The 113,170-nt window shown below is 58.8% G+C and carries 117 protein-coding genes, 1 other RNA gene and 1 riboswitch (2 of these 119 running past the window's edge); of the genes, 70 read left to right on the plus strand and 48 right to left on the minus strand.

All coding sequences use genetic code 11. The annotated features are described in order from the left end of the window. Together RA27_RS13250 and RA27_RS13255 are read left to right on the plus strand one after the other, a co-directional pair. A protein-coding gene (locus RA27_RS13250) for a DciA family protein (RefSeq protein WP_039539637.1) crosses the window boundary here: on the plus strand, positions 1-61 show its 3' portion. The gene continues 446 nt to the left of window position 1, outside the view; the window shows 61 of its 507 coding nt (coding positions 447-507); the start codon falls outside the window, past its left edge; its stop codon occupies positions 59-61. Between the two features lie 14 nt (positions 62-75). Beyond that, a complete protein-coding gene (locus RA27_RS13255; protein WP_039539639.1) occupies positions 76-741 on the plus strand; it encodes a DsbA family protein in 666 nt (221 codons plus the stop codon). A gap of 38 nt (positions 742-779) precedes the next feature. Here the strand turns inward: RA27_RS13255 and lpxK are convergent, their stop codons facing one another. From lpxK to RA27_RS13280, 5 genes are all read right to left on the minus strand, one after another. Then, a complete protein-coding gene (gene lpxK, locus RA27_RS13260) occupies positions 780-1,778 on the minus strand; it encodes a tetraacyldisaccharide 4'-kinase (protein ID WP_039539642.1) in 999 nt (332 codons plus the stop codon). Then, entirely contained in the window at positions 1,765-3,000 is a 1,236-nt protein-coding gene (locus RA27_RS13265; protein ID WP_039539652.1) for a glycosyltransferase N-terminal domain-containing protein, read from the minus strand. The genes lpxK and RA27_RS13265 overlap by 14 nt, the downstream gene beginning before the upstream one ends. Continuing rightward, the gene (locus RA27_RS13270) at positions 2,997-3,797 is read right to left on the minus strand and encodes a 3'(2'),5'-bisphosphate nucleotidase CysQ (protein WP_039539655.1); all 801 of its coding nucleotides are present in this window, start codon (positions 3,795-3,797) and stop codon (positions 2,997-2,999) included. Before RA27_RS13270 ends, RA27_RS13265 begins: the two co-directional genes overlap by 4 nt. Beyond that, entirely contained in the window at positions 3,784-5,130 is a 1,347-nt protein-coding gene (locus RA27_RS13275; protein WP_039539658.1) for a TldD/PmbA family protein, read from the minus strand. The genes RA27_RS13270 and RA27_RS13275 overlap by 14 nt, the downstream gene beginning before the upstream one ends. 123 nt (positions 5,131-5,253) lie before the next feature. After that, a complete protein-coding gene (locus RA27_RS13280; RefSeq protein WP_039539660.1) occupies positions 5,254-6,777 on the minus strand; it encodes a hypothetical protein in 1,524 nt (507 codons plus the stop codon). 132 nt (positions 6,778-6,909) lie between these two features. On the opposite strand from RA27_RS13280, the gene RA27_RS13285 reads away from it, so the two are divergent. The 3 genes from RA27_RS13285 to RA27_RS13295 are packed head-to-tail and all read left to right on the plus strand — an operon-like array spanning position 6,910 to position 8,998. Beyond that, positions 6,910-7,659: an SDR family oxidoreductase gene (locus RA27_RS13285; RefSeq protein WP_039539663.1), complete on the plus strand. Its 750-nt coding sequence runs from the start codon at positions 6,910-6,912 to the stop codon at positions 7,657-7,659. Then, positions 7,656-8,264, plus strand: a complete 609-nt coding sequence (locus RA27_RS13290) for an enoyl-CoA hydratase/isomerase family protein (protein WP_039539666.1) — start codon at positions 7,656-7,658, stop codon at positions 8,262-8,264. The genes RA27_RS13285 and RA27_RS13290 overlap by 4 nt, the downstream gene beginning before the upstream one ends. Then, entirely contained in the window at positions 8,261-8,998 is a 738-nt protein-coding gene (locus RA27_RS13295; protein WP_039539669.1) for a VOC family protein, read from the plus strand. The genes RA27_RS13290 and RA27_RS13295 overlap by 4 nt, the downstream gene beginning before the upstream one ends. On the opposite strand, the gene RA27_RS13300 is transcribed toward RA27_RS13295, so the two are convergent. After that, positions 8,999-9,295 (minus strand): hypothetical protein, encoded by a 297-nt coding sequence (locus tag RA27_RS13300; RefSeq protein ID WP_039539676.1) that lies wholly within the window; start codon positions 9,293-9,295, stop codon positions 8,999-9,001. A 44-nt stretch (positions 9,296-9,339) separates the two neighbouring features. Here RA27_RS13300 and RA27_RS13305 point away from each other — a divergent pair, with 44 nt between their 5' ends. Beyond that, positions 9,340-10,518, plus strand: a complete 1,179-nt coding sequence (locus RA27_RS13305; RefSeq protein WP_039539678.1) for a TIGR03862 family flavoprotein — start codon at positions 9,340-9,342, stop codon at positions 10,516-10,518. A gap of 3 nt (positions 10,519-10,521) precedes the next feature. On the opposite strand, the gene holA is transcribed toward RA27_RS13305, so the two are convergent. From holA to RA27_RS13325, 4 genes are all read right to left on the minus strand, one after another. After that, complete coding sequence (holA, locus tag RA27_RS13310; RefSeq protein WP_039539681.1) at positions 10,522-11,550, minus strand: DNA polymerase III subunit delta; 1,029 nt, start codon at positions 11,548-11,550, stop codon at positions 10,522-10,524. Beyond that, positions 11,547-12,038, minus strand: coding sequence for an LPS assembly lipoprotein LptE (lptE, locus tag RA27_RS13315; RefSeq protein ID WP_039539683.1), 492 nt, complete (start codon positions 12,036-12,038; stop codon positions 11,547-11,549). The genes holA and lptE overlap by 4 nt, the downstream gene beginning before the upstream one ends. Beyond that, positions 12,025-14,589: a leucine--tRNA ligase gene (gene leuS / locus RA27_RS13320; RefSeq protein WP_039540038.1), complete on the minus strand. Its 2,565-nt coding sequence runs from the start codon at positions 14,587-14,589 to the stop codon at positions 12,025-12,027. Before leuS ends, lptE begins: the two co-directional genes overlap by 14 nt. Positions 14,590-14,661: 72 nt before the next feature. Then, on the minus strand, positions 14,662-15,147 hold the full coding sequence (locus RA27_RS13325) for a DUF3576 domain-containing protein (RefSeq protein WP_039539687.1): 486 nt from the start codon (positions 15,145-15,147) through the stop codon (positions 14,662-14,664). Positions 15,148-15,429: 282 nt separating this feature from the next. Here RA27_RS13325 and RA27_RS13330 point away from each other — a divergent pair, with 282 nt between their 5' ends. Both RA27_RS13330 and RA27_RS13335 read left to right on the plus strand, forming a co-directional pair. Next, the gene (locus RA27_RS13330; protein WP_039539690.1) at positions 15,430-16,467 is read left to right on the plus strand and encodes a porin; all 1,038 of its coding nucleotides are present in this window, start codon (positions 15,430-15,432) and stop codon (positions 16,465-16,467) included. A gap of 102 nt (positions 16,468-16,569) precedes the next feature. After that, positions 16,570-17,229: a YggS family pyridoxal phosphate-dependent enzyme gene (locus tag RA27_RS13335; protein ID WP_039539693.1), complete on the plus strand. Its 660-nt coding sequence runs from the start codon at positions 16,570-16,572 to the stop codon at positions 17,227-17,229. On the opposite strand, the gene RA27_RS13340 is transcribed toward RA27_RS13335, so the two are convergent. Together RA27_RS13340 and ribA are read right to left on the minus strand one after the other, a co-directional pair. Further along, complete coding sequence (locus RA27_RS13340) at positions 17,213-17,713, minus strand: L,D-transpeptidase family protein (protein ID WP_039539696.1); 501 nt, start codon at positions 17,711-17,713, stop codon at positions 17,213-17,215. The genes RA27_RS13335 and RA27_RS13340 overlap by 17 nt on opposite strands. Next, a complete protein-coding gene (gene ribA / locus RA27_RS13345; RefSeq protein WP_039539699.1) occupies positions 17,710-18,804 on the minus strand; it encodes a GTP cyclohydrolase II in 1,095 nt (364 codons plus the stop codon). The genes RA27_RS13340 and ribA overlap by 4 nt, the downstream gene beginning before the upstream one ends. Positions 18,805-18,965: 161 nt before the next feature. Between ribA and RA27_RS13350 the strand changes: the two genes are divergently transcribed. From RA27_RS13350 to RA27_RS13375, 6 genes are all read left to right on the plus strand, one after another. Next, a complete protein-coding gene (locus RA27_RS13350) occupies positions 18,966-19,652 on the plus strand; it encodes a response regulator transcription factor (RefSeq protein ID WP_008756096.1) in 687 nt (228 codons plus the stop codon). Between the two features lie 188 nt (positions 19,653-19,840). After that, complete coding sequence (locus tag RA27_RS13355; RefSeq protein WP_039539702.1) at positions 19,841-20,308, plus strand: GNAT family N-acetyltransferase; 468 nt, start codon at positions 19,841-19,843, stop codon at positions 20,306-20,308. 114 nt (positions 20,309-20,422) lie between these two features. Beyond that, a complete protein-coding gene (locus RA27_RS13360) occupies positions 20,423-21,211 on the plus strand; it encodes an exodeoxyribonuclease III (RefSeq protein WP_039539705.1) in 789 nt (262 codons plus the stop codon). 87 nt (positions 21,212-21,298) lie between these two features. Beyond that, on the plus strand, positions 21,299-22,216 hold the full coding sequence (gene trxA, locus RA27_RS13365) for a thioredoxin (protein ID WP_039539707.1): 918 nt from the start codon (positions 21,299-21,301) through the stop codon (positions 22,214-22,216). A gap of 27 nt (positions 22,217-22,243) precedes the next feature. Continuing rightward, on the plus strand, positions 22,244-22,885 hold the full coding sequence (locus RA27_RS13370; RefSeq protein WP_039539710.1) for an LON peptidase substrate-binding domain-containing protein: 642 nt from the start codon (positions 22,244-22,246) through the stop codon (positions 22,883-22,885). After that, complete coding sequence (locus RA27_RS13375) at positions 22,882-23,067, plus strand: Trm112 family protein (protein WP_039539713.1); 186 nt, start codon at positions 22,882-22,884, stop codon at positions 23,065-23,067. Before RA27_RS13370 ends, RA27_RS13375 begins: the two co-directional genes overlap by 4 nt. Here RA27_RS13375 and RA27_RS13380 read toward each other — a convergent pair. Then, the gene (locus RA27_RS13380) at positions 23,064-24,326 is read right to left on the minus strand and encodes an FAD-dependent monooxygenase (protein WP_241484069.1); all 1,263 of its coding nucleotides are present in this window, start codon (positions 24,324-24,326) and stop codon (positions 23,064-23,066) included. The genes RA27_RS13375 and RA27_RS13380 overlap by 4 nt on opposite strands. A gap of 49 nt (positions 24,327-24,375) precedes the next feature. Between RA27_RS13380 and RA27_RS13385 the strand changes: the two genes are divergently transcribed. The 4 genes from RA27_RS13385 to RA27_RS13400 all read left to right on the plus strand — a co-directional run bounded on the left by RA27_RS13385 (position 24,376) and on the right by RA27_RS13400 (position 30,538). Beyond that, entirely contained in the window at positions 24,376-25,704 is a 1,329-nt protein-coding gene (locus RA27_RS13385) for an amidase family protein (protein ID WP_039539715.1), read from the plus strand. Between the two features lie 109 nt (positions 25,705-25,813). Further along, positions 25,814-26,995 (plus strand): aminotransferase class I/II-fold pyridoxal phosphate-dependent enzyme, encoded by a 1,182-nt coding sequence (locus RA27_RS13390; RefSeq protein WP_039540044.1) that lies wholly within the window; start codon positions 25,814-25,816, stop codon positions 26,993-26,995. Between the two features lie 15 nt (positions 26,996-27,010). Next, positions 27,011-29,902, plus strand: a complete 2,892-nt coding sequence (locus RA27_RS13395) for a DNA translocase FtsK (RefSeq protein ID WP_039539718.1) — start codon at positions 27,011-27,013, stop codon at positions 29,900-29,902. A gap of 39 nt (positions 29,903-29,941) precedes the next feature. Beyond that, positions 29,942-30,538, plus strand: coding sequence for an outer membrane lipoprotein carrier protein LolA (locus tag RA27_RS13400; protein ID WP_039539722.1), 597 nt, complete (start codon positions 29,942-29,944; stop codon positions 30,536-30,538). A 112-nt stretch (positions 30,539-30,650) separates the two neighbouring features. Here RA27_RS13400 and RA27_RS13405 read toward each other — a convergent pair whose 3' ends face one another. Beyond that, entirely contained in the window at positions 30,651-31,232 is a 582-nt protein-coding gene (locus tag RA27_RS13405) for a lytic transglycosylase (protein WP_039539726.1), read from the minus strand. Positions 31,233-31,292: 60 nt separating this feature from the next. Further along, complete coding sequence (locus RA27_RS13410; RefSeq protein WP_039539728.1) at positions 31,293-32,174, minus strand: AEC family transporter; 882 nt, start codon at positions 32,172-32,174, stop codon at positions 31,293-31,295. An 80-nt stretch (positions 32,175-32,254) separates the two neighbouring features. Here RA27_RS13410 and hspQ point away from each other — a divergent pair, with 80 nt between their 5' ends. Then, positions 32,255-32,581 (plus strand): heat shock protein HspQ, encoded by a 327-nt coding sequence (hspQ, locus tag RA27_RS13415; protein ID WP_039539730.1) that lies wholly within the window; start codon positions 32,255-32,257, stop codon positions 32,579-32,581. 24 nt (positions 32,582-32,605) lie between these two features. Here hspQ and RA27_RS13420 read toward each other — a convergent pair whose 3' ends face one another. The 3 genes from RA27_RS13420 to RA27_RS13430 all read right to left on the minus strand — a co-directional run bounded on the left by RA27_RS13420 (position 32,606) and on the right by RA27_RS13430 (position 35,205). Then, positions 32,606-34,183 carry a gamma-glutamyltransferase family protein gene (locus RA27_RS13420; protein WP_039539731.1) on the minus strand — a complete coding sequence of 526 codons (1,578 nt, stop codon included), beginning with the start codon at positions 34,181-34,183 and terminating at the stop codon, positions 32,606-32,608. A gap of 211 nt (positions 34,184-34,394) precedes the next feature. Further along, positions 34,395-34,880: an ATP-binding protein gene (locus tag RA27_RS13425; protein ID WP_241484070.1), complete on the minus strand. Its 486-nt coding sequence runs from the start codon at positions 34,878-34,880 to the stop codon at positions 34,395-34,397. Continuing rightward, a complete protein-coding gene (locus RA27_RS13430; protein ID WP_039539733.1) occupies positions 34,867-35,205 on the minus strand; it encodes an STAS domain-containing protein in 339 nt (112 codons plus the stop codon). Before RA27_RS13430 ends, RA27_RS13425 begins: the two co-directional genes overlap by 14 nt. 101 nt (positions 35,206-35,306) lie before the next feature. On the opposite strand from RA27_RS13430, the gene RA27_RS13435 reads away from it, so the two are divergent. Together RA27_RS13435 and RA27_RS13440 are read left to right on the plus strand one after the other, a co-directional pair. Beyond that, entirely contained in the window at positions 35,307-36,479 is a 1,173-nt protein-coding gene (locus RA27_RS13435; protein ID WP_039539735.1) for an acetyl-CoA C-acyltransferase, read from the plus strand. 74 nt (positions 36,480-36,553) lie between these two features. Further along, positions 36,554-37,006, plus strand: coding sequence for a GAF domain-containing protein (locus RA27_RS13440; protein ID WP_039539737.1), 453 nt, complete (start codon positions 36,554-36,556; stop codon positions 37,004-37,006). 11 nt (positions 37,007-37,017) lie between these two features. Here the strand turns inward: RA27_RS13440 and RA27_RS13445 are convergent, their stop codons facing one another. Continuing rightward, entirely contained in the window at positions 37,018-37,257 is a 240-nt protein-coding gene (locus tag RA27_RS13445) for a DUF1294 domain-containing protein (RefSeq protein ID WP_241484071.1), read from the minus strand. A gap of 162 nt (positions 37,258-37,419) precedes the next feature. On the opposite strand from RA27_RS13445, the gene RA27_RS13450 reads away from it, so the two are divergent. The 9 genes from RA27_RS13450 to rarD all read left to right on the plus strand — a co-directional run bounded on the left by RA27_RS13450 (position 37,420) and on the right by rarD (position 48,034). Next, complete coding sequence (locus RA27_RS13450; protein WP_039539739.1) at positions 37,420-37,989, plus strand: XRE family transcriptional regulator; 570 nt, start codon at positions 37,420-37,422, stop codon at positions 37,987-37,989. Then, positions 37,989-38,612 (plus strand): LysE family transporter, encoded by a 624-nt coding sequence (locus RA27_RS13455; protein WP_039539742.1) that lies wholly within the window; start codon positions 37,989-37,991, stop codon positions 38,610-38,612. The genes RA27_RS13450 and RA27_RS13455 overlap by 1 nt, the downstream gene beginning before the upstream one ends. A 4-nt stretch (positions 38,613-38,616) precedes the next feature. Beyond that, entirely contained in the window at positions 38,617-38,997 is a 381-nt protein-coding gene (locus tag RA27_RS13460; RefSeq protein WP_039539745.1) for a GFA family protein, read from the plus strand. Between the two features lie 15 nt (positions 38,998-39,012). Then, positions 39,013-41,460, plus strand: coding sequence for an FAD-dependent oxidoreductase (locus tag RA27_RS13465; RefSeq protein WP_039539747.1), 2,448 nt, complete (start codon positions 39,013-39,015; stop codon positions 41,458-41,460). 24 nt (positions 41,461-41,484) lie between these two features. After that, complete coding sequence (locus RA27_RS13470) at positions 41,485-42,531, plus strand: alcohol dehydrogenase family protein (RefSeq protein WP_039539749.1); 1,047 nt, start codon at positions 41,485-41,487, stop codon at positions 42,529-42,531. A gap of 12 nt (positions 42,532-42,543) precedes the next feature. Further along, a complete protein-coding gene (locus RA27_RS13475) occupies positions 42,544-43,437 on the plus strand; it encodes a homocysteine S-methyltransferase family protein (protein ID WP_039539751.1) in 894 nt (297 codons plus the stop codon). Positions 43,438-43,445: 8 nt separating this feature from the next. Then, positions 43,446-44,426 (plus strand): helix-turn-helix domain-containing protein, encoded by a 981-nt coding sequence (locus tag RA27_RS13480; RefSeq protein ID WP_039539753.1) that lies wholly within the window; start codon positions 43,446-43,448, stop codon positions 44,424-44,426. Positions 44,427-44,515: 89 nt separating this feature from the next. Then, a complete protein-coding gene (locus RA27_RS13485; protein ID WP_039539755.1) occupies positions 44,516-46,969 on the plus strand; it encodes an FAD-dependent oxidoreductase in 2,454 nt (817 codons plus the stop codon). A 159-nt stretch (positions 46,970-47,128) separates the two neighbouring features. Continuing rightward, positions 47,129-48,034: an EamA family transporter RarD gene (gene rarD, locus RA27_RS13490; protein WP_039539756.1), complete on the plus strand. Its 906-nt coding sequence runs from the start codon at positions 47,129-47,131 to the stop codon at positions 48,032-48,034. On the opposite strand, the gene RA27_RS13495 is transcribed toward rarD, so the two are convergent. Further along, positions 48,025-48,735: an SGNH/GDSL hydrolase family protein gene (locus RA27_RS13495; RefSeq protein WP_052265288.1), complete on the minus strand. Its 711-nt coding sequence runs from the start codon at positions 48,733-48,735 to the stop codon at positions 48,025-48,027. The two genes, rarD and RA27_RS13495, sit on opposite strands and share 10 nt — an antisense overlap. Before the next feature lie 2 nt (positions 48,736-48,737). After that, positions 48,738-49,148, minus strand: coding sequence for a nuclear transport factor 2 family protein (locus RA27_RS13500; protein WP_039539759.1), 411 nt, complete (start codon positions 49,146-49,148; stop codon positions 48,738-48,740). Between the two features lie 97 nt (positions 49,149-49,245). Between RA27_RS13500 and RA27_RS13505 the strand changes: the two genes are divergently transcribed. The 4 genes from RA27_RS13505 (at position 49,246) to RA27_RS13520 (ending at position 52,209) form a co-directional block, all read left to right on the plus strand. After that, positions 49,246-49,893: an RluA family pseudouridine synthase gene (locus RA27_RS13505; protein WP_039540053.1), complete on the plus strand. Its 648-nt coding sequence runs from the start codon at positions 49,246-49,248 to the stop codon at positions 49,891-49,893. Positions 49,894-50,040: 147 nt separating this feature from the next. After that, positions 50,041-50,712, plus strand: a complete 672-nt coding sequence (locus tag RA27_RS13510) for an OmpA family protein (protein WP_039539763.1) — start codon at positions 50,041-50,043, stop codon at positions 50,710-50,712. 96 nt (positions 50,713-50,808) lie between these two features. Continuing rightward, positions 50,809-51,351: an NAD(P)H-dependent oxidoreductase gene (locus tag RA27_RS13515; RefSeq protein WP_039539766.1), complete on the plus strand. Its 543-nt coding sequence runs from the start codon at positions 50,809-50,811 to the stop codon at positions 51,349-51,351. Positions 51,352-51,396: 45 nt separating this feature from the next. After that, positions 51,397-52,209 (plus strand): MaoC family dehydratase N-terminal domain-containing protein, encoded by an 813-nt coding sequence (locus RA27_RS13520; protein ID WP_039539769.1) that lies wholly within the window; start codon positions 51,397-51,399, stop codon positions 52,207-52,209. Here the strand turns inward: RA27_RS13520 and RA27_RS13525 are convergent. Next, on the minus strand, positions 52,201-53,235 hold the full coding sequence (locus RA27_RS13525) for an FAD-binding oxidoreductase (RefSeq protein WP_039539772.1): 1,035 nt from the start codon (positions 53,233-53,235) through the stop codon (positions 52,201-52,203). The genes RA27_RS13520 and RA27_RS13525 overlap by 9 nt on opposite strands. A 55-nt stretch (positions 53,236-53,290) precedes the next feature. On the opposite strand from RA27_RS13525, the gene mnmD reads away from it, so the two are divergent. Both mnmD and RA27_RS13535 read left to right on the plus strand, forming a co-directional pair. After that, complete coding sequence (gene mnmD / locus RA27_RS13530) at positions 53,291-53,956, plus strand: tRNA (5-methylaminomethyl-2-thiouridine)(34)-methyltransferase MnmD (RefSeq protein WP_039539775.1); 666 nt, start codon at positions 53,291-53,293, stop codon at positions 53,954-53,956. After that, the gene (locus RA27_RS13535; RefSeq protein ID WP_039539777.1) at positions 53,953-54,831 is read left to right on the plus strand and encodes a DMT family transporter; all 879 of its coding nucleotides are present in this window, start codon (positions 53,953-53,955) and stop codon (positions 54,829-54,831) included. Before mnmD ends, RA27_RS13535 begins: the two co-directional genes overlap by 4 nt. On the opposite strand, the gene RA27_RS13540 is transcribed toward RA27_RS13535, so the two are convergent. Further along, positions 54,796-56,769 (minus strand): lytic transglycosylase domain-containing protein, encoded by a 1,974-nt coding sequence (locus tag RA27_RS13540; RefSeq protein WP_193746514.1) that lies wholly within the window; start codon positions 56,767-56,769, stop codon positions 54,796-54,798. The genes RA27_RS13535 and RA27_RS13540 overlap by 36 nt on opposite strands. A 134-nt stretch (positions 56,770-56,903) precedes the next feature. On the opposite strand from RA27_RS13540, the gene dapA reads away from it, so the two are divergent. Continuing rightward, the gene (gene dapA, locus RA27_RS13545; RefSeq protein WP_039539782.1) at positions 56,904-57,776 is read left to right on the plus strand and encodes a 4-hydroxy-tetrahydrodipicolinate synthase; all 873 of its coding nucleotides are present in this window, start codon (positions 56,904-56,906) and stop codon (positions 57,774-57,776) included. Between the two features lie 38 nt (positions 57,777-57,814). Here dapA and RA27_RS13550 read toward each other — a convergent pair whose 3' ends face one another. The 7 genes from RA27_RS13550 to RA27_RS13580 all read right to left on the minus strand — a co-directional run bounded on the left by RA27_RS13550 (position 57,815) and on the right by RA27_RS13580 (position 67,325). After that, positions 57,815-58,696 carry a sigma-70 family RNA polymerase sigma factor gene (locus tag RA27_RS13550; protein WP_039539786.1) on the minus strand — a complete coding sequence of 294 codons (882 nt, stop codon included), beginning with the start codon at positions 58,694-58,696 and terminating at the stop codon, positions 57,815-57,817. Continuing rightward, positions 58,693-59,154, minus strand: a complete 462-nt coding sequence (locus RA27_RS13555) for a carboxymuconolactone decarboxylase family protein (protein WP_039539789.1) — start codon at positions 59,152-59,154, stop codon at positions 58,693-58,695. Before RA27_RS13555 ends, RA27_RS13550 begins: the two co-directional genes overlap by 4 nt. Before the next feature lie 110 nt (positions 59,155-59,264). Then, positions 59,265-60,137, minus strand: coding sequence for a DmsC/YnfH family molybdoenzyme membrane anchor subunit (locus RA27_RS13560; RefSeq protein WP_039539792.1), 873 nt, complete (start codon positions 60,135-60,137; stop codon positions 59,265-59,267). After that, positions 60,137-60,886 (minus strand): 4Fe-4S dicluster domain-containing protein, encoded by a 750-nt coding sequence (locus RA27_RS13565; RefSeq protein WP_039539794.1) that lies wholly within the window; start codon positions 60,884-60,886, stop codon positions 60,137-60,139. Before RA27_RS13565 ends, RA27_RS13560 begins: the two co-directional genes overlap by 1 nt. A 91-nt stretch (positions 60,887-60,977) precedes the next feature. Further along, positions 60,978-63,794 (minus strand): molybdopterin oxidoreductase family protein, encoded by a 2,817-nt coding sequence (locus RA27_RS13570; RefSeq protein WP_082025122.1) that lies wholly within the window; start codon positions 63,792-63,794, stop codon positions 60,978-60,980. Positions 63,795-63,965: 171 nt separating this feature from the next. After that, positions 63,966-65,741, minus strand: a complete 1,776-nt coding sequence (gene xsc / locus RA27_RS13575) for a sulfoacetaldehyde acetyltransferase (RefSeq protein WP_039540056.1) — start codon at positions 65,739-65,741, stop codon at positions 63,966-63,968. A gap of 123 nt (positions 65,742-65,864) precedes the next feature. After that, positions 65,865-67,325 carry a PLP-dependent aminotransferase family protein gene (locus RA27_RS13580; RefSeq protein WP_039539801.1) on the minus strand — a complete coding sequence of 487 codons (1,461 nt, stop codon included), beginning with the start codon at positions 67,323-67,325 and terminating at the stop codon, positions 65,865-65,867. Positions 67,326-67,473: 148 nt separating this feature from the next. Here RA27_RS13580 and RA27_RS13585 point away from each other — a divergent pair, with 148 nt between their 5' ends. Continuing rightward, complete coding sequence (locus RA27_RS13585) at positions 67,474-67,782, plus strand: helix-turn-helix transcriptional regulator (protein WP_039539804.1); 309 nt, start codon at positions 67,474-67,476, stop codon at positions 67,780-67,782. Continuing rightward, on the plus strand, positions 67,775-68,806 hold the full coding sequence (locus tag RA27_RS13590; protein ID WP_039539806.1) for a permease: 1,032 nt from the start codon (positions 67,775-67,777) through the stop codon (positions 68,804-68,806). The genes RA27_RS13585 and RA27_RS13590 overlap by 8 nt, the downstream gene beginning before the upstream one ends. A 41-nt stretch (positions 68,807-68,847) precedes the next feature. Here the strand turns inward: RA27_RS13590 and RA27_RS13595 are convergent, their stop codons facing one another. Beyond that, a complete protein-coding gene (locus RA27_RS13595; RefSeq protein ID WP_039539809.1) occupies positions 68,848-69,237 on the minus strand; it encodes a hypothetical protein in 390 nt (129 codons plus the stop codon). A 54-nt stretch (positions 69,238-69,291) separates the two neighbouring features. Further along, on the minus strand, positions 69,292-70,053 hold the full coding sequence (locus RA27_RS13600) for a cell cycle transcriptional regulator TrcR (RefSeq protein WP_039539812.1): 762 nt from the start codon (positions 70,051-70,053) through the stop codon (positions 69,292-69,294). A 130-nt stretch (positions 70,054-70,183) separates the two neighbouring features. Between RA27_RS13600 and RA27_RS13605 the strand changes: the two genes are divergently transcribed. After that, positions 70,184-70,825: a ribonuclease T2 gene (locus tag RA27_RS13605; RefSeq protein ID WP_039539815.1), complete on the plus strand. Its 642-nt coding sequence runs from the start codon at positions 70,184-70,186 to the stop codon at positions 70,823-70,825. Here RA27_RS13605 and RA27_RS13610 read toward each other — a convergent pair. The 5 genes from RA27_RS13610 to RA27_RS13635 form a co-directional block, all read right to left on the minus strand. Next, the gene (locus RA27_RS13610; RefSeq protein WP_039539818.1) at positions 70,822-71,310 is read right to left on the minus strand and encodes a hypothetical protein; all 489 of its coding nucleotides are present in this window, start codon (positions 71,308-71,310) and stop codon (positions 70,822-70,824) included. The two genes, RA27_RS13605 and RA27_RS13610, sit on opposite strands and share 4 nt — an antisense overlap. Positions 71,311-71,947: 637 nt before the next feature. After that, positions 71,948-72,541 carry a recombination mediator RecR gene (gene recR, locus RA27_RS13620; RefSeq protein ID WP_039539822.1) on the minus strand — a complete coding sequence of 198 codons (594 nt, stop codon included), beginning with the start codon at positions 72,539-72,541 and terminating at the stop codon, positions 71,948-71,950. Between the two features lie 64 nt (positions 72,542-72,605). Then, entirely contained in the window at positions 72,606-72,950 is a 345-nt protein-coding gene (locus tag RA27_RS13625) for a YbaB/EbfC family nucleoid-associated protein (RefSeq protein ID WP_039539825.1), read from the minus strand. After that, positions 72,951-73,334: a hypothetical protein gene (locus RA27_RS13630; protein ID WP_039539828.1), complete on the minus strand. Its 384-nt coding sequence runs from the start codon at positions 73,332-73,334 to the stop codon at positions 72,951-72,953. It abuts the gene before it with no gap. Between the two features lie 3 nt (positions 73,335-73,337). Then, positions 73,338-75,098 (minus strand): DNA polymerase III subunit gamma/tau, encoded by a 1,761-nt coding sequence (locus RA27_RS13635; protein ID WP_039539831.1) that lies wholly within the window; start codon positions 75,096-75,098, stop codon positions 73,338-73,340. Between the two features lie 171 nt (positions 75,099-75,269). Between RA27_RS13635 and RA27_RS13640 the strand changes: the two genes are divergently transcribed. Continuing rightward, complete coding sequence (locus tag RA27_RS13640) at positions 75,270-75,770, plus strand: protein-tyrosine phosphatase family protein (RefSeq protein ID WP_039539834.1); 501 nt, start codon at positions 75,270-75,272, stop codon at positions 75,768-75,770. Positions 75,771-75,774: 4 nt separating this feature from the next. Here the strand turns inward: RA27_RS13640 and RA27_RS13645 are convergent, their stop codons facing one another. Next, complete coding sequence (locus RA27_RS13645) at positions 75,775-76,182, minus strand: hypothetical protein (RefSeq protein ID WP_039539837.1); 408 nt, start codon at positions 76,180-76,182, stop codon at positions 75,775-75,777. Positions 76,183-76,271: 89 nt separating this feature from the next. Then, positions 76,272-76,493, minus strand: a riboswitch (cobalamin riboswitch). Positions 76,494-76,613: 120 nt separating this feature from the next. On the opposite strand from RA27_RS13645, the gene RA27_RS13650 reads away from it, so the two are divergent. After that, on the plus strand, positions 76,614-77,471 hold the full coding sequence (locus tag RA27_RS13650) for an alpha/beta fold hydrolase (RefSeq protein WP_039539840.1): 858 nt from the start codon (positions 76,614-76,616) through the stop codon (positions 77,469-77,471). A 35-nt stretch (positions 77,472-77,506) separates the two neighbouring features. Here RA27_RS13650 and rsgA read toward each other — a convergent pair whose 3' ends face one another. From rsgA to RA27_RS24720, 4 genes are all read right to left on the minus strand, one after another. Then, positions 77,507-78,535 carry a ribosome small subunit-dependent GTPase A gene (gene rsgA, locus RA27_RS13655; protein ID WP_039540059.1) on the minus strand — a complete coding sequence of 343 codons (1,029 nt, stop codon included), beginning with the start codon at positions 78,533-78,535 and terminating at the stop codon, positions 77,507-77,509. A 158-nt stretch (positions 78,536-78,693) separates the two neighbouring features. Then, positions 78,694-78,792, minus strand: an RNA gene (gene ffs, locus RA27_RS23705) — signal recognition particle sRNA small type. 38 nt (positions 78,793-78,830) lie between these two features. Next, a complete protein-coding gene (locus RA27_RS13660) occupies positions 78,831-80,426 on the minus strand; it encodes a 5'-nucleotidase C-terminal domain-containing protein (protein WP_241484072.1) in 1,596 nt (531 codons plus the stop codon). 30 nt (positions 80,427-80,456) lie between these two features. Further along, the gene (locus tag RA27_RS24720) at positions 80,457-80,627 is read right to left on the minus strand and encodes a hypothetical protein (protein WP_241484073.1); all 171 of its coding nucleotides are present in this window, start codon (positions 80,625-80,627) and stop codon (positions 80,457-80,459) included. A 262-nt stretch (positions 80,628-80,889) separates the two neighbouring features. Here RA27_RS24720 and nudC point away from each other — a divergent pair, with 262 nt between their 5' ends. The 4 genes from nudC to RA27_RS13680 are packed head-to-tail and all read left to right on the plus strand — an operon-like array spanning position 80,890 to position 83,465. Beyond that, positions 80,890-81,873 (plus strand): NAD(+) diphosphatase, encoded by a 984-nt coding sequence (gene nudC / locus RA27_RS13665; RefSeq protein WP_039540063.1) that lies wholly within the window; start codon positions 80,890-80,892, stop codon positions 81,871-81,873. Between the two features lie 39 nt (positions 81,874-81,912). Next, complete coding sequence (locus RA27_RS13670; protein WP_039539844.1) at positions 81,913-82,380, plus strand: SRPBCC family protein; 468 nt, start codon at positions 81,913-81,915, stop codon at positions 82,378-82,380. Between the two features lie 6 nt (positions 82,381-82,386). Next, the gene (locus RA27_RS13675) at positions 82,387-82,872 is read left to right on the plus strand and encodes a GNAT family N-acetyltransferase (protein ID WP_039539847.1); all 486 of its coding nucleotides are present in this window, start codon (positions 82,387-82,389) and stop codon (positions 82,870-82,872) included. 41 nt (positions 82,873-82,913) lie between these two features. Next, positions 82,914-83,465, plus strand: a complete 552-nt coding sequence (locus tag RA27_RS13680) for an AAA family ATPase (RefSeq protein ID WP_039539851.1) — start codon at positions 82,914-82,916, stop codon at positions 83,463-83,465. Between the two features lies 1 nt (position 83,466). On the opposite strand, the gene RA27_RS13685 is transcribed toward RA27_RS13680, so the two are convergent. Then, positions 83,467-84,300 (minus strand): prephenate dehydratase, encoded by an 834-nt coding sequence (locus RA27_RS13685; RefSeq protein ID WP_039539854.1) that lies wholly within the window; start codon positions 84,298-84,300, stop codon positions 83,467-83,469. Between the two features lie 121 nt (positions 84,301-84,421). Between RA27_RS13685 and RA27_RS13690 the strand changes: the two genes are divergently transcribed. The 5 genes from RA27_RS13690 to RA27_RS13710 all read left to right on the plus strand — a co-directional run bounded on the left by RA27_RS13690 (position 84,422) and on the right by RA27_RS13710 (position 90,793). Continuing rightward, complete coding sequence (locus tag RA27_RS13690; RefSeq protein WP_039539857.1) at positions 84,422-84,931, plus strand: cytochrome c family protein; 510 nt, start codon at positions 84,422-84,424, stop codon at positions 84,929-84,931. A gap of 174 nt (positions 84,932-85,105) precedes the next feature. Continuing rightward, the gene (locus tag RA27_RS13695) at positions 85,106-87,016 is read left to right on the plus strand and encodes an extracellular solute-binding protein (protein ID WP_082025123.1); all 1,911 of its coding nucleotides are present in this window, start codon (positions 85,106-85,108) and stop codon (positions 87,014-87,016) included. 1 nt (position 87,017) lies between these two features. Then, a complete protein-coding gene (locus RA27_RS13700; RefSeq protein WP_039539863.1) occupies positions 87,018-88,112 on the plus strand; it encodes a microcin C ABC transporter permease YejB in 1,095 nt (364 codons plus the stop codon). After that, complete coding sequence (locus RA27_RS13705) at positions 88,113-89,219, plus strand: ABC transporter permease (protein ID WP_039539865.1); 1,107 nt, start codon at positions 88,113-88,115, stop codon at positions 89,217-89,219. Further along, positions 89,216-90,793: an ABC transporter ATP-binding protein gene (locus RA27_RS13710; protein ID WP_039539868.1), complete on the plus strand. Its 1,578-nt coding sequence runs from the start codon at positions 89,216-89,218 to the stop codon at positions 90,791-90,793. The genes RA27_RS13705 and RA27_RS13710 overlap by 4 nt, the downstream gene beginning before the upstream one ends. Positions 90,794-90,815: 22 nt before the next feature. Here the strand turns inward: RA27_RS13710 and RA27_RS13715 are convergent, their stop codons facing one another. After that, complete coding sequence (locus RA27_RS13715; RefSeq protein ID WP_039539871.1) at positions 90,816-92,741, minus strand: elongation factor G; 1,926 nt, start codon at positions 92,739-92,741, stop codon at positions 90,816-90,818. A gap of 213 nt (positions 92,742-92,954) precedes the next feature. After that, positions 92,955-94,310, minus strand: coding sequence for an oxygen-independent coproporphyrinogen III oxidase (gene hemN / locus RA27_RS13720; RefSeq protein WP_039539873.1), 1,356 nt, complete (start codon positions 94,308-94,310; stop codon positions 92,955-92,957). A 61-nt stretch (positions 94,311-94,371) separates the two neighbouring features. On the opposite strand from hemN, the gene RA27_RS13725 reads away from it, so the two are divergent. Then, on the plus strand, positions 94,372-95,115 hold the full coding sequence (locus RA27_RS13725) for a Crp/Fnr family transcriptional regulator (RefSeq protein ID WP_039539876.1): 744 nt from the start codon (positions 94,372-94,374) through the stop codon (positions 95,113-95,115). Between the two features lie 45 nt (positions 95,116-95,160). After that, a complete protein-coding gene (locus tag RA27_RS13730; RefSeq protein ID WP_039539879.1) occupies positions 95,161-95,415 on the plus strand; it encodes a GlsB/YeaQ/YmgE family stress response membrane protein in 255 nt (84 codons plus the stop codon). 50 nt (positions 95,416-95,465) lie between these two features. Here the strand turns inward: RA27_RS13730 and RA27_RS13735 are convergent, their stop codons facing one another. Next, on the minus strand, positions 95,466-96,305 hold the full coding sequence (locus RA27_RS13735; RefSeq protein ID WP_039539881.1) for a universal stress protein: 840 nt from the start codon (positions 96,303-96,305) through the stop codon (positions 95,466-95,468). Between the two features lie 193 nt (positions 96,306-96,498). Between RA27_RS13735 and ccoN the strand changes: the two genes are divergently transcribed. From ccoN to ccoP, 4 genes are read left to right on the plus strand one after another with little or no spacing between them, the layout of a single operon-like run. After that, positions 96,499-98,106 (plus strand): cytochrome-c oxidase, cbb3-type subunit I, encoded by a 1,608-nt coding sequence (gene ccoN / locus RA27_RS13740; protein ID WP_039540067.1) that lies wholly within the window; start codon positions 96,499-96,501, stop codon positions 98,104-98,106. Between the two features lie 14 nt (positions 98,107-98,120). Continuing rightward, positions 98,121-98,849, plus strand: a complete 729-nt coding sequence (gene ccoO / locus RA27_RS13745) for a cytochrome-c oxidase, cbb3-type subunit II (protein ID WP_039539884.1) — start codon at positions 98,121-98,123, stop codon at positions 98,847-98,849. Positions 98,850-98,860: 11 nt separating this feature from the next. Continuing rightward, the gene (locus tag RA27_RS13750) at positions 98,861-99,073 is read left to right on the plus strand and encodes a CcoQ/FixQ family Cbb3-type cytochrome c oxidase assembly chaperone (RefSeq protein ID WP_039539887.1); all 213 of its coding nucleotides are present in this window, start codon (positions 98,861-98,863) and stop codon (positions 99,071-99,073) included. Then, positions 99,070-99,933 carry a cytochrome-c oxidase, cbb3-type subunit III gene (gene ccoP, locus RA27_RS13755; protein ID WP_039539890.1) on the plus strand — a complete coding sequence of 288 codons (864 nt, stop codon included), beginning with the start codon at positions 99,070-99,072 and terminating at the stop codon, positions 99,931-99,933. Before RA27_RS13750 ends, ccoP begins: the two co-directional genes overlap by 4 nt. A gap of 151 nt (positions 99,934-100,084) precedes the next feature. On the opposite strand, the gene RA27_RS24410 is transcribed toward ccoP, so the two are convergent. Continuing rightward, complete coding sequence (locus tag RA27_RS24410; RefSeq protein ID WP_193746515.1) at positions 100,085-100,243, minus strand: hypothetical protein; 159 nt, start codon at positions 100,241-100,243, stop codon at positions 100,085-100,087. A gap of 100 nt (positions 100,244-100,343) precedes the next feature. Here RA27_RS24410 and RA27_RS13760 point away from each other — a divergent pair, with 100 nt between their 5' ends. The 7 genes from RA27_RS13760 to nusG all read left to right on the plus strand — a co-directional run bounded on the left by RA27_RS13760 (position 100,344) and on the right by nusG (position 106,561). Further along, entirely contained in the window at positions 100,344-101,219 is an 876-nt protein-coding gene (locus RA27_RS13760; protein ID WP_039539893.1) for a LysR family transcriptional regulator, read from the plus strand. Positions 101,220-101,321: 102 nt separating this feature from the next. Further along, positions 101,322-102,749, plus strand: a complete 1,428-nt coding sequence (gene ccoG, locus RA27_RS13765) for a cytochrome c oxidase accessory protein CcoG (RefSeq protein WP_039539896.1) — start codon at positions 101,322-101,324, stop codon at positions 102,747-102,749. 2 nt (positions 102,750-102,751) lie between these two features. Then, positions 102,752-103,210: a FixH family protein gene (locus RA27_RS13770; RefSeq protein ID WP_039539899.1), complete on the plus strand. Its 459-nt coding sequence runs from the start codon at positions 102,752-102,754 to the stop codon at positions 103,208-103,210. Positions 103,211-103,214: 4 nt separating this feature from the next. Next, a complete protein-coding gene (locus tag RA27_RS13775; RefSeq protein WP_039539902.1) occupies positions 103,215-105,392 on the plus strand; it encodes a heavy metal translocating P-type ATPase in 2,178 nt (725 codons plus the stop codon). 5 nt (positions 105,393-105,397) lie between these two features. Next, positions 105,398-105,556, plus strand: a complete 159-nt coding sequence (gene ccoS, locus RA27_RS13780; RefSeq protein WP_039539905.1) for a cbb3-type cytochrome oxidase assembly protein CcoS — start codon at positions 105,398-105,400, stop codon at positions 105,554-105,556. Positions 105,557-105,636: 80 nt separating this feature from the next. Then, entirely contained in the window at positions 105,637-105,834 is a 198-nt protein-coding gene (gene secE, locus RA27_RS13785; protein ID WP_039539907.1) for a preprotein translocase subunit SecE, read from the plus strand. 193 nt (positions 105,835-106,027) lie between these two features. Beyond that, complete coding sequence (gene nusG / locus RA27_RS13790; RefSeq protein ID WP_039539910.1) at positions 106,028-106,561, plus strand: transcription termination/antitermination protein NusG; 534 nt, start codon at positions 106,028-106,030, stop codon at positions 106,559-106,561. Positions 106,562-106,661: 100 nt separating this feature from the next. On the opposite strand, the gene RA27_RS13795 is transcribed toward nusG, so the two are convergent. Continuing rightward, the gene (locus RA27_RS13795) at positions 106,662-107,903 is read right to left on the minus strand and encodes a peptidoglycan-binding domain-containing protein (RefSeq protein WP_039539912.1); all 1,242 of its coding nucleotides are present in this window, start codon (positions 107,901-107,903) and stop codon (positions 106,662-106,664) included. Between the two features lie 383 nt (positions 107,904-108,286). Between RA27_RS13795 and rplK the strand changes: the two genes are divergently transcribed. From rplK to rpoB, 6 genes are all read left to right on the plus strand, one after another. Beyond that, positions 108,287-108,736 carry a 50S ribosomal protein L11 gene (rplK, locus tag RA27_RS13800; RefSeq protein WP_039539915.1) on the plus strand — a complete coding sequence of 150 codons (450 nt, stop codon included), beginning with the start codon at positions 108,287-108,289 and terminating at the stop codon, positions 108,734-108,736. Position 108,737: 1 nt separating this feature from the next. Next, positions 108,738-109,436: a 50S ribosomal protein L1 gene (rplA, locus tag RA27_RS13805; RefSeq protein WP_008758243.1), complete on the plus strand. Its 699-nt coding sequence runs from the start codon at positions 108,738-108,740 to the stop codon at positions 109,434-109,436. A 198-nt stretch (positions 109,437-109,634) separates the two neighbouring features. Continuing rightward, positions 109,635-110,381, plus strand: a complete 747-nt coding sequence (locus tag RA27_RS13810; RefSeq protein WP_039539918.1) for a hypothetical protein — start codon at positions 109,635-109,637, stop codon at positions 110,379-110,381. A 413-nt stretch (positions 110,382-110,794) separates the two neighbouring features. Continuing rightward, positions 110,795-111,313, plus strand: a complete 519-nt coding sequence (rplJ, locus tag RA27_RS13815) for a 50S ribosomal protein L10 (protein WP_010441181.1) — start codon at positions 110,795-110,797, stop codon at positions 111,311-111,313. Positions 111,314-111,393: 80 nt separating this feature from the next. Then, positions 111,394-111,768 (plus strand): 50S ribosomal protein L7/L12, encoded by a 375-nt coding sequence (gene rplL / locus RA27_RS13820; protein WP_010441182.1) that lies wholly within the window; start codon positions 111,394-111,396, stop codon positions 111,766-111,768. 250 nt (positions 111,769-112,018) lie between these two features. After that, on the plus strand, positions 112,019-113,170 hold the beginning of the coding sequence (gene rpoB / locus RA27_RS13825) for a DNA-directed RNA polymerase subunit beta (protein WP_039539924.1). The gene runs 2,985 nt beyond the window's last position; the window shows 1,152 of its 4,137 coding nt (coding positions 1-1,152); it begins with the start codon at positions 112,019-112,021; its stop codon lies beyond the right edge, outside the window.

A 113,170-nucleotide genomic window follows, 5' to 3' on the forward strand; every position in this document is an offset into this window, starting at 1 on the left:
AGATTTGCGTGCGGCCCTTGAACGTTTGGGCCGCAACGTTTTATCCAGACAGAAACGCTAAGAAAGGGCTGAGGAATGAGCCGGATTGCTACCGTAATATGTGCGGCTGTCGCCGTGGCCGCTGGCGGCTATTGGTTGACACAGTCGAGCAATACCACCCCCGCCAACCCGCTGATCGGCGCCGCCGAAGCGCAGGAGGCGGATCTGGACACATCGACCATCGTTGAGATGGTGCAGGGTGCCGAAGACGCGCCGGTCGAGATCATCGAATATGCTTCGTACACCTGTCCGCATTGTGCGAATTTCCACAAGGGCGCGTATAAGCAGCTCAAGAAGGACTTTATCGATACCGGCAAGGTCAAGTTTACATACCGTGAGGTGTATTTTGACCGCTACGGTCTGTGGGCATCGATGGTGGCACGCTGTGCGGGCCCCGAGAAGTTCTTTGGTATCACCGATCTGATCTACGAAGGCCAGTCCGAGTGGACCCGTGCCGGAGGTCCTGCTGAAATCGTTGACGAACTGCGCAAGATCGGCCGTCTTGCGGGCATCGACAACGATCAGCTTGAGGCCTGTCTGCAGGATGGTGCCCGTGCGCAGACACTGGTGGCCTGGTATCAGGAAAATGCCGAACGCGATGGCATCCAGGCGACTCCGTCTTTCATCGTGAATGGCAAACAGGTCGAAAATCAGTCTTACGACGACTTCAAGAAGTTGATCGAAGACGAGTTGGGCAGCTGACCCATGGTCGGCCAGCCCGCTTAGGGCTGGCCATCCGCTCAGGGCGAGGGCGCAACCTGAGCCAGCATTTCCCTGAGCTTGTCATCCTGATCGATCTGCAATCGGACCGGTAGTGTCAGAACCTTGCTTCGGAATGCGGCGGGCAAGCGTACCGCGTCCTTTTCGGTAGTGACCAATTGCGCGCCAAGCGCCTTGGATTCGTTCTCCAGACGGGTCATCAGGGCAGAGGTCAGCGGTTGGTGGTCGTCCAAGGCTTCGGCCCGAAGCAGTTTGGCGCCTTGCTGACGCAGAGTCTGAAAAAACTTCTCGGGATAGCCGATACCCGCAAAGGCAAGAACGGGCGTATGGCTCCAGTCCATACCAGTTTGAAGTGGTCGTACTTCACCCGTGGCATGGGGTACCGTCAGCGCGTGACCCCATCGTTTGGCAAAATTCGATTGCGCCTCGGCATCCCCAAGTGAGAGCACAAGATCAGCCCGTTTCAATCCCGCGTTAACAGGCTCACGCAACGGCCCGGCAGGCAGGCAGAGGCCATTGCCAAATCCCCGCGCTGCATCCACCACGATGATCGAGAAATCCTTGGCGACTGCGGGGTTCTGGAATCCGTCATCCAGCACGATGGCAGTCGCTCCCGCCGCTGCGGCTGCCTGTGCACCCGCAGCGCGATCCTTGGCGACCCAGACATCGGCGAATGCGGCGAGCAATAGCGGTTCGTCGCCCACTTGTGCTGCCGTGTGTTTGCGGGGGTCGACTTGAACCGGACCTTCCAGCGAACCGCCATGACCGCGCGTTACGATATGAGGCTGATGCCATGTGCCCCGCAGATGATCCAGCACCCAGATCACCGTTGGTGTTTTACCCGTGCCGCCTGCATTCAGGTTGCCGACGCAGATAACCGGCACTCCCACAGAGGTGCTTTGCCCCGTGGTTATTCGGCGAGCGGTGGCAGCCGCATAGATGCGCCCAAGCGGCGCCAGCAGACGGGCGCGTAAATCCAACTGGTCAGGGCCCGAGTTCCAGAAATCAGGTGCGCGCATCTCGGGCTCTCCGCTGGTCCAGGGTGTCTTGCACCAATTCGATCAGTTGGTCCGCCTGCGGCGCACCTTCGGTCACAATCTGCCATCCGGCCAGCGCCATGTCTGCGGTGCGATCAGGTGCCAACAATTCCACAACGCCATCGCCCAGCTCTGTTGCGGACCTGACGGTCAGCGCGGCGTTGGCTTGATTCAACCTGTCGTAAAGGCTGCGGTATTTGCTGACATGAGGGCCATGGATTACTGCCGAGCCCAATGCGACCGCGATCAATGGGTCATGGCCTCCGGCGCCGCGTTCCAGCGAACTGCCGATGAAGGTGACCGCTGACACCCGGTGCCACAGGCCCAGATCTTCGGGCTCGGCCGACAGAATCACTTGCGTGGTGTCCTCGATGGGATGGCTATCATCCCAGTTCGCGCACCGCAGGTCCATTGCCTCGAGACGTTTGTACAATGGCGCCGCCTCGGACATATCTGCCACGTGCAGAACCAACGCCAGACGCGGAAGCGTTCGCAGGGCTTGTCGATGTGCACTAAGAACCGAGATGAATTCCTTGTCCTGCACCCAGGCGGCCAGCCAAACCGGTCGCCCGGCCAGCGTATGGTTGGTCTCGATCAATTCATCCTCGGGCCATGCATCGGGATTCGGGCTGATGTGCAACGGAGGCGCGACCGAGATTTTTGCCGAGTTGACCCCCAATCTTCTGATTTGGCGGGCTGTTTCGTCATTGGGGGCGAGAATTGTCTTAAAACAGTCCAGCGTATACCGGGTGATATCCGGCAGCCAGCGCCCACCCCGTGCGGTCTTCACATCGACCTGAGCCTCGAGCAAAATCAGTGGAATATCCTGCTCCTGCGCGCGGGTAATTATGTTGGGCATCAGCCCGCCACCGAACCAAAGCCCCATATCAGGGCGCCAGTGGTCCAGAAATGCGCGTGCCGACCCGGTTTGTTCGGCTGGTAGCTTCAGGATCGGCGTCCTGCAGTCTTCCCAATCCTCCAGATTGGTGTCGGGCGGCGCGGTCAGCAACAGTGACAAGTCCGGTTGAAGCGACAGCAAGCGACCGCAAAAATCATCGACCGCGCGCAACCGGTCTGGTGAGCTGATATGCACCCACAAAACCTCGCCTTGCGGGCGTGCAATATCTGCGTGGCCCGTACCTTGCGGTACGCCCCAGGACAGCACCCGATAGGCAGCCAGGCTGAGTGATCGCGGTTTGCTCATGCCGGAATTCCGGCCCCGTTCGGGTCAAGCCGGTCACGAAGGCTTGCGTGTACGTCAGAGCCAGCCGCCACAACACCATTCAGGCGCGGGTGGGCGTTGTTGAACCGCAGCGGCTGCCCAAGGCGATCCGTGCACCGCCCGCCCGCCTCGCGCAGGATCAGATCACCTGCGGCGATGTCCCATTCCCAACTGGGTCGCAGTGTCAGCATCCCGTCAAAACGTCCTTGTGCAACGAGCGCCATCCGATATGCAAGCGACGGTCGATATACCCGGCGAAAGTCCGGGGCAGTTTTGGATCGCCAGTGGTGCGGATCGAGGTTCGGTTTCGCGGCCAGTATCTCGGCCTCGGACAGGTGCACCGACCCCGAAACATGGATGCCTGTGCCGTTCAGCGTTGCACCTTGTTCTTTTGCGGCTGCATAGAGAAGATCGCGCAGTGGCAGGTAGATCACCGCTGCCGTAACCTCTCCGCGCTCGGCCACTGCAAGCGAATGTGCCCAGGTGCGCGACCCTTCGGCGAAGCTTCTGGTGCCATCAATGGGATCAATGACGAATACCCGGTCGCAACTCAGCCGGTCGGGGGAATCCTCGGTCTCTTCGCTGAGCCACCCATAGTCCGGCCGGGCGGTCTGCAGCTCACTCTCGAGCATCGCGTTGACGGCCAGATCAGCCTCGGTCACCGGGCCTGCGCCTCCGGGCTTGTCCCAGCGCTGGGCCTGCGGGCCTGAATAGCGTGTAGCGATCTTTCCGGCCTCAAGCGCGGCGTCGATCAGAAGGGGCAGGTCAGTTGCCGGCAAGTGTCATCCCTTCGATCAACAGCGACGGCACGACGCGTGAAAGGTAAGTTCGCGCATCGTTTGCCGGTATGATCCGCATCAGCATGTCCCGGAGATTTCCCGCTATCGTGCATTCGTTGACAGGATGCGTGATCTCACCGTTTTCCACCCAGAAGCCCGAAGCGCCGCGGGAATAGTCCCCGGTATTGGGGTTGATGGTCGATCCGATCATTGAAGTGACCAGCAGCCCGGTCCCCATGTCGCGCAACAGCTCGGCACGGGTCTTGTTGCCCTGCGTCAGACTTAAATTCCAGTTGCTGGGCGACGGCGGCCCCGAAACGCCGCGCGCTGCGTTGCCGGTCGGGCTCATTTCCAGTTTGCGGGCGCTGGACAGATCAAGTGTCCACCCGGTCAAAACGCCATCCTCTACGATAGCCCGGCGTCGCGTTGCCAGCCCTTCGGCATCAAACGGACGCGAGCCCGGGATACGCGGGCGATGCGGGTCTTCGATCAGTGACAGTTGTGATGGCAGAACCTGCTGGCCCAGGCTTTCCTTCAACCACGAGGCTCCCCGTGCAATCGCGGCACCATTGCTGGCTGCCAGCAGATGGCCGATCAGGGACGAAGAAATACGCTCGTCGAAGACGACAGGGAAACTGCCGGTCTGCGGTTTGCGCGCACCGACGATCTGAACCGCGCGCTCACCAGCGGTGCAGCCGATTTCAGACGGGCTGCGCAAGTCCGACTGGAAGGTGCGGCTGTCGCCGTCATAGTCGCGTTCCATTCCCGTACCTTCGCCGGAAATAGCGACGCACGACGTTGACCTGCTGCTGCGCATGTAACCGCCTGAAAAACCGTTCGACGCCGCAAGATGGACCCGGTGGGTGCCATAAGCGGCCGCAGCGTCGGAAACCTGTGAAACGCCCGCGACCTCAAGCGCTGCGGTCTCGGCCGCCAGCGCGTCCTGCATCAGAGCTTCGGCACCGGGTTCCGGAGTTGGGTCAAACAGTTCCAGCGCGTCCATGTCCCAGTCGGCGATCAACTGATCGGGGGTGGCCAGACCGGTGAACGGATCTTCCGGCGCTTCGCAGGCCATGGCAACGGCGCGTTCGGCCATCGCCTCAAGTGTTTCTGCACGGCTATCTGAGCTGGATACGATCGCCTGACGTTTGCCGAGAAAGACCCGCAGCCCCAGATCGGTCGCTTCCGAGCGTTCGGCATGTTCCAGCGCACCGCCGCGCACCTCGACGGAAACGGATGAGCCATCAATAACAATGGCATCTGCCGCTTCGGCGCCCGCCTTGCGGGCTGCGTCCAGCAGTTCGGCGCTGATGTTCTGAGGTGTTCGGGTCATGAGGCCTCCGGTCTGGTTGTACTGGACCTAGCCTCGGACAGTCCGTCCCGCAAGGCCTGCGGTCCAATAGCGTTATGTGCCTCAGGTGGGAAAGGCCACTGACGCGGCCTTTCCCGATATATTTCACTTGATACGCTGACCGTTGGCCAGGATCTGTCCGTCCTCGGTGAACTCGATCTTGGAATTCAATGTGTCGGGTTCTTCGCCCGGAACAGCCATCAAACCCATCATCATGCGAGCGCCAAGCGCATCGTTTTCCGAGACGAAACCCATGCCGATCAGCTTGTCGAGCAGGGCGTTGGCGCCAACAAGTTTCAGGTTGGCGACACCCGACGGGGCGGGCATACCACCAAACTCTTCCGTGTTGGAGTTGTCGAACGAGAAGTCGCCATCGCCGGTCAACTCTGCTCCGACCAGGGAGACCAGCAATTCGTTGATCTTCAACGAATGCATCTCGCCCGGCACCATTTCAGATGTCTCAAGCTCTTCCATCGCTTCGGGGTCCATGAAATCGACCAGAACCTTGGCGGTCCCGGTCGTGTCCAATGCGATCGTCGCCGGGTCACGGGGCAGGGCACCTGCGGGGTCAAACATGCTCCACAACACGTCGGACATGGTGAAATCCGTCAGATTCATGCCAAAGGCAAACGGCTGAACCTCGTCCGAGGCCTGAACCGGCATCTCGAAATTCAGCCCCGCTTTGGCCATTGCCATTTCGATCGGAAACGGCAGATCGGCGGTTGTGACCGCCAGTTTCGTGCCATTCTGCGCAAGATCGTAAACAAGCCTCTGCGCGTCGATTCCGCCGGTGAAGCTGCCGCCTTCGGAGCTGCTGCTGAGCGAGAACGGCTCGCCCTCGGACGTGCCCGCCATTTCGGTGCTGCCCGAGCCATAGGTGAAGGTACCCGACGCAGCGAATCCGGCCTTGTAGATGTCCTGTACATTGGACACATCAATGCCGGGCGGGATGATCGTGTCGCCTTCAAATTTCAGGTCATCCAGCTTGCCGCTGATCCGACCCGTATCGTCGCTGTCAGGCTCGTTGAACGCGACATCATAAATCAGGCTTCCCGCAGTAAGCTGCTGGGCGATATCGCGGTTTTCACCGATCTTCATCTGGGACGAGCCTGCAACCCCGTTCATCTGGACGTTCAGAGCCAGCATGTCGTTCGATACGGTCTCATCGTCAAACTGCATCGAATCCAGCACCAGATTCAGGTGGTTTGCGGTGTAATCGTAGGTCATGTTCTCGGGCGTTCCCGACACCACCATTTCCAGTGCGTCGTGCGAATAGACCAGATCGGCCGAAAAGGTCTCGCCCTCAGACTCGGCCGAAATTGTCATCGGAAAGCTCTCGGGGAAGCCGATATTGACTGTACCATCGCCATTTTCGGTAAGGGTCATCTCGGGGATGACCATATCGAAGGTACCTTCGGTGTCTGGAATGGCCATAGCCATGGTCATGTTGGTGATAGTGGTGGTGTTGCCCGAGACACTCTCGTCTCCGGTCACGTCATAGCCCATCCCGCCGAGATAGGCTTGCCAATCGGCCCAGACATCCTTGGCGGTGACATCTGCAAACGCGCCGCTTGTCGCAACGGCATATGCCAAAGCTGCACCGCAGCTGCGGCGAAGGAAAACAGTCATAAGAGAACCCTTCTTGATCAATTTGCGCGCATCGTCGTGCCTGCAGCGATCAGCGTCAAGGGGGAAGGGGTGGACCAATTCCCCATTTGCGGGGTACGAGTTAAGACAATTTCAAATACGGGGTTTTAAACGATGCATATGCAAGGGAAAACGGTACTGATCACAGGGGCGAGCCGGGGCATCGGTGCCGAAGCCGGGCGCGTTTTTGCCGCAGCGGGGGCCAATGTGGCCTTGGTCGCACGCAGCCGCGATCAGATTCAGGCGCTGGCGGCAGCGTTGGGCGACAACGTCATGGCATTGGCCTGCGATGTCAGCGATTTCGCACAGGTCGAGCAAACCGTGGCCGATTGCATCGACCGGTTTGGTTCGCTGGACGTGCTGATCGGAAATGCGGGTGTGATCGATCCGATCTTTCATCTGTCCAACGCGGATACACAGGCCTGGAGCCAGGCAATCGACATCAACCTCAAGGGTGTTTTCTACGGAATGCGTGCGGCCTTGCCCATCATGCGCGCAGCGGGTGGCGGGACCGTGCTGACCGTCTCATCCGGTGCGGCGTCGAACCCGGTCGAAGCCTGGAGCCACTATTGCGCCTCCAAGGCCGGCGCCAAGATGTTGACCGAATGCCTGCATCTGGAAGAGGCGCATCACGGCATTCGCGCCATGGGCCTGTCACCGGGGACCGTCGCCACCGATATGCAGCGGGTGATCAAGGCCAGCGGCATCAATCCCGTCAGCCAGCTGGATTGGGACGATCACATCCCTGCGGACTGGCCCGCAAGGGCGCTGATGTGGATGTGCTCAGCCGATGCGGATGAGTTCTTGGGAACCGAGATATCGCTGCGCAACGAAGAAATTCGCAAACGGGTCGGGCTGACGTGATCGACCTGACGCAAGAAGATGGGCTGTGGACAGTTACGCTGAATAACCCTGGAAAAGCCAATGCACTGACCTCAGCGATGCTTAGCGAATTGGTTGGCATCGCTGAGGCGGCGACTGAGGCGCGTGCTTTGATCCTGACCGGCGCAGGCCGGGTGTTCAGTGCGGGTGCCGACCTTGATGAGGTGCGGGCGGGCCTTGCGACCTCCGACCTATGGGAGCGGCTGTCAGGTGCAATCGCCAGCCTTCCCTGCCTGACAGTCGCCGCTCTCAACGGTACGCTGGCGGGCGGTGCCAACGGTATGGTTCTGGCTTGTGACCTGCGCATTGCTGTTCCCTCGGCCAGGTTTTTCTATCCGGTCATGAAGCTGGGATTTCTACCGCAGCCTTCCGACCCGAAACGCATGGCCGCGTTGATCGGTCCGGCCCGGACCAGAATGATCCTTATGGCCGGGCAAAAGATAACCGCAGCGGAAGCATATAACTTTGGGCTGGTTGATCGGGTGGTCGAGCCTGACCAGTTGATGCCAACAGCGCGAGAGCTTGTGGTCGACAGCGTATCTGCCGACCCGGCGATTGCAGCGGGTATTGCCGGATTGTGCCCATGAGGATTGCCGCGCTTCGATTGCGGGTGGCTGACCCGGATGCCTTGGCGGCGTTCTATCGCGACGCGCTGGGCATGTCCGTTCTGGTCGAAGGGGCCAATCGTCGGGTGGGATACCCCGGCCGGGATGCTCACCTTCTGCTGATGCCGGGTGGAGGTGGCTACCGTCATGACCGTGGGCAAAGATACTGGAAGATCGGAATCACGCTGCCGGATGTTGATCTTGCTCTGGATTTTCTTCGCCGGAAGGGTATTGCGGTCAGCGCTCCGCAGCAGTTTCTGGATATCGGCTATATGTGCCACCTGAATGACCCCGAAGGATTTGTTATAGAACTGCTGCAGCATGACTTTGAGGGCAACCGCCCCGATGATGCCGCGCACCGGGCCTTGCCATTTGCCGACGCCTGTATCGGCCAGATCACCTTGCGGACCGGCGATATTGCCGCCGAGGATGCGTTCTGTCGATCGCAGGGGATGTCCCTGTTGTCCATGCAGGATGTGGAATCATACGGGTTCGACCTTCACTTCTATGCGTTCACAGCGGAAAAACCCCCGAATCCGGACCTCTGGGCGGTTGAGAATCGCGAATGGTTATGGAAGCGCCACTACACCACACTGGAGTTCCAACATATCCCAGATGCCCGATTTGCACCGGTGCCAGACTATTGTGGAATTGAAGTTGAAGGTTTGGCCGACCCGCAGGAGGACGCGTTCGGCGATCCTTGGCTTCCGACCTGATCAGCGCCCGCGCCGTTTGCCGGGCACTTTCGAACGAAATCCAGGCGGGCGTTTGCGTACCCAATGCAGGAACTTTTTCAGCCTCGGGTGGGTCCGCAGCGCATCAACGGTGTTGAATTCGCGCGCCAGTTCCGCCTCGGTCAGTGTCGCGTGGACCTCTTTGTGACAGATCTGATGCAATAAAACGGTGGGCCCGCCCTTGCCTCCTTTGAGCTTTGGGATCAGATGGTGCAGGCTGCCGCCGCCCTCCGGGATCGGGCGGTCGCAGAGCGGGCAGATTGGATCAGCATTTGCCATGACCTAACTTCGCGCTGAAGCGTGTAGACGGCAAGAGGGACACAATGGCGCAAACGATGGTTATCGGGGCGGGACCGGCAGGCCTGATGGCCGCCGAGCAACTTGCCGCCGCAGGGCACGAGGTTCTTGTGGCCGAAGCCAAACCCTCGGTCGCGCGAAAGCTGCTGATGGCGGGGAAATCTGGCCTGAACCTGACCAGGAACGAGTCTTTTGACACGTTTATGGGCGCTTATGGGGATGCCGAGGAATGGTTGCACCCGATAATCCGAGCGTTTGACGCACAAGCGGTCATGGCCTGGGCCAGCGATCTGGGGCAGAAGATGTTCACGGGTTCAACCGGGCGTGTGTTCCCGAGGGTGATGAAAGCCTCGCCCTTGTTGCGGGCGTGGCTGACCCGGCTGGATGAGGCCGGTGTTCAGATCAGGACCCGGTGGTGCTGGCAGGGGTGGCGCAATGACGCGCTGGTGTTTGATACGCCTGATGGCGAACGGCTTTGCACACCCGATGTGACGATTCTGGCATTGGGAGGTGCCAGTTGGGCGCGATTGGGGTCGGACGGTGCCTGGGCTTCGAGGCTCGCGGAGACAGGTGTCGCTTTAGCTTCGTTTGAACCTGCAAATGCGGCCCTGTCGGTCGGCTGGAGCCCATACATGCAGACTCATTTCGGGGCGGCCCTGAAATCGGTGCGCTGGATGGCGGGAGGGTCGCACAGCCGAGGCGAAGCCACGATTTCTGCCAAGGGTCTGGAAGGGGGCGGGTTGTATTCCCTGACCCCGTCTTTGCGTAACGGTGACCCTCTCTTTGTGGATCTGGTGCCCGACCTGGGCGAGAAGGATTTGCTTGCACGCCTTGCGTCAAAAAATCCCAAGACCACATTGTCCCAGTGGCTCAAGCGGACGCTGCACCTGCCGCCGCAGAAAATCGCGCTGTTCCATGAGATGGTTAAGCGGTGCAGCGTGCCCAAGTCGCATGAAGCCTTGGCAATAAAACGGTTGCCGGTGTCACATGCGGGTCTGCGGCCGATCGATGAGGCGATTTCAACCGCTGGCGGTGTCGCGCGTGATGCACTGGACAGCGGTCTGATGCTGACCGCCCGACCGGGCGTTTTTTGCGCGGGTGAGATGTTGGACTGGGAAGCCCCGACCGGGGGGTATCTGCTGACCGGATGTCTGGCAACGGGGCGCTGGGCCGGACGGTCTGCTGCTGCATGGCTGGATCAGTAGGCATCAGCCCGATCGGGCCAGCATGGCCAGACGGATCATGGCCCGTTCCACCAGCGCCATGGCCGGTGCGGTTTGACCGGCCGAGCGCAACGACAGGTCCGTGTCGGTCAGAACCGTCAATGCGGTTTGCAGTTTCTGCGCGCCCCATCCCTGCGCTTGCCGCAATATGCGATCGCGCCGTTTGCCATAGACCGGGGGGCGTAGTTTGCCGATTCCCTGAGCCGCTCCGCCCGGGTCTGAGGCGCAAGCGTAAAGCGTCCGGAAATGCCGCGTGGCTCCGATGCACAGACTTACACCATTGGTGCCTTGCGCCTGCAGTCGTCGGATCAGCGGCCCGATTTCCTGCGCTCGGCCCTCGGCGACCACGTTCAGCACGTCATCCAACGCTGCTTCGGTCGAACGCGGCGCGCAGGCCTCGATGTCTTCAAGTGTCAGTTCGCCGGAGTCCCCTCGTTTGTAAAGTGACAACTTCTCAATGGTTTGCGTGAAATCTCCCGGGCTTAGACCCAGAGCAAGTTCGCTGAGCGCCGACATCGAGTCGCGCGGGATAGTCCGCAATCCAGCCTCTGCCAGAATCCGTTCCACCTCGGCGCGCGAGGGTGGGTCATCGTAGATGCCGACTGAATAGGTCGTCGGATTTGCTTCGAACGCTTTGCGGATTTTCGAGCTGGGTTTGAGCTGTCCGGCGGTCACAATGATCTGTGCATCGCCTTTGTCCCAGTCTTCGAGGGCCGCGATTATCGCAGGCGCGGCCACATCCGTGGTGTCTTCGACAAATACCGCGCGGGGGCCGGGGAAAAATCCGACGGCCTTTACGGCGTCCAACAACAACGCCGGATCGCTGCGCAGGTCAGCGCCGGGAATGCGGGTCAGGCGCATTTCCTCTTCGGCTCCGGGTCCCAGCAAAGCCGCCAGAACCTGCTGGCGTTTCAGGGCAACGCGCATTGCGTCCGCCCCGTAGATCAGCAATCCGGCCTTGTCCGCGTCCGGCCTGGTAAAATACCCTTCAGCCTCGCGCGGGCTCAATTTCATGTGGACAGGTCCGGCGTGGCGTATAGGCGATTCACGATCTGATCGGACAGAATCACCATCAGGCGCTCAATCGCGTCACGCTCATCCGCCAGCGTCGATACGGTCGAGCCCGCGGCTGAGTAGCCTACGAAATCGGTGACATTGCCCGAGGCAATAACGTGCCCGGTCGCGTTGGATTTCAGCGTGTAAGAGGCATTGCCATCAATGGTATAGCGATTGGTCTCATTCGCTGTCGTGATCGAGGCCCGGCGGGTGACTGTCGACACGCCGACATCCAGTTTGTACTCGTTGCCCGATGTCGCGCTCCGGCCTAACTGACGTTCCAGATTCTGGACAAGCAGAAAGCTTTCGACCGTATTCGGGGCCGATACTTCCACTTTCCCATTCAAGGCCGAACCCGATCCCCCGGGCGCATAGACCGGTTCGAAACCGCAGGCGGCGAGCGCCAGCGGCATCAGCAATATGGTTCTGCGATCAAACGACGACATTTACGATTCGGCCCGGTACAACGATCACTTTCTTCGGTGCGGCACCATCCAGCGCCTTTTGCACAGCTTCGGTGCTGAGCGCGATTTTTTCAACCTCTGCCTTGTCCAGATCCTTGGCCACGCTGATTTCGGCGCGGCGCTTGCCGTTGATCTGGATTGGCAGGGTGACGGTGTCATCGATCAGCATCGCCTCATCCGCGACGGGCCATGGGGCCATGGCCACCAGACCTTCTCCGCCCAGCAACTGCCAGAGCTCCTCGGACAGGTGCGGCGTCATCGGCGACATCAGTTGCGCCAGCGTCTTGGCGGCCTCGCGTTTCGCAGCGGTGCCTGCCTTGGATTTGGCCAGCGTATTGGTGAAGGCGTAAAGCTTGGCAATCGAGGCGTTGAAGCCAAAGGATTCCACCCCGCCCGAGACATCATGGATCGCCTTGTGCATCTCGCGCAGCAGCGTTTCGTCGTCGGCATTGGCCGGACTGTCCGATTCGACGATTTCCGAGGCGATCCGATGCACACGGGCCAGATGCTTGAACGCGGCCTCGGCCCCGGATGCGGTCCATTCCACGTCCCGCTCGGGAGGCGAATCGGACAGCACGAACCAGCGTGCGGTGTCGGCCCCGTAGCTCTGGACGATTTCCATCGGATCAACGACGTTTTTCTTGGACTTCGACATTTTGACCGATGGGAAAATCCAAATCGGTTCGCCGGTGTCGAGCTTAATCTTCTTTTCTCGATCCACTTCTTCGGGGAAGAAAAACGGTCCGCGCTTCTCGCTGCCACCTTCCGGTGTGTAGCATTCGTGCGTCACCATGCCCTGAGTGAACAGCGCATTGAATGGTTCGATGGCTGTTTTCGGCAAATGGCCGGTGATGTTCATCGCCCGCGCGAAGAAGCGGGAATAGAGCAGGTGCAGAATCGCGTGCTCGATGCCGCCGATATACTGGTCGACGTTCATCCAGTATTCCGCCTCGGCCAGATCGGTCGGCGTTTCAGCGCGAGGTGCAGTGAAACGGGCGTAGTACCAGGACGAATCGACGAAAGTATCCATGGTGTCGGTTTCCCGCTTGGCGGGCGCGCCGCAGGACGGGCAAGGGGTGTCGCGCCAATTGGGATGGCGGTCCAGCGGGTTGCCCGGAATCGAGAAGTCGATCGGCTTGCCGTTGCCGTCGTCATAAGGCAGCTCAATCGGCAGATTTTCTTTCTTCTCGGGCACCGTGCCGCATTTCTCGCAGTGGACCACGGGAATCGGGCAGCCCCAATAGCGTTGGCGACTGAGACCCCAGTCGCGCAACCGGTATTTGGTGACGCCCTCGCCCCAACCTGCTTTTTCGGCGAAATCCACGGTGGCGTTGATCGCCTCTTCGCCGGTGGCTTCCGTGAGTCCCGCGAAGTGGTTCACCCAGCGGACTTTCACGGTCTTCGGCGGGACAAAGGCGATCTTGTCGACCGGGGAATCATCATCCAACGCAAAGAAGGTATCGACCACAGGCAGGCCGTATTTGCGGCAGAAATCCAGGTCGCGCTGGTCATGCGCCGGGCAGGCAAAGATTGCGCCGGTGCCATAATCCATCAGAATGAAGTTGGCGATCCAGACCGGCAACTCCCAACTGGGATCGAGCGGATGCTTGACGCGAATGCCAGTGTCATAGCCCAGCTTTTCGGCGGTTTCGATGGCCTCTTCGGTGGTGCCACCCTTTCGGCATTCGGCAACGAATTCAGCTACTTCCGGATTCTCAGCCTCAAGCTGTCTGGCGATCGGATGGTCCGGAGAGATCCCCACGAAAGAGGCCCCCAGCAGCGTATCGGGCCGAGTCGTGTAGACGGTGATCGGCTCACCTTCATCTGTACGCTCGAACGAGAATTGCAGGCCACGCGACTTGCCGATCCAGTTTTCTTGCATCAGGCGAACCTTGGCGGGCCAGTTCTCAAGCGTGTCCAGGGCGTCCAGCAATTCCTCGGAATAGTCGGAGATCTTGAAAAACCATTGGGTCAGTTCACGCCGTTCCACCAAAGCGCCCGAGCGCCAGCCGCGCCCGTTTTCGACCTGTTCGTTGGCCAGAACGGTCATATCGACCGGGTCCCAGTTCACCACGGCGTTCTTGCGGTAGACCAAACCGGCCTCGAGCATATCCAGAAACAGCGCCTGCTGCTGGCCATAGTATTCCGGGTCACACGTGGCGAATTCGCGGGACCAGTCGATCGACAGGCCAAGCGGTTTCATCTGGCTGCGCATGTCTGCGATATTGCCGTAGGTCCAGTCTTTGGGATGTCCGCCGCTAGCCATGGCCGCGTTTTCTGCCGGCATACCAAATGCGTCCCAGCCCATCGGATGCAAGACATTGTGCCCGGTTGCCAGCTTATGGCGAGCGATCACGTCGCCCATAGTGTAGTTGCGCACATGTCCCATATGGATTCGGCCAGACGGGTAGGGGAACATTTCAAGCACGTAGTATTTCGGCTTGTCCGCCTTGTGGTCGGCAGTGAAGATTCCGGCCTTGTCCCAGGCCTCTTGCCATTTTGCTTCGATTTCGGTGGCCGAGTAGCGAGACATCATGCGGTCCTTCGTAACTGAAAACGCCGGGTAGGAACCCGGCGTGGTATTAGTGTGATTTTCGGCGGGTTGCTAGAACTTGTTGTCTGCAATGCGTAGCTGACGCGCCCGAGACAGGATCGCATCCTCGACCGCGCGTGTGGTTGCGGCGCTAACTGGAGCCCCACCGCTGGTTTGGAGCGCCACTGACAATGAGCGTGCTGCCAGCGCCGGGTCGCTGATATGTACAGTCGCCCGATAAGATCGTCCGCCGCCCGGCGGTGTGCCGTAACCTGTTACGATCACGCCGGTAAAAGGATCAACCTCCTGTACGGGCAGGAAATTGAGAACATCCAGCGAGGCCGCCCACAAATAGCGGTTCACCTGAGTAACTTGTTCCGAATTGTTCGGACCGAACACATCCCAGATCGTGGAACGATTCGGGTCATCCAGTTCGCGCTCTTCGGCGTTCCCTCTGACAAAGTTGGGATCGCCTGTTGTCGAAGCGTTCCGATTCTGCCCGCAAGCAGAGAGCGTAGCGGTCAGCATGATCAAACCCAAAAACGTCGGCAGGCGCATAATAAGCAGGTCCTGTTTCACTGATTGTGCATCGTTGAGGCATACTCCTAGCCAAGGACCCTTTCAGCAACAACCCTATTCTTTTGAATTGTCGAAGCCTTGTAGGTCGGAACTCCCTGAAAGCGACTGTGGCATCCTTGCACCAATCTGACCCGAATGACGCTGCCTCATTTATGCTGAGCTTGCGCCGAGGGGGCAAAAAGAGCGAAACGATGTCCGTGCTGAGACATATGCCTTGGTATGTGTCGAGTAGATAACTCTTTTGAAACCGAGGGAAACAAGATGAAAAAAGTTCTCTTCGCAACGACCGCGCTGATCGCGACCGCAGGCGTTGCAGCTGAAGCAGCTGAAGTTAAGTTCAGCGGTTACGGCCGTTTTGGTCTAGGTTACCTGGAAGACCGCACCGGAACCGTTGACACCGTTGCTGTCGTCACAGACGCCGACGTTACTGCAGAAACCGCAGAAGACGTAGACACCGATGACACCATCCTGATTTCGCGCTTCCGTCTGAACATCGACGGCATCGTTGAAACCGACGGTGGCGTTCGCTTCGAAGGCCGTGTTCGTATGGAAGCAAACGAAGACTCCGGCAACGGTGAGCAAGATCGTGCGACTCTGAACGGCGCGCGCTTCTCGGTCATCTACGGCGGTCTGCGTGTTGACGCGGGCAACGTAGCCGGTTCGTTTGACAACGGCATCAACTACTACGGTACAGAAATCGGTCTGGAACTGTTTGCTGGTCAGTACTCCGGTGTTGACTATAGCTTCCTGTCCTACACCAGCACCGGCACTGGTGCGAACGCCGTATACGTAAACTACTCGGTTGGCGATTTCTCGTTCGGCGCGTCGTATGACCAGCGCACCTTCGCTGAAACCTCCGCTGATGGTTCGCCGACCGTTGACGCTGACCGTTGGGATATTGGCGCTGCCTATGTCTTCAACAACTTCTCGGCAGAAATCATCTACGGTCAAACCAAAGCCATTGGTGATCTGGACAAGCAGAGCCTGACCGTTCTGGCCCTGGGCGCAGAATTCGGTGACTTCTCCGGTACTCTGTTCGTCGCGGACGATGACGTTGCTGCTGAATCCCGCAACGGTACTGCATACGGTCTGTCGGGTGCATACAACCTGGGCACAGCGACCACCCTGCAGTTCGCATACGGCGACGGTTCGGCTGACGACGATCTGCGTCAGATCGCTGTTGGCGCCATCTACGACCTGGGCGGCGGTGCATCGCTGCGCGGTGGTATCGGCACCAACAAGCGTGGCGACGGCGAAAGCGTCACCGTTGCTGACTTCGGTGCTCAGTTCAACTTCTAAGTTGATCTGAACCGCAAGGTTTAAGGGCAGGTCTTCGGACCTGCCCTTTTCTTTTGCGTCAACATGGTGTTTTGCTGCGGCAAACGCAGAATGAGAGGCCCCATGTCGCTGCAAGATATCACCGACCGTATCGCCAAAGCTGAATCCGCGGCAGGACGTGCTGACGGCTCCGTGCAACTGATTGCAGTGTCCAAGGTGCAACCCAATGACCGGGTCGAGGCCGTATTGCAGCAGGGTCACCGATGTTTCGGAGAAAACCGGGTGCAGGAGGCCGTCGGCAAATGGCCCGCTTTCCGAGAGCGCTTTCCGGATGTCGACTTACATCTGATAGGTCCGCTGCAAACCAATAAAGCACGGCAGGCGATCGAGCTTTGCGATGCCATCCACTCGGTTGATCGACCAAAGCTTGCCAAGACACTGGCGCGATTGGCGCAAGAGATGGGTAAGTGTCCCGAGTTGTTCATACAGGTCAACACCGGGGAGGAGGATCAGAAAGCCGGTGTTCTTCCGGAAGATGCGGATGCCTTCATCACCGAATGCCGGGGCCTTGACCTGCCCGTCCGGGGATTAATGTGCATCCCCCCGGTTGAAGAGGAGCCTGCGCTGCATTTCGCCCTTCTGGCAAAAATAGCGGAACGGAACGGGTTGGATGGGCTGTCGATGGGAATGAGCGGCGATTTCGAATCTGCCATCGCGTTGGGAGCGACCCATGTTCGCGTTGGGTCCGCCATCTTTGGTGCGCGTGTCAAACCTCAGGAATAATCAGCCGTGTACCCGGCGCAATCTGCCGGGCAATCCATCGCAAGTGGCTTCGACCGAAGGCGATGCAGCCTTCGGTTGGATAACGCGGCCGCCGCCATTGGTGCAGGAAGATGGCCGATCCGTTACCGGGTATCGCGTCGGGGTAGTTCCAGTCGGTGATCAGTATCAGATCGTATAACGGATCGGCGCGACGCAGTTTTTCGTGACTGTAGTCATGCGGGGCCTGAACCAGATGATTGTAAGCGAGATCCTTAACATCATCCGACCATAGGTCGCGCGGTCCGATAGGCCGCGCCCATGGTGCCGGACGAGGTATTCGGTCAGCGCGGTAGAGCATTCCCACGATGTGATGCACACCTACCGGCGTGGCTCCGTCGCCTTCCTTCTTGGTTCGGGTCAACCCGCCCTTGCCCACGGCGCAGGGAAACACATGCCCCAGAAACCGAACACCACGCGGCGTCAGAACCAAATCATTTGGCGTCACAGCATGTGGCCCGATTTGGCTGCTTTGGTCGCCAGATAGGCGCGATTGTAGTCGGTTTCGCCCACTTTCAGCGGTACGCGCTCGGTTACGGCGATCCCCGTCCGCTCCATCATTGCGATTTTTGCAGGGTTGTTAGTCAGCAGACGCACTGAACTGAATCCCAGAGATTTCAGAATGTCCGAGCCAAGCCGGAAATCCCGTTCGTCATCTTCAAAACCCAGCCGGTGATTGGCCTCGACAGTGTCAAAGCCCTGATCCTGCAGGAAATAGGCGCGCATCTTGTTGGCAAGCCCAATACCGCGCCCTTCCTGATTGAGATAAAGCAGAACTCCTGCGCCCTCATCCCCCATCTGCGCCAAAGCACCGCGCAACTGTGGGCCACAGTCGCATTTCAGGCTGCCCATGAGATCGCCGGTGAAACAGGCCGAATGCAACCGGGCCAACACGGGCTTGTCCCGACTGGGCCGCCCGATTTCTACAGCATAATGCTCTTCCCCGCCATCTTCTGGGCGGAATACGTGCAGGCGACCGGCCTCGGACACTTCCATCGGCAGCCGCGCGGCGACAACAGGGTGCAGGGTGCTGCGATCACTCAGATGAGGCGCTGCGCGTGCATGATCGATACAGGTCAGGCCATGTGTCGCGGCAAACTCGCGCCCCTCGCTGACCGGGGCGACCACGGCTGCTGGCAGTAGATGCGCCGATTTGGCCAAGGCTATGGCGATACGGTGCAGATTCGCGTTCCCTTGCCGCTCGGTCATCAGCGGCCCCTTCATGGGCGCGTTCAGATCGTCCGACGGGTCGGCCACTGCCTGAACCCAGCTTAGCCCTGCATCCGCCGGGATCACGACCCGAGCCAGATCGCCGTCATATGCCCTTGCCTTCAGTGTTTCGGCCCGTCTGACCGTGATGGCGACAACGGGTTCTCCGCCCAGGCCGCGCAGATCGGCCAGTCTCTGTGGGCTAAGCGTTTCCGAGGCCAAGGCCAATACGCTGAAACCCAGGTCGTCAGTAAGAACCACCGGGACACCCATGCGCAGGTCAGCCCGCGCCCGGGCCAGCAATTCGGTTATGTTGGGGACGAGACTCATGCATGTTACCCTGTAACGATTTGATCTTCTCCTACCCTGATCAAAGCCAAATGTGAAACAATTCCTACGCGTCAGACACGAGGGCGTGAGACAGTTGCAGTAAATCTTGCTGATTGCATTCTTCGTACGCAAGTGATGGAAAAGGCTTAGGAGGACCGGACATGGCTCAGCTCAAGAAAATCCTGCTGGTGGATGACGATGAAGACCTGCGTGAGGCGCTCAGCGAGCAACTTGTAATGACCGAAGACTTCGACGTGTTTGAAGCGTCTGATGGTCAATCCGCGATGGAGCGTGCACGAGAGGCGATCTATGATCTGGTTATTCTGGACGTGGGCCTACCGGATACCGATGGTCGCGAGCTGTGCCGCCTGATGCGTAAGCAGGGCGTCAAGAGCCCGGTTCTGATGCTGACCGGCCACGACAGCGATGCCGACACCATCCTGGGTCTGGATGCCGGTGCGAACGACTATGTCAGCAAGCCTTTCAAGTTTCCGGTTCTTCTGGCGCGCATTCGCGCCCAGCTGCGCCAGCACGAACAATCCGAGGATGCGGTGTTTGTTCTGGGTCCCTACACGTTCAAACCAGCGATGAAAATGCTGATGACCGAGGATGATCGCAAGATTCGCCTGACCGAGAAGGAAACGAATATTTTAAAGTTCCTTTATCGCTCGACGGATGGTGTCGTCGCGCGCGATGTTCTGCTGCACGAGGTCTGGGGCTACAACGCCGGTGTTACAACGCACACGCTTGAAACCCATATCTATCGCCTGCGTCAGAAGATTGAACCAGACCCGTCGAATGCACGCCTTTTAGTCACAGAATCGGGCGGATATCGCCTTGTTGCTTGACTAATGGTGGATTGACTTGGATCAAAGTGATACTCTGAAGGTATCTTTAGACTACTCCCAACCCGCGCATGTCCGGGTTATGACATGCACCTCCCTGTTGGACTGCCGGGCCTGATGGCCCGGCTTTTTTTGGTTCACAGTCGTCTAGTCCCCTGAACTCAGCATATAGGTCACTACCAGAGTTTGAGATGAAACTAACCTTTGCACGCCTGTCAGAAGTTGATCCGGAAGGCATTCTTTCACACATGTCTGACCCTCGTTTGGCTGAACATTTACCCCTGTTATCAAGCACATGGGACAAGGCAGCTGTGAACCGATTTGTTCAGGTCAAGGAAGAGTGCTGGGCGCGTGATGGGCTGGGGCATTGGGCAATATTGCAGGGCGATACCTATGTAGGTTGGGGAGGTTTCCAAAAGGAAGGCAACGAATGGGACTATGGTTTGGTCCTGAGGCCTGAATATTTTGGATTAGGCGCGCGGATCACCCGGCAGGCAATCACGTTTGCAATTGCGGACCCGCGCATCCCGTTCGTCACGTTTTTACTGCCACTATCGCGTCGGCATCTGGGGGCTTTGGCACGGTTGGGAGCGCATTATGTCGGAGAAATTGAGTATGAGGGAGCGAAGTTCAGAAAGTATCGTATGAACACGGGCTGAAAACCCGAAACACGCTATATCGGACAATAGGATCTGATTTGTCGGTCTTTTCCCATGGCGCCGCTTACGGTCGCGCGCTAACCTGCGCAAATCGAGACAAAGGAACCTTCCGATATGCCCTTTACCCTTGCCACATGGAACATCAATTCGGTCCGCCTGCGCGAGCCTATCGTTCTGAAATTACTGCAGGAAGAGGCGCCGGATGTGCTGTGTTTGCAGGAATGTAAATCGCCTGTGGATAAGATTCCGACAGAGGGCTTTGCCGAACTTGGCTACACCCATATGATCGCGCGGGGCCAGAAAGGTTATAACGGGGTTGCCATCCTGTCTCGCATTCCGATGGAAGAAGTGGGGGATAAGGATTTCGCGGGGTTGGGTCACGCGCGGCATATTGCGGGCCGGCTGGAAAATGGTGTGACCATCCACAACTTCTATGTTCCCGCCGGAGGCGACGTCCCGGATCGCGAGGTGAACGAGAAATTCGGGCAGAAACTCGATTACCTGACCGACATGCGCGACTGGTTCCATGCCGAAAAGCCGGAAAAATCCATTCTGGTGGGCGATCTGAACATTGCTCCGCGCGAAGATGATGTCTGGTCGCACAAGCAACTGCTCAAAGTGGTTTCGCATACGCCGATTGAGGTAGAGCATCTGGCGGAAACGCAGGATGCGGGTGGTTGGGTGGACATCACCCGGCAGGATATCCCCGAGGGCCAGCTCTATAGCTGGTGGTCCTACCGCGCGCGTGATTGGGATGCGGCAGATAAGGGGCGCAGGCTGGATCATGTCTGGGCCACGCCTGATATCTCGAACGCGGGCCATTCCAGCCGAGTTCTCCGGGAGGCGCGCGGGTGGGAAAAACCCAGCGATCACGCTCCGGTCTTTGCCACGTTCGACGTCTGATTGATGTAAAATCACCGAACTCACCCCTTGGTTTCTGCCGCGTGCGGCTGCATATAGGGCGCAAGTTCGAACCAGAGAGAAAAAGCCATGGACCTTCTGAACGGCGCAGCCAGCCCCGAAGCGACTGATCTGATCAAAGATGGGACCGAGGCCACCTTTATGGCCGATGTGGTCGAAGCGTCGCAGGAGATGCCGATCATTGTCGATTTCTGGGCGCCTTGGTGCGGCCCGTGCAAGACCCTCGGCCCGGCGCTTGAAGAGGCCGTTACCGCCGCGAAGGGTGCGGTCAAGATGGTCAAGATCAACGTGGACGAGGCACAGATGATCGCGGGGCAACTGCGAATCCAGTCGATCCCAACCGTATATGCCTTTCACAAGGGGCAGCCGGTTGATGGGTTTCAGGGTGCTCTGCCGGGGTCCGAGATCAAGGCCTTTATTGACCGCGTGATCGAAGCCACAGGTGGTGAAACCCCGGGCGGCCAGTTGGACGACGCGGTGCAGGCTGCAGAAGACATGCTGGCCGAAGGCGCTGCGGTGGACGCGGCGCAGACCTTCGCAGCTATTCTGGGCGAGGATGCCAATCATGCGGCCGCCTACGGTGGTTTGGTGCGCGCCCATATCGCATTGGGTGATCTGGATCAGGCCGAGGCGATACTGAATGGTGCGCCGGCGGAAATCTCGACCTCGCCCGAGGTTGAGGCGGCTCATGCGCAGCTGGAGCTGGCGAAGCAAGCCGCGGATGCAGGTCCCGTTGGTGAGTTGACTGCAGCGGTAGAGGCTGAGCCTGATAACCATCAGGCACGTTTCGATCTGGCGCAGGCTCTGCACGCCAATGGCGATGTGGAAGAGGCTGTCGCACAGCTGCTGGAGCTGTTCCGCCGCGATCGGGACTGGAACGACGGCGCTGCCAAGACGCAGCTTTTCACGATTTTTGATGCCCTCAAACCCAATGATCCGATTGTTCTGAACGGGCGACGCAAGCTCAGCTCGATGATATTTGCCTAATTTCCGATCAGAACTACACTCGGGTACATGATGCATCCCGCCGATCTGCCGGAAACGGTATCTGTTTTCCCTCTGCCCGGGGCGCTGTTGTTGCCCCGGTCCCGGTTGCCGCTGCACATATTCGAGCCGCGCTATCTGCAGATGTTGGATGACGCGCTCAAGACCCAGGAGCGGCTGATTGGTATGGTTCAGCCGAATACCTGTCAGGGAGATGAAACCAGACTGCATCAGATTGGCTGTGCCGGGCGGGTTACGCAATTCTCTGAGACCGAAGATGGCCGGTATCTGATCACGCTGACGGGAATTTCGCGCTTTCGGGTCCAGACGGAAGTGGACAGCTTTACTCCTTATCGGCGGGTTTCTGTGTCCTGGGACGGGTTCGATCGTGATCTGGGCAAGGCCGAGGTGGACGATCACTTTGACAGAAACGGCTTCCTGGGCTTGCTTGAACGGTTCTTTGCATCCCGTCAGTTATCGACAGACTGGGACACAATGAAAGACGCCGATGATGAGCTTCTGGTGAATTCGCTGTCGATGATGCTGGAGTTTGAACCGGAAGATAAGCAGGCCCTGCTGGAGGCTCCATGCTTACGGACCCGGCGCGAGACGCTGGTCACACTGATTGAATTCGCCATGCGTGGCGGCACGAATGAGGAAAAACTGCAATGAGCGATTCTGAACACGCATTCGACCGCCATATGCTTGAGGCACTGATCTGTCCGCAGACTCATACAACGCTGCACTATGATGCAGAGCGGCAGGAACTGGTTTCAAAGGCCGCAGGTCTGGCCTTTCCCATCCGTAGCGGCATCCCGGTGATGTTGGTGGATGAAGCGCGCGAACTGGATTAAATCGCGCGGCCTTGCAGCAGTTTGGGCAAATCCCCGGTTAGCCCGGCGGCCTCGCGCACGAAGCCACGGCGCAGGCCCGGCAGTGATCCAACGATGCCCATGCCGATATCCCGGCCCATCCGAAGCAGCGGGTTATCGTTGGAAAACAGCCTGTTGAATAGGTCTGTCGCCATCGCCAAAGACGCCGTGTCGAACCGGCGCCACTCCTGATAGCGTTCCAGCACCAGTGGTGATCCGATATCCTCGCCGCGTCGACCGGCAAGGGTCAGAACCTCGGCCAGAGCACCCACGTCGCGCAGGCCCGCATTCAGCCCTTGCCCGGCGATTGGATGCATCCCGTGGGCGGCATCTCCGACCAGGGCCAGACGGTCCGAGATGAACGCGTTGGCGATGGTCAGGTTCAATGGATAGGTGAACCGATCACCTTGCAATCGGATGTCACCCAGAAAGTCGCCGAACCTGGGTCGTAACACCTGCAGATACTCGGCATCGGGTAAGGCGTTGATACGTTCGGCGGTCTCAGTGCGTTCGCTCCAGACAATCGAGCTGCGATTGCCGGTCAACGGCAGAATCGCCAGCGGTCCCGGAGGCATGAAGAACTGATGGGCGACGCCGTGATGCGGCAGGTCATGTTCGATCGCACAGACCAGCGCGGTCTGGCCGTAGTCCCAACCTGTCCGTTTGATCGCAGCACGCTCGGCCGTGCCGCTGCGGCGACCGTCGCATCCGGCAAGTAAACCTCCGGTAACCCGGCTGCCGTCATCCAGTGTCACCGTGACGTCTGTGGCGGTGGTTTCCTGCGCGATAACGCGTTTGCCATCGATCTGTGTGATACCGGGTTCATTCGCCAATGCGTCGAGGAAGGCGCGGCGCAGGTGGCGATCTTCGACCATGTAGCCCATCGGGCCCTCTTCGATTTCGGCATGGTCGAAATGCATGAAGAAAGGCGAGGGGCCTGACCCGGCATGGCCGTCGGTGACTTTGATTTCCAGCATGGGCTGCGCATGACCTTCCACACGCGGCCAAAGGCCGATTGCATTCAATAGTCGTTGCGAGGCAAGAGCCAGCGCATAGGCGCGCCCGTCGAAAGTGGCGTTCTTGCGCACCTTCTCGGCAAGCGCATCGATCACTGTGACCGAATGCCCGGTCTGAGCCAGCGCCAGTGCCAGGGCCGGCCCGTTCAGGCCACCGCCCACAATCAGGATATCGGTTCTGTGTTCCATGCGCTGCAATATGCGCGCCCTTTCGGGATTGTCCATGTGCGGTCCTGTCGCTACCGTCCGACAAAGGCAATTTTCGGAGGGCAGGATGCACGACTGGCTGACCATGACGGCCTGTGATTTGGGCCGGGGCATCGGAATGGGGCAGATTGATCCGGTCGAACTGACCGAAACCTACCTAGTTGCGATTGACGAACACCCGTACCGGGACCGCATTTATGCCCGTGTTACCCATGACCGCGCCCGTGCCGAGGCACAAGCGGCGCAGGAACGCGCCAGGCTTGGCCTGCGTCGGTCGTTGCTGGATGGTGTTCCGATCAGCTGGAAAGACCTGTTTGACACCGCGGGTTCCGGAACCGAGGCTGGTTCGGCGCTGCTGAAAGGTCGTGTGCCTGAAGCCGATGCGCAAGTGGTACGCAATGCGACCGCAATGGGCACGGTTTGTCTGGGCAAAACACATATGAGCGAGTTGGCGTTCTCGGGTTTGGGCCTCAACCCCGTCACGGCCACACCGCCCTGTGTGAATGACGAAGACGCAGTGCCCGGAGGTTCATCCTCAGGGGCCGGGGCCTCGGTAGCATGGGGTCTTGCAGCCGGGGGCATAGGTTCCGACACAGGTGGCTCAGTGCGAATTCCTTCCGCATGGAACGATCTTGTCGGGCTTAAAACCACAGCAGGACGCATTAGCCTTGAAGGCGTCGTACCGCTTTGCCTGAAATTCGATACGGTCGGGCCTTTGACCCGGTCGGTTGAGGATGCCGCACATATGCTTGCCGTGCTTGAGGGTACGGCCCCGGCAGATCTTCGCGGTGCATCATTGCAAGGTCGCCGCTTTGCCGATCTGCAAAACGTGGCGAAGGATGACCTGCGCGATGAGCCGGGCAAAGCCTATGATGATGCGCTCGCACGGATGAAAGAGGCCGGTGCCGAGATTGTGCCATTGGACGTTCCCGAGTTGAACGAAGCGATGACACTGTCCGGCGTTCTTTACACGACTGAGGCATACGGCTTGTGGCGTGATGTGATCGAGGCGAACCCCGAGGCGATGTATCCCGAGATTCTCGAACGGTTCCGTATGGGTAAGGAATATACAGGCCCCGACTATGTGGCGGCCTGGTCAAAGCTGATGGCATGTCGGCGCGCCTGGGACGCTGCGACTGCCGGGTTCGATGCGGTTCTGGCCCCGACGGCGCCGATCCTGCCCCCCAATCTGGATCGGTTGCTGAACGATCACGATTATTACGTCACCGAAAACCTGCTGGCCCTGCGTAACACGCGAATTGGAAACTTGATGGGTTTGGCGGCGCTGACACTGCCCACAGGAACGCCCGGCTGCGGCCTGATGATGCTGGGCTATCCGGGGTCGGAAGAGGCATTGTTGCGGCTTGGTTCCGCCGCCGAAACCGCATTGGCCTGAATGCCACAATCCCCTGATTCGGAACCTCTTTGTCTGGACGAAGCGGGGCGCGATCTGTAATCTGCCAGAAAACGGGGCGAAAAATGACCCCGGTATTGAGGCAGTTGTTATGAATTTCCCCGAGCGGTTTTCGAACCTACCGGAATATGCATTCCCGCGTCTGCGCGCCCTGTTGGATCATCATCAGCCGGGCGGCGATGTCATCCATATGACCATTGGCGAACCCAAACACGATTTTCCGTCTTGGGTGACGGATGTTATAATGGAAAACGCCGCCGGGTTTCAGGGTTATCCGCCCAATGAAGGCTCGCCCGAGTTGCGTCATGCGCTCACTGACTGGGTCAATCGCCGCTACGGCGTGTCGATGGATGCGGACGTCAACGTAATGGCCCTGAATGGCACGCGAGAGGGGCTTTATAACGCCGCCATGGCGCTCTGTCCTGAACAGAAGAATGGGCAGAAGCCGGTTATCCTGTGTCCGAACCCGTTCTATCAGGTCTATATGGTCGCTTCGATCTCGGTAGGAGCGGAGCCTTATTTCGTGTCCGCCACTGCTGCGACTGGGCACTTGCCCGATTACACGGGCTTGCCCGAGGATGTACTGAACCGCACCGCCGTGGCCTATATTTGCTCGCCTGCGAACCCGCAGGGTGCGGTCGCATCGCGCGACTACTGGGCCGAGCTGATTCAATTGGCTGAGAAATATGATTTTCGTATCTTTGCGGATGAATGCTACTCTGAGATTTATCGCGACTCCGCTCCGGTCGGTGCTCTGACAGTTGCGCGGGAACTGGGTGCTGATCCCGAGCGGGTCACACTGTTCAACTCCTTATCCAAACGCTCAAATCTGGCCGGATTACGGTCTGGCCTGATCGCAGGCGGGGCTGAGACGATCAAACGGGTGAAACTGTTGCGCAGCTACGCGGGCGCACCATTGCCTGCCCCATTGCAGGCCGCCGCCGCAAAGGTCTGGTTGGACGAGGCGCATGTGCAGGAAAATCGCGCGCTCTATCAGGAGAAATATGCCGTCGCGGACGAGGTCTTCGCGGGCGTGCGGGGCTATATGCCGCCCGAGGCCGGGTTCTTCCTGTGGCTGCCGGTTGAAAACGGCGAAGAAACCGCATTGAAGCTTTGGCGGGAAACCGGTGTTCGGGTCCTGCCGGGCGCATATCTTTCTCAAGGCGATCCGGGGCAAAACCCGGGCGAGCAGTTTATCCGGGTCGCTATGGTGGCCCCAAAAACAGAGATGAAGCGCGGGCTGATCACGCTCCGCGACTGCATCTATTCGTGAGGTACGAGGGCAAAAATGGCATCATATAACGCGCGCAACCGCGATCCATTATTGGACAGCACCACTCAGGCCGCCATCGAACGGCGCAGCAAGGAATTGATTGGCATCGCTCTGATCCTGTTGGGGTTGGCCGCAGCGGCGATGATCTGGTCCTATACGCCTGATGATCCAAACTGGATGGTCTCGACGGATGCGCCTGTGCAGAACTGGCTGGGGCGCATTGGGGCCTCGATCGCTGCACCGCTGTTCATGATTGTGGGATGGGGCAGTCTGGGTGTTGCTTTGGTGCTGATCACTTGGGGTGTACGATTTGCGGGCCATTTGGGTGAAGATCGTGCGATTGCGCGCTTGATTTTTGCGCCGATCTGGATCGCTGTTCTGGCTGTCTATGCCGCGACGCTGGTTCCGGGCGCCGAATGGCGGTCGACGCACAGCTATGGTTTGGGTGGTCTGTTCGGCGATACGGTGATGGGCGCGCTTCTGACGCTGTTGCCGATCTCTTCGCATTTCATGGTGAAGCTGATGTCGCTGGCGATGGCCGTCGGGATGCTGACGCTGGGCGTGTTCGTACTGGGTTTCAGCAAAGCGGACATTCGCAATGGCTTCCGTGCGTTTCTGCTGGGGTTGGTCATGGCCTATGACCTGTTGATGAACGCACTGGGGCGCGGGGCATCAGCAACCGCGCAGGCCGCGCGAGACCGAAAAGCACAATGGGCCGAGCGTCGAGCAGAACGCGCGGTGCCCGTACAGGCGGACTTCGATGACGATCTGGCTTATGCTGATCCCATCTTCGAAGAACCCGAGCCTGAAGCGCAGGAACCTGTTGCGAAGACCGGACTTCTGGCGCGGATGCCGTCCCTGATCCGCCGTCCCGACCCTATGCCAGAACCGGAGCTTGTCGAGACCGTTGCGGTTGAAGGATACTATGACATGCCGGGAGAGGATCGCATACGGTCCAAGATTTCCGCCGCTGTACGCAATCGTAAGGTTGCAGCAGGTGAGTTGACCCCCGAGCCTGATCCGAGTCTGCCATTGACCAAAGGACGCGGCAGGGGTCCGGACCCTCTGATTTTGAACTCTGGCGCAGCAGACGCGTTGCCGCCCGAACCTCCGGTGACTTCTGCCGATCTGCCACCCGAGCCACCGCTGACGTCCGTGCCTGAGGCCACATTGCAGGCACAACAAAGCTATGTTGCGGAGCCTGACTATGATGACGACCCGGTGTTCGAAGATGCGCTTGAACCCGCGCCGCAACCGCAGCAGGCCGTCAAGATTCCAGTGGCCGAACCGCGCAAACCGGTGGTTGCCCAACCGGTCCGCCGTACTCCGCCACCGTCACGCAGGGCGCAGGCCGAGGCGCAACCGGCACTTTCGTTTGAAGAACGGCATTCTGATTTTGAGTTGCCGCCTTTGGCCCTGTTGTCAAACCCGGCCAACATTCAGCGTCATCATCTGAGTGACGAGGCGTTGGAAGAAAATGCACGGATGTTGGAAAACGTTCTGGATGATTACGGGGTAAAGGGAGAGATCGTCAGCGTGCGCCCTGGTCCTGTGGTTACCATGTACGAGCTTGAGCCTGCACCGGGCCTGAAGGCAAGCCGTGTGATCGGTTTGGCCGATGATATTGCGCGTTCGATGTCGGCCCTTTCAGCGCGGGTATCGACCTTGCCGGGCCGCTCGGTCATCGGGATCGAACTGCCCAATGAGAACCGCGAAATGGTGGTGCTGCGCGAAATCCTGGCCAGCCGCGATTTTGGCGATGGCAACCACGCGCTGCCTTTGGCCTTGGGTAAAGATATCGGTGGTGAGTCGGTTGTCGCAAACCTGGCGAAGATGCCTCACCTGCTGATTGCGGGGACAACCGGTTCCGGTAAGTCGGTGGCGATCAACACGATGATCCTGTCGCTGCTCTATAAGCTGACGCCGGATGAATGCCGCCTGATCATGATCGACCCGAAGATGCTGGAACTGTCTGTCTATGACGGCATTCCGCATCTGCTGTCACCTGTTGTGACCGATCCGAAAAAGGCGGTCGTAGCCCTGAAATGGGTCGTAGGTGAGATGGAGGACCGCTATCGCAAGATGTCCAAAATGGGCGTGCGCAACATCGCGGGCTACAACGGTCGTGTGAAGGACGCGCAGGCCAAAGGCGAGATGTTCAGCCGCACGGTCCAGACCGGCTTTGATGACGAAACCGGCGAACCAACCTTTGAGACCGAGGAATTCGCGCCCGAGGCGATGCCCTATATCGTCGTCATCGTCGATGAGATGGCCGACCTGATGATGGTCGCGGGCAAAGAAATCGAAGCGTGCATCCAACGCCTTGCGCAAATGGCCCGGGCCTCGGGTATTCACCTGATCATGGCTACTCAGCGTCCTTCGGTTGACGTGATCACCGGGACGATCAAGGCGAACTTCCCGACGCGGATTTCGTTCCAGGTAACTTCGAAAGTCGACAGCCGCACCATCCTCGGTGAGATGGGCGCCGAGCAACTGTTGGGACAGGGCGATATGCTGTACATGGCGGGCGGCGCCAAGATCACCCGTTGCCACGGACCGTTCGTCTCGGACGAAGAGGTAGAGGAAATCGTCAACCACCTGAAACAGTTCGGCCCGCCGGATTACATGAGCGGTGTGGTCGATGGCCCGGCTGAGGAAAAGGCTGACAATATCGACGCCGTTCTGGGCCTGAACACGGGCGGTAACACGAACGGAGAAGACGCCCTTTATGATCAGGCGGTTGCGATTGTGATCAAGGATCGCAAGTGTTCGACCTCATACATTCAGCGAAAACTCGCCATCGGGTACAACAAAGCTGCGCGGCTCGTCGAGCAGATGGAAGACGAAGGCGTTGTTTCCGGGGCAAATCACGTCGGTAAACGCGAAATCCTCGTCCCTGAGCAGTAGGATATTTAATAACAGGGGCAAAGCGCTTATCTGGGTCGTATGAAACAGATTGCTTTTGCCCTTGCTCTGACACTGGCCGCACCCGCCGCGTGGGCGGCCGACAAGCTGCCGCTGTCGCAGATTTCAAACTATCTGAACCAGTTGAAGACGGTTCAGACAACATTCACGCAGGTGAACGACGATGGCTCGCTGAGCACCGGGAAGCTGTGGCTCGAACGGCCCGGAAAAATGCGGTTCGAATATGACCCGCCGAACAGTGCTGTTGTTTTGGCGCGATCGGGAACGGTGCAGATTTTTGATCCAAAGTCCAACCAGCCGCCCGAGCAATACCCGCTGAAACGTACGCCGCTGTCGTTGGTTTTGGCGCGGAATGTCAATCTGGGGCAGGCCAACATGGTGGTCGGGCATGATTTTGATGGCACTGCCACGGTTGTGACAGCGCAGGACCCCAAGAACCCGGAAAGCGGTCGGATCGAGCTGATGTTCACATCCGATCCGGTTGAACTGCGCAAATGGGTGATCCACGATAACGCAGGCAGTCAGACGACTGTTCTGCTGGGGCCGTTGACCGAAGGCGGACGCCTCGATTCAAGCGTTTTCTCACGCAAAACCCGTATCGGGTCGGGCGACCGCTGATCTGACAGGGTGAGAACGCATTGCGTTTGATCTGAATAGAAATACGCGGTCTCCCCCTTTGGTCGAGCGCGTATTTCGGTTCATGTTCTTCAACTGCAGCGCAAAAAGCGCTTTAGTAGCGGCAGTTTGCCAGTTGCGCCTGATATAGCTGTGCGCGGGAATCCACATCGCTTGCCACGTTCAGCAGCCATGATTTGCCGCTGTAACTGCCGCGTGCGTAACCCGTATGCCCTTCATGATAGGCTAGGTACTGGTTGCGCGTGTCGCTGGGATGGATGCCGTTGCGTTCGTAGCTTTTGTTCATGTACCAGCCGATGAAATCCGAGGCATCTCGGATACGATCCCGTTTGGCGCGGCGTTTTCCGGTTTCGCGCTGGTACTGTTCCCAAGTTCCATCCAGCGCCTGGCCATAGCCGTAGGCGCTGCTTTGACGGCCCATCGGAATGACCCCCAATACGTACTTGTGCGGCGTACGCGCATCGTGACGGTACCGGCTTTCCTGATAGATCGTTGCCATCTGAACGTGCACGGGAACGCCCCATTTACGTTCAGTGCTTTTGAAAGCCTTCATGTATTCGGGTTTTTCACGCGCAATGCTGCACGCGTCATTCAGTCTGCTCGGGGGTTGTTTGGACCCGCCGCCACAGGATGCCAAAAGCAGCACCCCGAAGAGTACGATAAGAATTCTGCTCATGTGCCTCGTGCCTTTTTTCTTTATTCTAGCGCAGATTGAGCCCTGAGGAAATCACAATCGTTACAGAATAATAGCGAGAATTAGCGGCAGTGCCGCTACGGACAACACCGTCGAGACCATTACCATCCCCGCAACCGCATCTGAATCGGCTTTGAACCGTTCTGCCAGCAGATATGAGGTGACGGCGACAGGTGTGCACATCTGCAAAACCAACACTCCGAATGCCACTGAGTCCAGTCTAAATACAACGGCCAGAGCCCACCCCAACCCGAAACACACGACCAGTTTCAAGAGGGCCAGCCATATTGCCTGCTGCAGTTTCTGCGTTGTCAATCTTGCGATTGCAACGCCCAGGGTGATTAGCATCATCGGGATCGCCATCTGGCCTAGCAAATCCAGCGTGTTGGTCAGAAATAGGGGTGTCTCCCACCCGCGCCACAGGAACAATGCGCCCAGCAGCGTGGCCCAAACCATCGGCTCGCGCAGGACTTTGCCAAAAGCACCCCGACCCGCGACCAGATAAATCCCGTAGGTGAAGGAAAACAGGGCGGTCACCGCCAGAAAAATCACCGCATAGCCCAGACCGGCCTGACCGAAGGCAAAAATGCACAGAGGCAAGCCCAGATTTCCTGTGTTTCCAAAGATGAGCGGGGCCAGGTAGGTGCGTTGCTCCATCCCGGTGACGCGCACGAAGACCCAAAACACAACCGCGAGCGCGACATGAGCGGCAATAGCTGCAAACGTGAACAGGGTCAGTTCGCCACCTGGTATATCGGTCTGCATCAGGGCGACGAAGATCAGGCTTGGCACCGCAAGCGTCACTGCCAGCCGCGTGACAAACTCCAGCCGGTATTCGAACCCGAGTTTGACCCATGCAAATCCAATCCCCGCCAAAAGAAACACCGGGGCGACAATTTCGAACACTGTTAGTAGTAGGTTCACAGACTGTTTCCCTGAATTTCGGCTCAATGATTGGCTTTTCCACCCAAAAAGATGTAGTAAGTGCTTTGGGGGCCGAAACAATGCTAAAGACACAAGCCAAGTACCGCCTGGGTCAGGTGGTTCGACACCGTAGACACCCTTTTCGAGGGGTGATTTTTGATGTCGATCCGGAATTTTCGAATTCCGAGGAATGGTATCAGGCCATCCCCGAAGATAGCCGGCCGTTGAAGGATCAGCCGTTCTATCATCTGCTGGCTGAGAACGACCAGTCCTTCTATGTTGCTTATGTTTCAGAACAAAATCTGGTCGAGGATCAATCAGGAGAGCCTGTGGATCATCCGGATATCCCCAATATGTTCGGTCCTTTTCGGGATGGGTCCTATCCGCTGCATTTTCAGTTGAACTGATTTCTGAAGAGACGCTGACATATGTCAGTATCCGAGGGCGCAGCCGTCTTTGCGCGGGTCACTCGCCCCTTCCAAAACACCGGTGGAACAGATTCGGATAGCCTGTGCACCGCCAAGGGGCGTTTCCGGTATTTGAACAGTGTGCCCCATATCGGACAACTGTTGCCTTATTGCATCTGAATGGCCGCGCTCGAGTTTCAAGACATCTCCGTCCGCAAACGCGCGAGGGGCATCTACGGCCTCCTGCAGCTCGAGCCCAAAATCCGTCAGGTTCGATACAAGTCGAGCATGTCCGGTCGGTTGATAGGCGCCTCCCATGACGCCAAAGGGCATCGCGATCCGACCTGTGTCGCGCAACATGCCGGGAATGATGGTGTGCATCGGTCGTTTGCCGCCAGCCAGCTCATTTGGATGGCCGGGCTCGAGCGTGAACCCAGCCCCACGATTCTGCAGCAAGATGCCGAACTTTTTCGAAGCGATGCCCGAGCCAAACCCGTGGTAGATAGAATATATCAGCGAAACCGCCATGCGGTCGCGGTCGACCACCGTGATATAGACGGTGTCCTTGTGAACGGACTCGGTCAGCGGTGCGGCGGTTGGCATGGCGCGTTTCAGGTCGATAAGCGCGGCCAGATTCGCCGCCGTCTCCGGGGCAAGAAAATGATCCATTCGGGTGCTGTGGTCGGGGTCGGCGATGAAGCGGTTGCGCGCATCATAGGCAAGCTTGCTGGCCTCGGCTTCGATATGCACGCGCTCGGCGCCCCATGGGTCCAGAGCGGCCAAATCGAAATGCTTCAGGATATTCAGCAAAAGGATCGCCGTCGCACCCTGACCGTTTGGCGGGTGTTCGACCAATTCTATGCCGCCGTAGCTTCCCGTGACGGGCAACGTCTCATCACATTGCACCATCTCGAAATCATGTGACGTTTGCGCCCCTCCCAGATCGGATAAAGCCGCAAGCATGTCATCGGCAACCTCACCGGAATAGAATGCATCTTGGCCATGCCGCGCTACGCGGCGCAGAACTTCCGCCTGACCTGGCGCTCGGAAAACCTGACCGGTTGTCAGAGGTTTGCCATCGCTCAGATAGTGATCACGTGCCGCGCCCTGCAGCGTTGCCGCACTGTTGATCCAGTCAAAAGCGACGCGAGGAGCCACTGGAACGCCGACCTCAGCATAGTGGATGGCCGGCTGCAAAATCGTTTCCAGGCCGAGCCTTCCTTCGGTCTGCGCCAGATGGCAAAACGCGTCCACGGCTCCGGGGATTGTAACTGCATCGGGGCTGGTCAGGGGCACAGAGCCCAGACCGCGCGCTCTCAACGCATGTGCATCGGCGGCCGCTGCGGCGCGACCCGAACCGTTCAGCGCGCGGACGGTCTGTTCCCCGGGTCGATTGTACAGAACAAAGCAATCGCCCCCCAAACCGGTCATCTGCGGTTCGCAAATGCCAAGCAGAACCGCGCCCGCAATGGCGGCGTCCATCGCGTTGCCGCCCCGTTGAAGAATATCGATTGCTGTTTTCGCAGCCAGCGGATGTGATGTCGCGCACATTCCCTCGGTCGCCAGAACTTCGGACCGGCCCGGCATGTGAAAATCGCGCATATTATTCCCCTCTGCAAGCACGCAGACATTAGAGCTCTGTGACGGATTGTCCAATAACATCAGGGGAGAGAGGTCCTCGGCGCCGTTCACTGGGTGGGGGCTGTGACGCAAGGCGCCGAGGGAAGCTATCTGAGCTACCCCTTTTTTATGATCTTTGTTTGCGGCGCGACAATGTTTCGATCGCGGCGTTATTGTGGCCATTTGATGCCTGTCATGGCAACTCGTTAAAGTCGAATTGCAGCCAAAGCAGGTTCCCGTCATCTCGGCGTTCATACCGTATGTCGCTCGCCAGTTGCCGAATCAGGTGCCAGCCAAAACCGCCCTCGGGAAGATCTTGCAACCTCGTATCGACCGGCGCCGGGGCGCCACCTGGCAGGCGCATGTCGGGCATTGGGCTGCCGGTGTCGGTGATCCGAATCTCCAGTTTATCCTTGCAGAGGCAGCAATCAATCTGAACCTCGGCCGGGGCGATCCCGGCATAGGCGTGTTCGACCACATTATTGATCGCTTCGGCCAGCGCTATTTTAACGTCGTCAGCTTTGCTTTCGGGCAGGCCATGCGCAGCCAGCCGAGCGCTCAATGTCGCGATTCCGTCGCTGGCCCGGGCCTGTGTCGCAGGAAAGCTCAGATCCAGACAGTCGTGTTTGCAATTGGAGCCCACGGCGATCCACTCCTGCCGGTCTTCAGTCCGCGCCAATGTTCAGCGCGTCTTCCAGCGATGCGAACAGCCTGAATACGGTGTCCATGCGCGTCAGGCGGAACACTTTTTCGACGATCGGGCGCAGCCCGGCCAGATCCAGCCGGCGCCCATCTTCCAGTTGTTTCATTGAGGCGACAATGGCGCCCAGGCCACTGGAGTCGATAAACTCCACCGCTGACAGATCCAGTACAACCCGTTTCGCGTCGGTTTGAGTCTCCGCGCGCATGTCTTCTTTGAATTGAATTGCCATCGCGGCATCAATCCGGTCGCAATGAACGGAAATAATCTGTGTTTCGCCGGTCAGGTCGCTACTGAGCCCCATGTTCAACCGCCCTTCGCATAGCAATTTGATGGTAGAAATACGCTAGACGGTAATTCTTACCATTCGGTATCCATGTTCGGGAAAGCATAGGGAGAATTCGGATGAACGAGGTTGTGATCGCAGGCGCCGCACGCACGCCGATGGGCGGCTTTCAGGGTATGTTCGACGGCATTGTCGCCGCCGATCTGGGCGGTGCCGCGATCAAAGCCGCGCTGGAAGACGCGGGCACCGCGACCGTGGATGAGGTGCTGATGGGCTGCGTTCTGCCCGCAGGTCAGGGACAGGCCCCCGCACGCCAGGCCGGATTTGCGGCAGGTCTGGGGGAAGAGGTGCCCGCCACAACGCTCAACAAAATGTGTGGTTCAGGCATGAAGGCCGCGATGATGGCGTACGACCAGATCGCATTGGGTCATGCCCGGACCATGGTCGCCGGTGGGATGGAAAGCATGACCAATGCGCCCTACCTGTTGCCAAAGATGCGCGGCGGTGCCCGGATCGGCCATGGGCAGGTGGTCGATCACATGTTTCTGGACGGGCTCGAGGACGCCTATGACAAAGGGCGTCTGATGGGCACATTCGCCGAGGATTGTGCCGAATCCTATCAGTTCACGCGTGAGGCTCAGGACGAATACGCGCTGCGATCACTTTCAAATGCACTATCCGCGCAGGAAAACAACGCTTTCGATAAAGAGATCACGCCGGTCACGATTCAAACCCGCAAGGGCGGGATGGTGCTGGACGCGGATGAGCAGCCGAAATCGGCACGGCCCGGGAAAATACCCACGCTGAAACCGGCTTTCCGCAAGGGCGGGACCGTAACGGCGGCCAACTCCTCTTCAATCTCGGATGGCGCCGCTGCGCTCGTCCTTGCGTCGGCAGAGGTGGCCGAGCAGCAAAACCTGACCGTCCGCGCGCGCATTCTCGGTCATGCCAGCCACGCGCAAGCGCCGGGGCTGTTCACCACCGCTCCGGTTCCGGCCGTGCAGAAACTGCTGGAACGTATCGGCTGGAGGAAAGAGGATGTGGACCTGTGGGAGGTCAACGAAGCCTTTGCTGTCGTGCCGATGGCGTTCATGCACGAAATGGGATTGTCCCGCGATATCGTGAACGTGAATGGCGGGGCATGTGCTCTGGGTCATCCGATTGGCGCGTCCGGTGCCCGGATCATGGTCACTCTGCTGAACGCGCTGGAAAAGCGGAACCTCAAACGCGGTGTCGCGGCAATCTGCATCGGGGGCGGAGAGGGCACGGCCATTGCAATAGAACGGGTTTGACGCTTCATCTTTTTGCAAATACTCGGGGAATTGGCGGCAACGCCCGCAGTTCTCCGAATGCAAGGTCTACCACTATGACAGCCAACTACGACACGCTTGCCAAAACGATTGCCGCTTTGACCGAAGGTGAAACCGACGAGGTCGCGCTGATGGCAACGGTTGCCTGTGAAGTGCATCATTCCGACGAGCGCTTCGACTGGACGGGGTTTTATCGTGTGACCGAACCCGAGGTGTTGAAAATCGGACCCTATCAAGGGGGGCATGGCTGCCTTGTGATCCCGTTCAGCCGCGGCGTCTGTGGCGCGGCGGCCCGGACGGGGCAGGTACAGTTGGTCGCGGATGTTGAGACATTCCCCGATCATATCGCCTGCGCGTCATCCACCCGGTCCGAATTGGTTTTGCCGGTGCGCGACTCCGGTGGGAACGTCATCGCGGTGTTTGACATCGACAGTGACCAGCCTGATGCGTTTCGTGAGGAAGATGCCGCTGCGCTTGGCTCCATCCTCGCGGATGTATTTGCGCGCTAGACGTTTTGCTCTTATCGCAACAGCGTCCCGAGATCGCGGGAAACAATCAGATAACAAAGCGCGGCCTGAACCGCAGTGATTGCATACAGCCACGCCGAGAACCCGCGCTTGCGCGTCTTATGTCCGAATATCCAGCGCCCTAATAATGCGGCCAAGCTGCCGCCAATGGCTGCCAGCCACAACAAACGTCGTTCAGGAACGCGCCGTTTTTTTCGGCGTGCACGCAGCTTGTCCCAGCCAAAGGCCAGCAAAGTCAGGGCGTTGATGGCTCATAGATAGATCACGGCAATCCACATGGGTCGTGCATAGCCAATCTGATTTGCGCACCCAAGTGAAAAAATGCTTGGAAATTTCATCGATTCGATGCACCGTGAAAAAAGAAGACCATTTTTCACGTCGAGTCGGAGAAGATATTGAACAGTCAGGCCCCTCACAGCGCATCGCTCGGTGCCGACCTGCGCGCTCTGCGTAAGGCCCGTGGGCTGACGCTGACCGAGATCGCCAACCGATTGGATCGATCCGTCGGTTGGCTTAGTCAGGTCGAGCGCGACATGTCCGAGCCGTCGATCTCGGATCTGCGTCAGATTGCCGAATGTCTGGGTGTGCCGATGTCGATGCTGTTTGCTCATTCTGCAGCCCCAGCGGATGAGCAGGGATATGTCGTACGCGCCGGGTCGCGTCGTCCGATGGGCTCAGGTGAAGAGGGATTGATCGAGGAACTCCTCTCGCCTGATCTGACCGATGATTTCGAAATGGTGCACTCGACCTTCGAGCCGCATTCCCGGATGCAGACTCCGGCCAACCGCCCGACGCAGGAAGTTGGGTACATGGTTTCGGGCCGACTGGAGTTGACGATCGGTACGCGCAGCTTTCAGGTCGGCCCCGGCGATAGTTTTCGGATCAAGCACGAACCCTACACATGGTCCAACCCGTTTGACGAACCCGCCGTGGCCATCTGGGTCATCGCCCCGCCGGTGTACTGATGAGTTTTGAGGCCTGGACCATATTCGCTCTGTTCTGGGTGGTGTTTGTGACCACCCCGGGGCCGAATGCGGTCAATTGCATCTCTAACGGGATGAGTCTGCCATTCCCAAAAGCTATGCTGGGAGTGCTTGCCATTCTGACACAAGCAAGCGCATTTCTGATCCTTTCGGCAATGGGGATCACTGCGTTGATTGCGGCGTCGCCAACAGGATTCTTTGTCGCCAAACTCATCGGGGCCGGGTTTCTGATCTGGATGGGCGTTCGCGGCTGGATGAACGCGGCGAAACCAGCCCCGGCGTCCGAGCGTCCGGCGCGGCATGTTTATTTCCACGCGTTGGCTGTCGCCACAATCAACCCCAAAAGCGTCGCCGGATACCTCGCGGCGTTTTCGCAATTTGTGCAGCTGGATGTACCCATCTGGCAGCAGATGGCTGTGATCATGCCGACGGCACTGGTCATCACGACACTCAGTTATACCGGGTTCACCTTGCTGGGGGCGCTGATGGGCAAGGCCGCACTGGGGGCGGTGTTCAATATCTGGGTACGCCGCGTGATGGCGACCTGTTTCATCATCTATGGCGTTTTGCTGGGGGCCAGCTCTACGCCGACAGCGAGGGGATAAAGACATGCATACCGGTTCCTGCCTTTGCGGCGCGGTCGCTTTTGTTGTTGACGGAGACCTCACGCCACCAAATGCCTGCCATTGCGGGCAGTGCCGCAAACAGTCGGGGCATTTGTGGGCCTCGACCGTCACGCATCAGGACAATCTCAACTTTATCGCCAGCGAAACGCTGGGCTGGTATCGCGCCTCTGACATTGCCAAGCGCGGCTTCTGCCGCGCTTGTGGCTCGTTCCTCTTCTGGCAGCACAATGACGAGGATACGATCGCAATTTCCGTGGGCTCTTTGGATGAGCCGACCGGGTTGAAACTCGCCCAGCACATCTTCGTGGCGGACAAGGGCGATTACTATGACATCAAAGACGACCTGCCCCAGCGGGCTCACTAATAGGGAACCAAACACATGAGTGATTTTCCAACCAAGGCCCGCGTGGTCATCATCGGCGGTGGCGTTGTGGGCTGTTCATCGCTGTATCATCTGGCCAAGAAGGGCTGGACCGATTGTGTTCTGCTGGAAAAGAACGAACTGACCGCAGGCTCGACATGGCACGCAGCGGGCAACGTGCCGACGTTTTCCACTTCGTGGGCGATCATGAACATGCAGCGCTATTCGACCGAGTTGTATTCGCGCCTCGCGGATGAGGTCGACTATCCGATGAACTACCACGTTTCTGGGTCGATCCGTCTGGCGCACAGCAAGGAGCGGATGCAGGAGTTCGAGCGCGCCATGTCCATGGGTCGCTATCAAGGCATCCCGATGGAGATGTGGACGCCGGAAGAGGCCAAGGAACGCTATCCCTTCCTTGAGACTCATGATCTTGAAGGCGTGCTCTATGACCCGACCGATGGCGACATCGATCCGGCACAGCTGACCCAGGCTCTGGCCAAAGGCGCGCGGGATATGGGGCAGAAGATCATCCGCTTCTGCCCGGCAACAGGTGTGACCCAGCATGATGACGGCACTTGGACCGTGCATACCGAAAAGGGTGACATTGCCTGTGACTATGTGGTGAACGCCGCTGGTTACTATGCCCAGCGCGTAGGGGAATGGTTCAAACCTTTCGGCGGTCGCACCGTGCCCGCGATGGTGATGAGCCACCAGTACCTGTTGACTGACGAAATCCCCGAGATTGAAGCTTGGTCGAAAGAAAGCGGCGGCAAGCTGCCTTTGCTACGTGACGTGGATATTTCCTACTATCTGCGGCAGGAAAAGAACGGCTTCAACCTTGGTCCCTACGAGCCCAACTGCAAGGGCCACTGGATGACCGAGGATGATCCGATGCCCGAGGATTTCAGCTTCCAACTGTGGAACGACGATCTGGACCGCATCGAAGATATCGTCACAGATGCGATGGAGCGGGTGCCGCTGATGGCCACTTCGGGCGTTGGTCGCGTCATCAATGGCCCAATCCCCTATGCGCCGGACGGCTTGCCTCTGATTGGCCCGATGCCGGGTGTGTCAAACGCGTTCGAGGCTCATACCTTCACCTTTGGCATCGCCCAGGGTGGCGGCGCTGGCAAGGTGCTGGCCGAATGGATCGTCGACGGTCACACCGAATGGGACATGTGGGCCGTCGATCCACGTCGTTACACCGACTACACCGATCAGGATTACTGCAACCAGAAAGGCATGGAAGTCTATGGCAACGAATACGCCATGCATTTCCCCCATCACGAATGGCCCGCTGCGCGCGACAAGAAGGTCTCGCCCGTTCATGCCAAGGTCAAGGAACTGGGCGGCGTCATGGGGGTCTATAACGGCTGGGAACGCGCCAACTGGTTCGCGCAACCCGGCGACGACACTTCACTGGAAGCCACCCATACCTGGGGACGTTCAGGTCCTTGGGAACAGCGGGTCAAAGAAGAGTGCGAAGCCGTGCGCGATCACTGCGGTGTGCTGGATCTGCCGGGCTTCTCACGGTTCTGGATTCAAGGCGAGGGCGCAGACGACTGGCTGCGCGGCTTCTGCACCGGAGGCATCCCCAAAGCCGGGCGCATGAACCTGATCTATGTCTCGGATGAAAGAGGGCGCATTCTGACCGAACTGTCCTGTATCCGTCTGGCCGAGAACAACTTCGTCCTGATCACCGCCGCTACGGCGCAATGGCACGATGGCGATTTGATCCGTAATTCGGTGCCCGATGGTGTGACCGTTCGCGAAACCACTACCGAGCGCGATACGCTGATCGTGACCGGACCGATGTCGCGGAATGTCTTGTCCGGCATTACGGATGCGGATCTGCAGCAGGGTTGGCTGACCCATCAATTTGCCACCGTCGCCGGTCAGGATGCCTTCCTGATCCGCGTCTCTTTTGCAGGCGAGCTAGGCTGGGAAATCCACGCCGAGAACGACGCGATGCCTACCATCTACGAAGCCGTGCTGGCTGCCGGAGCGAAACCCTTTGGCATGTATGCGCTGAACTCTCTGCGGATCGAGAAAGGCTATCGCGCGTGGAAAGGTGACCTAAGCACGGATTATTCATTGCTCGAAGGTGGTCTGGGGCGTTTCGTCAAACTCGACAAGCCGCAGGATTTTGTTGGTAAAGCGGCCATTCAGAACGAAAAGCAGCAAGGTGTCAAAAAGTCCTTTGTCACGCTGATCGTGGACGCGGGCGAGGTCGATGCGCCCTACATGTCGTGTATCTGGAGCGGGGATGAGATCGTGGGTGAAACCACCTCAGGTGCGTGGGGGTATCGTATCGGTGCCTCGGTCGCGCTGGGCATGGTGCGTGCAGATCAGGCCGCGCCGGGGACTGAGCTTGAGGTTGAAATCTACGGTCAAAAATGCCGTGCTGTTGTGCAGGAAGACCAACCGCTTTGGGACCCTGCGAATGAACGGTTGAGGGCCTGAGGGACGTAAAAGAAAGGCACGTAAATGACCCGGCAGATGCAAGGCGTATATCTGACTGGCCACGGTGGACCCGAGGTGTTGGAATGGCGGGACAACATCCCCGTTCCAACACCCGGCCCGGGGCAGGTTCTGGTGCGCGTCGCCGCTGCCGGGGTGAATAATACCGACATCAACACGCGGATCGGCTGGTATTCGTCGGATGTTACCGAGGCGACGGATGCCGTGGATCAGCAGGTCGAAGCAGGTGGTTGGGGCGGGGCCCTGAATTTTCCCCGCATTCAAGGTGGTGATCTGTGTGGCATCATCGAAGAGGTTGGACCGGGGGCGGCGTTCAAGCCGGGCCATCGCGTAACCTGTCCTATCAACTTGCCACGCCCGGGGCCGGGCAGGCCGCATGGATTTATCGCGCTTGGCTCAGAAATCGACGGAGCGTTTGCACAGTACTGTCTGGTCGAAAGCAATGATCTTTATGACGTGACCGACTCGCCTCTGTCAGACGTTGAAATAGCCGCAATTCCCTGCGCCTTTGGCACGGCTGAAAACCTGCTGACCCGTGCCGCGGTCACAGCTGGGCATAAGGTTTTGATCACCGGAGCTTCGGGCGGTGTGGGCCTTGCGGCTGTCCAGCTCGCGACGCTTCGAGGGGCTGAAGTGTGGGGCGTGACCGGCACCGCCAAGGCCGATGTGGTCAAGTCACAAGGCGCGATCGGGACGTTTGACCGAGACGCAGCATTGCCCGAGGACATGTTCGATGTTGTCATCGACGTTGTTGGCGGTCCGGCGTGGGCGTCACTTATCCTCGCCCTGAAACCCGGTGGGCACTATGCCGTATCCGGCGCGATTGCGGGTCCGATTGTCAGCGCCGATCTGCGCGACATCTACCTGCGCGATATTACGATCCATGGATGCACTTATCAGCCCCCGGGTGTTTTCGGCCGCCTTGTTGCTTTGATGAATGCAGGTCGGATCAAGCCCTTGGTCTCAAAGACCTATCCGTTGCGCGACATTGTTCCGGCGCAAGAGGATTTTCTGTCCAAGACTTTGCCCGGAAAGCTGGTTCTGGTGCCGTGAAAGAGGGAATAGATGGCTGATATTACGCTTTTGGATGGTTCGATCGGGCAGGAACTGGTGAAGCTGAGCGGCGACAAGCCGACGCCGCTCTGGTCAACACGCGTGATGATCGACAAACCCGAACTGGTGGCCGAGGTCCACGCCGCCTATTTCCGCAGCGGTGCAACGATCGCTACGACCAACACCTACGCCATCCATCGCTCGCGCCTGGTCCGTGAGGGGATCGAAGATCAGATGCCTGCACTGATCGATGCCGCTCTGTCGCAAGCCGAACAGGCCTGTCGATGCACTGGCGGGCGTATTGCCGGTTCCCTCGGCCCGCTGCTGGCGTCTTACAGGCCCGACCTGAACCCTGACCCGTCAGACGCGGCGGAGAAATTCGCCGAGTTGGTTCGGATGATGGCAAACCGGGTTGATCTGTTTCTGATCGAAACGGTGTCTTCAGTGCAGGAGGCCGAAGGCGCGCTGCGCGGGACCGAGAATTGTGGCAAACCCGTCTGGCTGGCCCTGTCTGTCATGGACGAAGACGGGACCCGGCTGCGTTCGGGTGAAGCGTTGACAGGCATCGCCCCGCTTGTCGCACGATTTGCCCCCGAGGCGGTGCTTATCAATTGCGCCCGGCCCGAAGCGATCCCGGCGGCGCTGGATATCATCGCCACGCTGGATCGCCCGTTTGGTGCATATGCCAATGGTTTTACCGGAATCACGGACGGGTTTTTGCAAGATGCTCCGACGGTTGATGCGCTGCAAAGCCGCCTTGATCTTGGTCCCGACGCCTATGCTCGGCACGCTATGGGCTGGGTGGCTCAGGGAGCAACAATCGTTGGAGGTTGCTGCGAAGTCGGACCGGATCATATCAAGGCCCTCGCTGATAGGCTAAGCGAGGCCGGGCACACCATAGTTTGAGGGCCCAGATGTCGGTCCGGACCAAATCTGAAGCGCAGAAAGATCGCAGCCCGCACCACTTTGATATTCTGGTTGCACCCGGTTTTGTCCTGCTCGAGCTGGCCTCGCTGGTCGAGGTATTGCGCTTGGCCAACAGGGTGTGCGCGCATCCTCCGTTCACATTCACATATCGGTCGCGAAAAGGAGGGCCGGTCGAAAGCAGCAGCGGCGCGACGGTATCGACCGAAACCATCCCGTCGCAACCCGATGCGGATTATCTGTTTGTGATCGGGAACTCAGACCCCGACCAGCCAGAGCTTTCCCTTGGACGTGCGGTGTCAGATTATACGTTTCGAGGCGCGCAGGTCTTTTTGCTGGCGGAAGCAGCCAGCAGGTATATCGATGAAAACGGTGCCAGCCATCTGGCAACCCATTGGGAAAACGCGTCGTTCCTGCGTGAGCGGGGCGCCCGGTTCGAGGCGAAGCTTTCAATTGCGACCGAACAGGGCTCGGTGGTGACCTGCGCAGGCATGGAGGCGACGACGGATATCGCGCTCGCTGTGATCGGGCGGCATATCTCGGGAGCCGCCAAGATGACGGTTGCCGACATCATGTTGCATGAGAACATCCGGGATTTCTCGTCCATGCAACCCTTCTCGGGTGCCCGCACGACCGCAACGGGTGATGAAAAGCTGGATCAGTGTATCAAGTTGATGCAGGCGAATATCGAGGAACCTCTGCCGATCAATCGGATCGTGGACATGTTGCACGTGTCGAACCGATCGCTTGAGCGTAAATTCAAGGCGATCTTCGGGACCACGCCAAACGGATTCTATCGAGAAATGCGATTGGCCAAAGCCAACAATCTGCTTCTGAACACAACCATGAGCGTGCGGGAAATCGGTTTGGTGTGCGGTTTTCCAAACGGGTTCTCGTCGGTTTACAAGAGCTTCTTCGGTATCACGCCATTTGTTCTGAGGCGTAAGAAAAGGCGCGCTGAATATAGGTGATTTTTGCAATTTCGTTGACGCTTTTGGCGTATTTTTTGTCGATCCTTCGTGGCAATTTGCCCAAAACCTGAGATAGCGGAGACATCAGGATGGTTGATCTTCCCACCAAGGCCCGTGTGGTCATTATCGGCGGCGGCGTCATCGGATGCTCGGTCGCGTATCATCTGACCAAGAAAGGTTGGACCGATGTGGTGCTGCTGGAGCGCAAGCAACTGACCAGTGGTACGACATGGCACGCGGCGGGCCTGATCGCACAGCTGCGCGCGACGGCAAACATGACCAAGCTGGCCAAGTACAGCCAGGAGCTTTATGGCGCGCTTGAGGAAGAGACCGGAGTGGCCACGGGTTTCAAGCGCTGCGGGTCGATCACAGTCGCCCTGACCGAGGAGCGCAAGGAAGAAATATATCGCCAGGCGGCCATGGCCCGTGCTTTCGGGGTCGAGGTCGAAGAAATCGACAATGACCGGGTGCAGGAGTTGTATCCCCATCTGAACCTTGAAGGGGTCAGGGGCGCGGTGTACCTGCCGCTCGACGGGCAGGGTGATCCGGCGAACATTGCGCTGGCCTTGGCAAAAGGTGCGCGTCAGCGCGGTGGGACCGTCAAGGAACGAGTGAAGGTCACCGATGTCGTCAAGCAGGGTCGCAAGGTCACCGGCGTGGACTGGGTTGCGGACGATGGCAGCGCCTCGGGCCATATCGAATGCGACATGGTGGTGAACTGCGCCGGGATGTGGGGTCACGAAGTTGGCAAGATGGCAGGTGTGAACGTTCCGCTTCATGCCTGCGAGCATTTCTACATCGTCACCGAAGGGATCGATGGTCTGACCCAACTGCCGGTGCTGCGCGTCCCGGACGAATGTGCCTACTACAAGGAAGACGCAGGAAAAATCTTGCTGGGCGCCTTTGAGCCGAACGCAAAACCCTGGGCCATGAATGGCATTCCCGACAGTTTCGAATTCGATCAGCTGCCCGAGGATTTCGATCATTTCGAACCGATCCTCGAAGCCGCCTGCAATCGGATGCCGATGTTGGCCGAGGCCGGGATACACACGTTCTTCAATGGCCCCGAATCCTTCACGCCGGATGATGCCTATCATCTGGGTCTTGCGCCCGAGATGGACAATGTCTGGGTTGCGGCAGGGTTCAACTCGATCGGTATCCAGTCGGCGGGCGGGGCTGGCATGGCGCTGGCCGAATGGATGGATTCGGGCGAAAAACCATTCGATCTGGGCGATGTTGATGTCAGCCGGATGCAGCCGTTCCAGGGCAACAAACAGTACTTGTTCGAACGCTCGAAAGAGACGCTGGGCCTGCTTTATGCCGACCACTATCCCTATCGCCAGAAGGCCACCGCGCGTGGCGTCCGCCGGACGCCGTTCCATCATCACCTTCTGGAACAGGGAGCGGTGATGGGCGAACTGGCCGGGTGGGAACGTGCCAACTGGTTTGCGGGTGAAGGGCAGGAACGTGAATACCAGTACAGCTGGAAACGGCAGAACTGGTTCGAAAACTCGGCCGCTGAACACCGTGCGGTGCGCGAGAATGTAGGCATGTACGACATGTCTTCATTTGGCAAGATCCGTGTCGAAGGTCCAGATGCCGAAGCGTTCATGAACTATGTTGGCGGCGGTGATTATTCGGTGCCCAATGGCAAGATCGTCTATACCCAGTTCCTGAACCGTACTGGCGGGATCGAGGCTGACGTCACCGTCACGCGCCTGTCCGAAACCGCCTATCTGGTTGTCACACCAGCAGCGACGCGTCTGGCTGATCAAACCTGGATGCAGCGTAACGCGGGTGACTTTCGCGTGGTGATCACCGACGTGACCGCTGGCGAAGGTGTGCTGGCCGTAATGGGCCCCAATTCCCGCGCGTTGCTGGAAAAGGTATCGCCCAACGACTTTTCGAATGCGGCAAATCCCTTTGGCACTGCGCAGGACATCGAGATCGGCATGGGCCTCGCCCGCGCCCACCGAGTGACGTATGTGGGCGAGCTTGGGTGGGAGATTTATGTGTCTTCCGACATGGCGGGCCATGTCTTTGAAACTCTGCACGATGCCGGGCAGGACATGGGTCTGAAACTCTGCGGTATGCACATGATGGACAGTTGCCGCATCGAAAAGGGTTTTCGGCATTTCGGTCATGACATTACGTGCGAAGACCATGTGGTCGACGCCGGATTGGGTTTTGCCGTCAAAGTTGACAAGGGCTGCGATTTCATCGGTCGAGAGGCGGTGATTGCGCGCAAGGAGAACGGCCCGAAGAACCGTTTGGTGCAATTCAAGCTGAGCGATCCCGAACCGCTGCTGTTCCACAATGAGCCGATTGTGCGAGACGGGGAATATGTGGGTTATCTGAGCTCGGGCAACTATGGCCACACGTTGGGCGGTGCCATTGGTCTGGGATATGTGCCCTGCGAAGGTGAAAAAGCCGCCGATGTGCTGGCTTCGACTTATGAGATCGATGTGTGCGGCGTGAAAGTGAAAGCTGAGGCATCGCTGAAACCGATGTATGATCCAAAGTCCGATCGCGTCAAAGTATAATCAAATTGCCGGGGCGCTGCGGCGCCCCGGCTCATTTTTCAGGCTTTCTGAAACAGGCGCGACGTATCAGAATTCCTGATGGCCTGCTTCACAGTTTTCGAGGTTCCCAAGCCCGTCTGATTTGCCGTAGAGATACAAGGTATCAGTCGGAGACCCGCCTTGGCAGACACCCCCGTACCACCCAATAACTCGGATACGCCCAAAGGGCTTGTACTGGCTGTGACAGCATATGTCCTCTGGGGTTTCCTGCCGCTTTATATGAAGGCGATGGAGCATATCGGCCCCATCGAGATCGTGGCGCATCGGGTGATCTGGTCGGTCCCGGTGGCCGGGGTACTGCTGATCGCGCTCGGGCGGACCGGCGATCTGAAAGCCGCGCTGCGCGCCCCAAAAATGCTGGGGATGGCGGCGCTGACGGCGGCGTTGATTTCAGTGAACTGGGCGATTTACGTCTGGGCGATTTCAACGGGTCACGCGCTGGATGCGGCGTTGGGGTATTACATCAATCCTTTGTTCAGTATTACGCTGGGCGCGATGTTGCTGCGCGAGCCGCTGAATCGGACTCAACTGGTCGCGGTCGGGTTGGCGGCTCTGGGCGTACTGGTTCTGGTGTTTCAGGCCGGAAGGCTGCCCTGGGCCGCTTTGGGTCTGATGGTCAGTTGGGGATTCTATGCATTCTTCAAACGCTCACTTCCGATCGGACCCAATCAGGGTTTCCTGCTTGAAGTCCTGATCTTGCTGATTCCGGCTCTGGCCTACGTAACCTGGCTTGGGGCGAACGGAACCGGGCATTTTGGAGGGATTGCAACCGACACTATGCTGCTTGCGGGTGCAGGTATCGTCACCGCAGTGCCTTTGCTGATCTATGCCAACGGGGCCAAGCTGGTGCGTCTGTCCACCATGGGTATCCTGCAATATATTGCGCCCACGATGATCTTCATCACCGCAATAACCCTGTTCGGAGAGCGTATCGATCAGGCAAGAATGATCGCATTCCCGCTGATATGGGCGGGGCTGGTCGTGTACTCGATTCCGATGATCCGGCAGATGCGATCTCAGGCCTGACGAATGAGCCGGGCGAGCTCTTCGGCCCAGAGCGCGTAGGTTTTGGGGCTCGGATGGTAGCCATCCGGAGCGGCAAGGGCCGGGTCATCCGGTAAATTCAGAGCGAGATGCTTTGCTTGAGGGAACCCCGCAGCTGCCGTCTGCAGGCCACGATCCAGCCGAGCAGCCTGCTGCCCCAGAACCCAGGCCAGGGGTTGCGGCAACGCGGGGAACCGGGCCATCTGCGGCACTGCGGTTACAATCACTTTCCGCGCCCCCATCGGACCGGTCAGCAGGTTTAGCAACTGCCTCTGCTGTGTTTCAAAACGTTGTCTGTGCACGGCACGGGTTACATCATTAACACCAAGCGCGGTTACGACCACATCAAACTGCGCAGGCAACGCCTGCAGCCGATGGATCGCGTCTTGCGTTGTATGCCCGGTGGTTGCCTCCAACCTCCATTCAACGGTGTAGTGTTTTGCTAACCGGCTGACCAATTGGCCCGACAGGGCTTGCCTTTGGGTGCCCGCGCCAACCCCTGCGGCCGAGCTGTCTCCGGCGATCAGCAGTCGCAGGCGCGGCCCGCGCCCCTCACGTCCCTCGCGGGGGCCTATTGGTTCCGGCAGGAACTGTGCGTTGCGGCGAACCGAGAGGCCTTGAAAGGCGAGTATGGGCAGCAGCGGAACCCGCAGAATTTGATCAGCACCGACCGGAGAAGGCATCGTCAGCTCAGCGCGTCTTTGAACTTCAGAAACCGGGCATCTTTCATGACCCGCGCCATCATGGCTTCGCGCAAAGCGCCAACTGTCTTGTAGGGACGCATGACGACCTCGAATTCCTGGACCAGCCCGTCCTGGTTCAAAGTGATCAAATCAACGCCAATCGCGTCCAACTCACCGACTTTGCATTGAAACTCCAATGCCCAGTCGTTGCCCTCGCCCATGATCCGGCGATATCGAAAGTCCGAGAACACCTGGCTCACATGACCCAGAACCGCCGCAACGGGCGCGCGCCCGGTCCATGTGCTATAATAGGTGGGTGGCGAAAACCGCACATCTTCTGCCAGCAATTCATGGATCAGGCTTTCATCGCCCTTTGCGACAACGTCCTGCAGTCTTTTTATCGTTGGGTGCATGGCTTCATCCTTTGCGCTGGCCCGAGAGTTGCTGAACCGACTCGCTCAGGCAAGGACGACGTTGCGGGAGGTGGCGGGCTGCGATAGTCAGGCGCGCATGAGCGAGACCTATGATCCCCCCAAAACCCCGCTGGATGTGCTGTTTGAAGACACGCAATTGATCGTGGTGAACAAGCCTGCGGGCCTGTTGTCGGTGCCGGGACGGGGCGCACATCTGGCCGATTGCCTGCTGTCTCGCGTGCAGGCCGCATTTCCGCAGGCGCTGTTGGTGCATCGGCTGGATCGGGATACATCCGGCGTGATGGTGTTTGCCCAGACGCCACATGCACAGCGACACCTGGGGTTACAGTTCGAAAAGCGGCAGACCCGCAAGACCTACGTCGCGCGTGTTTGGGGTCGGGTCGAGCCAAAAACGGGAACGGTCGATCTGCCGCTGATTGTCGATTGGCCCAACCGCCCGCGTCAGATGGTTTGCCACGAGACGGGTAAACCCGCGGTCACAGACTGGCGTGTCGCGAAATATGAGGGCGAAACCACTCGGATGCGCCTGTTCCCCAAAACCGGGCGCTCGCATCAGTTGCGTGTTCATATGCAGGCGCTGGGGCATCCGATCCTCGGAGATCCGTTTTATGCGGAAGGTCCTGCGCGGGACTTCCCGCGTCTGATGCTTCATTCCGAGGAATTGCGGCTGAAAAACCCCGAAGGCGGCGTTTCGATGAAATTCCGCGCCCCTGCAGAGTTCTGACTCCAAATTTGCGAGCGCGCACGGCCCGAGCGGCGGGTATTCGCCGATCTCACTCAATTGTTGCTTGAGGCCCTTTGTTCTCACCATGTTATACTAAGCGGAACGAAGCAAACCCGGTGAACGGGTACGTGAGCAGAAGGTGATTCCATGACGATTTCCAAATGTGTACTGACAGCCGGACTCTGTTCGGTGTTGTTTCTGGGGGCATGTACTGACCCTGGCACCCTTACGGTGCAGAACGACCCCAACAAGAATGCGAAACAAGGCGCGTTGCTGGGCGGCTTGATCGGCGCTGGTGTGGGTGCGATCGCAAATGATTCAGACCCATTGCTGGGTGCGCTGGCCGGTGGTGCTATCGGCGCCGCAGGTGGGGGTGTGATCGGCAATCAGCTTGACCGGCAGGCGGCTGAGTTGAGGCAACAACTGGCCAATGACGGTATTACCATCGTCAATGCGGGTGACCGCCTGATCGTCACGGTGCCGAATGACATCACCTTTGACACCGACAGTTCAACCGTGCGGCCGGCCCTTCGTGCCGATCTGGTGAAGGTGGGGCAGAATCTGGTCAATTACCCGAACTCGAACGTCCAGATCATCGGTCATACGGACAGCGACGGAGAGGCATCTTACAACCTCGCACTGTCTGAACGCCGCGCAAATGCGGTGGCGGATATTCTGCAGGCCAATGGTGTCAGCTATGCCCGTATCACCACCGTGGGGCAGGGTGAAAACAACCCGATCGCATCGAACCTGACACCGGAAGGCAAAGCCCAGAACCGGCGGGTCGAGATTGTGGTCGTCCCCAGCGGCAACGCCTGATCCCGCGTTTCGCGCACAGTGACTGCGCGTCACCGGGGCTTTGGTTCGGCGGGATCTCGGGCTAACTAAGGGGAAACACCATAGTGGAGTTTCCCCATGTCCGAACCGATCCTTCTTGGCCTTTCAGGCTCGCTCCGGCAGGATGCGACCAACCGCAAATTGCTGCGCGAAGCCGCACGCCTGTTCGCGCCCGGCACGTTCATTGAGGCCGACCTGAACCTGCCGCTTTATGATGGCGATCTCGAAATTGGCGCGGGCGTCCCCGAAGCGGTACAGCGACTTGCGGATCAGATCGCGCAGGCCCACGCGGTGATCATTTCAACGCCAGAGTATAACAAAGGGCCCTCAGGTGTGCTGAAAAACGCGCTGGACTGGGTTAGCCGGACCAAAGGCAAGCCGTGGATGGATAAGCCTGTGGCGGTGATGTCGGCAGCGGCGGGCCGCGCCGGGGGTGAGCGGGCACAGATGATCCTGCGCTCTTTCATGGTGCCATTCCAGCCTCGTGTTCTGTCGGGGCCTGAAATTCATCTGGCGGACAGTTCGAATGAATTTGACGCAGACGGACGGCTGGCCAGCGACCGCTACGAGCATACGCTGCATGACCTGATGCAGAAGCTGCGGGCCGAGGCCGGGTTCTAGCGCGCGTTGCTTGTTGGTCTGTGCCGCAACGCCTAGGCTAGGCGGATGAAAGACCAAAACCCGACCGAGACTCAGGCTGATGTCATGGACCCGGCCCGAGCTGCCGCGCTGCAGGTGGCTTTGGGGCAGGAGCAGACGATTGAAGCCGGATCGCCACTGCCACCCTTCTTCCATCACCTCTATTTCTGGTCGCCGCGATTGCCTGTCGATCTGGGCCGAGACGGGCATCCACAGGTGGGTCACGGCTTGATCCCCGATATGGGATTGCCAAGGCGTATGTGGGCTGGCGGGCGGCTGCAGTTCCATCGGCCCCTCGTCGCAGGCGTTACGGCCGAGCGTCATTCAGTCAGGGAAAGCGCGGTGTCCAAGACGGGGCGAAGTGGGCCGCTGGCATTTGTCACTCTGCGTCACGAGATTTGGCAGAAAGGCTCGCTGTGCGTGACCGAATGGCAAAATCTGGTTTATCGCGAAGATCCCTCGGCAGGGGCGCGACCAGCAGGCGCCCCGGCCGCCCGAGCGGATGCGTCGGATCAGCGCAAGGTTGCCTTCGATACAACCCTGCTGTTCCGCTATTCGGCGCTGACCTTCAACGGTCATCGGATACATTACGATCTTGACTATGCGCGCGACGTGGAAGGTTATGCCGGACTGGTCGTCCACGGACCGCTGCTGGCCCAGTTCCTCATGTTGTTCGCGATTGATCTGATGGGACCTCTGACGGAGTTTACATTTCGCGCGTCGTCGCCGCTGACGCATTTCGAAACGGCGACCCTGTGCCGGAATGGTCAGGACCTTTGGGTGCGTGGGCCCGAAGGCCGGCAATGCATGGCAGCCAGCGCGGTGCCGCAGTCAGAGTGATGCCTGGGGCAGAAACTCCTGAGGAATCGTATCGCGCCCGTCCAACATCAGGTCGGCCATGACCTCGGCCACCTTTGGCGCCATTCCAAACCCGATCTTGAAGCCGCCGTTGGCGATGAACTGCCCTTTGTGCAGGGGATGTGCACCGAGCATAGGTGCGCGGCTTTTGCTGCGAGGGCGGACACCTGCCCAGCGTTCAATCACCTCTGCCCCGTGCAGCACCGGCACCGCGCGCATGGCGCGGTCCAGCACGTCGTCCAGAGCGGCATCTGTACTGGAGGCATCTTCATACTCCCGTTCAGATGTTGACCCGATTGCCAGTGTTCCATCGGCGTGCGGTACGATGTGAACTGCGTCGGCAAACAGCTGCGGAACCGCTCCTGCATCAAAGCGCAGCAACGCGGCCTGTCCTTTCACGCCATTGCCGACCGTCTTGCCAAACGCTGTGCTGAGTTCCCGCAGGCCCGCAAGCCCGGTGGCGTGAACGACCCGCCCTTTGTCGGGGGCATCCGCCGCGACCTCTACCCCCATCACCGCAAGCGCGGCGACCAATGCCGCACAGGCACGTCTGGGATGCATCCGTGCGCTCAGCGTATCGTGGATGACAAATCCGGTGGGACTGGGCGGGCACCAAGCACCGACCTGATCCACGGCCATGACGGTCCAGTCGGCCTGCCTCTGCCAGAGAGTGGCCGCTGTCTGTTCGCGCAGGCGGGCGAGATCCAGGCCCCGCGCATCCGCAATGGGTTGCAGGCGCCCGAGCCGTGCGTAGCCCGGCGAAACGCCACCCGTGGCCTCGATCTGTGTCCAGAACGGTTCGGCCATGATCAGACTTTCGAACTGAAAAGCCTTCTTGGCGTTCCAGTTTTCGGGTACATGCGGGGCCAATGCCCCCACCAGACCGCCGCTGGAACCCGCGCCCGGCCCAAAGGGATCGACAACCTGGACCCTCGCGCCGCGCCGGGCACAGGTCCACGCGATGGACAAGCCGAAGATTCCCGCGCCGCGCACTGTCACATCGACCATTGCCAATCCCCTTTTCCTTGTTCAGTGTCGCGCCGCTTAGCTACAGGATTCCCCGATGGCAGACCAGCGTGCCGAATTGACTTGGACAGAAGATCGGATTCCGGTTTCGGATCGGTTCGATGACCCTTATTATTCGTTGCAGAACGGGTTGGAAGAGACGCGGCATGTATTCCTGGCGGGCAATGATCTGCCCACGCGCTTTGCGCCGGGATTCCGGATCGCCGAACTGGGCTTTGGCACGGGCCTGAATCTTCTGACTGCCTGGTCGGCGTGGGAACTGTCTGGACAGACCACACCGTTGCGGTTCACCAGTTTCGAGGCCTATCCGATGGCGTCAACCGATATGTCGCGTGCGCTGATTGCCTTTCCCGAACTGGCACCGTGGGTCGGGCGTTTTCTCGATGCCTGGTCGGGTAACAGCTGTACGCTCGACACGTTGCGGCTGGAAGTGGTTCAGGGCGATGCCCGTCAGACACTGCCGCGCTGGAGCGGTGTTGCGGATGCCTGGTTTCTGGACGGGTTCTCACCTGCCAAAAACCCCGAGCTGTGGGGTGAGGAGCTGATGCAACAGGTTGCCGATCACACGGTCCTGGGCGGTACGGCGGCAACCTATACTGCCGCTGGATTCGTGCGACGCGGTCTGGCGGATGCCGGATTTTCCGTCACACGCAGCCCCGGTTTCGGTCGCAAGCGCCACATGAGCCGGGCGGTGCGGGAATGAGCCAGAAGAACAACGTCAACGCCGGTATCGCTTTGATGATTGGAGCAACCATCGTTTTTGCGCTGCAAGACGGGATTTCGCGCCATTTGGCGGGCACTTATAATACCTACATGGTGGTGATGATCCGGTATTGGTTCTTTGCGGCCTTCGTGATTGCTGTAGCGGCAAGATCAACCGGCGGTCTGCGGGCGGCGGCGCAGACCAGTCAGCTTGGGCTGCAGATATTTCGTGGCCTGTTGTTGTCCGCCGAAATTTGTGTGGCTGTATTTAGCTTCACCATCCTTGGACTGATCGAAAGCCAGGCGGTGTTCATCTGCTATCCGCTGCTGATCGCGGCCCTCAGCGGGCCGGTTCTGGGTGAGAAAGTCGGCTGGCGCCGCTGGGCTGCTATCGGGGTCGGGTGCATCGGCGTGCTGATCATCCTTCAGCCTAGTGCAGGCGTGTTCAACCCCTGGGCCGTGGTGCCACTGATCTCGGCGTTCATGTTCGCCGTCTACGGCCTTTTGACCCGATACGCCGCACGGCGCGACAGCACCGCCACCAGCTTTTTCTGGACCGGCGTGGCAGGAGCGGTCGCGATGACTGCCGTTGGCGTATGGTTCTGGGAGCCTATGGCCCGCAGTGACTGGTTGTGGATGGGTCTACTCTGCATCACCGGCGCACTGGGGCATTGGCTGCTGATCAAATGCTATGAAATGGCCGAGGCCAGCGCAGTGCAACCGTTCGCCTATTTCCACCTGATGTGGAGCGCAATTCTGGGCATCACGATCTTCCACGAAACGCTGCGCCCCGAGGTCGTTGTGGGCGCAGCGCTAGTGATTGCAGCGGGCTTGTTCACGCTATGGCGCGAAAGACGCAAGCGTCGAGCCGGTTAGTTCCTGCGAGAATGGCACTGGAAGCGCTGGCTGACCTAGCCGGGCACGATAGACCGGCAAGCTTTCGGCGACGCGCATCACATAGTTGCGGGTCTCTTTGAAGGGGATGGTCTCGATCCAGTCGATCACATCCACCTGACCCCGACGCGGGTCACCATAGCGCTCCATCCACGAGATCGGTCGTCTTGGTCCTGCGTTGTACCCAGCAGCCATCATCACGACGTTGCCGTTGAAATCCTCGGCGAGTGTCGCAAGATAGTTTGCCCCCAGCTTCGCGTTGTACTGCCAGTCTGAGGTCAGGCGCCCGGTTTTATGGCCACCAAGAATACCCAGATCCTGCGCCACCAGTTTGGCGGTGGCAGGCATCACCTGCATCAGCCCACGGGCACCGGCGCCGCTGACGACGACGGGATCGAACTCGCTTTCACGCCTCGCAATGGCCAATGTCATTTCTTTGGCCATCGGCAGGCCGATATCGGCCACCGGATGCACCGGATAGTAGGCGGCCGGCAGAACAACACCCGTAGTTGCCGCGCGTTTGGCGATCATCACCGCGAGATGCGGTTCATCGAGCTCAAGCACCAGATCACCCAGTTGCGTGGCCTGGGTCTGATCAAGACTTTCCACCAGATGGGTCAGGAACCGCTCCGACAGATTGTTTTCACCCGCGCCCAGCAACAGCAACCCCGCCTCCAAGACGCTGGATTGGGCGAACTCGGCCTGTTTCCAATGGGGGGCGCGGCGCGGGCTGGCCAGTTCGCTGTCGAACGGGCGACCGATCTGTTCCGCGGCCAGCAATCCGTAGAACGAAGTCTGATAGTTCGCCCCTGCTGCGTACGCTTCATGCGCTTTGTCTGCATCACCTTGCGCCGCATAGGCGCGGCCGAGCCAATACCCGCCGCGACCTTTCGAGATTGGCGACTGCACCGCCTCCGAGAAATTCCGGAAATGCCGCACCGCCGTGTCCGGGTCGTTCAGCTTGCGCAGGGCGAGGAAGCCGGACAGCCACTCCAGATCGGCATAGGCATAGCCCATATCCGGCGTCATGTGATGATTGGCGGCAATTGCGTAGGCCCGTTCGGCATCGCCTGTTCGCATTTCGAGCCGCGCCAGCCTGCGCCGCCCTTCCGCCCATTTGTCGGGTTCGCCCAGCGATTTAGGCCCGGTAGAGCGTGCCAGCATCAGGTCGATGGCGCTGTCGTCCAGTTCCTTTCGGTCCCGCCAGACAAAGCGGTCAAATGCAAGACCCGGATCTTTGCCCAGTGATTTCGGCACTGCGGCGACTTTGCCATCAACCCCGTTTTCGCGTTTTTGGAGGGCAATGCGCGCCTCAGCCAGTTTGCGCTGGTCGGCATCGACAAGGGGCAGCATTCGTCCGGCGCTGACCAGATGCCCGTCCCACAGCATCCGGTCCAGCCTCGCCTCGTGATGCGGTTTCAGAAGTGTACCGAAGTTCTCAAGATAGTCGTTTTGCAGACCCGACCCCATCGGCATGGTTCGCCACGCGGTCACAATGTCGGCCTCAGCATCACCCTGCCGACCCTTGCTCATCAGAGCCACGGCATAGTTCAACGCACCTTCGGCGGTTTGCGGAGGCATCCCGGCATAGAATTTCAGGACCCGGTCAGGGTCGGCACCCGTGAAGGACGGCTCGCTTTTGCGGCGAAGCCAGGCCAGCCCCGGCCAATCCGGTCGTCGCTCGAGAAACACCAGAACGTCGCCTGAACTGCCATAGCCCTCACGAAGCCAGTGCCAAACGATAATGTCCCGTGCCACCGACCCACGCTGCCCGGCCACGCGCAGTGCTGCGTTCCAGTCGCCCTTGCGCATTTCATACAATGCCGCGCGCAAATCCTGCGTCGCATCCGCCCGGCTGGCTTGCGGCTGCAACATCAGCGCCAGAATCATCGCCATTCCAAGCGACAGAATACGTCTCATCCCTTGCATTCCCCAACAAACCAAGGATACAGCCATGCAGGATAAAGCTTGCACCGCCGGGATCAACTCACAAACCCTCAATCGTGAGGGACCCGTGTGCAAAAAACTGCAAACTGCACCTTAAGGAGCGTTCCATGTTCAAAGGCTCGATGCCAGCCCTGGTTACCCCGTTCAGCAACGGCGCGTTGGACCTGGATACGCTCAAACATCTGGTGGAATGGCAGATCCAACAAGGATCGACCGGTCTGGTCCCGGTGGGCACCACTGGTGAAAGCCCGACTCTCAGCCATGATGAACATGAAACGGTTATTGCTGAGGTCGTTAAAGCCTCGGCTGGCCGCGTGCCTGTCATTGCCGGAGCCGGTTCCAACAATACGGTCGAAGCCATTCGATTCGTTCAGTTCGCGCAGAAAATCGGAGCGGATGCGGCGCTGGTCGTGACGCCCTACTATAACAAGCCGACCCAGAAGGGCTTGCTGGCGCATTTCCGAACGCTGCACGATTGCGCCGATATCCCGATCATCATCTACAACATCCCGGGCCGCTCGGTCATCGACATGTCGCCCGGGACGATGGGTGAACTGGCGCAATTGCCGCGCATTGTCGGCGTCAAGGACGCGACCGGAGATCTGGCGCGCGTCAGCCAGCAGCGTGCCACCTGTGGCGCTGATTTCTGTCAGCTTTCCGGAGAAGATGCGACCGCGCTGGGCTTCAACGCGCATGGCGGCGTCGGCTGCATTTCGGTCACGGCGAATGTGGCTCCGAAACTCTGTGCAGAATTCCAGCAGGCGACGCTGAACGGCGACTACGCAAAGGCGCTGGAGTATCAGGACCGGCTGATGCCTTTGCACGAAGCGATCTTTATCGAACCCGGATTGGTCGGCGCAAAATATGCGCTGAGTAAGCTTGGCCTTTGCGGAGAAGAGGTTCGCTCGCCCCTGACACCGCTCGAGAACAGCACCAAATCGGCAATCGATGCGGCGATGGCGCACGCAGGGCTGGTCTGAGGCTGCGCTGCGGCACCTGTCGAAACACGCATGTCTGCTTAGCAGAGCAGCTTCATCAGATGCCCGGTCTTGTCGGGGTTGCGCACGATATAGATCGTCGCAATCCTGCCCTCTTCGATCTTCAGTGACGTTGCCTGTACCCATCCTCCGGGCTCTCTGTTGATGATTGCAGGCAACCCGTTCAGCCAGCAGACGGCCCAGGTATAGTCTTGAGGAGCGGAAGGTTTCCGTGCCAATCCGGCAAAGAAACGTATGACCTTGTCCCGGCCAAGGATCGGATTCAGGGTTGCGATGATTTTGCCGCCGCCATCAGAGTGCATTTGAACATCTCGCGCCAGCAGGGCGGTCAGATGCTTCGTGTCACCGCTCTTTGCCGCTTTGAAAAAGGCTTTGGCCAGCTCTTCCCCCTGTTCGCGTTCGACCTGGACGCGCGGGTCGACTTGCTCAATATGTTTTCTGGCGCGGCTAACGAGCTGGCGACAACTGCTTTGGCTGCGCTGCAGAGCTTCAGACAGCTCGTCGTAAGAGTGCTCGAACACGTCATGCAGCAGGAAGGCGGCGCGCTCCAGCGGAGATAGGCGTTCCAGCGCCATCAACAGGGCAACAGAGACATCGCGGTCAAGCCGTTCGGTAGCATCCTGGGTGATCAGAGGTTCCGGCAACCACTCGCCCGGATAGGTCTCTCGCACGGCCCGGGTTGCGCGTAAGTGGTCAAGGCACAGACGAGTGACGACACGGATCAGGTAGCCCGTGACGTCGCGCACCTGATCAATATCAACGCGCCGCCATCGCAGATATGCGTCCTGTACAATATCCTCGGCATCGCTGACTGAACCAAGCATCCGATATGCAACCGCAAAAAGGCGCGGCTGCACATCTACAAAGACTTGATCTTCGGGTTGTTGATCCGATCCAGTCACGCGGCGTTGGCCTCGCTGGATTCCGGGTGTGGGATCGCAAACCCAATGGCTAGGCGGTTCCAGGCATTAATCGTGGTGATCACAAGGGTCAAAGCCACCTGATCCTGCTCCGAAAACTGCCCTGCCATTGCCTTGTAGACTTTGTCAGAGGCACGGCTGGTTTCGATGCGCGTCAGGGTTTCCGCCCATGCGAGCGCGGCACGTTCGCGATCTGAATACAGTGACGATTCATGCCAGGCATTCAACAGGTGCAGCCTGTATTCGGTTTCGCCATTGGCGCGTGCATCATGCGTGTGCATGTGAATGCAATAGCCGCATCCATTGATTTGCGAAACTCTGAGTTTAACGAGTTCGATCAGGCTGTGCTCGAGCCCTGACGCACGCAGGCGGTCCTCCATGTCGAGCATCGGCTGAAGCAGGTCTGGGGCAACGGCAAAGTGATTGATCCGGGGGGACATCGCATTCTCCTGTTTTTGAATTGAACAAAAACAGGACGGCCGAGTCACCGGATTTGTGACATGGTTTTCACAAAAAAAGAGCCTTCGGATGAAGGCTCTTTCCAATTCGCTTAGCGTTTTCCGTAATACAGCCCGACGACATGCTCGGCTTGCGCGAAGAACAGCCAGCGCGAGGTTGCGATTCCGGCCAGATGCGACAGCACGGCCAAGAGCGCGAAAAGGTGGTTGAACGGGAGCAGCAGCAGGACGACCGGTACGAAAAAGGCCAGTACAAACGAGATCAACCGTAGCTTTTCGGCGTGTTTGCGGCCAACCACGTGGACGAATTCGCGCAGCAGATAGTTTGTTCCCGTATGCGGCGGCTCGAACGCACGTACGGCCCCGCGTGTACCGAGGCCGGTGGCAGTACCAAGATCGGTGCCTGAATCAGCCAGGGCTTGGTCGCCTTGCCGCCAATACAGAATTTGTACTAGTGCCGCGACCAACAGCAGTGGCAACGCAACTCGGGTCTGGCCCGCAAGCAGGGCACCACCTGCAAGGCTGAAGCTTAGAAACATGGCTGGCGTCAGTTTCATGTTCCAACGTGGGATGGTCTTAAGCTGTGCGTAGATCATTGATGTCGTGAACACAGTCAACAATGAGAGCAGTGACCCAAGAATGCCCAAGACCCCCCAGCGTTGCCCAAGAAAGATGGCGCCAATTGCGTAGAGGCCCATGAAAATCAGAGCAAGAACCGAGCACCAGCCTTCGCGGCTGAGCCAGCTCGATCTCCATTGGGTGAATGCTTTTAGCGCACGCTCGGGGTGGCCGAGGTGGAAGGTCGAAGCCAGCAGCCCGCCGACGGACAAACCATACGCAATCGCGAAGAACACAAACGCGATCCAGCCAGAGACATCGGGAAGCCCGAGGCCAAGAAAGAACAGCAGACCAAAGCCAAGGCCCGACAAGGTGGTAAAGATGATAACGGAAGGGGCCGGGTGCATCAGAGCTTCTCCAGAGTCTTGTCAAGCCAGCCGAGAAAGCCTTTCGGTTCCTCGGCGACCGGGGCCAGAAGTGGGGCCAGGATGTCGATCTGCTCCTCAATCTGGTCCTTGGGTCGGGGCGGAAGGTATTTGTTCACGGGTTTGGTGCCCATTTCAGGCATCAGGTCCATGCCGTCGCGGTCGGCGACCAGTTTGCTGACTTCGCTGTCGGGGTCGCCCAGATCACCGAAGTGACGCGCGCCTGCCGGGCAGGTGCGCACGCAAGAGGGGACGCGGTCTACCTCGGGCAGATTTTCGTTATAAATCCGGTCGACGCAGAGTGTGCATTTCTTCATCACACCTTCGGCCTGGTCCAGTTCACGCGCGCCATAGGGACAGGACCATGCGCACAGGCCACACCCGATACAGTCGCTTTCATTGACCAGGACGATGCCGTCCTCGACCCGCTTGTAGCTGGCCCCGGTGGGGCACACAGTCACGCAGGGGGCGTCCTCGCAATGCAGGCAGGATTTGGGAAAATGGATCAATTGGGCGTGGCCTTCGGCGGGCTGAACCTCGTAGGAGTGGACCCGGTTGAGGAACGTGCCCGAGGGGTTGGCGCCATAGGCGTCCTGATCCGACAGGGGCGCGCCGTAGTTTTCGGTGTTCCAGCCTTTGCAGGAGATCACACAGGCATGGCAGCCTACGCAGGTATCCAGGTCGATAACCAGGCCCAGTTTGCGCTCGGTTGATTGGGGGAGCTGGGTCATGACTGCCTTGCCTCCGCGATTGTGGTGAGGGCGGGCTGGGGCTCTGCCCCAGACCCCGGGATATTTATGGCCAGATGAAGCGCGGACCGGCTCATTTGCCCACCTTCCATGCCAGGTTCTTGGGCCCGGTGCCGACAGGGGATTTGATCGGTGCGAATTCCGGCTGACTTTCAGCATCGCCTGGAGCGGGGGCTTTTTCGATCTTCACTTTCAGATCAAACCAGGCGGCCTGTCCGGTGATGGGATCAGAGTTTGCCCAGCGAAGCCCGTCACCTTTGGGTGGCAGCAATTCATGGATCAGGTGGTTGAGCAAAAAGCCTTTGGTGGCCTCGGGCGCATCGTTTTCGAGGGCCCAGGCGCCTTTGCGCTTACCGATGGCGTTCCAGGTCCAGACGGTGTTGTCGTTCAGGGCTGCCATCTCCATGACCGGCACTGTGATCTCACCATGCGGAGAGCTGACTTTGGCCCAATCGCCATCTTCCAGCCCGTGTTCGCGCATCAGCTTGGTCGGCACATAAAGCGGGTTGCGCCCGTGCAGTTGGCGCAGCCACGCGTTCTGGGTGCCCCAGCTGTGGTACATGGCCATCGGGCGCTGGGTCAGCGCGTTGACAGTGAAGCCTTCGTTACCGGTCTGATCGGTTTCATACCAAAGGGGCAGCGGGTCCATCGTATCCTTGATACGTTGGCGCAGATGATCGGGCGGTTGTCGTTCGCCATGACCTTCGGCGGCCAGTTGGAATTTGCGCATCGGCTCGGAGTAGAGTTGGAACAGATAGGGTTGCGGGCTGTCATAGATGCCCATGCCGACCGCCCAGTCCTGATAGGCGGTGTTCCACGGTTTATAGTAGTCCGCGCCTGCGGGGATGTGCGCCACGTAGAAGCCACCGTTTTCGATATAGCGGTTCAGCTGGTCTGGGTTGACCTCGCCGCGGCCTTCCTTGTCGCCGTTCTCGCCGCGGAACCCGGCGAGGGGGCCGATGCCGGGTTTGCGCTCGTGATTGACGATATAGTCGGCATAATCCACCCACTTGGCGCTGCCGTCATCCTTGGTAAAGCCTGGCAGGCCCATACGGTTTGCCAGGTCGATCAGAACCGACTGGAAGCCGCGCACATCGCGGTCGGGCTCAATCACTGGCCAGCGAATGGCATCCGCCGCCGCCTCGGCCTCGCAGATCGGGCGATCCAGCAGCGAGATACAGTCGTGACGTTCCAGATAGGTGGTGTCGGGCAGGATCAGGTCGGCATAGGCCACCATTTCCGAGCTGTAGGCGTCGGAATAGATGATATGGGGGATCACATATTCGCCGTTTTCGTCTTTGTCGGTCAGCATCTCCATGACACCCTTGGTGTTCATGGTCGAGTTCCACGACATGTTGGCCATGTACATGAACAGCGTGTCGATCTTGTAGGGATCACCTGCATGGGCGTTGGAGATTACCATATGCATCAGCCCGTGGCTGGACATCGGGTTTTCCCAGGTAAATGCCTTGTCGATACGCGCCGGACTGCCATCGGCCTTCAGCGCCAGATGTTCAGGACCCTGAACAAAGCCCAGATGCGGCCCGTCCAAGGGTGAATTTGGTGTCACTTTGCAATGTGGGGTCGGGTGCGCCTCGACCGGCTTGGGGTAGGGCGGTTTGAAGCGGAAGCCGCCGGGAACCTCGACCGTGCCCAAAATGATCTGCAGAACATGCAGCGCGCGGCAGGTCTGGAAACCATTGGCATGGGCCGAGACGCCGCGCATCGAGTGCATCGCGACGGGGCGGCCGATCATCTTGGAGTGTTTTTCACCGCGGAAGTCGGTCCATTCCTGGTCCAACTCGAAGGCTTCGTCGAAGGCGACGCGGGCCAGTTCGCCCGCGATTGCATGGATGCGGGTGGCGGGGATACCGCATTGGTTGGCCACGTTCTCGGGTGCGTATTCGTCATTGAGGTACCGTTCGGCCATCAGGTGGAAGACCGGGCGGTGGGTTACACCGCCTTTTTCGTAGGTGGCCGACAGGTCCGGGCGGACGCCGGGTTTGTCGAACGCGGTCAGCGCGCCCGTGTTGCGGTCGACGACCAGAGGCTTGCCATCCGCGTCACGCAGGAACAGACCTTTGGTTGGGCCCTCCGAGGCGTCGATCAGAACCGGTGCGTTGGTGTAGCGGCTGAGGTAATCCAGGTCGATCTTGCCAGCCTTCATCAGGACATGGATCAGCGACATGATGAACAGGCCGTCAGTACCGGGCGTGATCCCAACCCAGTCATCGGCCACCGCGTTATAGCCACTGCGGATCGGATTGACCCCGATCACCCGCGCGCCGCGCGCCTTGATTTTGCCGATACCCATCTTGATGGGATTTGAATCGTGGTCTTCTGCCACACCAAACAGCATGAACAGCTTGGTGTGATCCCAGTCGGGTTGGCCGAATTCCCAGAACGCACCGCCCATCGTGTAGATGCCGCCAGCCGCCATGTTGACCGAGCAAAAGCCGCCATGCGCCGCGTAGTTGCATGTTCCGAAATTCTGAGCCCAGAAGCTGGTAAAGGACTGTGATTGGTCGCGCCCGGTGAAAAAGGCCAGTTTCTCTGGATTGTCCTCGCGGACGGGTTTCAGCCATCCGACCGCGATGTCCAGCGCCTCATCCCAGCTGATTTCCTCGAATTCTCCCGATCCGCGGGGGCCGACCCGTTTGAGCGGTGCACGCAGCCGCGACGGTGCGTTCACCTGCATAATCCCCGCGCTGCCTTTGGCACAAAGCACGCCCTTGTTGACCGGATGGTCTCTGTTGCCCTCGATATAGGCGACCTTCCCATCCTTCATGTGTACGTTGATGCCGCACCGGCACGCGCACATATAGCAGGTGGTGCGTCGAATCTCGTCCGATACGGGTGGGGATAGGTTGAGGTTCGGTTGTTGATTCACGCTGTCTCTCCCTGTGGCGGATCGCCTTGGTACCTGTACGTGTTGAACACATTGGAGCGTAAGAACGTCCGGCTCAACCGTTCAGAGGAAGAGAGCGCAGACGCCCCCTTCCTCTGCTTTTGGATTACGTGGACCGGTTAGACCCGGTCCATTTTATGTTTTTAGCAGCGATCAAACCTGCTGCGGACGCATGTCGGCTGCGTCGATACCGGCAACTTCAACTGGCTTCTTCATCGCGTCACGGCGGAAGGGTTCACCCAGTTCCTGGTTGATCATTGCTTCGATCAGGGTGGTGATGCCGTTCTTCTGGTCTTCGATCGCCTGGCTCAGCGCAGCGGTTAACTCGTCCTGAGTGCGCGCGATGACGCCTTTCAGGCCACACGCGTTGGCGATACCGGCATACGAAACCTTGGTGTCCAGCTCGGTTCCGACGAAGTTGTCATCGAACCACAGGGTCGAGTTGCGCTTTTCCGCGCCCCACTGGTAGTTGCGGAAGACAACCTGAGTGATGGCGGGCCATTCTTCACGGCCGATGGCGGTCAGTTCGGTGACCGCGATGCCGAAGGCACCGTCACCCGAGAAGCCGACAACCGGTACATCAGGGCAGCCGATTTTGGCGCCGATGACCGAAGGCAGACCATAGCCACAGGGGCCGAACAGGCCGGGGGCCAGATACTTGCGGCCTTCTTCGAACGACGGATAGGCGTTGCCGATGGCGCAGTTGTTGCCGATGTCTGACGAGATGATCGCCTCTTTCGGCAGGGCAGACTGAATCGCGCGCCATGCTTTGCGCGGGCTCAGCCAGTCAGGCTTGGCAGCGCGTGCGCGTTCGTTCCAGGTGGTGCCCGGATCGTCCTGCTCGTGGTCCATCGAGGTCAGTTCTTGCGCCCAACGCGATTTGGTTTCTGCGATCTTCGCCCTGCGTGCGTCACGACCTTCGTCACCGGCTGTGTCAGACAGCTGGTTCAGAATGTTGGTGGCAACAGTTGCCGCATCGCCGACGATACCAACGGAGACCTTCTTGGTCAGGCCGATACGGTCAGGGTTGATGTCGACCTGAATGATCTTCGCATCTGCAGGCCAATATTCCATGCCGTAGCCCGGCAGGGTCGAGAACGGGTTCAGGCGGGTGCCGAGGCACAGAACAACGTCTGCTTCCTTGATCAGCTGCATACCGGCTTTCGAGCCGTTATAGCCCAGCGGGCCAGCGAACAGCGGGTGCGAGCCGGGGAAGGCGTCATTGTGCTGGTAGCCAACGCAAACCGGAGCGTCCAGACGCTCGGCCAGTGCTTTCGACGCTTCGATGCCGCCTTTCGACAGAACCGTGCCGGCGCCGTTCAGGATGACTGGGTTCTTTGCGTTCGACAGCAGAGCGGCAGCTTCGGATACGGCCGATGCGCCACCCGATGGCAGTTCGAATTCAACAACAGCAGGCAGATCAATGTCGATCACCTGAGTGAAGAAGTCGCGCGGAACGTTGATCTGCGCTGGCGCCGAGGAACGCTTGGCGTTCATGATCACGCGGCTCAGAACCTCGGCCATACGGCTGGGGTCACGTACTTCTTCCTGATAGCAAACGCAGTCTGCGAACATACGCATCTGCTCCATCTCCTGGAAACCACCCTGACCCATGGTTTTGTTGGCGGCCTGCGGGGTGACCAGCAGCAGCGGGGTGTGGTTCCAGTAAGCAGTCTTAACAGCGGTTACAAAGTTGGTGATGCCGGGGCCGTTCTGGGCGATCATCATCGACATCTTGCCGGTCGCGCGGGTGTAGCCATCGGCCATCATTCCGCCAGACCCTTCGTGCGCGCAATCCCAAAAAGTGATACCAGCTTTCTCAAAAATGTCAGAGATCGGCATCATGGCCGAGCCGATGATACCGAACGCATGTTCGATCCCATGCATCTGCAAAGTTTTGACAAAGGCTTCTTCGGTGGTCATCTTCATCTGCGTATCTCCGATCATAGATGGCTTTTGAGGGGTCTGCTGCCCCTGTTTCTGGTCGGTTTTGGCGCACGGGTGTCCGCGGCGTTAGGGCCAGAACGGGTGGCGGGTTAGGTCCAGTGCGCCTCAGGCTCGGCGGATCGTGTCGGCAATTTGTTGGATTCCGGGTCCAATCCGCTCTGACGAGATTGAGGAGTATCCCAGACGGTAATAGTTTTGCGGCCTGTTCTTGCCGGAAAAGAAGGGTTCTCCGGGTTCGATATGGACGCTCTGGCGCTGCAGGTCGCGGGCCAGTTTCGTTGTGTCGATACGTTCAGGTGCCTGCATCCAGATCGATGAGCCGCCAAGCATTCCTCGCCCGGCCACTGTCAGGCCATACTGCCCGATTGCCTCTTCAATCGCTTCGCGGCGACGCTGCAGTGTCTTGGACATGCGGCGAATCTGTGCATCGTAGTGGCCCAGCGACAGAAAATAGGCTGCCGTCCGTTGCATGTGACCGGGCGGATGACGCAGCACCAGGGACCGCAGCGCCCTGGCTTCGCGGATAAATGGTTCGGACCCGACCATGTAACCCAGCCGCAGTCCCGGAAACAGCGACTTCGAAAAGCTGCCCACATAGATCACACGCCCGTCCCGGTCCATTGATCTGAGCGCGGGCGACGGCGCCCCGAGAAACGACATTTCGAACTCGTAGTCATCCTCGACAATCATGGCGTCCAGTTCCCGGGCGCGGCGTAGCAGGGCATGACGGCGATCGACAGGCATGGTTGCGGTGGTCGGAGACTGATGGCTGGGTGTGGTGAAAATTACATCGGTATCGTCCGGGATCGTATCAGGCGGCAACCCGTCCCGGTCGACCTTCAGATAGGATAGCTTGCACTCCGAATGAATCAGGAGATCGCGCAGCGCATAATAGCAGGGGTCTTCAATCGCGGCCCTTCGATTTCGGTTCAGCAATATGCGCGAGGCCAGCCAAAGGGCGTTCTGAGCCCCCAGAGTGATCAGGATTTCCTCGGGCCGGGCCACGATTCCGCGACGGGGAAGGGTGTGCCGGGCGATGAACTCGATTAGCAGCGGGTCGTCCTGATCGACATAATCTCCGGTCAGAGAATCGAAATCCTTATGTCCCAACGCCCGAACGGCGCAGAGACGCCAGTTCGCATGATCGAACAATTTCCTGTCGACCTGGCCATAGATGAATGGATAGCGGTAATCGCGCCAGTTGCTGGGTTTCGCCAGCACATCACCATCCGAAAACCGGCGTGCGAAGGCCCGGTCCCAGTCTACACTTTCTGTATCACGGCGAACCGGAGCATAGGTTGGTGGCACCGGAGCGTTCTCTGAAACGTAGTATCCCGACCGGCCCCTGGCCGTGAGATAGTCATTGGCCAGCAGCTCGGTATAGGCAAGGGTCACCGTAATCCGGCTGACACCCAGATGGGCGGCAAGTTTACGGGATGAGGGCAGTTTTTCACCAACATGGAAACGACCCGACAGAATGCCTTCGGCGATCAGCTGTTGAAGCTGTGCCTGCAACGTGCCTTGCCCACCGCGTTCCAGAAAAAATGTGTCGACCGATATACCCATGGCATCGTTATAGGCTGGACCTAAGGTGGAGGCAATCTGGACTTATGGCTGTGCGAAATCAAAGCGTCAATTTATCAGAGCCTGTGTCGTTGACTCTGAGAGGTAATTAAACTAAAAAACTAGAAATCTAGTTTAATGGAGATGAGAAATGTGGGAAGAAGCCGCTGCTGGCTTTTCCGCCATGGGGTCCGAGGCCAGATTGAAAGTCCTGAAGACACTGGTCCGCGCCGGGCAGGCGGGACTGACCGTCGGAGAAATTCAAACCCGGACGGGCATCGCGCCTTCGACACTGGCGCATCACCTACGATTTCTGGCCGCGGGCGGTGTGGTGGAGCAGGAGAAAATCGGGCGCAGCACGATCAATCGGGCGTGCTTTGACGAATTGAGAAATCTGGCGCAGTTCATTCTCAGCGAATGCTGCGCCGACGAGGTCGGAAAGGCGGCTAACGATGGCTGAACTGACACAAAACCCCAAACCGCTCGCCAGAAATCTGATCGAGTTGATCAAAACGCCCTGGGCTCTGATCGTCGTGATTCTGGCGCTTGTGGCCATTCTTGACCCCGGTAACTGGACCGGGGTTGTGAGTTTTGCCGCCAAAGCGCTGGCGCATACGGGCCAGTACATTCTGTTTGCGGTTCTGCTGCTGTCCTACCTCAAGGCAACCGGGGCCGAAGTGATGGTCGCCCGTGCGTTCGAAGGTCGTGAGACGCGGATGATCGTTCTAGCCGCATTGTTCGGCGGGCTGGCACCGTTTTGTTCCTGCGAGGTTATTCCGTTCATCGCGGGTTTGCTGGCGTTGGGCGCTCCACTGTCTGCGGTGATGGCCTTCTGGCTCAGTTCGCCGCTGATTGACCCGCCAACGTTGCTGATCACGGCAGGCGCGCTTGGCTGGCCGTTTGCAATCGGCAAAGCGGTCGCTGCGGTCGCCCTCGGGCTGTTCGGAGGGTTCGCCGTGCGCACCCTGATGCGCGGCGGTGCGTTCGCACAGCCGTTGCGCGAATACAAACCCGCCGGATGCTGCGGATGCGGGCCCAAGCCGGACGACAAGCCTGTCTGGCAGTTCTGGAAAGAACCTGATCGCCGGACGCGCTTTCGCGCCGAGTTTATCCATAACGCACTGTTCCTGTTCAAATGGCTGGCGTTTGCTTATGTCCTCGAAGCGTTGCTGGTCAGCTATGTTCCGGCAGATCTGATTGCCAGGGTCGTTGGTGGAGAAGGCGTTGTGCCCATCGTCATCGCGGCCTTGGTCGGTATGCCCGCTTATCTGAACTCTTACGTCGCCCCTCCGCTGCTTGCGGGACTGATAGATCAGGGTATGAGTGCAGGTGCCGCAATGTCGTTTATGGTGGCCGGAGCAGTCAGTTCGATCCCCGCGATGGCGGCGGTGTGGTCACTGGTGAAACCGCGTGTCTTTGCAACCTACCTAGGGTTGGGCATCAGCGGCGCCATCGTAGCCGGTATCTTGTTCCAGATGATCTGAACGAAAAACCGCCCGGTGATCTCACCGGGCGGTTTTGCTCTTTAGCTTGCGTCACAGTATCGCGGCAGCTTGAACCGATATCGGGGCTCTCCGCTTCCCACATAGATACGTTTTTCAATGCAGGCTTCGGTTCCGACGGTCCGCGCGACCGGGCCTTCCGTTGACGTAACCGATGTTGCCGAGCCGTCCGGCAGGCGGACCGACGCGACGACGCCGTTCTTGAGGTCGCCGTTGATCGGCGTGGCCGACAGGACCTCGACTGTCAGAAACGAATGATGCTCGTGCGTGCCATCATCGTTCAGCAGCAGCAACCCAGCGAAGACAGCAATCAAGGTGGCGACACCGGTAATGACCAACCACCACGACTTCAGGAAGACGTAGATCGAAACAGCGCGGTGTGGTCCGAAAAATGTGGACAGAATGCTAAGCATTGAGTTCCCCGAATAATGAGGCCCCGACTATCCGTGATCGGGGCCATGTGCGTCTCAGGGGCGCAGATCGTCTTCGTCTTCTTCGTCGCCGCCCCCTTTGGGCAGATTGAAGAAGCTGTCGGCATCGACGATGGGTTCCTCTTCTTCTTTCTCGCTGCTGTCATCGGACAACGAGAAAGTTTCCAGCCCCTCGATCGCGGTCGGAATCTTGGGCGCCGCGTCCATCTCGAGCGATTGCTCGGTCGAGACCAGCCTGCGGCGTTCGTCGTCGCTCATGACGCCCCCTTCGGCGGCTTTCTTGGCGGCGGCCTTCTGAACGATCGCATCCAATTCGGACTGTTTGCACAATCCCAAAGCGACCGGATCAATCGGTTGCATGTTGGCGATGTTCCAGTGCGTGCGCTCGCGGATCGACTGGATGGTCGGCTTGGTGGTGCCGACCAGCTTGGCGATCTGACCGTCGCTGAGTTCCGGGTGGAACTTCACCAGCCACAGAATCGAGTTCGGACGGTCCTGACGCTTGGACAGCGGGGTGTAACGCGGGCCGCGGCGTTTCTCTTCGCCCGAAGCCGCCGGGTTGAACTTGAGCTTCAGCTTGTGCAGGGGGTTGCCTTGCGCCGTGTCGATCTCTTCCTGCGTCAACTGGTTGTTGGCGATCGGGTCGAACCCTTTGACGCCGGCTGCAACATCACCATCCGCAATGCCCTGTACTTCCAACTCGTGCATTCCTACGAAATCCGCGATCTGCTTGAAGCTGATCGTGGTGTTGTCCACCAGCCATACGGCGGTTGCTTTGGCCATAAGCGGTTTTGCCATCAGCCCGTCTCCTATAAATACATCTGTCCCGTCGCCGGAATGCGGCGGCCCCGAGGCTTCGGGGCAGGTTTCCGTTGTCGGGGAACTTGCGGTGTATATAGTCGCGCAAAGTCAAGAAGGGAAGAGGCGAATGCGCCGAGGAATTTTGGGGTTTGTTCTGTTGGCGCTGAGCGCGATGGCCGCATCCGCTGATGGGGAGAAGGCAGGAGAGTTCGATTATTATGTCCTGTCGCTCAGCTGGTCGCCAAACTGGTGTGCCCGCGAAGGGGACGCGCGCGGCTCGGATCAATGCGATGCGCGTCACGATCACGGGTGGATATTGCATGGGCTCTGGCCGCAGTATCATCAGGGCTGGCCTTCGTTCTGCAGAACAGCCGAGGCACCACCTTCCCGTCGCATGACCCGCGAGATGGAAGATATTCAAGGCAGTTCCGGTCTGGCATGGCATCAGTGGAAGAAACACGGAACCTGTTCGGGTCTGAGCGCGCCCGACTACTTTGCGTTGTCGCGGCAGGCCTATGAGAGTGTCGAACGTCCGCCCGTGCTTCGTAAACTTGACGCGTCGGTCAAGCTGCCTGCGTCGGTAGTCGAAGAGGCGTTTCTAAAAGCTAATCCAACGCTGGCGCCGGACATGATCACCGTGACCTGCAAAAAGGGCTACATCGAAGAGGTCCGTCTGTGCCTGTCCCGAGATCTCGAACCTGTCCCCTGCGGCCGGGATGTTATCCGCGACTGCACCGCCAAGGACGCTCTGTTCGATCCGATTCGTTAGAGTTTCTTGTTCTGGCAATCGCGCGCATACTCCAGCGCCTTGGCCGTGCCTTTCAGATCGATTGCCATCACCGGCTCTCCTTCCGGGTTGTAGACGGTCATGGTTTTGTTGTGTGCAATCGAGGTGACGAAATTCCGGTCGGTGAAGAATACGGTCGCACCAGGCACCCGATCCTGCTTGAACCCGATGGCGGTGGCGTCAAAACTCTTTCCGTCCAACTCGAACCGGATCGGATATTGTTCCCCCGGTTTGATGTCGCCCCAAGCCTTGTTATAGACGGTGAAATACCCGCGATTGTCCAGCGCGTCATAGCCGAGGCGCACAACCGAAAGGTCCTGATACACAGTCTGGATGAGGCACCCATTGCCCAGAGCCGGGTCCATCATGATGTTCCAGCCTTCGACAAAACCTTTGTCGACCAATTCCTGAGACAGAGCGGCGGTGGCCGTGAAGGCGGCGAAGGTGAGGGCGAGAAGGCGGGGCATAGCTTGGTTCCTCAGCGGTACGTGGAAATTCTGATTTTCGTTACGTTACTATTATATATCAATTAGATAGATGTGTTGCTGTGTAGTATTTTTCAAATTGAAGGCATTCTCAAACTACTGACAGTCTTTAGAGTTTAAAACATCAAATTTGCCACGAAGTACCGCAGCTATATCTTTGGCGTAACAAGCCAACGATTTGTAACCTGTGCTTTTGAGTGCATAGACAATAACCTGAAGCTCTGCACCGCTGGATTTCGTGGCCACAGTATACGACCTGATGGTATCTGATCGGTTGTCTTCCATTCTTTTGAACAAAAGACTTATGGGGACATTCTGAGGGAGAAGGTCTATGTCCGCCCACGTATCTAGCAGGATGACAAGTATATCGGTGTCGTCAATTCCGCTTGGCCGAGCCGAAGGGTCTATAATCGGGTTTTCGGAGGCAATTCTATGGTAGAATGCGTCGAGTGTCCGATCATTCATGTTTGAGATCACGGCTAACCTCAGGTTGTCCGACATCGCTGCGCTCGCAAGGCAACATAATAACAACGCGCAGAGCATCACAGCCTGCGAGCGTATAGCTGTTTCCAGTCCGTACACCTTAGTTGTCAGATGGTTCGCAATTAAATGGCTCAAACTACAACTCCTTCCGTGCCCGCAACGCCGCAGTAATCGTCCCATCATCCAGATAGTCCAACTCGCCCCCAATCGGTACGCCCTGAGCCAGAGACGTCAGACGAACCTGTCCCTCCAACTGATCGGCGATGTAATGCGCGGTGGTCTGGCCGTCGACGGTGGCGTTCAGGGCGAGGATGATCTCGGTGATACTCTCGGCCATGACCCGATCTTTCAATCGGGGGATGCGCAACTCATCCGGGCCGACGCCATCCAGTGCCGACAAAGTGCCGCCCAGAACATGGTAGCGGCCCTTGAACACGCCTGCGCGCTCCATCGCCCACAGGTCGGCGACGTCCTCGACCACGCAGAGCTCTCCGGTCGCGCGGGCCTCATCGTTGCAGATGTCACAGATATCGGTGGTGCCCACATTGCCGCAGTTCAGGCATTCACGTGCGGTAATCGCAACCTGCTGCATCGCATCCGACAAAGGTGTCAGCAGAAGGGCGCGTTTACGGATCAGGTGCAGCACTGCACGGCGGGCCGAGCGGGGGCCGAGGCCGGGCAGCTTGGCCATCAGGTCGATCAGATTGTCGATGTCGCTGTTCGAACTCACAGCAAGACCCTCGCAAATGGGCCGGGGGAACAGGCCCCGGCCGTTGATCCGTCAGGAGGGTGTATCAGAACGGCAGCTTGATGTCTGCGGGCAGGCCCATGCTTTCGGTCAGCTTAGCCATTTCGGCCTGCGAGCGTTCCTGCGCTTTGGTCTGGGCGTCCTTGATGGCGGCGAGGATGAGGTCTTCGACGACTTCTTTGTCATCACCGTTGAAGATCGAAGGGTCGATATCCAGACCTTTCAACTCGCCCTTGGCGGTTGCGGTGGCCTTGACCAGCCCAGCGCCGGATTCACCAACAACCATCAGGTTGTTCAGCTCTTCCTGCATCTCGGTCATTTTGGTCTGCAAATCCTGTGCGGATTTCATCATCTTGGCCATATCGCCCAGACCGCCTAGTCCTTTGAGCATTTATTGTCTCCTCAAGTGTGATCGCCTCAGGCGAATATATGCTGTATAGAGTGTCATCGCAGCACATAGCGCAAATGCCAGGCCAATGAACAGGGTGGAATGACCGATACACCCGAGGTCGGTCGCGGTGCGGCGCGGATCATCCATCATGTCGTCGACAAAAATGTGGGCAATCCAGATCGACCAAAAGAGGGATGTGGCCAATGCGATCCAGAGGTTCCCGCGCCAGACAGCTATTGCGGAGAAGACGAGCAGTGCGGCTGACACCGGGTGCAAAGATAGAGCCATCGCTTCGGTCAGTTCGCTGACCGTCTCACCATTCCAACCGGGGTTATGGATTTCACAAGCCTCGTCGTGGACAGCGTCGATGTGCCGAAAGTGCACCCGTCAGTCCTCCTCGAACGGGTCCCATTCGTCTTCAACCTCGGGCAATGCTTCGGTTTCAACTTGGGCGGCACGTTGTTCGGCGGTTTCGATGCTCTTGATCCGGGCTTTCGGGAAATGGGTCAGCACTGCTTGCACCAGAGGGTGCTGCTCAGCCTCAGCCTTTAGCGCCAGTTCAGCAGCATCCCGAACCTCCGCAATTGTAGGGGCGTCACCTTCCGACACAATTGAAACGGCCCACCGGTTGCCTGTCCATCGCTGCAGCGATGCACCTAGTCGTTGTGACAAGTCAGTCGGAGCGGTATCGGTCGGCGTAAACTCGATCCGGCCCGGTTGGTAGGAAACGAGGCGCACGCCGTTCTCGACGTCGACCAACAGTTTCACATCCCGGTTCGCCCGGATCAGTTCGACCACATGCTCAAATGTCGGGTAGCGCGCAAGTGCCGCCTGTACGTCCTGAGCCAGCGCGGCGGACGGACCGCCTGCATTTCCTCCGATGGCTGAAGAGGCATAGGCCGGTCGAACCGAAGCCTGTGGCGCAGCGCCCGTCTGACCCGGTACTCCGGTTCCCGGACCCGGCCCGCCATTGGGCGGAGGAGGAGAGTCCTGCAATCGCCTGATCAGTTCTTCCGGGCTGGGCAGGTCAGCCACATGGGTCAGGCGGATCACAGCCATTTCCGCAGCCATCATGGCGTTGGGTGCGGCAGAGACCTCTTCCAGCGCATTCAGCAGCATTTGCCACATGCGTGTCAGAACACGCATGGGCAACGCTTCGGCCATTTGCTGACCTCGGGCGCGCTCGTCGGGTGAAACGGTGGGGTCTTCGGCAGCATCGGGGGTGATCTTGACCACCGAGACCCAATGGGTGATCTCGGCCAGATCGCGAAGGACAGCCAGCGGATCGGCGCCTTCCGCATATTGTCCGCTCAACTCGGTCAGCGCGCTGGCTGCATCGCCGCGCAGGATCATATCCATCAGATCCAGCACCCGCCCCCGGTCCGCCAGCCCAAGCATGGCGCGCACCTGATCCGCGCTGGTTTCGCCCGCACCGTGCGAGATGGCCTGATCCAACAGCGAGGTCGCATCCCGCGCGGACCCCTCGGCGGCGCGGGTGATCAGCGCCAATGCATCATCTGCAATTTGTGCCTTTTCGGCCTTGGCGATTTTGCGCAACAGGCCAATCATATCCTCGGGTTCGATCCGGCGAAGATCAAAGCGTTGGCAGCGGGATAGAACGGTCACCGGAACCTTGCGAATCTCGGTGGTGGCAAAAATGAACTTCACGTGTTCGGGCGGTTCCTCTAGCGTTTTGAGCAGCGCGTTGAAAGCGCTGGTCGACAGCATGTGAACCTCGTCGATGATGTAGATCTTATAGCGCGCACTGGCGGCGCGGTAACGCACGCTATCGATGATCTCACGGATGTCATTCACGCCGGTGCGGCTGGCGGCATCCATCTCCATCACGTCGACATGGCGGCCTTCCATGATGGCCACGCAGTGTTCGCATTTCCCGCAGGGTTCAGTCGTCGGCTTGCCTTCCCCATCCGGCCCGATGCAATTCATCCCCTTTGCGATGATTCGGGCAGTGGTGGTTTTCCCTGTGCCGCGAATGCCGGTCATGATGAAAGCCTGCGCAATCCGGTCCGCCTCGAACGCGTTTTTCAGCGTGCGCACCATCGCGTCCTGACCAACCAGATCGGCAAAGGTTTCGGGGCGGTATTTGCGGGCAAGAACCTGGTAGGCGGGGCTGGGCGTGTCGGTCATGTCTGCTCTGTCGGATTCGAGTTACGCCGCAGCGTAGAGGCCCCCGTCGCCCGCGTCCACCGCAAGCCGGGAGGATTTTCATTTTGGAATGCACGGATATGCGGCTAAAATCGGTCTATTCTATTTCCTGGGCCAATCTCTTTTTTGGGTAATGTTTGTTGGGGGGAGATTATGTCGCAATTGGTAATCTATGCGTTGCAGGTTGGCGGAGGCACGTTGGCATTGTCTTCGATGCCCGGGCGCGGGGGCACTTATGTCGAGGACCTTGATCTTATTGCCGACTGGAAGCCCGGTCTGGTGATCTCGATGACGACCGAGGTCGAGATGATACAGGATGGCGCGCGGACTTTTGGCGCTGATATACAAGGCCGTGCGAGCAGGTGGGTTCATCTGCCGATCGAAGATTTTGGCACGCCGCCCAAGGAAATACTGGATGTCTGGCCCAGTGTAGGTGCAACCGTACGTCAGGCACTGTCAGGTGGCGGACGTGTACTGGTGCATTGCCGTGGAGGGTGTGGTCGGTCAGGGATGGCGGTCCTGCGCCTGATGGTGGAATGTGGCGAACGGCCAGAGAGCGCCCTGAAGCGCTTGCGTGCGGTTCGCCCCTGCGCGGTCGAGACAAATGCCCAGATGTTGTGGGCCGTAGAACCGGCCCGGGTACAGGCGATGTAGCGACTCAAATGCCAACCTGTGGCGAGATTTCGCCACCGGAATGTGACGCCAGCACCGATGCCTCGAGCATTGCGCAGGGCGGGGTCGAAAGCAGGCCCGACGGCAAGCTGTTAAATTCGGTGCCGAACATCATGTTGGCGTAGTCATCCAGTCGGTCGGTTTCGATTTCGGGGTCGGTTCCGCAGAAGACACGTACCTGATCGGATTGGGCGCGAAAGCGAGCGGTGCACCCTTCGGGGCAATGGGACAGCTCGCTGCTGCCCTCTATCAGAAAATCCGACGTCGTGACCGGTCGTGCGGTGGCCATGGCGTGCGTCAATGCGCGTGCCATCCGTGCCAGCGCCGGGCAGGGTTGGCCGGTGCGCTGGCACACGGTTGCTGTAAACGCATGTGTGTTTGTCTTCCAGATCATTAATGCGCCCTCCGCGCGCGGGGTTGGGGCGACAATCAGGAGGGACGGCAAGTGTGCAGTCTAACCCCGCCCGGACACCCCGCCCGAGTTTCAGTTTTGCATCCGATGGCAGGTCTCCTGACTTGCGGGTCATCGCTTTGCCGACCTTCCCAGCCTTCAAGGCCAGTGGTATCTCGACATCGCTCTCCGCTTACAGTTGCGGGGGCAGTCCCGGACTAGGTTCTTTCCGGTTTTATCCGGGCAGAACCGCACCGTGTTCCCTTTTCATCCCGGCCCGGGTGGGCGCGGGAACCATCATGCCTTCGCTAGCTGTTGTGTGGTGTCTGAGTCAAGAAGATTGACCAAAGCAACTGACGTTCGGTCCAGCTACGTCAACCTTGACTTGGGGCATCTCAAGTGAACTGATCGGTTCAGATGGCTTCGGAGGCACTATGTTGGATACGTGGCAAGCGGTTGTGACCGAGGATTTTCAGTTCCCCTCCGGGGCTGCGATGTTGTCGGCGCGGCTTTATCTCCCTGTCGCAGATCCGGACAGGGTTGTTGTGATCAACAGCGCGACCGGAGTACCGAGAGACTATTACCGGCATTTTGCCCGATGGCTTGCAGAAGACCGGGGGATGGCCTGCCTGACCTATGATTACAGGGATTTCGGTCACTCTTTGGCGGGGTCACAGAAGCGGTCAGGTGTCACCATGGCCGATTGGGCGCTGATCGATATCCCGGCGGCCCGGGCCGAGATGCGCCGAAGGTTCCCACAGGCCAAACTCTGGAGTATTGGCCATTCACTGGGCGGAATGTTTGGCCCGGTACAGCCCGACATCGACCGGATCGACAGAATGATTTGTGTCTGTTCCGGATTGGTGACGCTGGCGGATCATCCCTGGCCCTATCGCGCTCTGGCGGCGCTGTTCTGGTATGGCCACGCACCGCTGGCAGTTCGGGCTTTCGGGTACCTTCCCGGTAAGGCTCTGGGCTTCGGTTCGGACCTGCCTGCCCAAGTTTACTGGCAATGGCGCAGGTGGTGCACGTCGCCCCAAAGCTATGTGCCCGATATCGGTGACACTCTGCCGGAAAACCGTTGGGCCGAAACCGGCAAACAGGTAGATCTGTTTGCCTTCGCGGATGATCAGATGGTTCCCGCAGATGCGGTCTGGCGGCTGGCTGATCTCTATGGTCCGGGCGCGCAGCGTCATCTGCTTTCGGCAGGCGAATTCGGTCTGTCCGATATTGGCCATATCGGTGCGTTCGCCCGGAGAAACGCGGCTGTCTGGCCCAGATTGATCGCCTGAGGTTACAGGGCGCCGTTGACCGGCGCCCCGCTCGATCACAGCCCTTTGCGGGACTTTTTCTCGTGCATCACGCTGCGCACCATTTTACCGAATGCCTTGTCGCGCGCGCGTGCCTGCGCCACCGAAGCCGAATTGTGCCGATCCTCACGCCGCAGTTTGCGCCAGCGGTCCAGCCGGGCAGAATCAAGCGCACCAGAGCTTATCGCTGCCTGTACGGCACAGCCGGGTTCGGTGTCGTGCTGACAATCGGAGAAGCGACAGTTCTGGCTCAGGTCCGAGATGTCCGAGAACACCTCGTCTACACCGTCTTGCGCGTCCAGCAGGCGTAACGCGCGCATTCCGGGAGTGTCGATCAGCCAGCCGCCATTTCGCATACGACGCAAGGCGCGTGCGGTCGTTGTGTGCCTGCCGCGCGCGTCGTCTTCCCGAATGTCCGCGGTGGCCTGATCCTGCCCTGTCATTCCGTTGGCCAGCGTCGTTTTGCCAACTCCGGAGGACCCCAGCAATGCGCTGGTCTGGCCTTTGGGGCACCATGACAGAACCTGTTCGACATCGGCCTGATCCAGCGCGTTGATCGCCAGAACCGTGAGGAACTGCGCGAGAGACTGCGCCTGGTCAACATAGGCTCCGGCATCAACGCATGTGTCCGCTTTGGTCAGAACGATCACCGGGTAGCAACCCGCCTGATGGGCCAGCGCCAGATAGCGCTCAAGCCGGGGCAGGTTGAAATCGGCGTTGCAGGAACTGACGATGAACAGCACGTCCACATTGGCCGCGATCAACTGCGCGGATGCACCCGTGCCCGCCGCGCGGCGCTGCAGCACGCTACGCCGATCCAGCAAGCGGTGTACGCGCTGTTTTTCATCAATCAGCACCCAGTCACCGACGGCATATGCCCCGGTTGATTGATCGGGGGTGAGTAAAGGCATTTCACCCTGCGGGCTCAGCCCGATCAGCCGGTCTCGGTGAACGGCTGCTATGCGTAAGGGTGAACGCGACGGGTCAGCCGCGTACTGCGCGGCAAAGTGAGAGGACCATCCGAGGTCCGATAGTGAAAGAATCATTGGTCTGCCTGTGATCAGAAACAGAAAGTCCGACGGACGGCGAACGCGCATCCGTAGGTGATGTATTCAGGCAGTCAGTTGACGTAAAAGGATCAGAACCGGTCTGCCCGAAGGGTCTTTGCTACAATCATAAAGCCCTCCTGTGGCTAATGGGTTCAAAGTGAGAGGTTGGACATCGACCCAAGCGGGGCTCGTTGTGGCTGCTTCCTTCCGGACCTGACCAGGTTGGCGAGGCGCTCGCCCGCGCCAACCTCTCAACGCTGATATAGGGGGGACATGCGAAAATGGCAACCCGTCAGAAGGTCAGATGGAAGCGCAAAAAACCGTCCGAGTCAGGGGGCAGACGACGCGGGCGATAGTCTGCCAGTTCCTCCAGATACTTTTGCGCGCCCGGACCGGTGGTCAGGATTGCACTGAGCCCCTGATTTTGCGTGAAAGAAAACGGTTGCGGAGCGTGTCCCAGCGGATCGGCGGGCAGGATACCCGCCACATAATCATGCAGGATATCGTGAATACGCAGCGTCGGCAGGTCGATCAGGTCCGGTTGCCGGGAGATCGGAAAGTGACCCCCGCCACTGATACGGAAGTTATTGACCGCGACTACAAACTGCTGGTCGGGCGTGACCGGTCGCCCATCTAATTTCAGATCGCGAATACGGGAGTGAGCCGGGTCGGTCAGCCGTCCGGCGGAATCGAATCGTGTCGGCTGCGACAGATCGATCCGATAGGTCACCCCGTACAAAACGTCGAAATTGTGGCCGGTGCGCTGAGGGTCGCAAAGGGCGACGGGGAAACGCCCGGACAATTGGTTGAACAGCCCGGCGGACATTTCCAGCCAGTCCCGAACCTGCGATCCTGTGGCCAGCACGGCGCGCAGCTCATTGGGGAAGACACTCAGATCGGCGATATGCCGAGCCGAGACCTCTCCTGCAGGTATGTCGGTGTAGTAGGTTTTGCCCGCTCGGCCTCCGAACTTCGCGGGGGCAGCAGCCGATAAAACGGGTAAATCCGCCCAGGCCGTATCGACCAGATGCGGGCGCAGCGCCGCCGCCTGAGCTGCGGCGCTCAGGGCCAGGCCCCGGTCCGGAACGCAATACGAGAAATAACTATGCAGCGATTGCGTGACAGAGCCCACTGGTCTGGCCATTCTGGAGCGCGTAGCGCTGTGGCCGCTGTCAAAAATGTCTGTCATGGCGGGGCATTCAGACGTCACTGGGTCGGTTTGATTGATCGGCCGTGCTTCGACGTGACTTTTGGCAATGTGCCAGCCGCCGTCACGGCGCTGCTGCAACGTCAAATCGATGATCCCCAGATGAGACCCGGCCCACCCCTGCATGACCACCGGCGTGCCATGAACCAATCCTCGGTCACTGTCGACAAAAGGAAACCCGTCATGTGCCTTGCCGGGCAGAGTCAGGTGGGTATGGCCTGCGACGATCGCGTCAATCTCATGGAGTTCGGCAAGGGGGATGATAGCGTTCTCCAGCCCCGGTTCAGCCTGTGCCGACCCCAATCCCGTATGTGCAAGGGCCACGATCAGGTCACACCCTTGCCGACGCAGGTCTTTCGCAGTGTTTTGCGCAGTGGTAAGGATGTCGGTCACAACGACCTGATCCTGTAGCATGTGGGCCTCCCACCGGGCGGTCTGGGGCGGCAACACAGACAAGACGCCAATGCGGAGCGGGACGTCCCGACCGTTCACCGAGACCACGCGTCGCAGAATCGCATACGGTTCCCATCCCGCTTCGGCCCCGTTACTTACCATGTTGCTGCAAATTATCGGGCACGAGGTTTGGCGTGCGAACCGATTGACGAAGTCCAACCCAAATCCGAAATCGTGATTACCCAATCCGATCGCGTCGTAGCCGAGCGTGTCGAACGCCTTCGACAACGGATGAGCATCCGGTACGGTCTCGGCTGCTCATGTTCCCATCGGCGTACCCTGCAGGCTGTCTCCATTGTCAAACAACAGCACAAGCGTGCTATCGCGTCTGGCCTGTTCACGCGCGTCATGGATCAGGCTGGCTGTGCGGGCAAATCCGACAGCGGGGTCCGGGCGATCTGAATAATAGTCATATGATGTCAGGTGCATATGCAGATCAGAGGTCGCCAGTATACGAATATATGTGCGTGGCCCGCGCCCCTGATCTTGATGCGATAATTCCTTGGGTTTCAATATTTTCAACTTCTGGCCGTCTAAGTAACAGTGTTTTCACCATGAGGTGGATTTAGTGCAAATTCCGGGGCAATGCTGCGGTCATTCCACGGCAGGACGAAAATTTGTTTGGCGAATACCCGTTGCACCATCGGCAAAGACGTGGCAGCCCTTTGCCCGGCACTCAGGAATGGCAGGCATGAAACGCGCAGAACAGGTGACATTCGGCGGCTCGGGATTGGATCGGGCGGGTTTGCTGCGTGGTGATGCAGATAAACTGGCGCAGGCTTATGGTGATCCTTCGGCAAAATGCGCGTTGCTGTGGCGGGGTAAGCTGCTGGTTCAGGGGGAAGCGCTGGATCGATTGGCCCTGCTTCCGATGGGTCACAGGATTTTCGAACAGGGACCGGGAGGCGTGATCGAGGCGCCGGTATTCCTTGGCAAGACGGATGAGGATGCGCCGCTGTTCGCCATGGATATCTCGGACTGGGCGGCTGAAGGTCTGGATTTGTCTGGCGTCGGCGATTTTGTGGACCGTACCGAGCAACAGCACCCCGACCTGCCCGAGGGGTATGTCTTTGCCGAGATGCGGCGGATCATGACGCGCCTCAGCCCGCGCGACGCGGAGCTGGCGGCAACTGCCAAAGCCGTGATCGGCTGGCATGAAACCCACCGGTTCTGTGCCCGGTGCGGTGCACGCAGCGAGATGTCTCAGGGCGGATGGCAGCGCAGTTGCCCGGCTTGTGGCGGTCAGCATTTCCCGCGTACTGACCCGGTGGTCATCATGCTGATCACGCATGGCAATTCGGTGCTGATGGGGCGCTCGCCCGGTTGGCCCGAAGGCATGTACTCGCTGCTGGCGGGCTTTGTCGAGCCCGGTGAAACGCTTGAGGCGGCGGTGCGGCGCGAAGTGATGGAGGAAGCGGGGGTGCCCGTGGGTGATGTCCACTACCTCGCCAGCCAGCCCTGGCCCTTTCCCGCATCCCTGATGTTCGGTTGTGCGGGCGAGGCGTTGTCGCGCGATATCCAGATCGATCCGGTCGAGATCGAGGACGCGATGTGGGTCACCCGAACCGAGATGATGCAGGCTTTTGCCGGGGATCATCCCAAGCTGCTACCTGCCCGAAAGGGTGCGATCGCGCATTTTTTGTTGCAACATTGGCTTGCAGACACACTGGACTGACGAGAAACTGAACCCGAACGAGGGCAGAGAAAAGCGAAGATGCAGTTTTCAGCGCAGGAAGATATCGAAGTTCCGATCGACACGGTTTTTACCATGGTCTCCGATTTCGAGCGCTTTGAACGCATGGCATTGCGGCGCGGGATTGATGTGAGGCGTGTTTCAGGCTCTGCTATGCCGCAGGCCGGAACCACTTGGGAAACCGAGTTCAAGATACGTGGCAAGCCGCGCCAGATCACGGTGGTGATGACCGATTGCGATCGGCCTTCACTGATGCGGTTCCAGTCCAGTAGCAAAGGCATGAATGGTGATACGGTGATTGAGCTTCTGGCACTCTCTCAGCGCCGAACACGCCTTCTTATCGAAACATCACTGGGTGCAAAAACCCTGCCTGCCCGGCTTTTGCTGCAATCCCTGAAGCTTGGTCAATCCCGGTTCCGGCGGCAATTCCAGACGCGCCTCAGCGAGTTCGCGCGCGAACTGGAGGAACGGCACCTTCACGGTGTCTGACGATGGATGAGCAGCGTGGATAAACCGATCATTCGAACGGCCACCGAAGCGGATGCGGATGGTATTGCCGGGGTTCTGACGGCGCTTGTTGCCTCCGGAAAACGGAACAAGCCCAGCGATGCTGCTTTTGCTCTGGCGCATTACATCAGCGATCCGGAACGCATCCGGTGCAGCGTTGCGGTGGATTCTGACGGAGACATTCTGGGCTTTCAGTCATTGAAGCTTGCTACCAAAAACAACCTCTATGGGGTTGCTGTCGGTTGGGGCATCATCGGTACACATATAAAACCGGCTGCTGCAAGATGCGGCGTAGGTCGGGAGTTGTTCAAATCCTCTCTGCAAGCTGCACAGCAGAGGGGATTGACCGCGATAGATGCGACGATCGGGGCCCACAACTCTGAGGGCCTTGGCTATTATGAGACCATGGGATTTCGCGACTACCGCCGGATGGAGGGCGCGATATGCAAGGTCTTTCGTATTTCCGGGGCATGAAGCGCCCCATGATACCTATCACGTTTGAGCAGCCTTGCTGAATGTCACAGATCATCTTTCTCCACGGCGCGTCCAGCAGCGGCAAGACCACTCTGGCCCGTGCGCTTCAATTGAAAGCGGAGGTGCCATTCTGGCACATCTCAATCGATCATCTGCGGGATTCGGGCGTGCTGCCCATGCAAAGGTTCCAAAGAGGTGATTTCGATTGGTCAGCAGAGCGTGCCAGAACCTTCGAAGGGTTTCACGCTTCGCTGGCGGCTTACGCAAACGCAGGCAATAATCTGATCATCGAGCACATTCTCGATACACCGGGATGGATTGAGGCGCTGAAACAGGGCCTGACAGATCACGACGTTTTGTTCGTCGGGGTGCATTGCCCAATCGAGCTCCTCAACCAAAGAGAGACAGCGCGCGGTGATCGCAAGCCCGGAAGCGCGGCCAGGGACCAACAGACGATCCACCGGGGCAGAGTCTATGATCTGCAGGTCCACGCGCCGGATGGCATTGAGGTGAATGTCGATCTCATCCTCGACGCGTGGCGCAGCGGGACGCGGATATCCGAATTCGCCTCTCGGCATTCGTCAAAGGTGTGAGCTACCCGCGGGGCTGCGCCGCCGGGTAGACGCCAAGCACCTCCACATTTGTGGTGAAGTGCTCTAGCTCATCCATCGCCAGTTGCACGTTCCGGTCATCCGGGTGGCCAACGATATCTGCATAGAACTGAGTCGCCGTGAAGGACCCATCGACCATGTAGCTTTCCAGCTTGGTCATGTTGATGCCGTTGGTGGCGAACCCGCCCATCGCCTTGTACAGCGCCGCCGGAATGTTGCGGACCTGAAAGACAAAGCTGGTGATCATGCCGTGATCACCGCGCCGCGATTCGTCTGCTTCTCGCGACATCACCAGAAAGCGGGTCGTGTTGTCGCCCTGATCCTCAATGTGGCGGGCCAGAATGTTGAGGCCATATATCTCACCCGCCAGTTCGCTGGCCAAGGCTGCGGAGTGTTTATCGCCAATCTCGGCCACCTCGCGCGCGGCACGGGCGTTGTCTGGGCTGACCCTGCCGCGAATACCGTGCTGTTTCAGAAAGCCCGCACATTGCGGCAGCAGTACGAGGTGGGAATGCGCTTCGGTGATGTCGTCCAGCGTAGCGCCCGGCACACCCAGCACATTGATATGCACGCGCACAAACGCTTCGTCGATGATGTGCAGGCCGCTATGTGGCAACAGGCGATGGATATCCGCGACACGGCCATAGGTGGTGTTTTCGACCGGCAGCATTGCCAGATCGGCTTCGCCCGAGCGTACCGATTCGATCACATCCTCGAATGTGCGGCAGGGCAGGGCGTCCATATCGGGGCGTGCATTGCGGCAAGCTTCATGACTGTAGGCGCCGGGTTCCCCCTGAAAGGCTATGCGGTTGGTCATTTGGTCGTTTCCGTGCAACAAGTTCTTGATTTGGGCGTTTAGTCGCGGTGTCTATACCTTGCCTCTTCTCAGGGGAAGCCTTAGACACCCCGCAGACAGCTGAAATGGACTCGCGATCAAAATGTTCGACACGATGACAGTTACCAAGGCCGCAGCAGGCCTGTTTGGCACCTTCCTTGTGCTGCTTCTGGCAAAATGGGGGGCGGATATCCTCTATAGCTCGGATAGCCATCATGCTGAGGCTTCCTACGTTATCGAATCCGAAAGCTCGGGCGAAAGCGCTGACGGCGAAGAGGTGGTCTTCGAAGAGATTCTGGCAGCAGCCGATCCAGAAAAAGGCGCGAAGGTCTTCCGCAAGTGTACCGCCTGCCACAAGCTGGAAGATGGCGCGAACGGCACCGGCCCTTACCTGTATGGTGTCGTAGACCGCCCGGTTGCATCAGCCAAAGGGTTCACCGGGTACTCGGCCTCGATGCAGGCGCATGGCGGCAACTGGACGCCCGAAGCGCTTGATGCATTCCTGACAAAGCCCAGCAGCTATATCTCGGGCACATCCATGAGCTTTGCCGGCCTGAAGAAGCCGCAGGATCGCGCCGATCTGATTGCTTATCTGCAGACCATCGGCAATTGATCTATTGATCATACGGGACGATTTCAAAGCCGCTGCCTCGCGCAGCGGCTTTATTTTTTGTCTGAGAAGAACTTCACAAAGCGTTCACGCATTCTAAACTTGCAACTGACGGTGCTGGACCTTTAGCTGGCGGGCACAACAATGAAGATGACAAAAATTCAGAGGACGAGCCTTATGAACCCCCTTGTGCCCGCGATGCGCCTTACCCGAATTCACACTTGGGCTGCGGTCTTTGGGATTTCTGCTGCGATTGCGCTGGGTGGAGCAGGTCGTGCCAGCGCCACTGAGGAAGGGGTCACACGCAGCCACGGTTATTCCTACTTCGGGAATCTGGATTACCCGGCTGATTACCCGCATCTGAACTACGTCAACCCGGATGCGCCGAAGGGCGGGGAGTTGTCATTGTCGGGATCGGGTACGTTTGATTCCCTTAACCCTTACTCGCGAAAAGGGCGGGCCGGGGCTTTGACCACGCTTCAATATGACTCGCTGATCGACAGCACCGCCGACAGCGTTGGCCAGTATTACGGAATTATCGCTGAAAGCCTGGAGTATGACGAAGGGCGCAATTACGTGATCTTCCACATGCGACCCGAAGCGACGTTCTGGGATGGCACGCCGGTTACAGCCGAAGATGTGGTCTACAGTCATCGCTTGTTCATAGAACAGGGGCTGCCGTCCTATGCGCAAGCCGTTGGGCGCATGGTCACCGGCGCTGAAGCGCTGGATGATCATACCGTCAAATTCACCTTCAGCCCGGATGTAACGCGGCGTGGGTTGATCGAAACGGTTGGCTCGACCCCGGTCTTCTCAAAGGCGTGGTTTGAAGCGGATGAAAGCCGCCGCCTGGATGAACCCAGGCTTGAGGTCGCGGTGGGGTCCGGCCCCTACAAGCTGGACAGCTACGACATCAACCGCCGCATCGTATACAAGCGCCGCGATGACTATTGGGGCAAGGATCTGCCTATCAACGTGGGCCGTCACAACTACGATACCGTCCGGATCGAATACTTCGCCGATCAGACCGCCGCGTTCGAAGGGTTCAAGGCGGGTGAGTATACCATGCGGGTCGAAAGCGACCCTAAGCTCTGGGCTTCAAGTTATGATTTCCCGAAGCTCAGCGAAGGTGTTGTGGTGCGGGATGAGATCGTCGATGGCAGCCCGCCGACACCGTCCGGTTTTGTGTTCAACCTGGGGAAACCGCAGTTTGCAGACAAAAATGTGCGCAAGGCGCTGGCATTGGCGTTCAACTTTGAATGGGCGAATGAATCGCTGTTGTTCGGTCTGAATTCGCCGCGCAGCTCATTTGTGCAAGATACCCATCTTGAGGCGGCTGGCGTTCCAGAGGGCGCGGAACTCGCTTTCCTGGAATCTCTCGGAGACGTGGTGCCCGCAGAGCTGTTCAGTGAACCTGCGCTTGTTGTGCACGAGTCCAACCCGGCCAGATTGAATGACCGGCGCAATCTGCGGAAAGCGTCGAAACTGCTGGATGAGGCCGGATGGGCTGTGGGCGAAGGCAATCTGCGCCGAAATTCCGAGGGGCAGACGCTAAGGGTCAACATTCCCTACGCGTCAAGTATGCCGACCTCGACCGCTACGATGATCGAAACCTATGTGCAGAACCTGCAATCGATTGGGGTGGACGCTTCGGCAGAGAAGGTAGACCCCTCTCAGTTCACGCTGCGGCGGCGCGAACGGGACTACGACATGGTGTACTCGAACCGTTACGGCTCGTTCCTGTCGACAGGGGGTGGTCTGAGCCAGATGTATGGATCGGAAGAAGCCGCTTTCAGCCTGTTCAATCCGGCAGGTCTTGCCAGCCCTTTGGTGGATGCGGTGATCGAAGCGTCATTTGACACCACAAATCAGGCCGAACAGGATGCGGCGCTGATGGCGCTGGATCGCGCCTTGCGTTATGAGTTCTTCGTCATCCCTGATGGGTATGTGGCGGATTACTGGACGGCTTACTACGACATGTATGAATATCCCGAAAACCTCCCTCCCTTCGCGCTCGGGTATCTCGACCTATGGTGGGTCAACCCCGAGAAAGAAGCCGAACTGAAAGCGAAAGGCGCGCTGCGATAAGATGGGCGCCTATATCCTAAGACGCCTGCTGCTGGTCATTCCGACCCTTCTGGGCATCATGATCGTTAATTTCACGCTGGTGCAGTTCGTTCCCGGCGGGCCGATCGAACAGATCATCGCTCAGATCGAAGGTCAGGGTGATGTCTTTGCCGGCTTTGCCGGCGGTGGTGACGCCGGGGCGGGTGCAGAGACTGCGGGTGGCGCATTTGACGACAAATATGTCGGAGCGCGCGGCCTTCCGCCCGAGTTCATCGCGGAGCTGGAGAAGGAGTTCGGCTTCGACAAACCACCGCTTGAACGCTTCCTGGGTATGATGTGGAACTATTTGACGCTGGACTTTGGCGAAAGCTACTTCCGCTCGATCAGCGTGATTGATCTGGTGCTGGAAAAGATGCCTGTTTCGATTTCGCTGGGCTTGTGGTCAACGCTGATCGCCTATCTGGTGTCGATCCCGCTGGGTATTCGCAAGGCCGTCAGGGATGGATCGCGGTTCGACACCTGGACCAGCGGTATGATTATCGTGGCCTATGCCATCCCCGGTTTTCTGTTCGCCATTCTGCTGCTGGTTCTGTTTGCTGGTGGTTCGTATTGGCAAATCTTCCCTCTGCGCGGGCTGACCTCGGACAATTGGGACAGCCTCAGCTTGTTTGGCAAGATCACCGACTATTTCTGGCATATCGCATTGCCAATCATCGCGCTGACGATATCGGCCTTTGCGACGCTGACGCTGCTGACCAAGAACTCGTTCCTGGACGAGATCAAAAAGCAATACGTCATGACCGCCCGCGCCAAGGGGCTGAGCGAAAGCAAGGTGTTGTACGGCCATGTTTTCCGCAACGCGATGCTGATCGTGATCGCAGGTTTCCCGGCGGTGTTCATCGGGGTGTTCTTCGGCGGCTCGATCATCATCGAGACCATCTTCTCGCTGGACGGTCTGGGCCGATTGGGTTTCGAGGCCGCAGTGGCCCGTGATTATCCGGTGATCTTCGGCACGCTGTTCATCTTTGGCCTGATGGGGCTGGTCGTCGGCATCATCAGCGATCTGATGTATGTGCTGGTCGACCCGCGCATCGATTTCGAAAAACGGGAGGGGTAAATGGCGCTTTCCCCCCTCAACCAGCGCCGTTGGCGCAACTTCCGACGCAATGGCCGGGCGTTCTGGTCGTTGATCATTTTCTCGGTGCTGTTCGGCCTGTCGCTGTTTGCCGAGTTCATCGCCAATGACAAACCGATCCTGATAAAATACCGGGGTGAGTTCTACACGCCGGTGTTCAATTTCTACGCCGAGACCGAGTTCGGCGGCGACTTCCAGACCGAGGCGATCTATCGCGACCCAGAGGTCATGTGCCTGATCGACAGCGGCGGGCTGGATCAGTGTTTCGACGATCCCGAAGGGATTATCGACGAAATCAAGGCCGGTACGTATCAGGCCGAAGGTTTCGAACGTGGTTGGGCCATCTGGCCGCCGATCCCCTATTCCTTCAACACCAGCGTGGACCGGCCCGGCGCGGCTCCGCTGCCGCCCAATGGTCAGAACCTGTTGGGCACGGACGACACCAAACGAGACGTGTTGGCGCGGGTGATCTACGGCTTCCGTCTGTCGATTCTATTCACGCTGATCGTCACGGGCGTGGCCAGTCTGATCGGCATCTTCGCCGGGGCCATTCAGGGTTTTTTCGGCGGCTGGCTGGACCTGATCTTCCAGCGGATTATCGAGATCTGGTCTGCGACTCCATCGCTCTACGTTATCATCATCATGTTCGCGATCCTCGGGCGAAGTTTCTGGCTCTTGGTGATTCTGATGATCCTGTTCAGTTGGACTGGATTGGTGGGCGTCGTGCGCGCTGAATTCCTGCGAGCACGCAACCTTGAATATGTCCGCGCCGCGCGAGCGCTGGGGGTTGGCAACATGACGATCATGTTCCGCCACATGCTGCCTAACGCGATGGTCGCCACGCTGACCTTCATGCCGTTCATCGTAACCGGAACCATTGGTGGGCTGGCCTCGCTGGACTTCCTCGGCTTCGGTTTGCCGTCCTCGGCCCCGTCGCTTGGGGAATTGACCTTGCAGGCGAAACAGAACCTGCAGGCCCCGTGGCTGGCCTTCACTGCCTTCTTCACCTTTGCCATCATGCTGTCGCTGCTGGTCTTCATTTTCGAAGGCGTGCGCGATGCGTTTGATCCTAGAAAGACCTTCTCATGAGCCTTTTGGATGCGAACAACCTCAAGGTCTCGTTCCGGCAGGACGGGCGAATCTCGGCGGCCGTCAAGGGCGTGTCCTTCTCCGTGGACAGGGGGGAAACGGTGGCTTTGGTCGGTGAGTCCGGGTCGGGCAAATCAGTGACTGCGCTGAGTACCGTGTCTCTGTTGGGGGATAGCGCCATCGTAGAGGGCTCGGTCACCTATGAAGGGCGGGAAATGATCGGTGCTTCCGAGGACAGGCTGATGGATGTGCGCGGCAATGACATCAGTTTTATCTTTCAGGAGCCGATGACGTCGCTGAACCCGTTGCACACGATCCAGAAACAGATGGCTGAGTCGCTGGCGTTGCACCAGGAGCTGACAGGGGACGCCGCACGTGAGCGGATCGTGGAGCTTCTGACCAAGGTCGGTATCCGCGACCCGCAGGACCGGCTGGACAGTTATCCGCATCAACTCTCCGGCGGGCAGCGTCAGCGTGTGATGATCGCGATGGCGTTGGCGAACAAGCCGGACATTCTGATCGCAGATGAACCAACGACTGCGCTGGACGTGACCATTCAGGCGCAGATTCTGGAACTGCTGGCCGAGTTGCAGAAATCCGAGAATATGGGGATGCTGTTCATTACCCATGACCTCGGCATCGTCCGCCGTATCGCCGATCGGGTCTGCGTGATGAAAGACGGCGAGATTGTCGAAGCCGGCGTGACCTCGGAGATCTTCGACAATCCGCAGCATTCGTATACCCGCAAACTGCTGGAGGCCGAACCGTCGGGGCATCCAGATCCTGTCGAAGCAAACGCGGAAGAAGTTGCGCGCACCGATCATCTGAAGGTCTGGTTTCCGATCCAGCGCGGTTTTCTGAAACGGACCGTTGGGTATGTGAAGGCTGTGAATGACGCGACGCTCAGTGTCCGTGCGGGTGAAACTCTTGGGATCGTGGGCGAAAGCGGATCGGGCAAGACGACGCTGGCGCTGGCGATCATGCGACTGATTGCGTCCGAGGGAGGTATCACCTTCCGCGACCAAGACGTGCGCCGATGGTCTACGCGTGAACTCAGGCGGCTGCGCAAGGACATGCAGATCGTGTTTCAGGACCCGTTCGGCAGCCTCAGCCCTCGGATGACCTGTCAGCAGATTATTGCGGAGGGTTTGGCCATCCACAAGATCGACCCTCACCGCGCCCCGCGCGAGCTTGTGGCTGAGGTGATGACCGAGGTTGGGCTGGACCCTGCCGCCATGGATCGATACCCGCATGAGTTCTCGGGCGGTCAGCGGCAACGCATCGCGATTGCCCGCGCCATGGTGTTGCGGCCCAAATTACTGGTGCTGGACGAACCGACCAGCGCACTCGATATGACTGTGCAGGTGCAGATTGTCGATCTGCTGCGCGACCTTCAGCGAAAGTATGGGTTGGCCTACCTGTTCATCAGCCACGATCTGAAGGTCGTGCGCGCGATGTCCCATAACGTCATCGTCATGCGAAACGGGGACGTCGTCGAAATGGGTGCGGCTGAGGATTTGTTTGAAAACGCTCAGACAGACTATACCCGCGAACTGATTGCGGCGGCGGGCTGACAAGCAGCCCGCACCCTTGGCTTCAGGCCATTTCCTTGTTCTTGGCCGAGCTGGGGACGGGGCCACGCAACTCTTCGTAGTGATCGAATTGCAGCTTTACCCATCCGGTGCCGCGTGTGGCACTGGCGAGCGTTCGATGCAGTTCGTCCTCGGCCACGGCGGGGAGCTGAGCGTTGAATATTTCCCAGCCCGGCGCGTTCGGGTTGCCCTCGAAGCCCAAGACCTGCCCCTGCAGTGAACTGATCGTTGGGACCAGATCACCGACAAAGGTCGAAGGAAGGTGTATCTCGGCGTTCAGAATCGGTTGCAGGACGACCGGTTTCGCTTCCGGCAGCGCTTCGCGCACCGCGTTCTTGCCCGCGGTTCGAAACGCATAGTCAGAGCTGTCCACATTGTGGTGCTTGCCGTCGCTCAACGTGACTTTGACATCTACCACGGGGAAACCTTCGGGGCCTTCCGCCAGAGCATCTCTGGCGCCATGTTCCACCGAAGGAATATAGTTCCGAGGCACCGCGCCCCCTTTGACAATCTCTTCGAAATGAAACCCCGATCCGCGTGCCAGGGGCGCAATCGATATGACGACATCGGCAAATTGCCCCGCACCACCGGATTGTTTGCGGTGGCGGTGACGATGTTCAACCTTCGCGCGGATGGTTTCGCGATAGGCAGTGCCAGCAGCTTCGGCTTCGATTTCGATCCCGAAATCTTCGGCCAGCTTGGCCGTCACGCGGCGCATGTGCTGAGGCCCTTGCGAGCCCAGAACAGAGTGACCGCTCAGTTCATCCTGCTCCAGATGCAGACCGGGGTCGATTTCGACCAACCGGGTCAAAGCGTTCGACAGGCGCACGTCGTCTCGCTCATGCGCAGGCGATACGACCTGACGGTGCGCCGCTGGGTGCGACGAAGCCCATTCCGGCAAGGGTGTTGCTGACGCGCTGTCATAGATGAACCCGGGATTGAGGTGATCGGATTTGACAGCCAAGCCAATCTGACCGGCCTCCAGCGCGCTGATCTGGGTCTTGGCGTCCAGCGTGGTCAGGTTTCCGACAGTCTCACCACCTAGGGCCTCGTGTGCTTTGACCCCGTCGCCGAGGCCGCGCAGAACCGTGATTTTGCCAATGTGTTTCTTTACATCTGCGAAACCTGCAATTGACCGGGCGTTTTCTTCGGCCTCATCCCGGTCAGCGGCAATGTTGAATTCCGGAGCCTCATGGCGCAGCGCTTTCATTAACCGGGTCAGACCGTTGCCATGGCTCGCGGCACCCAGACAGGCCGGGATCAGCTGGTGGTTCTGCAAAACCTGTGCGGCCAGCTCGTAGACCTCTTCGCTAGGAGGCTGTTTGTCCTCAATCAGTTGCTCCAGCAGATTGTCATCGAAATCCGATAGGGTTTCTAGCAATTCGGTGCGTGCTTCCTGTTCACGGTCTTCCGCCGATTGCGGTAGCTCGATCAGGGCCGAGGGCTGACCCTCCTGATACTTCCAAGCGCGTTCCGAAATCAGATCGACTGCGCCGATGATGGTGTCCCCGTCCCGGATCGGTACCTGCCGCAAAGCGATGTGGTGGGTGCAATAGGTCTGTAGCGCCGCAACAATGTCGCGGATACGACCGTTGGGGCTGTCCATGCGGTTGATGAACAGGAAACAGGGAATGCCTGCCTCTTCGACCAACCTTAGATACGGGGCACATAGGACGGCAGCATCCGGGTCGGGTGGGACGACCACAACCGCCGCGTCCGAGATCGCCATGGCCGGGCCGACATAGGCCAGTGCATCGCCGCCTCCGTCCACGTCCACCGCGCACCACGGTTCGTCTAAATAAGAAAAACCGTGCAGGTGCACGGTTCCGGAAACATCGAATGTGGTTGGTCGCCCGTCGAGGCGGCTGATGGCCTCGACCAGGGTAGATTTGCCCGATTGGCTGGGGCCGAGGACGGTGAAAACGCGCATAGGTGCTGTCCCTCTTTCAGGTTGCAGAATGGCTGCACGAAAAGGGCTGTCGAACGCATGTGCGTCGGCAAGAACTGTCTGCGTATGCCTGCCTCAGGCTGCGAAGAGGCGGGCCTCTCCACCCCTAGAGTGTGGAGAAAACCGAAGGCATGCGTCAAGCCCCCGTGCCAGTTTGGAAGGGAAGGTCGCAAAAAACGACCTACCAAAAAGAATTCAGATCGCGGAACTGTGCCCGGCCTTACTCAGGTCATATGCGTCAAAACTGCGGGCGATCATGCGGGTCAGCGCGCGTGCTTCGGGCGGAATGAACAAGCCGTTTTCGTCCACGCGCAGCAGGCCGTCGAAGGTGGCATTCGCTTTGGCGTACATTTGCTGCAGTTCGGCGGCAGAAATGTCGTAGTCGCGCAGGATTTCGTTCGAATTGATCTGGAAGTCACACATCAGCGCCTCGATCAGACGAGACCTCAGAACATCCTGACCTTTGAACAAATGTCCCCGTGATGTCGAAAAACGCCCTTCGCGAATGGCCTTGGTATGGGCCGACGTCGCCGGGGCATTTTGCGCATAGCCTTGCGGGAAACGCGAGATCGAGCTGGCACCCAAGCCAATAAGAATCGGGGCCTGATCGTCCGTGTAGCCTTGGAAATTCCGTTTCAGGCGACCGGCGCGCAGCGCATGGGTCAGCCCATCATCCTGAGTCGCGAAATGATCAATCCCGATCTCAGCGTAGTTGTCCCACAGGAATAGGCGTCGGGCGGTTTCAAAAAGTTCCAGTCGCTGTTCCGGCGTGGGAAGCGCATCTGATGGGATCAACTGCTGGCGCTTGGCCATCCAAGGCACATGCGCGTAGCCATAGAGTGCGACCCGATCCGGGTTGAGAGAAAGCAGTTTTTGAACGCTTTCGGTCATACGGGCTTTGGTCTGATGAGGCAGACCATAAAGGATATCCGCGTTCAGGCTGGAAATGCCACGTGCGCGGATCATCTCGGCCGCTTTGCGAGTGGTATCGTAGCTCTGGATGCGGCCGATGGTTTTCTGGATTTCATCATCGAAATCCTGCACGCCGATCGAGGCGCGGTTCATCCCGGCCTCGGCCAGGGCATCCAGCCGGGATTCGTCAATCTCATTCGGATCAATCTCGACCGAGAATTCAGCGTCTGGTCCCAACGGAACTATCTGAAGAATCCGCCCGGCCAGTTCACGCATCAGGTCGGCGTTCAGCAGCGTCGGCGTGCCACCGCCCCAATGCAGACGTGACAGCGTCACACCTTCGGGCAGGCGTGCAGCCAGCAGATCCAGCTCGGCCTTCAGGACGTCCACATAGGCGATGACCGGGTTATCTGTTTGGGTGCCTTGTGTCCGACAGGCGCAAAACCAGCACAGTCTGCGGCAGAACGGTACGTGAATGTAAAGCGAGATGGAACTGCCGGGGGCAATCCCGGAAATCCAGTCGCCAAACAGATCAGCCCCCACGTCATTGCTGAAATGAGGGGCGGTGGGATAGCTGGTATAACGCGGTACTTTCGCGTCAAAAAGTCCAAGCCGTGCCAGTTGAGGTTTCAGTGTCATAAAGATATGACTATAGCGGGAGGGCCCAGGGTACTTTGACCGAAATCAAATGGAAACGCGAATGACACTCAAGGCCCAATTCGATCACACCAATTGCGGCGAATGCCCGATCCGGCATCGCGCGGTGTGCGCGCATTGCGAAAGAGATGAGCTGGAAGAACTTGAGGGCATCAAGTACTATCGCAGCTTCGAGGCCGGGCAGACGATCATCTGGTCCGGCGATCCGATGAATTTTGTCGGCTCGGTTGTTTCCGGGATCGCGTCTCTGACCCAGACGATGGAAGACGGGCGCACACAGATGGTGGGCTTGCTTTTGCCCAGTGATTTCGTTGGCCGGCCCGGTCGTGAGATCGCGCCGTATGATGTGGTCGCGACGACCGATCTTGTGATGTGCTGCTTTCGGAAAAAACCTTTCGAAGAAATGATGGTGACGACACCGCATATCGCGCAGCGCCTGTTGCAGATGACTCTGGATGAGTTGGATGCGGCCCGTGAGTGGATGCTGGTGTTGGGGCGGAAGACTGCGCGGGAAAAGATCGCCAGTCTGCTTTCAATCATCGCGCGCCGGGACGCATCGATTCACCAGTCCGGCATGGCTGGCCCGATCGTATTTGACCTGCCCCTGACACGCGAAGCGATGGCCGATTATCTTGGATTGACGCTGGAAACCGTCAGCCGGCAGATATCGGCCCTGAAGAAGGATCAGGTCATTACCTTGGAAGGCAAACGCCACGTGACGATCCCCGATATGGGTCGCCTCATGGAAGAGGCGGGTGACGATACGGATGGCGGGTTTCTGGTCTGACGGCTGAGTGTTCTGGCGCCGGACCCCAATTATCAGGAGTTCACAATGGAATTCAGCGGTATTCTGGCCATGTTGTTCATCGGCGCGATTGCGGGATGGCTGTCCGGAAAGATCATGGAAGGACGCGGGTTTGGCCTGATTGGCAATATCATTGTCGGAATCGTTGGCGCATTCCTGGCAGGCACAATCTTTCCCGCCTTGGGCTTTGCGGTCGGCGGCGGTCTGATTTCGTCGATCATCTTTGCGACGATCGGCGCGGTGATTCTTCTGTTCGTGATTGGTCTGATCCGCAAGGCATAGGCAAAGCCGCCCCTCAGAGAGCGGCGGCAATGTCCGTAGCAATAGTGGTGTCAGTGGGCCAGAAAAACCGGCACTTCGGATTGTTCCAGCATATTGCGGGTTGCACCGCCCAGAATGGCCTCGCGAAAGCGCGAATGCCCGTAGGCGCCCATTACGATCATGTCGGCCTCGGTATCGGCGGCATGACGGTTGAGGATATCGGATACGCGGGTCATGGTTTTGCTGAGCACGTCGATCTCGCATTTCACACCGTGCCGCGCCAGCATCTGAGACAACATCCCACCCGGGTCTGAGCGATCCGGCCCATGACGGGGCGGATCGATGACGACGATCCGCGTGAGCTCGGCCCGTTTCAGAAATGGCAGCGCGCATCGGATGGCCCGCATTGCCTCAACGCTTTCGTTCCAGCCTACCATGACGGTTTTGGGGGATGAAATCGGCTCGACATCGTCTGGTACCAACAGAACCGGGGCATGGCCTTCGAACATGGCAGCCTCGACAATCGGTTCAGCCTCGGCATCGCGATCCTTTCCATAGGGTCGTGGCAAAATGACCAGATCCGAGAAGCGTGCGCGACGCGCGACATGTCGTCCGATATCCGCGATCTGGGCCACACCGTTTTCAGCCGACCAGCGTACACCCGAGTTGCCCAGATAATCCTGAGCGTAGGCGAGAATCTCGTCGGCCTCGGCATTGGCGCGACTCAGTGTTTCCTGCAGGATCAGTGCGTTTGCTCCGGCGTAGTAATATCCGGTCTGGCTTCGGTCGACACCAAGACACAGGGCTTCGGCATGGGCGTCCTGCGCTTCTGCCAAAGCCACCATCTGCGCCAGAACCGTTTGGGAAAGCTTGGTTTCTGTCATGACCGTAAGGAGGGATTTATATGCCACATTGACCTCGTGTTTCCGGCGCGGCCTTATTCGGGGCGCGTGTCTGTTTCTGGAAAATACCTGTCACAGAAAACAGGGGCTTGTCTTGACACAGATCAAAGCAGCAGAATTGGCCTCGCTGCATTACAGCACGCAGTCAAAAGGGTTTCGCGTGGCATGAAGAATCGCGCGGGGCATGGCAAAGGGACGCAATATGTCAAATTACATCAAGCTGATCGTGCTTGGTCTGATCACGCTATTCGCGGCGATCGCGACCAATTATGCACGGGATTTTGCGTATCAGATGCATGCGACACTGGTGATGTTCATCACTGGTGGCTTGTTCATCTGGACGCTTAGAAACACCGATGAGCCAGATATTCTTGTAGATCGCTCGGCGGAATACATGGATGACGTGATCCGCTATGGTGTGATCGCAACCGCTTTTTGGGGTGTGGTCGGGTTCCTCGCGGGAACCTTTATTGCGTTCCAGCTGGCCTTTCCCGCATTGAACTTCGAGTGGGCGCAAGGTTATATGAACTTCGGGCGTCTGCGGCCGCTGCATACATCGGCGGTCATCTTTGCCTTTGGCGGCAACGCGCTGATTGCGACGTCGTTCTATGTCGTCCAGCGTACCAGCGCGGCGCGCTTATGGGGCGGCAATCTGGCGTGGTTCGTCTTCTGGGGCTATCAGCTGTTTATCGTTCTGGCCGCGACCGGCTACCTGCTGGGTAGCACGCAGTCGAAAGAATATGCCGAACCCGAATGGTATATCGACCTGTGGCTGACCATCGTCTGGGTTGCATACCTGGCCGTCTACCTCGGCACGATCATCAAGCGGAAAGAGCCCCACATCTACGTGGCCAACTGGTTCTATCTCGCCTTCATCGTGACCGTCGCCATGCTGCACCTGGTCAACAACATGACCATTCCGGTCAGCATCTGGGGATCGAAATCGGTTATCGTCTGGTCGGGTGTACAAGACGCCATGATCCAGTGGTGGTACGGCCACAACGCTGTGGGCTTCTTCCTGACAGCGGGCTTCCTGGGCATGATGTACTATTTCATCCCGAAACAGGCCGATCGTCCGATTTTTAGCTACAAACTGTCGATCATCCACTTCTGGGCGCTGATCTTCCTGTATATCTGGGCCGGTCCGCACCACCTGCACTATACCGCGCTGCCCGATTGGGCCTCGACGCTGGGTATGGTGTTCTCGGTGATCCTGTGGATGCCTTCGTGGGGCGGTATGATCAACGGTCTGATGACCCTGTCGGGCGCATGGGACAAGCTGCGTACCGATCCGATCATCCGTATGATGGTGATCTCGGTCGGTTTCTACGGCATGTCCACTTTTGAAGGACCGATGATGTCGATCCGCGCCGTGAACAGCCTGTCACACTACACTGACTGGACCATCGGCCACGTACACTCGGGCGCGCTGGGCTGGAACGGCATGATCACCTTCGGTGCGCTGTACTTCCTGGTGCCTGTCCTGTGGAAGCGTGAGCGTCTGTACTCGCTGCAGATGGTCAGCTGGCACTTCTGGCTCGCCACCATCGGCATCGTGCTTTACGCCGCGTCGATGTGGGTCACCGGAATCATGGAAGGCCTGATGTGGCGTGAAGTGGATGCCAACGGCTTCCTGGTGAATTCGTTCGCCGACGCTGTGGCCGCCAAGTTCCCGATGTATGTGGTGCGTGCTCTGGGTGGGGTTCTGTTCCTCGCTGGCGCGGTGATCATGTGCTACAACCTGTGGATGACTGTGCGGAAAGCGCCGGCCAAAGAGGCCAGCCTGACCGTCCCGGTCCCGGCTGAATAAGGAGGGCCGGAGCAATGGCAATTCTCGACAAACACAAGATCCTCGAGACCAACGCGACCCTCCTGCTGATCTTCAGCTTTCTGGTCGTGACCATCGGTGGCATCGTTCAGATCACCCCGCTGTTCTATCTTGAGAACACCATCGAGAAGGTGGAGGGTATGCGCCCTTACACCCCTCTCGAAATGGCGGGGCGCGATATCTACATCCGCGAGGGCTGTTATGTCTGCCACAGCCAGATGATCCGCCCGATGCGGGACGAGGTCGAACGCTATGGCCACTACTCGCTGGCGGCCGAGTCGATGTATGACCACCCGTTCCAGTGGGGGTCCAAGCGTACGGGACCTGATCTGGCACGTGTCGGTGGCCGCTATTCCGACCAGTGGCATGTCGACCACCTGCGTGATCCGCAATCCGTGGTGCCGGAATCGGTGATGCCAAAATATGGCTATTTCGAAGATCGCAAGATCGATGGCAAATACATCGCCGACGTCCTGAAAGCCAACGCGCTTCTGGGGACGCCGTATACCGAAGAGATGCTTGAGAACGCTCAGGCCGACTTCCGCGCTCAGGCAGATCCTGACAGCGATTATGACGGTTTGCTGGAACGCTATGGCGACAAGGTGAACGTGCGCAACTTTGACGGCCAGCCAGAGCTGACCGAGGCCGATGCGATGATCGCTTATCTGCAGATGCTGGGCACTTTGGTCGACTTCTCGACCTTTACGCCCGATGCAAGCCGCTGAGGGAGGGTGTGATGGAAGAATATACGCTTCTCAGACAGTTTGCGGATAGCTGGATGCTTCTGGTGTTGTTCATCTTCTTTGTTGGCATCGTCATCTGGGTTTTCCGTCCCGGTGCCGGCAAGGAATACAAGGACACCGCCAATATTCCCTTCCGGCACGCTGATGCCCCAGCGCCCCTACGGGGCGACGACAAACCCGCCACATCCAAGGAGGCGCGGCAATGAGCAAGACACCTAAAAAACAGCCGGGCGATCCAAACACAACGGGCCACAGCTGGGACGGTATCGAGGAATTTGACAACCCGATGCCGCGCTGGTGGCTGTGGACCTTCTACGCCACCATTATCTGGGGTGTGATCTACACGATCCTGTATCCGGCATGGCCGCTGGTGCATTCCGCAACAGCCGGTGTGTTGGGGTGGTCCACGCGTGAAATCGTGCAGCAGGACATGGTTGCCTTTGAAGAGGCGAACGCGCCCTGGAATGCCAAACTGGTGAAAACCCCGCTGGATGACATCGCCAAGGATGCCGAACTGCAGCAATATGCGGTCAACGCGGGTGGTTCTGTGTTCCGGACCTGGTGCGCGCAGTGCCACGGCTCGGGTGCACAGGGTGCCCCCGGGTTCCCCAATCTGCTGGACGACGCATGGCTTTGGGGCGGTACCCTAGAAGACATCGAAACCACCGTGGCCCACGGCATCCGAAACGAGGAAAGCGACGATGCGCGCTATTCCGAGATGCCGGCCTTTGGTGAGATACTTGAGCACGACGAGATCACTCAGGTGGTCCAGTATGTCATGTCTCTGACCAACGCGCAGACCGACGATGCGGCGGCGCAGGCCGGTAAGGTTGTGTTCGAGGATAACTGCGTGGCCTGCCACGGTGAGGACGGAAAAGGCGATGTCTCTCAGGGCGCGCCGAACCTGACGGATGCGATCTGGCTTTATGGCGGCAGCGAAGAGGCCCTGACCGAGACGGTTACCAACAGCCGCTTTGGGGTCATGCCGGCGTGGGAAAACCGTCTGACCGATGCGCAAATTCGCGCAGTGTCCGCTTACGTCCATCAATTGGGTGGCGGTCAGTAGAGGCTAAAAGAACACCTCCGGGCGGTTTTCCGCCCGAAGGCTGAGGCACCGGCTGTTCAATCTGTTCGCGCGTTTCCAGAACAGCCGGTGCCGATTTTCCAAACAATAGGGCCGCGTCAGGCTGCGGTCCAGTCGGGTCTGCGCAGACCCGTCAGAGATTGTCCAGATCCACCCCGCGCGGGCTTTCCTTCCACCAGTGACTTTCAGGCAACCAGCGGCGTTTGCGGCGGCTCGGTTTGGGGGCCTCGCGAATGTGCGGAGCGTCGATACGCGTTGCGGTCATGAAAGATCGGGCAAAAACGTTCAGCATGGCGTGTCTCCTGTGCAATGGTGTTGCTGTCTAAAGGATTGACCTTTGACGCAGCGAATGCGACTCAATTACCGTTCCATCGTGTAAGCCGGAGTTACATATGGATTGGCTTTCTCTTCCGCCGATGGCCTCGCTCAGGTCTTTCGCGGCATTTGCTGAAAAGCGGAATGTGGTCGATGCAGGTGCCGCGTTGAACGTCAGCCACGCGGCCATTAGCCAACAGCTGCGCGTGCTCGAGAAACATCTCGGTGCGGCGCTGTTGGATCGCACGGGAAAAGCGCTGACCCTGACAGCGGAGGGAGAGCATCTGGCGCGGGCCCTGCTGCTTGGGTTTGCCGCCATCGAGGCGGCTGTGGGTGATCTGGCCAGATCCGGCCAGGATCGCCCGGTGCACGTATCGCTGACATCGTCCTTTGCGGCCTCGTGGCTGATGCCACGCCTTCCGGCCTTTCGCAAAACCCATCCCGAGGTGAATCTGATCCTCGACCCCTCTGCTGATGTGGTTGAATTGCGCCCGGGGGGTGTCGATATTGCAATTCGCTACGGTCCCGGCGGTTGGGCTGGTGTTCAGTCCGAAATGCTGTTGCAGTCGCCAGTGGTTATCGTAGCCGCCCCGAAACTGCTGGGTGGAAAGACATCCTGGACGCCGGCAGAGCTGGCGCAGTTGCCCTGGCTGGAAGAGATCGGAACCACCGAGGCGACGACCTGGCTGGCCGAACATGGCGCTGGTCCGGAACGCGGCGCGGGCCGCACCGAGCTTCCAGGGAATCTGGTATTGGATGGCTTGCGCGCTGGTCAGGGGGTTACCGTCACAGTGCGACATTTCGTCGAACATGATATCAAAGCCGGACGCATTGTAGAGCTCTATGCAGAGCCCGACACGCGCGGATACCATATAGTGACGGCAAATACGGTACTTAGACCCGCCGTCAGAACATTTGTCTCGTGGCTACGACGTCAGGCACGCGAAACGTGATAAAAGGTATCTGTACGATGCGCGTTTTGACCCATGTCAAAGTCCCTGTGCTTGTGATCTGGAAGAACGCACACTCAGAAGAGCCAGTCCCGGAGCCAGCCTGTGAGCGATTCCAACCCAACCCCCAGCCTCTACGCCGCCAGAGAGCCGATTTTTCCAAGACGGGTATCCGGTCCATTTCGGAACCTTAAGTGGATCATCATGGCGGTGACGCTGGGCATCTACTATGTGACCCCGTGGTTCAGATGGGATCGGGGGCCAAGCCTGCCGGATCAGGCGGTTCTGCTGGATCTGGCGAACCGGCGCTTTTATTTCTTCTGGATCGAAATCTGGCCACACGAGTTCTATTTCGTTGCCGGGCTTTTGATCATGGCAGGGCTGGGCTTGTTCCTGTTCACCTCGGCGTTGGGCCGGGTCTGGTGCGGTTACGCCTGTCCGCAGACGGTGTGGACCGACCTTTATATTCTCGTTGAGCGATGGATCGAAGGTGACCGTAATGCGCGCCTGCGGCTGCATCGTCAGAAAAAGCTGGATTTCCGCAAGCTGCGCCTGCGACTGACCAAATGGGTGGTCTGGTTTTTTATTGGGCTGGCGACGGGCGGCGCATGGGTTTTCTATTTTGCGGATGCGCCGACGCTGGCGCGTGATCTGGTCACCGGTAACGCGCATCCGGTCGCTTACACGACAATGCTGATTCTTACGGGTACGACGTTCTTCTTCGGGGGATTCGCGCGCGAACAGATTTGTATTTATGCCTGCCCATGGCCGCGCATTCAGGCCGCGATGATGGACGAGGATACTCTGGTCGTCGGTTACCGCGAATGGCGGGGTGAGCCGCGTGGCAAAGGCAAACGTACAGCCGATAGCGAGTTGGGCGATTGCATCGACTGTATGGCCTGCGTCAATGTCTGCCCGGTGGGGATCGACATCCGGGACGGGCAGCAGCTGGAGTGCATCACCTGCGCGCTGTGTATCGACGCCTGCGACGACATGATGGCGAAAATCGGCAAGCCACGTGGCCTGATCGACTATATGGCGCTCAGCGATGAGACACGCGAACGCGAAGGTCATCCGCCCAAGAACGTGTGGAAGCATATTCTGCGCCCACGCACGATTCTCTACACGTCTCTCTGGTCGCTGGTCGGCGTTGCACTGCTCTTTGCCCTGTTCATCCGCTCGGATATCGACCTGACTGTGGCTCCGGTGCGGAACCCGACATTCGTGACCCTCTCGGATGGCACGATCCGCAACACCTATGACGTGCGCCTGCGCAACAAGCATGGAGAGGAGCGGCCCTTTAAACTCTCGCTTGCGGGCGATCCGTCGCTGCAGGTCGAAATTGAAGGCGTCGAGGGCGATACTGTAAATGTAGCGGCAGATACGGCACAATTGACACGCGTATACATTACGGCCCTGAAAGACACTGGTCCTGCAGCTGCTGACAGCACGTCGGTCCGCATCTGGGTCGAGGATCTGGAAAGTGGCGAGCGGGCCTATAAAGACACCACGTTCAACGGACGAGGAAACTGAGAATGGCGGAACGTCAATTCACTGGCAAACACGCACTTGCAGTATTCGTCGCGGCCTTTGGCGTGATCATCGCGGTGAACCTCGTCCTGGCTTATAACGCTGTTAAGACCTTTCCGGGGCTGGAGGTGAAAAACTCGTATGTCGCCAGTCAGGAGTTCAATGAACGCCTGCGGGAGCAGCAGGCGCTGGGTTGGGAGATCAAGGCCGAGCTGACCAGGGGGCTACTGGTGTTACGCATCACCGATCAGGCCGGTTCTCCGGTGGAGGTGGCCGAGTTACAGGCCGTTGTCGGGCGCGCCACCCATGTGAAAGAGGATTTCTCGCCCGACTTTTCCTTCGACGGCATTGCCTATGCAGCCCCGGCTGCGATGGGCAAAGGCAACTGGAACATTCGCCTTGTGGCCAAAGCCAAAGACGGGTCCGAATTCGCACAGCGTGTGCCGCTGTATGTGAAGGGCTAGCGAGATGACGGCGCAAGCTACTCCAGCCAGGGCAGCCTGTCCCGGATGCATCGCGGCCCCGGCGGAACCGGCGCGTCCGGTGCCGGAGGATGTGCAGATTGCCCTGGCGCTCCCCGGTATTCACTGTTCTGCCTGTATCGCCACGGTCGAGCGCGCGTTGAACGCCCATCCCGGCGTCGAGGATGCGCGGGTTAACCTCACGCTGAAACGCGCGATGATCAAGGCGGCACCTGACACGCGTGCCACCGATCTTATCCCGGTGCTGGAACGTGCCGGATTCGAAGCGCATGAGCTGGACCCGGGTGCGCTGTCAGCCACGCAAACCGACAAGGCGGGGCGCGATCTGCTGATGCGGCTCGCAGTGGCGGGATTTGCCTCGATGAACGTGATGTTGCTGTCGGTTTCGGTCTGGTCCGGTGCCACCGATGCGACGCGCGACATGTTCCACTGGATCTCTGCCGCGATTGCGCTGCCTGCAATTGCATTTTCGGCCCAACCCTTCTTTGCCAACGCCTGGAGCGCTCTGCGCGTGCGTCGCCTGAACATGGATGTGCCGATTGTGCTGGCGATCCTCTTGGCTCTGATCACGTCGCTTTGGGAAACCGCGCTCAGCGGTGAACATGCTTATTTCGATGCGGCTTTGACCCTGACGTTCTTCCTGCTTGCGGGCAGGTATCTGGACTATCGCACCCGTGCTGCGGCGCGTTCGGCCGCCGAAGAACTAACCGCGCTGGAGGTTCCGCGCGCCATCCGGCTGACGGATGGGGCCGAGGAGGAAGTGGCCGTCGCCAGCCTAAGCGTGGGCGATCTGATTTTGGTGCGCCCCGGCGGGCGTATGCCCGTGGATGGCGAAATCATCTCGGGCCAGTCCGAGTTGGACCGGTCGCTGCTGACCGGGGAAACCCTCCCGGTCTTTGCCGAGGCCGGGCTGAGCGTCAGCGCTGGTGAGGTCAACCTGACCGGCCCCCTGACGGTCCGCGCGACGGCGGTGGGCGAGGATACCTCGCTGCACCGTATGGCCGATCTGGTGGCAATCGCTGAATCGGGCCGGTCACGCTATACCTCGCTGGCAGACAAGGCGGCCAAGCTCTATGCGCCGGGGGTGCATATCCTTTCAGCGCTCAGCTTTCTGGGGTGGTATATCTATTCGGGCGATATTCGTACCGCGCTGAACATCGCCGCTGCTGTGCTGATCATTACCTGCCCATGTGCCTTGGGTTTGGCGGTGCCGGCTGTGACCACTGCGGCCTCGGGTCGGTTGTTCCGCAACGGGATGCTGATCAAACATGCCACCGCTTTGGAGCGCTTGGCCGAAGTGGACACGGTGGTATTTGACAAGACGGGCACACTTACGTCGGGGACGCCCGAGTTGACCGATCTTGGTGATCATTCACGCAGCGATCTGGAAATCGCGCTGGCTTTGGCCGAGGCGTCTTCACATCCCTTGTCGCTGGCCCTTTCCATGGCCGTACGCGAAGCCGGGATCAAACCCGCCGCCCTGCGCGACATCGTCGAAGTGCCGGGCTATGGCACCGAAGGATTCTACCGCGATCAGCGCGTCCGGCTGGGCCGTGCGGTATGGGTCGGCGGAGAGGACGGTGAGCAGACCGCAGCCTGGCTTGCGATCGGGTCGCGGCCACCGTTGCGCTTTACCTTCACGGACAGCCTGCGTGCAGGAGCCGCCGAGGCCATTGCGGCGTTCCGCGCTACGGGCAAAGAGGTCATCCTGATTTCCGGAGACACACAAGGTGCGGTGCGGGCGCTCGCGGCAAAGCTGGGAATTGAAAACTGGATCGCTCAGGCCTTGCCGCAGGACAAAGCCGCAAAGGTGCAGGAACTCAGCGATCAGGGACGGCACGTTCTGATGGTTGGTGACGGGCTGAACGATACGGCGGCGCTGGCTGCGGCGCATGTGTCTATTTCTCCGGCCTCAGCCCTGGATGCGGCGCGCGTTGCGTCAGACATTGTGCTGTTGGGCAACGACCTGTCCCCGATTGCCGAGGCCTGCGATACCGCAGTCAAGGCGACGCGCCGGATTCGTGAGAACTTCCGCATCGCCACCGTCTACAACGTGATCGCCGTGCCTTTGGCCGTCGCCGGGCTGGCCACTCCGCTAATCGCAGCCTTGGCGATGTCGACCTCGTCGATTACGGTATCGCTGAACGCCCTGCGGCTGAGGTGACCCCCATGGAAGTGCTTGCCTATCTGATCCCGATTTCCCTGCTGTTGGGCGGGGTTGGTCTGGTTGCGTTTATCTACACCGTTCGCTCGAACCAGTATGAGGACCCCGAAGGCGATGCGCGCCGTATCCTCAGCGACCAATGGGACGACCGCCCCAAGCCCTGACAGGGGCGTCAACAGCCCTTGAAATTGCCGCAATGCCCGGCTATGTCCGGCCCATCCGCTAGCAGAGAGATTTTAGCCTCATGGCAACCTTAAACCCGATCCAGTTCATTCAGCAGGTCCGCGCCGAAGTCTCGAAGGTCGTCTGGCCGACCCGGCGAGAGGTGCTTCTGACCACGGTCATGGTGTTCATCATGGCGGCACTGACGGCTGTGTTCTTTGCGCTGGTTGATCTTGGAATCAAAGGCGGGCTGCACATGATTCTGGGTGCGTTCAGCTAAGCCCGTTCGGGGCCGGTGGATATACCATTGCCCTCTTGCACAGCGCGCCGTGTCAGAGTAGTTGACACGGAACTATTCGGAATGGGCGTGCGGCGATTCGAGCTGCGCGCCGCTTTTTATTCCGGGTGACGTGACAGAATTTCAATTATGGGCGTGACCCGTCACGCCAAAGGCAAACAAGGACGACAGGTTCATGGCGAAACGGTGGTACTCGGTCAGCGTTCTTTCGAATTTCGAAAAGAAGATCGCAGAGCAGATCCGCACGTCGGTGGCTGAACAGGGCCTTGAGGACGATATCGACGAAGTTCTGGTGCCCACCGAAGAGGTGATCGAAGTGCGCCGGGGTAAGAAGGTCACGACCGAGCGACGCTTCATGCCCGGTTACGTTCTGGTGCACATGGAAATGTCCGATCAGGGCTATCACCTGATCAACTCGATCAACCGCGTCACCGGTTTTCTGGGCCCTCAGGGTCGCCCGATGCCGATGCGCGACGCCGAGGTGAACCAGATCCTCAACCGCGTTCAGGAAGGTGAAGAAGCGCCCAAGCTTATGATCACCTTCGAGGTCGGCGAGAAGGTCAAGGTCAACGACGGCCCGTTCGAGGATTTCGACGGCATGGTGGAAGGCGTGGACGACGAGAACCAGAAACTGAAGGTTTCGGTTTCGATCTTTGGTCGCGAAACCCCGGTCGAGTTGGACTTTACGCAAGTTACCAAGCAGAGCTGAGAAAGCTTCTCGCGAAATTTGAAACGCCGCGTTGCAACGGTCAGCGCGGCGTTATTTTTGTTTCAACCCCAATGATGTCGCTACTGCTTTGCGTATCGACCTATCGCGCCTGAACCATCGCCGCGCGCAAGAGTTGCGGGCGGTCAGTCTGGGACGGCAAGAAGACAGCTTGCGATCCGGCGTCCAGCGCCGACAGGCTCGCGTCATACCACTGCATCGCAAGATCGCGGCGTTCCTGCACTCCGAAGCCTTCGCGCAGGTGGTGTCCGATCAGCTCTCCGTAGGCGGGCTCTCCCATCGCGACCAGCATCAGCGCCGAGCCAACTGCGGTATCCATGTTGTCCTGACGGTAGCCAATGGCCAGGCAAACTTTACTTGTCGCGGCAAGATCGTTGGGGCTCAGTCCTGAATCCAGCGCCAGCTTACGCATCTGAGTTTCAGCGTCAGCTTTTGAGCTTAGAGATAGAGCATCAACTTGTGGCGCCAACATTTCACCATACGAGTCGCATTGGGCGGATACCTGATCCGGTGTCAGCCCTTGAACATCCTGAATCAGATCCTCTCCGCGCGCCATCGCATAGCTGCGGGCAAGGCAGAACTGTTCGCTGAGCGCAAAATCGGCATCCGTCATATTCGACAGGGTTGTATAGCCACCGTTGGTCGATGTTTGTAGCATCACCCCGCTGCAGCGATTGGCCAGCGACGGGCCGCCGGTTCCGCCCGAGAACAGGCTCGGCAGGCTGGAGGAAGCTGCCTCAGTGGTGGTGGCCTCAGGCTCCGGCTCCTGAGCTTGAGGGACCGCAACCGGAATGGTTGGTGTAGGCGCTTGCGCCGGTGCCTGAGGCGCAGCAGCCAAAGCAGAACCGGTTTGGACCTGTCGGCGGTAGGCCATCAGAAGCGGTTGGCCCGAGAGCTGGGTAGTGGCTTGCCCTCCGCTGATCGCCCAGTAGTAGGCCTGCATCAGAAAATCGCGCTGATAGGGTTGGAAGTCATAGCCGCTCACTGGATAGCCCATAGAGACCTGATAGCGTTCGATCGCTGACCGCGTGCCGCGACCAACCTGACCGTCAACCCTCCCGGCGTTGTAACCAAAATAATTGAGCGCCGTCTGGGTCTGTGCACCTTGTGCGGTAGACGGGATGCCCGGACGGTAAGTGCGCGTGGTCGTTGATCTCGTTCGGGCCTGCTGCTTCTTCTGCTGATCCCTGCCAATTGCGTACCCTATGACGCCTCCAACGACGGCACCGCCCAGAATTTCGCCAGCGTCCGCGCGTGCCGCCTGCGGCGAGGATGTCGCGAAGGAGAGCGCGATCCCAAGTGTTACAAGGAAACGAATGATCATAATTAACCTCCACCTAAAAATTAACTAATTTTGCAGAGTATAGCACAGCCGCGGGCTTTAGTGTGAAGCCAACACTCATACTCTGACAAACCCGCGACCCATCGCAAGTTTCTTCTGTGTTATCGGTTTCTTAGCGGCGAGCGCCGAGAGATTTATAAGGCTGCGCATTGGTTGAGCCCGGAAAATACCCTCCGGGATGCGATTCGGTATGTCCGGATCGGGTCATCGACCACTTGCCAACCCTTTCGTTCCGCTGTAATGCCGCCTCTATCGTCTTCGGGCGAGATTCTCTCGTGGGAGATTGCAGGGATCGCGATCCCGGATCGGACCACGCAACATAATCTGGGTGAGACGCGTTTCACCTAAGTTGAAAGGAAAACCAAATGGCCAAGAAGCTTGCTGGTACAATGAAACTGCAGGTTCCTGCAGGTCAGGCGAACCCGTCGCCGCCAGTTGGTCCGGCGCTGGGTCAGCGCGGCATCAACATCATGGAATTCTGCAAGGCGTTCAACGCCAAGACCGCAGACATGGAGCAGGGTGCGCCTTGCCCGACCGTGATCACCTATTATCAGGACAAGTCCTTCACCATGGACATCAAGACGCCGCCCGCGTCTTATTACCTGAAAAAAGCCGCTGGTCTGAAGCCGGTTGGCAAGCGTAACCGTCCCCGTGGTGCGGAAAACCCAGGTCGTGAGACCGTGGCAACCGTGACCTCAAAGCAGGTTCGTGAAATCGCCGAAGCCAAAATGAAAGATCTGAACGCTACCAGCATCGAAGGTGCAATGCAGATCATCCTGGGCTCGGCCCGCTCTATGGGCATCGAGGTGAAGTAAGATGGCAAAACTCGGTAAACGTACCCGCGCTGCGCGCGAAGCTGTCGCTGGCAAGGAAAACCTGTCGGTGGACGAAGCAGTTGCACTGGTCAAAGCCAACGCAACCTCGAAATTCGACGAGACCATCGAAATCGCTCTGAACCTGGGCGTTGACACCCGTCACGCAGACCAGATGGTTCGCGGAGTTGTTGGCCTGCCGAACGGCACAGGCAAAGCGATGCGTGTTGCTGTTTTTGCGCGTGGCCCCAAGGCTGACGAAGCAAAAGAAGCTGGCGCAGATATCGTAGGCGCAGAAGACCTGATGGAAACCATTCAGGGCGGCACCATCGAATTCGATCGCTGCATCGCCACCCCGGACATGATGCCGATCGTTGGCCGTCTGGGTAAAGTTCTGGGCCCCCGGAACCTGATGCCGAACCCCAAGGTTGGCACCGTGACCATGGACGTGAAAGCGGCCGTGGAAGCAGCCAAAGGTGGTGAAGTTCAGTTTAAGGCGGAAAAAGGCGGCGTTGTGCACGCCGGCGTTGGCAAAGCGTCGTTCGACGAAGCCAAACTGGTTGAAAACGTCCGCGCCTTCATCTCGGCTGTTGCAAAAGCCAAGCCGTCGGGCGCCAAAGGCACCTACATGAAGAAGATTGCACTGAGCTCGACCATGGGTCCGGGTGTGACGCTGGACGTGGCGGCCGCTGCCGGCGAATAAGCCTTGGCGATGTGCTGTGAAAAATTGAACCCGGGTGGCGAAAGCTGCCCGGGTTTTTTCATTGGCCTAATGCAGGCGTTGCTGAGCATTGTAATGAATGGGGCTTCTTGGCTAGACATATTCGTCAGGCGCGAACGGGGGCAGCTTACCAGCTGATTTGACCGCATGGAGCTACAGAATACGCCCAAAGAACTAAGGATGCTGCGCCGCCGCATTCGTCAGTTCCGGCAAAACGTGAGCTATCAGTATTATGAAGAAAAAAGTGGCATTGTTCAAAGCGGGCTTTTAAGTGGTTTCAAGCTGATTGATGAGCACACTTGGGGGCAGGCAGATCTTCTGACCAAACTGCTGGGCCTGTACGAGCAGCAGAACCTCCCGATCCTTGGGGGTAGTTCCAAATCAACACTGGTGGATATTGGTGCTGCGGATGGGTATTGGGGCGTCGGCCTTGTCTACGCTGGTTGCTTTGATCAAAGTGTGTGTTTTGAGCAAAGAGGCCGAGGCAGGCGTGTCATCCGCCGAACTGCAGTTGCCAATGATATTCGGGAAAAGGTTCGCGTTGCGGGCGCGGCTACGTTTGAATCGCTGCAAGCTGAGCTTGGCGGATTATACCAGCCTGAGGACCTGTTCTTTCTGATCGATATCGAGGGGGGTGAATTTGACCTGCTTACGTTTGAGTTCCTTAGCAAATATCGCGCCTCAGAGTTTCTGATCGAGCTCCATACTGGCGGTGATCCATCGGCCCCCGAAAAAGAAAAGCGGCTCATTCAAGACGCACGCAAATTGTTTAACGTTTGTGTCTTGGACGACACCAAGCGTGATCTTCGGCAGCTTCGATCGGAGATATACTTGCCAGACGACCTCACCTGGCTTTTTGCCTCCGAGGGCCGCGGATACCCCATGAGTTGGCTTCACCTGAGTCCGCGTAGCGAGGATGCGGTCTAACTGAACCGTATTTGGCAGGTTGCGTAGCCATGGACGGGCAACTATGCATCCCACGGATTTGCGAACACTTAGGTGTGCGATTTTTTGATGTTTGGGCAGCGGTTGACGGCGTGTTGATTTCTTGCTTGCCACTTACAATTTACCCCTTGGAAACCCCGTCCATCTGCCCTAAGTAGACCTGCGGAACAAAGCGTGCGATTCGTCGTGCGCTTTATTTCGTTTCGTCCAAGACGGTGGGTGGTGCCATATGGCCCCTTAATTCCCTGCCTGAGACGGGTAAGACCAAAGAATTTCGAGGGTCCCACCCTCGGGCGAATTTTGGCCATTCCCGTAACAACGGACCTGAACGCCGGAGCGCAAGCTGCGGCAAATATGAGCCGGGGTGAGATATCGCCCCAAACTTGGAGAGAACTGTGGATAGAGCCCAGAAAGAGAAAGTGGTCGAGGAACTCGGCCAAATCTTCGAAAGCTCTGGCGTCGTAGTGGTTTCGCACTACGCCGGTCTGACAGTTGCCGAGATGCAGGACCTTCGCGCACGTGCTCGTGACGCGGGTGGTGCCGTGCGTGTTGCCAAGAACAGGCTCGCCAAAATCGCCCTTGAGGGTAAGCCGTGTGAAAGCATGGCCGACCTGCTGACAGGGATGACCGTTCTGACCTATTCCGAGGACCCCGTGGCAGCAGCCAAGGTGGCCGAGGACTTCGCCAAGGATAACAAGAATTTTGAGATCCTCGGCGGTGCTATGGGCGAGAACGCTCTGGACCGCAAAGGCGTCGAAACAGTTTCGAAAATGCCGTCTCGTGAAGAGCTTATTGCTTCGATCGTGGGCTGCATTGGCGCACCTGCTTCGAACATCGCCGGCGCGATTGGCGCACCTGCAAGCAACATCGCAAGCATCCTTTCCACCATCGAAGAGAAGGCGGAAGCTGCGTAAGCGGTTGGCACTGAATGATCTGCGTAGGGGAACACCCCTGACGTTGGAACACACACTGTAAAACGGAAAGAGCTAATACAATGGCTGATCTGAAAGCACTCGCAGAAAGCATCGTGGGTCTGACCCTGCTGGAAGCACAAGAACTGAAAACCATCCTCAAAGACGAATACGGCATCGAGCCCGCAGCTGGCGGCGCCGTAATGGTTGCAGCTGGTGGCGACGCCGGTGGCGCAGCTGAGGAAGAGAAAACCGAATTCGACGTCGTTCTGAAGAACGCCGGCGCTTCGAAAATCAACGTGATCAAAGAAGTTCGCGGCATCACCGGTCTGGGCCTGAAAGAAGCCAAAGAGCTGGTCGAAGCTGGCGGCAAGATCAAAGAAGGCGTGTCGAAAGACGAAGCCGAAGAAGTCAAAGGCAAGCTGGAAGCAGCTGGCGCCGAAGTCGAGCTGGCCTAAGCCAACCGACAGGTGCATCGCTGATGCGCCGCAAAATTTGGCTGGGCCCGGAGAAATCCGGGTCCAGCCGAACCTGTCTTAGAAAGGGCCTCAACATCTGGGGCGTTTTCTAAGACACGGTTTTCGGATCGGGAGGCCACCTTCGGGACGGTGGCCACGAATTGATCCGGACGTGTCGTCTCGAATGTGCAAGATGCCGGGGCCCGACGGTGTCTTTGCCCGCTGAGAACATCGAAAGGTGACATCTGACATGGCTCAATCGTTCCTTGGCCAGAAACGTCTTCGGAAATATTACGGCAAAATCCGCGAAGTGCTGGAGATGCCGAACCTCATTGAGGTCCAGAAATCTTCCTATGATCTATTCCTGCGCTCCGGCGATGCAGAGCAGCCCACTGACGGCGAAGGCATCAAAGGCGTGTTCCAGTCGGTTTTCCCGATCAAGGATTTCAACGAAACCTCCGTTCTGGAGTTCGTGAAATACGATCTGGAGAAACCCAAATACGACGTCGAAGAGTGTATGCAGCGCGACATGACCTACAGCGCGCCGCTGAAGGTCACTCTGCGTCTGATCGTGTTTGATGTCGATGAGGACACCGGCGCGAAATCGGTCAAGGACATCAAGGAACAGGACGTGTTCATGGGCGACATGCCCCTGATGACACCAAACGGGACGTTCATCGTGAACGGCACCGAGCGTGTGATCGTGTCCCAGATGCACCGCTCGCCCGGTGTGTTCTTCGACCATGACAAGGGCAAGACCCACTCCTCGGGCAAGCTGCTGTTTGCCTGCCGCATCATCCCGTATCGCGGCAGCTGGCTGGACTTTGAGTTCGACGCCAAGGACATCGTATTCGCCCGTATCGACCGTCGCCGTAAGTTGCCTGTGACCACCCTGCTGTATGCGCTGGGACTGGATCAGGAAGCGATCATGGACGCGTATTACAACACCGTGTCCTTCAAACTGGACAAGAAGAAGGGCTGGGTCACGCCGTTCTTCCCCGAGCGCGTGCGCGGCACCCGCCCGACTTACGATCTGGTTGACGCGAAATCCGGTGAAGTGATTGCCGAAGCGGGCAAGAAAGTCACCCCGCGCGCGGTCAAGAAGCTGATCGACGAAGGTGCAGTCACAGACCTGCTGGTTCCGTTCGATCACATCGTTGGCAAATATGTCGCCAAGGACATCATCAACGAAGAAACCGGCGCGATCTATGTCGAGGCCGGGGATGAGCTGACGCTGGAATACGACAAGGACGGCGAGTTGATCGGCGGTACTGCGAAAGAGCTGATCGACGCGGGCATCACCGATATTCCGGTTCTGGACATCGACAACGTCAATGTCGGTCCGTACATGCGCAACACCATGGCGCAGGACAAGAACATGAACCGCGAAAGCGCGCTCATG

Origin of the sequence: Ruegeria sp. ANG-R (assembly GCF_000813985.1) — a bacterium.
Lineage (GTDB): Bacteria > Pseudomonadota > Alphaproteobacteria > Rhodobacterales > Rhodobacteraceae > Ruegeria.

Bases quoted from the DNA above. Each gene is read 5' to 3' on its own strand.
- RA27_RS13255 (WP_039539639.1), top strand. From the start codon at position 76: ATGAGCCGGATTGCTACCGTAATATGTGCGGCTGTCGCCGTGGCCGCT.
- lpxK (WP_039539642.1), bottom strand. From the start codon at position 1,778: ATGCGCGCACCTGATTTCTGGAACTCGGGCCCTGACCAGTTGGATTTA.
- RA27_RS13265 (WP_039539652.1), bottom strand. From the start codon at position 3,000: ATGAGCAAACCGCGATCACTCAGCCTGGCTGCCTATCGGGTGCTGTCC.
- RA27_RS13275 (WP_039539658.1), bottom strand. From the start codon at position 5,130: ATGACCCGAACACCTCAGAACATCAGCGCCGAACTGCTGGACGCAGCC.
- RA27_RS13280 (WP_039539660.1), bottom strand. From the start codon at position 6,777: ATGACTGTTTTCCTTCGCCGCAGCTGCGGTGCAGCTTTGGCATATGCC.
- RA27_RS13285 (WP_039539663.1), top strand. From the start codon at position 6,910: ATGCATATGCAAGGGAAAACGGTACTGATCACAGGGGCGAGCCGGGGC.
- RA27_RS13295 (WP_039539669.1), top strand. From the start codon at position 8,261: ATGAGGATTGCCGCGCTTCGATTGCGGGTGGCTGACCCGGATGCCTTG.
- RA27_RS13300 (WP_039539676.1), bottom strand. From the start codon at position 9,295: ATGGCAAATGCTGATCCAATCTGCCCGCTCTGCGACCGCCCGATCCCG.
- RA27_RS13305 (WP_039539678.1), top strand. From the start codon at position 9,340: ATGGCGCAAACGATGGTTATCGGGGCGGGACCGGCAGGCCTGATGGCC.
- holA (WP_039539681.1), bottom strand. From the start codon at position 11,550: ATGAAATTGAGCCCGCGCGAGGCTGAAGGGTATTTTACCAGGCCGGAC.
- lptE (WP_039539683.1), bottom strand. From the start codon at position 12,038: ATGTCGTCGTTTGATCGCAGAACCATATTGCTGATGCCGCTGGCGCTC.
- leuS (WP_039540038.1), bottom strand. From the start codon at position 14,589: ATGTCTCGCTACTCGGCCACCGAAATCGAAGCAAAATGGCAAGAGGCC.
- RA27_RS13325 (WP_039539687.1), bottom strand. From the start codon at position 15,147: ATGCGCCTGCCGACGTTTTTGGGTTTGATCATGCTGACCGCTACGCTC.
- RA27_RS13330 (WP_039539690.1), top strand. From the start codon at position 15,430: ATGAAAAAAGTTCTCTTCGCAACGACCGCGCTGATCGCGACCGCAGGC.
- RA27_RS13335 (WP_039539693.1), top strand. From the start codon at position 16,570: ATGTCGCTGCAAGATATCACCGACCGTATCGCCAAAGCTGAATCCGCG.
- ribA (WP_039539699.1), bottom strand. From the start codon at position 18,804: ATGAGTCTCGTCCCCAACATAACCGAATTGCTGGCCCGGGCGCGGGCT.
- RA27_RS13350 (WP_008756096.1), top strand. From the start codon at position 18,966: ATGGCTCAGCTCAAGAAAATCCTGCTGGTGGATGACGATGAAGACCTG.
- RA27_RS13355 (WP_039539702.1), top strand. From the start codon at position 19,841: ATGAAACTAACCTTTGCACGCCTGTCAGAAGTTGATCCGGAAGGCATT.
- RA27_RS13360 (WP_039539705.1), top strand. From the start codon at position 20,423: ATGCCCTTTACCCTTGCCACATGGAACATCAATTCGGTCCGCCTGCGC.
- trxA (WP_039539707.1), top strand. From the start codon at position 21,299: ATGGACCTTCTGAACGGCGCAGCCAGCCCCGAAGCGACTGATCTGATC.
- RA27_RS13370 (WP_039539710.1), top strand. From the start codon at position 22,244: ATGATGCATCCCGCCGATCTGCCGGAAACGGTATCTGTTTTCCCTCTG.
- RA27_RS13375 (WP_039539713.1), top strand. From the start codon at position 22,882: ATGAGCGATTCTGAACACGCATTCGACCGCCATATGCTTGAGGCACTG.
- RA27_RS13380 (WP_241484069.1), bottom strand. From the start codon at position 24,326: ATGGACAATCCCGAAAGGGCGCGCATATTGCAGCGCATGGAACACAGA.
- RA27_RS13385 (WP_039539715.1), top strand. From the start codon at position 24,376: ATGCACGACTGGCTGACCATGACGGCCTGTGATTTGGGCCGGGGCATC.
- RA27_RS13390 (WP_039540044.1), top strand. From the start codon at position 25,814: ATGAATTTCCCCGAGCGGTTTTCGAACCTACCGGAATATGCATTCCCG.
- RA27_RS13395 (WP_039539718.1), top strand. From the start codon at position 27,011: ATGGCATCATATAACGCGCGCAACCGCGATCCATTATTGGACAGCACC.
- RA27_RS13400 (WP_039539722.1), top strand. From the start codon at position 29,942: ATGAAACAGATTGCTTTTGCCCTTGCTCTGACACTGGCCGCACCCGCC.
- RA27_RS13405 (WP_039539726.1), bottom strand. From the start codon at position 31,232: ATGAGCAGAATTCTTATCGTACTCTTCGGGGTGCTGCTTTTGGCATCC.
- hspQ (WP_039539730.1), top strand. From the start codon at position 32,255: ATGCTAAAGACACAAGCCAAGTACCGCCTGGGTCAGGTGGTTCGACAC.
- RA27_RS13420 (WP_039539731.1), bottom strand. From the start codon at position 34,183: ATGCGCGATTTTCACATGCCGGGCCGGTCCGAAGTTCTGGCGACCGAG.
- RA27_RS13430 (WP_039539733.1), bottom strand. From the start codon at position 35,205: ATGGGGCTCAGTAGCGACCTGACCGGCGAAACACAGATTATTTCCGTT.
- RA27_RS13435 (WP_039539735.1), top strand. From the start codon at position 35,307: ATGAACGAGGTTGTGATCGCAGGCGCCGCACGCACGCCGATGGGCGGC.
- RA27_RS13440 (WP_039539737.1), top strand. From the start codon at position 36,554: ATGACAGCCAACTACGACACGCTTGCCAAAACGATTGCCGCTTTGACC.
- RA27_RS13455 (WP_039539742.1), top strand. From the start codon at position 37,989: ATGAGTTTTGAGGCCTGGACCATATTCGCTCTGTTCTGGGTGGTGTTT.
- RA27_RS13460 (WP_039539745.1), top strand. From the start codon at position 38,617: ATGCATACCGGTTCCTGCCTTTGCGGCGCGGTCGCTTTTGTTGTTGAC.
- RA27_RS13465 (WP_039539747.1), top strand. From the start codon at position 39,013: ATGAGTGATTTTCCAACCAAGGCCCGCGTGGTCATCATCGGCGGTGGC.
- RA27_RS13470 (WP_039539749.1), top strand. From the start codon at position 41,485: ATGACCCGGCAGATGCAAGGCGTATATCTGACTGGCCACGGTGGACCC.
- RA27_RS13475 (WP_039539751.1), top strand. From the start codon at position 42,544: ATGGCTGATATTACGCTTTTGGATGGTTCGATCGGGCAGGAACTGGTG.
- RA27_RS13480 (WP_039539753.1), top strand. From the start codon at position 43,446: ATGTCGGTCCGGACCAAATCTGAAGCGCAGAAAGATCGCAGCCCGCAC.
- RA27_RS13485 (WP_039539755.1), top strand. From the start codon at position 44,516: ATGGTTGATCTTCCCACCAAGGCCCGTGTGGTCATTATCGGCGGCGGC.
- RA27_RS13495 (WP_052265288.1), bottom strand. From the start codon at position 48,735: ATGCCTTCTCCGGTCGGTGCTGATCAAATTCTGCGGGTTCCGCTGCTG.
- RA27_RS13500 (WP_039539759.1), bottom strand. From the start codon at position 49,148: ATGCACCCAACGATAAAAAGACTGCAGGACGTTGTCGCAAAGGGCGAT.
- RA27_RS13505 (WP_039540053.1), top strand. From the start codon at position 49,246: ATGAGCGAGACCTATGATCCCCCCAAAACCCCGCTGGATGTGCTGTTT.
- RA27_RS13510 (WP_039539763.1), top strand. From the start codon at position 50,041: ATGACGATTTCCAAATGTGTACTGACAGCCGGACTCTGTTCGGTGTTG.
- RA27_RS13515 (WP_039539766.1), top strand. From the start codon at position 50,809: ATGTCCGAACCGATCCTTCTTGGCCTTTCAGGCTCGCTCCGGCAGGAT.
- RA27_RS13520 (WP_039539769.1), top strand. From the start codon at position 51,397: ATGAAAGACCAAAACCCGACCGAGACTCAGGCTGATGTCATGGACCCG.
- RA27_RS13525 (WP_039539772.1), bottom strand. From the start codon at position 53,235: ATGGTCGATGTGACAGTGCGCGGCGCGGGAATCTTCGGCTTGTCCATC.
- mnmD (WP_039539775.1), top strand. From the start codon at position 53,291: ATGGCAGACCAGCGTGCCGAATTGACTTGGACAGAAGATCGGATTCCG.
- RA27_RS13535 (WP_039539777.1), top strand. From the start codon at position 53,953: ATGAGCCAGAAGAACAACGTCAACGCCGGTATCGCTTTGATGATTGGA.
- RA27_RS13540 (WP_193746514.1), bottom strand. From the start codon at position 56,769: ATGAGACGTATTCTGTCGCTTGGAATGGCGATGATTCTGGCGCTGATG.
- dapA (WP_039539782.1), top strand. From the start codon at position 56,904: ATGTTCAAAGGCTCGATGCCAGCCCTGGTTACCCCGTTCAGCAACGGC.
- RA27_RS13555 (WP_039539789.1), bottom strand. From the start codon at position 59,154: ATGTCCCCCCGGATCAATCACTTTGCCGTTGCCCCAGACCTGCTTCAG.
- RA27_RS13560 (WP_039539792.1), bottom strand. From the start codon at position 60,137: ATGCACCCGGCCCCTTCCGTTATCATCTTTACCACCTTGTCGGGCCTT.
- RA27_RS13565 (WP_039539794.1), bottom strand. From the start codon at position 60,886: ATGACCCAGCTCCCCCAATCAACCGAGCGCAAACTGGGCCTGGTTATC.
- xsc (WP_039540056.1), bottom strand. From the start codon at position 65,741: ATGAAGATGACCACCGAAGAAGCCTTTGTCAAAACTTTGCAGATGCAT.
- RA27_RS13580 (WP_039539801.1), bottom strand. From the start codon at position 67,325: ATGGGTATATCGGTCGACACATTTTTTCTGGAACGCGGTGGGCAAGGC.
- RA27_RS13585 (WP_039539804.1), top strand. From the start codon at position 67,474: ATGTGGGAAGAAGCCGCTGCTGGCTTTTCCGCCATGGGGTCCGAGGCC.
- RA27_RS13590 (WP_039539806.1), top strand. From the start codon at position 67,775: ATGGCTGAACTGACACAAAACCCCAAACCGCTCGCCAGAAATCTGATC.
- RA27_RS13595 (WP_039539809.1), bottom strand. From the start codon at position 69,237: ATGCTTAGCATTCTGTCCACATTTTTCGGACCACACCGCGCTGTTTCG.
- RA27_RS13600 (WP_039539812.1), bottom strand. From the start codon at position 70,053: ATGGCAAAACCGCTTATGGCCAAAGCAACCGCCGTATGGCTGGTGGAC.
- RA27_RS13605 (WP_039539815.1), top strand. From the start codon at position 70,184: ATGCGCCGAGGAATTTTGGGGTTTGTTCTGTTGGCGCTGAGCGCGATG.
- RA27_RS13610 (WP_039539818.1), bottom strand. From the start codon at position 71,310: ATGCCCCGCCTTCTCGCCCTCACCTTCGCCGCCTTCACGGCCACCGCC.
- RA27_RS13625 (WP_039539825.1), bottom strand. From the start codon at position 72,950: ATGCTCAAAGGACTAGGCGGTCTGGGCGATATGGCCAAGATGATGAAA.
- RA27_RS13635 (WP_039539831.1), bottom strand. From the start codon at position 75,098: ATGACCGACACGCCCAGCCCCGCCTACCAGGTTCTTGCCCGCAAATAC.
- RA27_RS13640 (WP_039539834.1), top strand. From the start codon at position 75,270: ATGTCGCAATTGGTAATCTATGCGTTGCAGGTTGGCGGAGGCACGTTG.
- RA27_RS13645 (WP_039539837.1), bottom strand. From the start codon at position 76,182: ATGATCTGGAAGACAAACACACATGCGTTTACAGCAACCGTGTGCCAG.
- RA27_RS13650 (WP_039539840.1), top strand. From the start codon at position 76,614: ATGTTGGATACGTGGCAAGCGGTTGTGACCGAGGATTTTCAGTTCCCC.
- rsgA (WP_039540059.1), bottom strand. From the start codon at position 78,535: ATGATTCTTTCACTATCGGACCTCGGATGGTCCTCTCACTTTGCCGCG.
- RA27_RS24720 (WP_241484073.1), bottom strand. From the start codon at position 80,627: ATGCACCTGACATCATATGACTATTATTCAGATCGCCCGGACCCCGCT.
- nudC (WP_039540063.1), top strand. From the start codon at position 80,890: ATGAAACGCGCAGAACAGGTGACATTCGGCGGCTCGGGATTGGATCGG.
- RA27_RS13670 (WP_039539844.1), top strand. From the start codon at position 81,913: ATGCAGTTTTCAGCGCAGGAAGATATCGAAGTTCCGATCGACACGGTT.
- RA27_RS13675 (WP_039539847.1), top strand. From the start codon at position 82,387: ATGAGCAGCGTGGATAAACCGATCATTCGAACGGCCACCGAAGCGGAT.
- RA27_RS13680 (WP_039539851.1), top strand. From the start codon at position 82,914: ATGTCACAGATCATCTTTCTCCACGGCGCGTCCAGCAGCGGCAAGACC.
- RA27_RS13685 (WP_039539854.1), bottom strand. From the start codon at position 84,300: ATGACCAACCGCATAGCCTTTCAGGGGGAACCCGGCGCCTACAGTCAT.
- RA27_RS13690 (WP_039539857.1), top strand. From the start codon at position 84,422: ATGTTCGACACGATGACAGTTACCAAGGCCGCAGCAGGCCTGTTTGGC.
- RA27_RS13695 (WP_082025123.1), top strand. From the start codon at position 85,106: ATGAACCCCCTTGTGCCCGCGATGCGCCTTACCCGAATTCACACTTGG.
- RA27_RS13700 (WP_039539863.1), top strand. From the start codon at position 87,018: ATGGGCGCCTATATCCTAAGACGCCTGCTGCTGGTCATTCCGACCCTT.
- RA27_RS13705 (WP_039539865.1), top strand. From the start codon at position 88,113: ATGGCGCTTTCCCCCCTCAACCAGCGCCGTTGGCGCAACTTCCGACGC.
- RA27_RS13710 (WP_039539868.1), top strand. From the start codon at position 89,216: ATGAGCCTTTTGGATGCGAACAACCTCAAGGTCTCGTTCCGGCAGGAC.
- RA27_RS13715 (WP_039539871.1), bottom strand. From the start codon at position 92,741: ATGCGCGTTTTCACCGTCCTCGGCCCCAGCCAATCGGGCAAATCTACC.
- hemN (WP_039539873.1), bottom strand. From the start codon at position 94,310: ATGACACTGAAACCTCAACTGGCACGGCTTGGACTTTTTGACGCGAAA.
- RA27_RS13725 (WP_039539876.1), top strand. From the start codon at position 94,372: ATGACACTCAAGGCCCAATTCGATCACACCAATTGCGGCGAATGCCCG.
- RA27_RS13730 (WP_039539879.1), top strand. From the start codon at position 95,161: ATGGAATTCAGCGGTATTCTGGCCATGTTGTTCATCGGCGCGATTGCG.
- ccoN (WP_039540067.1), top strand. From the start codon at position 96,499: ATGTCAAATTACATCAAGCTGATCGTGCTTGGTCTGATCACGCTATTC.
- ccoO (WP_039539884.1), top strand. From the start codon at position 98,121: ATGGCAATTCTCGACAAACACAAGATCCTCGAGACCAACGCGACCCTC.
- RA27_RS13750 (WP_039539887.1), top strand. From the start codon at position 98,861: ATGGAAGAATATACGCTTCTCAGACAGTTTGCGGATAGCTGGATGCTT.
- ccoP (WP_039539890.1), top strand. From the start codon at position 99,070: ATGAGCAAGACACCTAAAAAACAGCCGGGCGATCCAAACACAACGGGC.
- RA27_RS24410 (WP_193746515.1), bottom strand. From the start codon at position 100,243: ATGCTGAACGTTTTTGCCCGATCTTTCATGACCGCAACGCGTATCGAC.
- RA27_RS13760 (WP_039539893.1), top strand. From the start codon at position 100,344: ATGGATTGGCTTTCTCTTCCGCCGATGGCCTCGCTCAGGTCTTTCGCG.
- RA27_RS13770 (WP_039539899.1), top strand. From the start codon at position 102,752: ATGGCGGAACGTCAATTCACTGGCAAACACGCACTTGCAGTATTCGTC.
- RA27_RS13775 (WP_039539902.1), top strand. From the start codon at position 103,215: ATGACGGCGCAAGCTACTCCAGCCAGGGCAGCCTGTCCCGGATGCATC.
- ccoS (WP_039539905.1), top strand. From the start codon at position 105,398: ATGGAAGTGCTTGCCTATCTGATCCCGATTTCCCTGCTGTTGGGCGGG.
- secE (WP_039539907.1), top strand. From the start codon at position 105,637: ATGGCAACCTTAAACCCGATCCAGTTCATTCAGCAGGTCCGCGCCGAA.
- nusG (WP_039539910.1), top strand. From the start codon at position 106,028: ATGGCGAAACGGTGGTACTCGGTCAGCGTTCTTTCGAATTTCGAAAAG.
- RA27_RS13795 (WP_039539912.1), bottom strand. From the start codon at position 107,903: ATGATCATTCGTTTCCTTGTAACACTTGGGATCGCGCTCTCCTTCGCG.
- rplK (WP_039539915.1), top strand. From the start codon at position 108,287: ATGGCCAAGAAGCTTGCTGGTACAATGAAACTGCAGGTTCCTGCAGGT.
- rplA (WP_008758243.1), top strand. From the start codon at position 108,738: ATGGCAAAACTCGGTAAACGTACCCGCGCTGCGCGCGAAGCTGTCGCT.
- RA27_RS13810 (WP_039539918.1), top strand. From the start codon at position 109,635: ATGCTGCGCCGCCGCATTCGTCAGTTCCGGCAAAACGTGAGCTATCAG.
- rplL (WP_010441182.1), top strand. From the start codon at position 111,394: ATGGCTGATCTGAAAGCACTCGCAGAAAGCATCGTGGGTCTGACCCTG.